82 protein-coding genes and 2 pseudogenes are annotated in these 115,343 nt (G+C 73.0%); 38 read left to right on the top strand and 46 right to left on the bottom strand.

Annotated features, from left to right (window positions below; translation table 11 throughout):
• Window positions 1-10 precede the first annotated feature (10 nt).
• Window positions 11-199: a hypothetical protein gene (locus tag ACIRD3_RS19960; RefSeq protein ID WP_402218167.1), complete on the top strand. Its 189-nt coding sequence runs from the start codon at window positions 11-13 to the stop codon at window positions 197-199.
• 186 nt (window positions 200-385) lie between these two features.
• Here the strand turns inward: ACIRD3_RS19960 and ACIRD3_RS19955 are convergent, their stop codons facing one another.
• From ACIRD3_RS19955 to ACIRD3_RS19940, 4 genes and pseudogenes are all read right to left on the bottom strand, one after another.
• Window positions 386-1,939, bottom strand: coding sequence for a Na+/H+ antiporter (locus ACIRD3_RS19955; protein WP_402218165.1), 1,554 nt, complete (start codon window positions 1,937-1,939; stop codon window positions 386-388).
• Window positions 1,940-2,348: 409 nt separating this feature from the next.
• Window positions 2,349-2,685 (bottom strand): annotated as a pseudogene (locus ACIRD3_RS19950) (carboxymuconolactone decarboxylase).
• A 93-nt stretch (window positions 2,686-2,778) separates the two neighbouring features.
• Complete coding sequence (locus ACIRD3_RS19945) at window positions 2,779-3,210, bottom strand: hypothetical protein (RefSeq protein WP_402218164.1); 432 nt, start codon at window positions 3,208-3,210, stop codon at window positions 2,779-2,781.
• Between the two features lie 68 nt (window positions 3,211-3,278).
• Window positions 3,279-3,659, bottom strand: coding sequence for an STAS domain-containing protein (locus ACIRD3_RS19940; protein WP_402218162.1), 381 nt, complete (start codon window positions 3,657-3,659; stop codon window positions 3,279-3,281).
• Window positions 3,660-3,933: 274 nt separating this feature from the next.
• On the opposite strand from ACIRD3_RS19940, the gene ACIRD3_RS19935 reads away from it, so the two are divergent.
• Entirely contained in the window at window positions 3,934-4,560 is a 627-nt protein-coding gene (locus ACIRD3_RS19935) for a hypothetical protein (protein WP_402218160.1), read from the top strand.
• A 4-nt stretch (window positions 4,561-4,564) separates the two neighbouring features.
• Here ACIRD3_RS19935 and ACIRD3_RS19930 read toward each other — a convergent pair whose 3' ends face one another.
• Complete coding sequence (locus tag ACIRD3_RS19930) at window positions 4,565-5,719, bottom strand: NAD(P) transhydrogenase subunit alpha (protein ID WP_402218158.1); 1,155 nt, start codon at window positions 5,717-5,719, stop codon at window positions 4,565-4,567.
• A gap of 129 nt (window positions 5,720-5,848) precedes the next feature.
• On the opposite strand from ACIRD3_RS19930, the gene ACIRD3_RS19925 reads away from it, so the two are divergent.
• On the top strand, window positions 5,849-9,415 hold the full coding sequence (locus ACIRD3_RS19925; RefSeq protein WP_402218155.1) for a hydantoinase B/oxoprolinase family protein: 3,567 nt from the start codon (window positions 5,849-5,851) through the stop codon (window positions 9,413-9,415).
• 117 nt (window positions 9,416-9,532) lie between these two features.
• Here the strand turns inward: ACIRD3_RS19925 and ACIRD3_RS19920 are convergent, their stop codons facing one another.
• From ACIRD3_RS19920 to ACIRD3_RS19850, 15 genes are all read right to left on the bottom strand, one after another.
• Window positions 9,533-10,027 (bottom strand): hydrogenase maturation protease, encoded by a 495-nt coding sequence (locus tag ACIRD3_RS19920; RefSeq protein WP_402218152.1) that lies wholly within the window; start codon window positions 10,025-10,027, stop codon window positions 9,533-9,535.
• Window positions 10,024-11,319 carry a Ni/Fe hydrogenase subunit alpha gene (locus ACIRD3_RS19915; RefSeq protein ID WP_402218149.1) on the bottom strand — a complete coding sequence of 432 codons (1,296 nt, stop codon included), beginning with the start codon at window positions 11,317-11,319 and terminating at the stop codon, window positions 10,024-10,026. The genes ACIRD3_RS19920 and ACIRD3_RS19915 overlap by 4 nt, the downstream gene beginning before the upstream one ends.
• Complete coding sequence (locus ACIRD3_RS19910) at window positions 11,316-12,107, bottom strand: oxidoreductase (RefSeq protein WP_402218146.1); 792 nt, start codon at window positions 12,105-12,107, stop codon at window positions 11,316-11,318. Before ACIRD3_RS19910 ends, ACIRD3_RS19915 begins: the two co-directional genes overlap by 4 nt.
• Window positions 12,104-12,913, bottom strand: a complete 810-nt coding sequence (locus ACIRD3_RS19905) for an FAD/NAD(P)-binding protein (protein ID WP_402218144.1) — start codon at window positions 12,911-12,913, stop codon at window positions 12,104-12,106. The genes ACIRD3_RS19910 and ACIRD3_RS19905 overlap by 4 nt, the downstream gene beginning before the upstream one ends.
• Complete coding sequence (locus ACIRD3_RS19900) at window positions 12,910-14,055, bottom strand: 4Fe-4S dicluster domain-containing protein (RefSeq protein ID WP_402218141.1); 1,146 nt, start codon at window positions 14,053-14,055, stop codon at window positions 12,910-12,912. The genes ACIRD3_RS19905 and ACIRD3_RS19900 overlap by 4 nt, the downstream gene beginning before the upstream one ends.
• A gap of 119 nt (window positions 14,056-14,174) precedes the next feature.
• Window positions 14,175-15,659 (bottom strand): NADH-ubiquinone oxidoreductase-F iron-sulfur binding region domain-containing protein, encoded by a 1,485-nt coding sequence (locus tag ACIRD3_RS19895; protein ID WP_402218138.1) that lies wholly within the window; start codon window positions 15,657-15,659, stop codon window positions 14,175-14,177.
• Window positions 15,656-16,495, bottom strand: coding sequence for a hypothetical protein (locus ACIRD3_RS19890; RefSeq protein WP_402218136.1), 840 nt, complete (start codon window positions 16,493-16,495; stop codon window positions 15,656-15,658). Before ACIRD3_RS19890 ends, ACIRD3_RS19895 begins: the two co-directional genes overlap by 4 nt.
• A gap of 429 nt (window positions 16,496-16,924) precedes the next feature.
• Window positions 16,925-17,941, bottom strand: coding sequence for a zinc-dependent alcohol dehydrogenase family protein (locus ACIRD3_RS19885; RefSeq protein WP_402218134.1), 1,017 nt, complete (start codon window positions 17,939-17,941; stop codon window positions 16,925-16,927).
• A 222-nt stretch (window positions 17,942-18,163) separates the two neighbouring features.
• Window positions 18,164-18,442: a dsRBD fold-containing protein gene (locus ACIRD3_RS19880; protein ID WP_402218131.1), complete on the bottom strand. Its 279-nt coding sequence runs from the start codon at window positions 18,440-18,442 to the stop codon at window positions 18,164-18,166.
• Window positions 18,443-18,787: 345 nt separating this feature from the next.
• The gene (gene ppsA / locus ACIRD3_RS19875) at window positions 18,788-21,151 is read right to left on the bottom strand and encodes a phosphoenolpyruvate synthase (RefSeq protein WP_402218129.1); all 2,364 of its coding nucleotides are present in this window, start codon (window positions 21,149-21,151) and stop codon (window positions 18,788-18,790) included.
• 303 nt (window positions 21,152-21,454) lie between these two features.
• Window positions 21,455-24,379 carry a cation-translocating P-type ATPase gene (locus tag ACIRD3_RS19870; RefSeq protein WP_402218126.1) on the bottom strand — a complete coding sequence of 975 codons (2,925 nt, stop codon included), beginning with the start codon at window positions 24,377-24,379 and terminating at the stop codon, window positions 21,455-21,457.
• A gap of 231 nt (window positions 24,380-24,610) precedes the next feature.
• Entirely contained in the window at window positions 24,611-25,144 is a 534-nt protein-coding gene (locus tag ACIRD3_RS19865) for a flavodoxin family protein (protein WP_402218123.1), read from the bottom strand.
• A gap of 91 nt (window positions 25,145-25,235) precedes the next feature.
• Window positions 25,236-26,108, bottom strand: a complete 873-nt coding sequence (locus ACIRD3_RS19860; RefSeq protein ID WP_402218120.1) for a universal stress protein — start codon at window positions 26,106-26,108, stop codon at window positions 25,236-25,238.
• A 505-nt stretch (window positions 26,109-26,613) separates the two neighbouring features.
• Window positions 26,614-29,208: a cation-translocating P-type ATPase gene (locus ACIRD3_RS19855; protein WP_402218117.1), complete on the bottom strand. Its 2,595-nt coding sequence runs from the start codon at window positions 29,206-29,208 to the stop codon at window positions 26,614-26,616.
• A gap of 12 nt (window positions 29,209-29,220) precedes the next feature.
• Window positions 29,221-29,463, bottom strand: coding sequence for a DUF1918 domain-containing protein (locus tag ACIRD3_RS19850; RefSeq protein WP_402218114.1), 243 nt, complete (start codon window positions 29,461-29,463; stop codon window positions 29,221-29,223).
• A 200-nt stretch (window positions 29,464-29,663) separates the two neighbouring features.
• Between ACIRD3_RS19850 and ACIRD3_RS19845 the strand changes: the two genes are divergently transcribed.
• Window positions 29,664-30,116 carry a hypothetical protein gene (locus tag ACIRD3_RS19845; protein ID WP_402218112.1) on the top strand — a complete coding sequence of 151 codons (453 nt, stop codon included), beginning with the start codon at window positions 29,664-29,666 and terminating at the stop codon, window positions 30,114-30,116.
• Between the two features lie 20 nt (window positions 30,117-30,136).
• The gene (locus ACIRD3_RS19840) at window positions 30,137-30,280 is read left to right on the top strand and encodes a hypothetical protein (protein WP_402218110.1); all 144 of its coding nucleotides are present in this window, start codon (window positions 30,137-30,139) and stop codon (window positions 30,278-30,280) included.
• A gap of 8 nt (window positions 30,281-30,288) precedes the next feature.
• Here ACIRD3_RS19840 and ACIRD3_RS19835 read toward each other — a convergent pair whose 3' ends face one another.
• Entirely contained in the window at window positions 30,289-32,649 is a 2,361-nt protein-coding gene (locus ACIRD3_RS19835; RefSeq protein ID WP_402218107.1) for a glycoside hydrolase family 65 protein, read from the bottom strand.
• Between the two features lie 182 nt (window positions 32,650-32,831).
• Between ACIRD3_RS19835 and ACIRD3_RS19830 the strand changes: the two genes are divergently transcribed.
• The 8 genes from ACIRD3_RS19830 (at window position 32,832) to ACIRD3_RS19795 (ending at window position 40,488) form a co-directional block, all read left to right on the top strand.
• Window positions 32,832-35,549 carry a GNAT family N-acetyltransferase gene (locus ACIRD3_RS19830; protein ID WP_402218105.1) on the top strand — a complete coding sequence of 906 codons (2,718 nt, stop codon included), beginning with the start codon at window positions 32,832-32,834 and terminating at the stop codon, window positions 35,547-35,549.
• Between the two features lie 5 nt (window positions 35,550-35,554).
• Entirely contained in the window at window positions 35,555-36,229 is a 675-nt protein-coding gene (locus ACIRD3_RS19825) for an HPP family protein (RefSeq protein WP_402218102.1), read from the top strand.
• A gap of 378 nt (window positions 36,230-36,607) precedes the next feature.
• Window positions 36,608-37,303: a CBS domain-containing protein gene (locus ACIRD3_RS19820; protein ID WP_402218099.1), complete on the top strand. Its 696-nt coding sequence runs from the start codon at window positions 36,608-36,610 to the stop codon at window positions 37,301-37,303.
• Between the two features lie 9 nt (window positions 37,304-37,312).
• Window positions 37,313-37,915 carry a CBS domain-containing protein gene (locus ACIRD3_RS19815; protein WP_402218097.1) on the top strand — a complete coding sequence of 201 codons (603 nt, stop codon included), beginning with the start codon at window positions 37,313-37,315 and terminating at the stop codon, window positions 37,913-37,915.
• Window positions 37,916-37,929: 14 nt separating this feature from the next.
• The gene (locus ACIRD3_RS19810) at window positions 37,930-38,328 is read left to right on the top strand and encodes a universal stress protein (protein ID WP_402218094.1); all 399 of its coding nucleotides are present in this window, start codon (window positions 37,930-37,932) and stop codon (window positions 38,326-38,328) included.
• A 71-nt stretch (window positions 38,329-38,399) separates the two neighbouring features.
• Window positions 38,400-39,074, top strand: a complete 675-nt coding sequence (locus ACIRD3_RS19805) for a response regulator (RefSeq protein ID WP_402218091.1) — start codon at window positions 38,400-38,402, stop codon at window positions 39,072-39,074.
• A 112-nt stretch (window positions 39,075-39,186) separates the two neighbouring features.
• A complete protein-coding gene (locus ACIRD3_RS19800) occupies window positions 39,187-39,480 on the top strand; it encodes an SHOCT domain-containing protein (RefSeq protein WP_402218089.1) in 294 nt (97 codons plus the stop codon).
• Between the two features lie 27 nt (window positions 39,481-39,507).
• Window positions 39,508-40,488: an Acg family FMN-binding oxidoreductase gene (locus ACIRD3_RS19795; RefSeq protein ID WP_402218087.1), complete on the top strand. Its 981-nt coding sequence runs from the start codon at window positions 39,508-39,510 to the stop codon at window positions 40,486-40,488.
• Between the two features lie 3 nt (window positions 40,489-40,491).
• Here ACIRD3_RS19795 and ACIRD3_RS19790 read toward each other — a convergent pair whose 3' ends face one another.
• Window positions 40,492-42,207 (bottom strand): GAF domain-containing protein, encoded by a 1,716-nt coding sequence (locus ACIRD3_RS19790; RefSeq protein WP_402218084.1) that lies wholly within the window; start codon window positions 42,205-42,207, stop codon window positions 40,492-40,494.
• 197 nt (window positions 42,208-42,404) lie between these two features.
• Here ACIRD3_RS19790 and ACIRD3_RS19785 point away from each other — a divergent pair, with 197 nt between their 5' ends.
• Complete coding sequence (locus ACIRD3_RS19785; RefSeq protein ID WP_402218081.1) at window positions 42,405-43,448, top strand: zinc-dependent alcohol dehydrogenase family protein; 1,044 nt, start codon at window positions 42,405-42,407, stop codon at window positions 43,446-43,448.
• A 27-nt stretch (window positions 43,449-43,475) separates the two neighbouring features.
• A complete protein-coding gene (locus ACIRD3_RS19780) occupies window positions 43,476-44,126 on the top strand; it encodes a helix-turn-helix domain-containing protein (protein ID WP_402218078.1) in 651 nt (216 codons plus the stop codon).
• A gap of 29 nt (window positions 44,127-44,155) precedes the next feature.
• Here ACIRD3_RS19780 and ACIRD3_RS19775 read toward each other — a convergent pair whose 3' ends face one another.
• From ACIRD3_RS19775 to ACIRD3_RS19765, 3 genes are all read right to left on the bottom strand, one after another.
• Complete coding sequence (locus ACIRD3_RS19775) at window positions 44,156-46,540, bottom strand: phosphoketolase (protein WP_402218076.1); 2,385 nt, start codon at window positions 46,538-46,540, stop codon at window positions 44,156-44,158.
• A 402-nt stretch (window positions 46,541-46,942) separates the two neighbouring features.
• A complete protein-coding gene (locus ACIRD3_RS19770; RefSeq protein WP_402218073.1) occupies window positions 46,943-48,502 on the bottom strand; it encodes an alpha-L-arabinofuranosidase B in 1,560 nt (519 codons plus the stop codon).
• A gap of 252 nt (window positions 48,503-48,754) precedes the next feature.
• Window positions 48,755-50,986 carry an alpha-L-fucosidase gene (locus ACIRD3_RS19765; protein ID WP_402218070.1) on the bottom strand — a complete coding sequence of 744 codons (2,232 nt, stop codon included), beginning with the start codon at window positions 50,984-50,986 and terminating at the stop codon, window positions 48,755-48,757.
• Between the two features lie 334 nt (window positions 50,987-51,320).
• Here ACIRD3_RS19765 and ACIRD3_RS19760 point away from each other — a divergent pair, with 334 nt between their 5' ends.
• The 5 genes from ACIRD3_RS19760 (at window position 51,321) to ACIRD3_RS19740 (ending at window position 57,241) form a co-directional block, all read left to right on the top strand.
• Window positions 51,321-52,385, top strand: coding sequence for a sugar ABC transporter substrate-binding protein (locus ACIRD3_RS19760; RefSeq protein ID WP_402218067.1), 1,065 nt, complete (start codon window positions 51,321-51,323; stop codon window positions 52,383-52,385).
• A 45-nt stretch (window positions 52,386-52,430) separates the two neighbouring features.
• A complete protein-coding gene (locus ACIRD3_RS19755; RefSeq protein ID WP_402218065.1) occupies window positions 52,431-54,020 on the top strand; it encodes a sugar ABC transporter ATP-binding protein in 1,590 nt (529 codons plus the stop codon).
• Window positions 54,013-55,053, top strand: coding sequence for an ABC transporter permease (locus tag ACIRD3_RS19750; RefSeq protein WP_402218062.1), 1,041 nt, complete (start codon window positions 54,013-54,015; stop codon window positions 55,051-55,053). Before ACIRD3_RS19755 ends, ACIRD3_RS19750 begins: the two co-directional genes overlap by 8 nt.
• Window positions 55,054-55,144: 91 nt before the next feature.
• On the top strand, window positions 55,145-56,458 hold the full coding sequence (locus ACIRD3_RS19745) for an enolase C-terminal domain-like protein (RefSeq protein ID WP_402218059.1): 1,314 nt from the start codon (window positions 55,145-55,147) through the stop codon (window positions 56,456-56,458).
• A gap of 75 nt (window positions 56,459-56,533) precedes the next feature.
• On the top strand, window positions 56,534-57,241 hold the full coding sequence (locus ACIRD3_RS19740; RefSeq protein ID WP_402218056.1) for a FadR/GntR family transcriptional regulator: 708 nt from the start codon (window positions 56,534-56,536) through the stop codon (window positions 57,239-57,241).
• A 57-nt stretch (window positions 57,242-57,298) separates the two neighbouring features.
• Here ACIRD3_RS19740 and ACIRD3_RS19735 read toward each other — a convergent pair whose 3' ends face one another.
• A complete protein-coding gene (locus ACIRD3_RS19735; protein ID WP_402218054.1) occupies window positions 57,299-58,417 on the bottom strand; it encodes a fatty acid desaturase family protein in 1,119 nt (372 codons plus the stop codon).
• A gap of 7 nt (window positions 58,418-58,424) precedes the next feature.
• Window positions 58,425-59,435 (bottom strand): ferredoxin reductase, encoded by a 1,011-nt coding sequence (locus ACIRD3_RS19730; RefSeq protein WP_402218284.1) that lies wholly within the window; start codon window positions 59,433-59,435, stop codon window positions 58,425-58,427.
• 132 nt (window positions 59,436-59,567) lie between these two features.
• On the opposite strand from ACIRD3_RS19730, the gene ACIRD3_RS19725 reads away from it, so the two are divergent.
• Complete coding sequence (locus ACIRD3_RS19725; protein WP_402218051.1) at window positions 59,568-60,707, top strand: PucR family transcriptional regulator; 1,140 nt, start codon at window positions 59,568-59,570, stop codon at window positions 60,705-60,707.
• Window positions 60,708-60,806: 99 nt separating this feature from the next.
• On the opposite strand, the gene ACIRD3_RS19720 is transcribed toward ACIRD3_RS19725, so the two are convergent.
• The 5 genes from ACIRD3_RS19720 to ACIRD3_RS19700 form a co-directional block, all read right to left on the bottom strand.
• Window positions 60,807-61,460, bottom strand: a complete 654-nt coding sequence (locus ACIRD3_RS19720; RefSeq protein ID WP_402218050.1) for a hypothetical protein — start codon at window positions 61,458-61,460, stop codon at window positions 60,807-60,809.
• A gap of 334 nt (window positions 61,461-61,794) precedes the next feature.
• Window positions 61,795-63,945, bottom strand: coding sequence for an NB-ARC domain-containing protein (locus tag ACIRD3_RS19715; protein ID WP_402218047.1), 2,151 nt, complete (start codon window positions 63,943-63,945; stop codon window positions 61,795-61,797).
• 56 nt (window positions 63,946-64,001) lie between these two features.
• On the bottom strand, window positions 64,002-64,478 hold the full coding sequence (locus ACIRD3_RS19710) for a hypothetical protein (RefSeq protein WP_402218044.1): 477 nt from the start codon (window positions 64,476-64,478) through the stop codon (window positions 64,002-64,004).
• A 355-nt stretch (window positions 64,479-64,833) separates the two neighbouring features.
• Window positions 64,834-65,169, bottom strand: coding sequence for a hypothetical protein (locus ACIRD3_RS19705; protein WP_402218041.1), 336 nt, complete (start codon window positions 65,167-65,169; stop codon window positions 64,834-64,836).
• Window positions 65,170-66,114: 945 nt separating this feature from the next.
• Complete coding sequence (locus ACIRD3_RS19700) at window positions 66,115-66,687, bottom strand: hypothetical protein (RefSeq protein ID WP_402218038.1); 573 nt, start codon at window positions 66,685-66,687, stop codon at window positions 66,115-66,117.
• A 924-nt stretch (window positions 66,688-67,611) separates the two neighbouring features.
• Here ACIRD3_RS19700 and ACIRD3_RS19695 point away from each other — a divergent pair.
• Complete coding sequence (locus tag ACIRD3_RS19695; RefSeq protein WP_402218035.1) at window positions 67,612-69,756, top strand: alpha-galactosidase; 2,145 nt, start codon at window positions 67,612-67,614, stop codon at window positions 69,754-69,756.
• A gap of 178 nt (window positions 69,757-69,934) precedes the next feature.
• On the opposite strand, the gene ACIRD3_RS19690 is transcribed toward ACIRD3_RS19695, so the two are convergent.
• Both ACIRD3_RS19690 and ACIRD3_RS19685 read right to left on the bottom strand, forming a co-directional pair.
• Entirely contained in the window at window positions 69,935-70,894 is a 960-nt protein-coding gene (locus tag ACIRD3_RS19690; RefSeq protein WP_402218032.1) for a transporter substrate-binding domain-containing protein, read from the bottom strand.
• Complete coding sequence (locus ACIRD3_RS19685; protein WP_402218030.1) at window positions 70,891-71,976, bottom strand: hypothetical protein; 1,086 nt, start codon at window positions 71,974-71,976, stop codon at window positions 70,891-70,893. Before ACIRD3_RS19685 ends, ACIRD3_RS19690 begins: the two co-directional genes overlap by 4 nt.
• Window positions 71,977-72,201: 225 nt before the next feature.
• Here ACIRD3_RS19685 and ACIRD3_RS19680 point away from each other — a divergent pair, with 225 nt between their 5' ends.
• Window positions 72,202-72,663: a Pycsar system effector family protein gene (locus tag ACIRD3_RS19680; RefSeq protein WP_402218027.1), complete on the top strand. Its 462-nt coding sequence runs from the start codon at window positions 72,202-72,204 to the stop codon at window positions 72,661-72,663.
• A 127-nt stretch (window positions 72,664-72,790) separates the two neighbouring features.
• Here ACIRD3_RS19680 and ACIRD3_RS19675 read toward each other — a convergent pair whose 3' ends face one another.
• From ACIRD3_RS19675 to ACIRD3_RS19650, 6 genes are all read right to left on the bottom strand, one after another.
• Window positions 72,791-74,785, bottom strand: a complete 1,995-nt coding sequence (locus ACIRD3_RS19675; protein WP_402218025.1) for a TIM-barrel domain-containing protein — start codon at window positions 74,783-74,785, stop codon at window positions 72,791-72,793.
• Window positions 74,786-74,911: 126 nt separating this feature from the next.
• Complete coding sequence (locus ACIRD3_RS19670; RefSeq protein ID WP_402218022.1) at window positions 74,912-76,465, bottom strand: alpha-L-arabinofuranosidase B; 1,554 nt, start codon at window positions 76,463-76,465, stop codon at window positions 74,912-74,914.
• 382 nt (window positions 76,466-76,847) lie between these two features.
• Complete coding sequence (yicI, locus tag ACIRD3_RS19665) at window positions 76,848-79,130, bottom strand: alpha-xylosidase (protein ID WP_402218020.1); 2,283 nt, start codon at window positions 79,128-79,130, stop codon at window positions 76,848-76,850.
• Window positions 79,127-80,560, bottom strand: a complete 1,434-nt coding sequence (locus tag ACIRD3_RS19660) for a GH1 family beta-glucosidase (RefSeq protein WP_402218017.1) — start codon at window positions 80,558-80,560, stop codon at window positions 79,127-79,129. The genes yicI and ACIRD3_RS19660 overlap by 4 nt, the downstream gene beginning before the upstream one ends.
• Window positions 80,557-81,540 carry an acetylxylan esterase gene (locus tag ACIRD3_RS19655; protein WP_402218014.1) on the bottom strand — a complete coding sequence of 328 codons (984 nt, stop codon included), beginning with the start codon at window positions 81,538-81,540 and terminating at the stop codon, window positions 80,557-80,559. The genes ACIRD3_RS19660 and ACIRD3_RS19655 overlap by 4 nt, the downstream gene beginning before the upstream one ends.
• A gap of 195 nt (window positions 81,541-81,735) precedes the next feature.
• Window positions 81,736-84,582, bottom strand: a complete 2,847-nt coding sequence (locus ACIRD3_RS19650) for a glycoside hydrolase family 3 C-terminal domain-containing protein (RefSeq protein ID WP_402218011.1) — start codon at window positions 84,580-84,582, stop codon at window positions 81,736-81,738.
• A 236-nt stretch (window positions 84,583-84,818) separates the two neighbouring features.
• Here ACIRD3_RS19650 and ACIRD3_RS19645 point away from each other — a divergent pair, with 236 nt between their 5' ends.
• The 13 genes and pseudogenes from ACIRD3_RS19645 to ACIRD3_RS19585 all read left to right on the top strand — a co-directional run bounded on the left by ACIRD3_RS19645 (window position 84,819) and on the right by ACIRD3_RS19585 (window position 105,995).
• On the top strand, window positions 84,819-86,489 hold the full coding sequence (locus tag ACIRD3_RS19645; protein WP_402218009.1) for an ABC transporter substrate-binding protein: 1,671 nt from the start codon (window positions 84,819-84,821) through the stop codon (window positions 86,487-86,489).
• On the top strand, window positions 86,486-87,433 hold the full coding sequence (locus ACIRD3_RS19640; protein WP_402218006.1) for an ABC transporter permease: 948 nt from the start codon (window positions 86,486-86,488) through the stop codon (window positions 87,431-87,433). The genes ACIRD3_RS19645 and ACIRD3_RS19640 overlap by 4 nt, the downstream gene beginning before the upstream one ends.
• Complete coding sequence (locus ACIRD3_RS19635) at window positions 87,430-88,404, top strand: carbohydrate ABC transporter permease (RefSeq protein ID WP_402218003.1); 975 nt, start codon at window positions 87,430-87,432, stop codon at window positions 88,402-88,404. The genes ACIRD3_RS19640 and ACIRD3_RS19635 overlap by 4 nt, the downstream gene beginning before the upstream one ends.
• A gap of 105 nt (window positions 88,405-88,509) precedes the next feature.
• Window positions 88,510-89,538 carry a LacI family DNA-binding transcriptional regulator gene (locus ACIRD3_RS19630; RefSeq protein WP_402218000.1) on the top strand — a complete coding sequence of 343 codons (1,029 nt, stop codon included), beginning with the start codon at window positions 88,510-88,512 and terminating at the stop codon, window positions 89,536-89,538.
• Between the two features lie 28 nt (window positions 89,539-89,566).
• Window positions 89,567-91,552 carry a beta-galactosidase gene (locus ACIRD3_RS19625; protein WP_402217997.1) on the top strand — a complete coding sequence of 662 codons (1,986 nt, stop codon included), beginning with the start codon at window positions 89,567-89,569 and terminating at the stop codon, window positions 91,550-91,552.
• A 36-nt stretch (window positions 91,553-91,588) separates the two neighbouring features.
• Entirely contained in the window at window positions 91,589-93,730 is a 2,142-nt protein-coding gene (locus ACIRD3_RS19620; RefSeq protein ID WP_402217995.1) for a glycoside hydrolase family 36 protein, read from the top strand.
• Window positions 93,731-93,898: 168 nt separating this feature from the next.
• Window positions 93,899-95,695: a cellulose binding domain-containing protein gene (locus ACIRD3_RS19615; RefSeq protein ID WP_402217992.1), complete on the top strand. Its 1,797-nt coding sequence runs from the start codon at window positions 93,899-93,901 to the stop codon at window positions 95,693-95,695.
• 99 nt (window positions 95,696-95,794) lie between these two features.
• Window positions 95,795-97,306 carry a glycoside hydrolase family 43 protein gene (locus ACIRD3_RS19610; protein WP_402217989.1) on the top strand — a complete coding sequence of 504 codons (1,512 nt, stop codon included), beginning with the start codon at window positions 95,795-95,797 and terminating at the stop codon, window positions 97,304-97,306.
• Between the two features lie 44 nt (window positions 97,307-97,350).
• Window positions 97,351-99,087: a cellulase family glycosylhydrolase gene (locus ACIRD3_RS19605; protein ID WP_402217987.1), complete on the top strand. Its 1,737-nt coding sequence runs from the start codon at window positions 97,351-97,353 to the stop codon at window positions 99,085-99,087.
• A 79-nt stretch (window positions 99,088-99,166) separates the two neighbouring features.
• Window positions 99,167-100,918 carry a cellulase family glycosylhydrolase gene (locus ACIRD3_RS19600; RefSeq protein WP_402217984.1) on the top strand — a complete coding sequence of 584 codons (1,752 nt, stop codon included), beginning with the start codon at window positions 99,167-99,169 and terminating at the stop codon, window positions 100,916-100,918.
• Between the two features lie 72 nt (window positions 100,919-100,990).
• Window positions 100,991-103,108 carry a beta-galactosidase gene (locus ACIRD3_RS19595; protein ID WP_402217982.1) on the top strand — a complete coding sequence of 706 codons (2,118 nt, stop codon included), beginning with the start codon at window positions 100,991-100,993 and terminating at the stop codon, window positions 103,106-103,108.
• A gap of 710 nt (window positions 103,109-103,818) precedes the next feature.
• A pseudogene (locus ACIRD3_RS19590) lies at window positions 103,819-104,244 on the top strand (sugar dehydrogenase complex small subunit); the annotation flags it as partial.
• A 17-nt stretch (window positions 104,245-104,261) separates the two neighbouring features.
• The gene (locus ACIRD3_RS19585) at window positions 104,262-105,995 is read left to right on the top strand and encodes a GMC family oxidoreductase (RefSeq protein WP_402217981.1); all 1,734 of its coding nucleotides are present in this window, start codon (window positions 104,262-104,264) and stop codon (window positions 105,993-105,995) included.
• Window positions 105,996-106,113: 118 nt separating this feature from the next.
• On the opposite strand, the gene ACIRD3_RS19580 is transcribed toward ACIRD3_RS19585, so the two are convergent.
• Entirely contained in the window at window positions 106,114-106,695 is a 582-nt protein-coding gene (locus ACIRD3_RS19580) for a helix-turn-helix domain-containing protein (RefSeq protein WP_402218282.1), read from the bottom strand.
• A 191-nt stretch (window positions 106,696-106,886) separates the two neighbouring features.
• On the opposite strand from ACIRD3_RS19580, the gene ACIRD3_RS19575 reads away from it, so the two are divergent.
• On the top strand, window positions 106,887-107,894 hold the full coding sequence (locus ACIRD3_RS19575; protein WP_402217979.1) for an alpha/beta fold hydrolase: 1,008 nt from the start codon (window positions 106,887-106,889) through the stop codon (window positions 107,892-107,894).
• 32 nt (window positions 107,895-107,926) lie between these two features.
• Here the strand turns inward: ACIRD3_RS19575 and ACIRD3_RS19570 are convergent, their stop codons facing one another.
• Window positions 107,927-108,505: a TetR/AcrR family transcriptional regulator gene (locus ACIRD3_RS19570; protein ID WP_402217978.1), complete on the bottom strand. Its 579-nt coding sequence runs from the start codon at window positions 108,503-108,505 to the stop codon at window positions 107,927-107,929.
• A gap of 86 nt (window positions 108,506-108,591) precedes the next feature.
• Between ACIRD3_RS19570 and ACIRD3_RS19565 the strand changes: the two genes are divergently transcribed.
• The gene (locus ACIRD3_RS19565) at window positions 108,592-109,473 is read left to right on the top strand and encodes an SDR family oxidoreductase (RefSeq protein ID WP_402217976.1); all 882 of its coding nucleotides are present in this window, start codon (window positions 108,592-108,594) and stop codon (window positions 109,471-109,473) included.
• 178 nt (window positions 109,474-109,651) lie between these two features.
• On the opposite strand, the gene ACIRD3_RS19560 is transcribed toward ACIRD3_RS19565, so the two are convergent.
• From ACIRD3_RS19560 to ACIRD3_RS19545, 4 genes are all read right to left on the bottom strand, one after another.
• Window positions 109,652-109,939 (bottom strand): antibiotic biosynthesis monooxygenase family protein, encoded by a 288-nt coding sequence (locus tag ACIRD3_RS19560; protein ID WP_402217975.1) that lies wholly within the window; start codon window positions 109,937-109,939, stop codon window positions 109,652-109,654.
• A 56-nt stretch (window positions 109,940-109,995) separates the two neighbouring features.
• Window positions 109,996-110,922, bottom strand: coding sequence for an NADP-dependent oxidoreductase (locus ACIRD3_RS19555; protein WP_402217973.1), 927 nt, complete (start codon window positions 110,920-110,922; stop codon window positions 109,996-109,998).
• A 214-nt stretch (window positions 110,923-111,136) separates the two neighbouring features.
• Window positions 111,137-113,425, bottom strand: coding sequence for an alpha-L-fucosidase (locus ACIRD3_RS19550; protein ID WP_402217972.1), 2,289 nt, complete (start codon window positions 113,423-113,425; stop codon window positions 111,137-111,139).
• 102 nt (window positions 113,426-113,527) lie between these two features.
• Window positions 113,528-115,033, bottom strand: coding sequence for an RICIN domain-containing protein (locus ACIRD3_RS19545; RefSeq protein ID WP_402217970.1), 1,506 nt, complete (start codon window positions 115,031-115,033; stop codon window positions 113,528-113,530).
• Window positions 115,034-115,343: the final 310 nt, after the last annotated feature.

Genomic DNA, 115,343 nt, shown 5'->3' with positions numbered 1-115,343 from the left:
GGACGGCATCGTGCGACGCCACCGCCGCGTGGTGCCGTTCTGGGCGCCACGCCGCCGCGAGTCGCTGCCCACCCTGCGCAACCCGTGGGGACCGGTCCACCCGGCCGGCGACTACCAGCTCGCCATGCCCTCGCTCGCCGACGCGGCCACCTCGGGCGAGAACGCGGCACGGGCGGTTCTCGCAGGCCTGGGCCGCTGATGTGTGAGCGGCCTGGTGGCTCACAGGCCGTGCACGCCCGGGAGCCCGCGGAGGGTGAGGCCGAGGCCGACGGTGAGGACGACGCCTGCCGTGAGCAGCGAGCTGTAGGGGGTGAGCCGCCGCAGGGTGGGCAGCCTGCGGCTGGTCAGGTCGGCCTCCCTGGATGCCGGCTCGACCCCGGCGGTGTCACGGGGCGCCGAGGGCCGCTTCCTCCCGGTCGAGGTCGTGCTGGACGCGGCGGCGGGTGGTGTCGCTGATGCGGTGCTCGTCGTAGAGGCGGTGCAGTTCGGTGCTCTGGACGGCGATGACCTCGCGGCGCAGCTGGCGGTAGGCGGCGTCGGCGGTGGTGCCGTCGGGGGTCTCGGGGGTGCGGTCGAGGCGGGCGGTGAGGGCGCGGCGTACGCGGTCGAGGGCGGTGTCGGGGACGGCCTCCAGTTCGGCGAGGTTCTCGACGTGGTGGAGGGCGGCGCGGTTGAGGGCGTCGCGGGTGTCGTCCTCCTCGCGGGCGGTGTGTTCGGGTTCCAGGGCGAGGCCGGAGCGGTTGACCACGGCGGCGAGGGTGAGGCCCTGGACGACGAGGGTGAACACGACGACGGCGGTGGTGAGGACCAGGACGAGGGGCCGTCCGGTGAGCTGGGTGCCGTCGTCGGCGAGCAGGGGGATGGAGAGCGCCGCGGCGAGGGGCATGACGCCGCGGGTGCCGGCCCAGGTGACCACCCCGGCGACCCGCCAGGAGAGCCGGCCGCGGCCCTGGCTGGGCTTGACGGCGCGGGTGAGCGGGAGGGTGGAGAGGACCCGCACCGCGATCAGGACGGCGGCCAGCACGAGCGCCTGCAGCGGCCACCAGCCGGTGCCCGGGGGCAGGTCCCGCACCAGGGTCGGCAGTTCGAGGCCGACGATGGAGAAGACGACGCTCTCCAGCAGGAAGACCACCACCGCGTACACGGCGTGCAGCTGCAGCCGGATGTGGGCGTCGGTGAGCCGGTGGCCGGAGCGCCCGAGCAGCACGCCGGCGACCACGACCGAGGTGACGCCGGAGGTGTGCGCGGACTCGGCGAGCACGTACGCCGCGTACGGGGTGACCAGGGCGATCACCGTCTCCAGCACCGGGTCCGTGGTGCGGCGGCGCACCAGCCACACGAGGCCGGCGACGGCGGCGCCGACCAGGCTGCCGCCCCCGCCCAGCAGCAGGAACTCCCCGGCCGCCGCCGGCACGCTCACCGAGGCGCCGGCGGCCACCGCGATGCCGACGGCGACCTTGAACAGGACGAGCGAGGTCGCGTCGTTGAACAGGCTCTCCGCCTGCACCAGCACCTGGAGTCGCCCGGGCAAGGCCAGTCGGCGACCGAGCGCGGTGACGGCCACCGGGTCGGTGCTGGACAGGACGGCCCCCAGGACGAAGGCCATCGCGGGCGGCAGCCCGGCGACGGCGACGGCCACGACGCCGACGGCGGCGGCGGAGGCGAAGACCAGGCCGAAGGAGAGGATCGTCACCGGCCGCCAGACCGTGCGGAGGTCACGCAGCGACAGCTCCTCGGCGGAGGCGTACAGCAGCGGCGGGAGCACCACCGTGCCGATGATCTGCGGGGGGATGTGAAGGGCGGGGACACCGGGTATCAGCGCCACTCCGATGCCCGCCAGGACCAGCAGCGACGGCGCGGGCACCCGCAGGCGCCCGGCGAAGGTGGCCACGGTCGTGGCCAGGACCACCAGGACGAGAACGATCGCCACAACGTGCATCGGCGGAAAGGACCCCATCGCAAGATCGGGGGTCACCGCCGCCGAATGCGGCAGTCATCCCCCGCGCCGACCAGGCTTCCCGGCACACCTGTGGTCATCTTATCGGAGCATTAGCAGCGGGTGGCAGGGCGGAAAGAACAGGGCATCAGAGCGTGAGCGGTGTGGACGGGGCGTGACTCTCCCTGTTCGCGCCGCCGGTCACTCCCGGCGCCGCACCGCGGTGGCCGTGGGCGGCGGCGGTGAGCTCACGACGGCTTTCGGTGACGTCGGCGTCCGCTACGACAGGCGATGCCGGACCACGGCGGTGGCGACCGGAGGCGGTGAGGGTGGGGCCCGTCACCATGCGGTCGGCAACCGTGTGGTCCGGTGAGGTCGGTGAGGCGCCAGGAGCGGCCCCGGCGCGCCGGTGCTACATCGCGGCTCGGCTCTCGGCCGTGTCGACCTCGGCCACGGCGATGGCGACACCGAGCGCCTCCGTGAGGTGGGTCGCGGCGGACATCACTCGTGCGGTGCCGACGATCGGTGCGATGGCGACCAGCACGTCCTGCAGCTGTTGCGCCGTCAGATGCTCACTCATCGCCGACTCGAAGTGCGCGAGGTACGAGAGAGCCGGTGCGTCCATGGCCGCGAGCGCCGCGATCCGGGTGAGGATGAGCGTATCGGGGGGCCAGACCACAGCGTTCGATCGAATCGACGGTCATGGCCGTGAGGGTGTCCAGGACTGGGGTCTCGGATGCGATTGCCATGTTCGACCATCTCCAAGGGTCGTTCGGTCGGTAGGTGTCTGCAGAGGAGGAGGGGGAGGTGCACGGAAGGAGGGCCGGGCCGACGCGGTCGGGTCAGTGCCGGACCTCTCTGGTCGTACCTGCGCACAGAGCCCAGATGACGAAGGCGTCGATCGCGATCAGGACGATCGCCCAGAACGGGTAGTGGGGAAGCCACACGAAGTTGGCGATCATTCCCAGCCCTGCGACGATGACGCCGGTGATGCGGGCCCAGACGGCGCCGCTGAAGAGAGCGACGCCCGCGAGAACGATCACGCACCCGAGGATCAGGTGGATCCATCCCCATCCGGCGGTGTTCATCGCGTAGGTGTAGTCACGGGTGACGACGATCAAGCCGTCCTTGGCGATGGCGGAGATCCCCTGGAATATCGCCATGATGCCGCCGACGCACAGCATGATCGCGGCGAACACGGTCCACCCGGCTGCGAAGCGCCGGGGCTCGGTGGTGCGTGCGGTGGGGCTGACTGAGGTGGCGCTACTGGTCATGTCGTGGACTCCTTTGCGGACCGCCGCGTCGCGGTCGGCGCCGGGCGACGAGAAGGGCGACCGGTGACTCAGGAGGACATCGGCACGATGCCCTCCACCGTGTTCCGGCCCGGCACCTGCGATACCGGGAGCGACGAAGGGAGAAGGAAGGTGGCCCGGAGAACTGTGAGGAGGTGGCAGAGCTTCGGCCCGGCCCCCACGAGACGGAAGTCGACGTGGTGGACGTTCGCCATCCTGCGGGCCCGGAGAAGGGCGCGGAGTCCGGCGGCATCGCAGAAGTCGAGGTCCGTGACGTCGAGGTCCAACTGCTGCGGGCGATCCCGCAACGCCCAGGCCACGGCGTTGACGACCGGCTCCACGGTGGTCACGTCGAGTTCGCCTTCCAGTGACACCACGGCGGTGCCGTCGCGCAGCCCGGTGGTGGTGTGCAGTGGGTCGTCGGCTCGCATAACGACCATCCGAGATGTCGTTCCGAGGGGGATCCGGACCGGAAAGCCCCTGCATTCACCGTAGGACGGCCTGACCGGCCGGCCATGGGCCGTACAGACCACGGTCCTGGGCCGTACGGCTCAATCGGGGCGCGCGCCGTCCTTCTCCCGCCACCGTCACGACCGGCGGCGGCCGGCGCTCGACGCGGGCATGACCTCGCGGGCGCCCGGCCCGGGCGTGCCACCGACGATGGCGGGAGACTGGTCGAGGGAGCGCAGAAGGGGAGTGAGCGGCATGTCGGACGGCGAGGCCGGCGGGCAGGGCGCCCTGATCAGGGAGCTCGCCGGGCTGGTGAGACTCGCGCACACCGCCCTGCTCGGCACGACGGCCGTGTTGACGGAAGCGGCGAACGGAGCGGACGGGATCCCGGCTGCGGAGAAGGCGCTGGCCGAACTGTCGGCCCGGATCGAGGAGGATGCCGCCGACACACCGGGCGGAAGGGCCGGTGTCGTCGTGGGTGTCCACGTGGGCTGCGAGGTGGAGGCGCTCGGGCGGCTGGCCGAGCGGCTGCTGGCGGCGGCGTGGGCACGCCAGGAGCGGGAGCCGTTCGACGAGCGGCTGCGGGCACCGCTTCACGGGCTGGCGACCACCGCTCTGGACCTGGTCGAACGGGCGGCCGACGTCCTGGAGTCCGGGGAGCCCGAGGGCGTCGCCGACGTGTTGACCTCACTGCACGAGGTCGGACAACGACAGCGGCTGCTGTACGAACTCCTGCTGCGGGAGGAAGTGCCGTCCGGGCGGGAGGCCGACCCGGTCGACATCGCCGACACGGTCGTGCTGGCGTGCTGCTACCAGGAGTGCGCCGACCGGGCCGGGGCGATCGCCCGGCACGCCGTGCTGCTCTCACGCGCCGGAGCCTGACCCGCTACGGGAGTCCGGCGAAGGCGGTCGCCTCCATCAGCAGCCGACCGGTGGGCCCGTGCCGCACGGCGCCACGGTGCGTCACCAGCATCGGGCCGAGTACGGGGTCTCCCGCGAGCGGGCCCGCGCGTGCGAGTCGTTCGAGCAGGGCCAGCACGTTGTGGGCGTACGCACGGGAGGCGGTCTCCGGAGCCTGCGCCGCGAGCTCCCCGCCCCCGATCAGCGTGACCCCGTCTCCGAGCGTCGTCGTGCTCCCCGACACGGCTCCCTCCACGTTGCCGCTCTCCGCGCCGGCGGCCAGGTCCACCAGCACCGATCCCGGACGCATCCGCGCCACCACCGCCATGGGGAGCAGAACCGGCGGCATCCTTCCCGGTGCGGTGAGGGCCGTCACCACCACGTCGTGGCACGCGACGGCCTCGGCGAGCCCCACCGTCCACGCGGAACGCTCCTTGCCGGCGTCCTTCCACGGCTCCCGATCGTCCGCTGCCGGTACCGGCCCTCGCAGATCCAGCAGGTCGGCCCCCAGCGCCGTGGCTGCCGCGCGCTCCCTGCGCCGCGGCTCGACCACGTCGACCGGCGCACCGAGTCGGCGGGCCGTGTCGATCGCTTGCAGGCCTGCCGGTCCCGCACCTACCACGAGCACCCGGACCGGTTCGAACAGCCGGCCCGCCGCGCCCCAGGGCGGGAGGCAGCGGTCCAGCCGGGCGGCTGCGAGGAGCACGGCTCGGTATCCGGCCACCCTGGCCTGGGAGGCCTCCGCGTCCAGGGGGTACGCGACGGGCAGGTCGGGTGTGAGGTCGAGCCCGATCGCCGTGACGCCCCGGTCCGCCCACTTCCGCACCAGGTACGGGATCCGCTCCGGCCGCACCAGCGCGGCCAGGATCTGGCCGGGGTGCAGCTCGCGGTCGGGGTCCGCCCGCGGCGGGTGGACGCCGAGCAGCACGTCCGCGCGCCGCAGCACCTCGGCGCGCCCTGCCACGGCGGCGCCGGCGGCACGGTAGTCGGCGTCGTGGTGACCCGCCGGAGCGCCCGCACCGGCTTCGACCAGGACCGTCGTGGCGAGGCGGGCCACGGCCGGCACCAGGTCGGGCACGAGGGCCACTCGGCGTTCGCCGGGCGCCGCCTCCCGCAACACCCCCACAGTCGTCGCCGTCATCGCTGCCTCCAGGGGTCCGCCTTCAGCCCAGTATGGTCCGTTTGCCCCGATGGTTCTCCCGGCCGGATACTCGTGCGGAAGGGCCACTCGCGCGCGGCGGGGAACGCGCCACGGCGGAGGGAACCGGTCATGGCCTCCAGGGGCTGGCAGTTCTGGGTGGACCGGGGTGGCACCTTCACCGACGTGGTCGCGCTGACGCCGGACGGACGGCTGCTCACCCACAAGCTGCTCTCGCACGACCCGGCCCGCTACCGTGATCCCGCGGTGGCGGGCATCCGGGCCCTGCTGCCGCCCGACGCGGATCTCGCCACGGACATCGAATCGATTCGGATGGGCACCACGGTGGCCACCAACGCGCTGCTGGAGCGCACCGGTGAACCCACCGCGCTCTGCACGACCCGCGGATTCGCGGACGCCCTGCGGATCGGCTACCAGAACCGACCGCAGATCTTCGCGCGCGAGATCATCCTGTCCGACCCCTTGTACGCCCGGGTCGTCGAGGTGGACGAGCGGATCGCCGCGGATGGCGAGGTGCTGCGCCCGCCCGACCTCGACCGGCTCGCCGACGACCTGGGTGACTGCCTGCGAGACGGCATCCGCTCGGTCGCGGTCGCGTGCCTGCACAGCTACCTGCACCCCGCTCACGAACGCGAGATCGGGCGGCTCGCCGAGCGACTCGGCTTCGACCAGGTGTCCTTGTCCAGCGAGGTGAGCCCCCTGATGAAGCTGGTGCCGCGGGGGGACACCACCGTGGTCGACGCCTATCTCGACCCCGGCCTGCGCCGCTACGTGCGGCAGGTGTCGGACGAACTGGCGGGCGTCCGGCTGATGTTCATGCAGTCCAACGGCGGGCTGGCCGCAGCCGGGCACTTCCGGGGCAAGGACGCCGTCCTCTCCGGACCGGCCGGCGGCATCGTCGGCATGGTGCGGATGTCAGAGCTCGCCGGCCACCGACGGGTGATCGGTTTCGACATGGGCGGCACCTCCACGGACGTCTCGCACTACGCGGGCGAGTACGAGCGGGTGGTGACCACCCAGGTGGCCGGTGTACGGCTGAGTGCGCCGATGCTCGCGATCCACACCGTGGCGGCGGGCGGTGGATCGGTCCTGCGCTTCGAAGGCGAGCGCCTGCGGGTCGGACCGGACTCGGCCGGCGCCGATCCCGGCCCCGCCTGCTACCGCAAGGGCGGACCGTTGACGGTCACCGACGCCAACCTGCTGCTCGGCCGCATCCAGGCCGAGCACTTCCCGAGCGTCTTCGGCCCGAACGGCGACCAGCCGCTCGACCGGAACCTGACGGAACGTCTGTTCGGCGAGCTGGCCCAGGAGATCGGCGACCGAACGGCGGAGGAGACCGCCGAGGGTTTCGTGCGGATCGCGGTCGGCAACATCGCCAACGCGATCAAACGCATCTCGGTCCAGCGGGGACACGACGTCACCCGCTACGCGCTCACCACCTTCGGCGGCGCCGGCGGCCAGGTCGCCTGCCCGGTGGCCGAGGCACTCGGGATCCGCACCGTGCTGGTCCCACCGATGGCCGGGGTGCTGTCCGCCCTCGGAATCGGCCTGGCCGACACCACCGTCCTGCGGGAGCGGGCCGTGGAACGGCTGCTCGTGGAGCAGGAGATGGGGGCCGTACGGGCACTCGCCGACGAGCTGGCGCAGGCCGCCACCGGCGAGCTGCTCGACCAGGGTGTTGCACGGGAACGGATCCGGCTGGCCCACCGGGCCCGACTGCGCTACCAGGGCACCGACACCGCCATCGGTGTTCCACTGGACGAACCGGCGGCCATGCGGACCGAGTTCGAGGAGCGGCACCGGGCCACCTACTCCTTCCTGATGGACCGCCCGCTGGTGATCGAGGCCCTCGCCGTCGAAGGCACCGGCCTCACCGAGCAGCCTGAGTTCGACGCACTCTCCCCGGGCCCGGGGCACCCGGGGGAACCCGTCACCGTGGCGCTCCACACCGGCGGCGAGTGGCGCCGGGTCCCGCTGCTGGAGCGCGAGTCGATGAGACCGGGCGAAACCCTGACCGGTCCGGCCGTGATCGCCGAGGCCAACGCCACCACCGTCGTGGACGACGGCTGGGAGGCGACCGCCACCACCGCGGGGCACCTCCTCGTCGAGCGGATCAGGGCGGCGGCCGAGGAGTCCGTCAGCACCACCGCCGACCCCGTGTTGCTGGAGGTCTTCAACAACCTCTTCGTGGCGATCGCCCAGCAGATGGGTGCCCGGCTGGAGTCCACCGCCCAGTCGGTCAACATCAAGGAGCGGCTGGACTTCTCCTGCGCGCTCTTCGACCCCGAGGGCAACCTCGTCGCCAACGCCCCGCACATCCCCGTCCACCTCGGATCGATGGGCACGACCGTGAAGGAGGTGCTCCGTCGCCGCGGCCCGCGGTTGCGCCCGGGGGACACCTATGCCGTCAACGACCCCTACCACGGCGGCACCCACCTGCCCGACATCACCGTCGTCACCCCCGTCTTCGACCCGACCGGCAGTGAACTCCTGTTCTTCGTCGCCTCCCGCGGCCACCACGCCGAGATCGGCGGCAGCGCCCCCGGCTCGATGCCCGCCGACAGCCACGAGATCCACGAGGAGGGCGTACTGTTCGACACCTGGCCACTGGTGGTGGACGGGCGGCTGCGCGAGGCGGAGACCGTGCGGCTGCTCACCGGGGCGCGGCACCCGTCCCGCTCCCCCGAAACCAATCTCGCCGACCTGCGCGCCCAGATCGCCGCCAACCGCAAGGGCGTCGACGAGGTCCGCGCCATGATCGACCACTTCGGCCTCGACGTCGTCCAGGCGTACATGCGGCACGTCCAGGACAACGCCGAGCAAGCCGTCCGCCGGGCCGTCGCAGGACTGTCCGACGGCGCCTACCGCTACGAGACCGACTCCGGCGCCGTCATCGCCGTGGCAGTCCGCGTGAACCGCCGGGACCGCAGCGCCACCATCGACTTCACCGGCACCTCCCCCCAGCTCGGCGGCAACTTCAACGCTCCGTCCGCGGTCGTCACGGCCGCGGTCCTGTACGTCTTCCGCACCCTCGTCGACGACGACATCCCGCTCAACGACGGCTGCCTCCGGCCGCTGCGGATCGTCGTTCCACCCGGCTCGATGCTGGCACCGGAGTACCCCGCCGCCGTCGCCGCCGGCAACGTCGAGACCTCGCAGGCCATCGTCGGAGCGCTCTACGCGGCACTCGGCGTCCAGGCCGAAGGCTCCGGCACGATGAACAACCTCACGTTCGGCAACGCCGAGCACCAGTACTACGAGACCATCGCCTCCGGCTCGGGCGCGGGCCCGGACTTCGACGGCGCGGACGCGGTCCAGACCCACATGACCAACTCCCGCCTCACCGACCCCGAGGTCCTGGAGTGGCGCCTCCCCGTCCTCGTCGAGGAGTTCGCCGTCCGCCCCGAAAGCGGCGGCGCGGGCCGCCGGCACGGCGGCAACGGCGTGCTGCGCCGACTGCGTTTCCGCGAGCCGATGACCATCAGCCTGCTCACCGGCCATCGTCGCGTCCCGCCCTACGGCCTCGACGGCGGCTCCCCCGGCGCCCTCGGCACCAACCGCGTCCTGCGTGCCGACGGCACCGTCGACGACCTGCCCGGCTGTGGCAGCACCGAAGTGGCGGCCGGGGACACCCTCGAGATCCGCACCCCGGGCGGCGGCGGCTACGGCACCCCGTAGGCACGGCCCGACCATCGAAGCGCGGACCGACCCCGGCGAGGAGGCCGGTCGGCCCCGCTCCCCGGTCGGCCCCGCTGCCCGGCCGGGTGTCCTGCGGGACGGTCCTACCTGCGGGGATCACGCGCGGTGGTCGTTCACCGCGCGACGGACTTCGGCGGCGGCGCGCGGCACCGCGTCGGCGACGGCTGGGCTCAGCCCCTCACCGATGGAGAAGTCCGCGCCCTCCACCGCGATGATCAGCAACTCGCGCGGCAGCTTCCCCAGGACGGCCGCCAGCGCTACGGCCTGGCCGAGGCCCAGGCCGTGGGTGCCGGCTGAGGCCTCCTCGTCAGCCGTGAGGTCAGCCGGCAGGTGGTCCACGTCGACGGTGACCCGGTGGATGCGCCCGGGTTCTCCCGGATGGGTACGGACCGCGTCGACGACGACGGCCACGTCGGCGCCCTCCCACTGTTCCATCAGCTCGGTGGGCTCGCCGTCGCACAGGGCGAGCCGGTCCACGGCGAGGCCTTCGGCGGCCAGCCGGGTGAGGACGGCCACGGCCGCCCCGTCGTCGTGGCGGTACTCGTTGCCGACCCCGAGGACGACGAGGCGTCCGCCGGCCCCGGTCGTCACCGTCCCACCACCGTGAGGGTGAGGAAGTGCGCCGCGCAGGAGATGCAGGGGTCGTAGGTGCGGATCGCCCGCTCGCACTGCCGGGTCAGTTCGGCGTCGTCCAGGTGCAGCCGGGGCTGGACGAAGGCCCGCAGGTCGGTCTCGATCGCGGTCTGGTTCTGTGCGGTCGGCGGGACGATGACGGCCTCCCGGACGAGCCCGTCCGCGTCGATGTCGTAGCGGTGGTAGAGCAGCCCGCGCGGCGCTTCGGTGGCGCCGTACCCGGTGCCGGCCTTCGGCGGGACGGGTACGGCCGGACCCGGCGGCGGCTCGTACTGCTCGATGATCCGCTGCGCCTCGGTGACGGCCCACAGGACTTCGACGGCGCGGATCACGATGCTGCGGAAGGGGTTGTCGCAGGACGGGCCGAGGCCGGCTTCGGCCGCGAGGTCGCGGATGCCTGCGGGCAGCCGGTCGGCGGAGAGGTTCCAGCGGGCGAGCGGCCCGGTGAGGTGGGGCCGGCCGTCGAGGGTGGCGTGCAGGGCGGTGGAGTGCGGGACCTGGTGCTCGCGGACGTGCGCTTCGAACTCCGCCGCGTCGAAGGGGCCGACACGGGCACCGGTGGGAGTACCGGAATCGATGGCGTAGCTGTCGGCCTCGGTGAGCGCGAGGAACTCGTGCCGGACGGTCAGCGACGGGAACTCGAAACCGGCCACCCAGGCGAGGGTCTCCTCGGCGTCGGCCCTCGCCTGTCCCAACACCGTTTCCAGATGGACGAGCTCGGCCCTGGTGGGCAGTCGGTGGAAGCCGCCGACCCGGACGTTGACCGGGTGGATCGCCCGCCCGCCGAGGACCTCCACGATCTCGTTGCCCGCCTTCTTCAGCCGCAGGCCGCGCTGGAGGACGCCCGCGTCGGTGCGGGCCAGCGCCAAGGCGTCCGGCAGGTGCAGGAAGTCGGGAGCGTGCAGGAGGTAGATGTGCAGGGTATGGCTCTCGATCCACTCCCCGCAGTACAACAGCCTTCTCAGCTGGGCGACTTGACCGCCGACCTCGACTCCGCAGGCATTCTCCACCGCTCGGCAGGCACTCATCTGGTAGGCCACCGGACAGATCCCGCAGATCCGGGAGGTGAGATCGGGCGGCTCTGTGTACCGGCGGCCGCGCAGCAGCGCCTCGAAATAGCGCGGGGGCTCGTAGATCCGGAGCCTGACGTCCTGGACCTCACCGTCGCGGACGGAGACGTGCAATGCGCCCTCGCCCTCGACGCGGGCCAGAGCACCCACGCTGAGCAACCGCTCACTGCGGTGGGTCATGCGCCCTCCTCGTCCGCCTGCCGGGCCGCGTCCGCGAAGTCCGGGGACGCGGCGTTGAAGGTGCGGTAGAGCCGGGCGGCGTCCGCCTCCGTCACTCCGTCCCGGCGCAGCAGCGGGAGCAGGGCGCGGGTGTTGGGAGTCTCCATGGGGCCGAAGCAGCCGTAGCAACCGCGCCCGTAGGCCGGGCAGATGGCGCCGCAGCCGGCCTGGGTGACGGGTCCGAGGCAGGGAGTGCCGTGGGCGACGGTGACGCAGGTGGTGCCGCGCAGCTTGCACTCGAAGCAGACGCTGTGGCCGGGGACGTCGGGTCGGCGGTCGGCGAGGTAGGCGGTGATGACCTCCAGCAGCTGCCTCCTGTCGATCGGGCAGCCGCGCAGTTCCAGGTCGACCGGGACGTGGGCGGAGACCGGGGTGGAGTGGTCGAGACTGTCGATGTACTCGGGGCGGGCGTAGACGACGGCCTGGTACTCCGGGAGGCTCGCCAGGTTGCGCAGGGCCTGGACGCCTCCGGCCGTGGCACAGGCGCCGATGGTCACCAGGTGGCGGGACTGCTCGCGGACCCGCCGGACGCGCTCCAGGTCCGCGGCGGTCGCGATGGAGCCCTCGACCAGGGAGAGGTCGTAGGGCGGCGGCAGCTCACGGTCGGAGGCCTCCAGGAAGTAGCCGATCTCCACCTGCCCGGCGAGCGCGAGGAGTTCGTCCTCGCAGTCCAGGAGGGTGAGCTGGCAGCCGTCACAGGAGGAGAACTTCCAGACCGCCAGACGCGGGGGGTGGGCCACGGCGCTCACCTCTCGGGGACGGACAGCAGGTCGTCGACGTGGTCCCACCCGAGGACGGGGCCGTCCCGGCAGACGAGGACCGGGCCGAGCTGGCAGTGGCCGCACCAGCCGGTCGCACAGCGCATGTTGCGTTCCAGCGAGACCCGGATCCGTTCGGCGGGCACACCCCGGCGCCGCAGCTCCCGGGCGGTGGCACGCATCATCACCTCCGGACCGCACAGGTAGGCCGCGCAGCGCCCGGGCCGGAGGTCGGCACCGTCCAGCAGGCCGGTGACCAGCCCGACCGCACCGCGCCAGCCCGGGTCCGGGTGGTCCACCGTGGTCCTGACGTCCGCTCGGGAGCGCCAGCGCGGCAGGTCGTCGAGGAACAGCCGCTCGCCCGGGTCACGGTAGCCGGTGAGCACCGATACGGTCCCGTACGCCTCGGACCGGGCGAGGACCCGCTCGATCAGCGGGCGCAGCGGGGCGAGCCCGATGCCGCCGGCGACGATCAGCACGTCGCTGCCGGCCGGCGGGGTCCGCCAGGCCGTGCCGTAGGGACCGCGGGCGCCGATCCGGTCGCCGACCCGGGCCCGGCACAGGGCCTCGCTGACCTTGCCGACGGCCCGGACGGTGTGGCCGAGGGCGGTTCCGTCGATCCGGCTGGTGGAGAGCGGGATCTCGCCGACGCCGAAGGCGTGGAGCATCGCGTACTGTCCGGGGCGGAACCGTGCCAGCGGGGCGTCCAGCGGGACGAGGTCGAGGGTGACGGTGTCGGCGGTCTCCCGGCGGCGGGCCAGCACCCGGTACGGGACGGGGGTGGTCGCGTGCGTCACGGCGCTCCCCCCTCGGTCGCGGCCTCGGCGCGCAGGGCGGTGACCTCCTCCGTGATGTCGATGCCGACGGGGCACCAGGCGATGCAACGGCCGCAGCCGACGCACCCCGAGGAGCCGAACTGGTCGTGCCAGGTACCGAGTTTGTGGGTGAGCCACTGGCGGTACCGGCTCCGTGCGGAGGTGCGGACCGGGCCGGTGCCGTGCAGGTGGGAGAAGTCGAGGTCGAAGCAGGAGTCCCAGCGACGCCACCGCTCGGTGTGGTCGCCGGTGAGGTCGGTGACCTCCTCGGTGGTGGTGCAGAAGCAGGTGGGGCAGACCATGGTGCAGTTGCCGCAGGTCAGACAGCGGTCCGCGACCTGGTCCCAGCGCTCGGCGGTCATCGTGCCGGCCATCAGCGCGCGCAGGTCGGTGGGGTCCATGCCGCGTGCCATCCGCCCGGCGGCGTCGGCGACGGCCGTACGGGCGTCCTCACCGTCGGTGGGGCGGGTGGGGAGTGCGGCGAGGACCTCCTCGCCCTCCGGGCTGCCGGCGCGGACCGTGTAGCGCGGCCCGTCCGTTCCCGCCGTCTCGGTGAGTGCCAGGTCGTACGACGATCCTCGGGGCAGGCCCGGGCCGGTGCCCATCGAGGCGCAGAAGCAGACCGCGCTGGGCTCGGTGCACTCGGCCACGACGACGAATGCGCCGGCCCTGCGCGGTGCGTACACCGGGTCGACGTACGCGCCACCGGTCAGCACCCGGTCCTGGACGGCGATCGCGCGCAGGTCGCAGGGGCGCACGCCGAGGAAGGCGTAGCGCGGCGGCGGATCGTCGTCCTCCCGGACCGTGATGCTCCCGTCCGCGGAGCGGTCCGCTTGCCAGAGTCGGGCGCGGGGCGGGTGCAGGAAGGTCTTCCAGGACTGCGGCCCGGCCGAATGGGCGAACGCCGCCCGGTCCGCGCGCGGGCGCAGCCGGTAGGTTCCGGGCTCGGCCTCGATGCTCCAACCGTGGGGCAGCTCCGCGGCCGACGCGAGTTCGGCGAGCACGATCGCGCCGTCCCGGACGGTGGGTCCGACCACGGTGTAACCGCGTTGTCGGAGGACGTCGACGAGAGCGGCGAGACCCGTTTCGTCCAGTTCCGCGAGGGGTGCGGTGGTGGTGTCCATCGGGCTGTCCTCGGGCGGGTCTCCGGCACCACCCGGGGTGGGCGGCGCGCTACGTTCCACTGTCCGCCGATTCCCGGGATCACGCATGGGCCGGGCGGCCCCGGGCGCGGGGCCGGCCGTCAGTCGCGCCGGTCCAGCCGCAGTGCCAGGGCGGGGCACTGGTTCACCGCCCGGCGGGCGGCGTGCTGCTGCCACGGTGGGACGGGCATCGAGGTCGACGCGGGGTAGCCGTGCGGTCCGAGGCGGATCAGCCCGGGCGCCACCACGGCGCACAGGCCGTGCCCCGTGCAGCGGGACCAGTCCACCTCCAGTCGGGGCCCGCTCTCCCCCGGGAGCGGCAGCACCCCGAGCGTCGGCCGACGGCATCCGGGCCCGGAGACGTGGGCGGCCACGTCCTGGGCGAAGACGTCGAGCGCGGTGAGGACGAAGCGGGCCGTGCCGTCCGGGTGGGAGCAGGCACCGCCGCCCTGTGCCGCCGCGAGGGCCGCGCGGACCCGCTCCAGGGCGGGGGGCCCGGCGGCTCCACCGGCCAGGGCCGCGAGGGCGTCGGCGGCGTCGGGCAGTCCCCGCCGGCAGGGTCCGCACTGTCCGGCGGACTCGTCCGCCAGCCAGGCCGCGACGCGGGCGACCTCGCCGAGCGGGCAGGTGTCCCCGGGGAGGGCGACGACCGCTCCGGCGCCGAAGGTGCCGCCGAGCCCCGCCAGGCCGCTGCGGGACAGCGGGGCGCCGACGGCGTCCCGGCCGGGCAACCAGGCCCCGTGGTAGCCGCCGACGAGCACGCCTTCGTCCACGGGGGTTCCGCAGGCCTCCAGCACCGGTCCCATGGTCGTCCCGGCGGGGACCTCGACCACCAGGGGGCCGGCCCCGGGCCGGTTGACCGTGAGCAGCACGGTGCCGGGTTCCGCGGCGGTGCCGACCGCCGTGTACCCGTCGGCGCCGAGCCGTACGAGCAGAGCGAGTTGGGCCCACGTCTCGGCGTTGGACAGCAGGGTGGGGCGCCGCCGGACACCGCCGGGCCCGCCGTCGGCGGCGCGGGCCCGCACCGTGCCCGGAGCGACCGCGAGGCCGTTCACGCCGCGGATCAGCGCGCTGGACTCGCCGGAGACGAAGCGCTCGGGCAGGCACACCAGGCGGGCCGGGCAGGGCAGGTCGTCCTCGCGCTCGGCGAGCGCCGCCGTGACCGAGCCCTCGCCGGGGGCACCCGCCGCGACGCCGATCACGATCTCCTCCGCGCCGAGCGCGGCCGCCGCCGCGCACGCCCCGTCCAGGACGAGGTGCGGCACCCGGGCGAGCAGCATCGTGTCCTTGGCGCTGGGCGGCTCGCCCTCGGCACCGTTGACCACGACGACGGGGCGCACGCGGGAGCGGTCGGACGCCGCGAGGGCGGCGCGGGCCTTGCGGGCGAACGGGAACCCGGCGCCGCCACGGCCCCGCAGGTCCACGCTCTCGGCCAGTGCGAGCAGGTCGTCCCGGGACAGGGGGTGCGGCACCGGGTGGACGGTTCGGTGCGCCGCGAGGTCCAGCCGCCGCCGGCGGTCGAGGCCGGCGGTGAGCCGCGCGGGTGCCAGCCAGCGCACCTCCGGCAGCGCGGGCCCCCCGCTCATCGGCCACCGCCGGGACGGGCCAGGCGCACCGCGGCCGTCGCCGGCCCGGCGTGCCGGGGCCGGTACGGCAGGCGGCCCACGGAGGCGGACGCGGACGCGGGCGCGGCCCCGTCCGCGGGCGGAACCGGCCGGGCCAGCGGGCGGCCACCGGAGTCTCCCCTGGAAGAACGCGCGGCGAGGTCGGCGAACGTGACGGTGCGCGCGGTGGCGGGGCGGCGGGCGCGCGACCCCCGCCGGTGCAGGCCCGCGGCCCGGCGCCGGCCCGCGCCGGCGAGGGTGCGCACCAGCAGGGCGAGGGCCACCGCCGCCGCGCACAGCCCGTAGCCCCACCACACCCAGGCGTGGGCCGGTCGGCCCGCGGTCAGCCCGTGGGCCAGCGCGACCGGCCAGCAGGCGTACGCCGTGGCGTGCAGGAACCGCCACAGCCAGGCGTGACGGCTGCCCGCGAACCGACCGCGCACCACGCCCGTCGCCGCGACCAGCACCATCAGGTCGGCGGCCAGGGTGCCCAGGGCGACCTCCGCGCCGGCGCCGCCCGCGAAGGGGACCGCCGCGGCCCACGGGCCGGCGTGCCGCTCGACGACCTTGACCGCGATGTGGACGCCCAGGAATCCGAGGGCGGCGACGGCCGTCGCCCGGTGTGCCGATTGCACGGCCACCCGCATGCGCGGTGTCAGCAGCAGCCGGTCGGTGGCGACCAGACCGCCCACCACCACCGCGGTGAGCGACAGCAGGGTGAAGACACCCGCGAAGTAGTCCAGGAAGGCCTGGACGCGGCCGGCCACCGGAGGGACCGGGTGGAGCGCGGGCACGGCGAGCAGGGCGTGGCCGGACATCGGGACACCTTCTTTCGCGGGCCCGGATCCCACGGCTCGTCGCGGAGCCGGGACCGTGGCAGGGTGCCCCTCGGGCCCGCACGGGGATGCCGCCCGCTGGTGGCGCGGGAGGCGAGGCATGACCGGCCCATTCTTAGCGCGGCCCGCTCCGGCTCCCAAGGCCCCGCAGTACGACCACGCACCGTAGACGGCCACCGTGGAAGCGTCCCGACACCGGCCCGACCGGCGGTGTCGTACCAACGATCGGCCGTAGGAGCCGCCCCGGCCGGTGTTACCGGCCTCACGTACCGAGGGGCTCCGGCCGCGGCTACCGGCGGGTAGCCACCGGCGGCGGCCGACGGCCCGGGCGCGGCCGGTCCCCGGGGTGCCCGGGTCAGGTCCTGCGGCGCGTCGCCCCGTGCGATTCCGTCCGGGCTTCCCGCTCGGCCGCTACCCGGCGACGAGGACGGCCACGCCGGTGACCCGGTCCGCGGCGAGGTCCGCGAGCGCCTCGTCCGCCTGTCGCAGGGGGTAGCGGGTCACGTGGACGGCCGGGCGGGTCCGGGCGGCCTCCGCCAGGTAGGCCAGGCCGTCGGCCCGGGTGTTGGCGGTGACGCTGCGCAGCGTGCGTTCCTGGAAGAGGTGCCGTTGGTAGTCGAGCGTCGGGATGTCGGTGAGGTGGATGCCGGCGACGGCGAGGGTCCCGCCACGGTCCAGGGCGGAGAGAGCGGGCGGCACCATGTCGCCGACCGGGGCGAAGAGGATGGCGGCGTCCAGGGGTTCGGGGGACTGGTCGTAGGAGTCGCCGGCGAAGGCGGCGCCGAGGTCCAGCGCCAGTCGGCGCGCCGCGGGGGCCCGGGTGAACACCGCGACCCGGGCGCCTCGGGCCAGGGCGAGCTGGGCGGTCAGGTGGGCGGAGGCGCCGAAGCCGTAGATTCCGAGCAGGCCGCCCTCCGGGAGTTCGGCCCGTTCGAGGGCCCGGTAGCCGATGATCCCGGCGCACAGCAGCGGGGCGAGTTCCTCGGCGGGCGGGCCCTGCGGCAGGGGGTAGGCGAAACGGGCGTCCGCGGTCAGGTGGCGGGCGTAGCCGCCGTGCCGGTCCCAGCCGGTGTAGCGCGAATCGGGGCAGAGGTTCTCGCGCCCGCTCCGGCAGTAGCCGCACGTGCCGCAGGTCCGCGCGAGCCAGGCCACCCCGGCCCGGTCGCCGACGGTGAACCCCTCGACCGCCGAGCCGGTCGCCACGACCTGCCCGACGACCTCGTGCCCGGGCGTGCACCGCGCCCTCCTCGGCGCGAGGTCACCCTCCGCCAGGTGCAGATCGGTGCGGCACACCCCGCAGGCCTCCACCTCCACCAGGATCTCCTGCGGCCCCGGTGCGTCCAGCGGCCGCCGCTCTCGCACCAGGGGCCCGGGTCGCGGCCCGCCCACCGGACCGGGACGGTCGACCACCCAGGCCTCGGTGTCCACTGCTCCTGCTCCCGCCGCTCCCATGGCTGTCTCCCGTCCGCTCCTCGGCGTGTGGGTCCGGGGCCGCCCCTGTCGAGTCTGACGGGCGGGTGCCCGTCCGTCATCAGGACGGCGCGGGGCGTGGCCCGGCGGACCCGGCGTGGCGGCCGGTGACCGGGTCGAACAGGTCACGCGGGACGGTGCCGGTGGACGCCGGGGCGGCCTCGGAGAGCGCGGGTCGCCTCAGGCGCCTTCGGAGCGGTCGTTGGCGGCCGCATCGGCGAGGCCCGCCCGCAGGAGGCGGTGGCCGAGGTCGATCAGGGCGCGGGCGGCGGCGTACTCGTCGCCGATCTCCGGGACGGGCGGGTCGTGGGGGTTGCGGCGGGCGGTGGTGCGGGACTCCAGGGTGTTGTCGCCCGTGTCGAGGACGGCGTGGACCTTGGTCGTGTCGCCCTCCTCGAAGAGGTCGAGGCGCAGGGACCACCGTTTGGTGCGCATCGGGTTCGGGGCTGTCGTGGTCATCATCGGCTCCTGGGTTCCTCGGGCCGGGGCGCGGGCCCCGGCAGGACGGGGTTCGGTTGCCCGGGCGGTCTCGCGCCCGCCGGCGGGGCCCGGGTGCGAGGACCGGGCCCCTGCGTCCAGGAGACCGCCACCGGGCTCCGGACAGCAGGGCCGTTCGGCCCCCCGGCGGACCCCATCGGCACGGACCCGTCGGGGGCGGTACCGGCTCGCCGACAAGGCCGAACGTACCGCGGGTTGAAGGCGGAGGAGCCCCGCACCCACGGGCCTCTGGGGGCGGCGTTCCGGAATGGCGCCCGTCGCCGGCTCTCGGTCCGGGCGTGGACGGTGCGCCAGGTGGACGGCATGTCAGCAGCGCTCTTCGGCCGTGGCCACGGCACGCTTCACCGCGGCGAAGCTGTCCGGCGTGACGGAGATCGAGTCGATCCCGGCCTCGACCAGGAAGCGGGTGAAATCCGGTTCGTTGCTGGGGCGTTGGCCGCAGAGGCCGACATGGCGGCCGGCCGTGTGGGCGGTGGCGACCAGGGACTCGATGCTGCGGGTGACGGCCGGGTTCCGCTCGTCGAAGAGGTGGGCGAGCAGGCCGGAGTCGCGGTCGACGCCGAGGGTGAGCTGGGTGAGGTCGTTGCTGCCGATCGAGAAGCCGTCGAAGCGTTCGGCGAACTGCTCGGCGAGCAGGACGTTGGCCGGGATCTCCGCCATGACGTACACCCGCAGACCGTTGGCGCCCCGGGCGAGCCCGTTGTCGGCCATGACGGCCAGTACCCGGTCGGCCTCCTGCGGGGTGCGGCAGAACGGGATCATCACCACGACGTTGGTCAGGCCGAGCTCGTCCCGGGCCCGGCGCAGCGCCTGGCATTCCAGGGCGAAGCCCTCGCGGTAGCCGGGGTCGTAGTAGCGGCTCGCGCCGCGCCAGCCGATCATCGGGTTGGCCTCGACGGGTTCGAACGGGGCGCCGCCGATGAGCCGGGCGTACTCGTTGGTCTTGAAGTCGCTGGTGCGCACCACGACCGGGTCCGGCCAGCGCGAGGCGGCGATCCGGGCGACTCCGTGGGCCAGGCGGTCCACGAAGTAGTCGGTCCGGTCCGGGTGGCCGTAGGCCAGTTCGTCGACCAGCCGCCGGTCCTCGACGGACAGCCGCTCGGGGTGGACCAGCGCCATCGGGTGGACGCGGACCTGGTGGGCGACCACGAACTCGGTCCGGGCCAGGCCCACCCCGTCCGCCGGAAGGCGCCACCAGCGGAACGCGGCTCCGGGGTCGGCCAGGTTGAGCATCACCTTGGTCCGGGTGGCCGGCAGGGAGCCGAGGTCGGTCTCGGTCGCCTCGTACGCGACGAGGCCCGCGTACACGTGTCCCTCGGCGCCCTCGGCGCAGGAGACCGTGACCTCCTGCCCGTCGGTCAGCACGGCGGTCGCCGAGCCGGTGCCGACCAGCGCCGGCACGCCCAGCTCACGGCTGACGATCGCCGCGTGCGAGGTCCGGCCGCCGTGGTCGGTGACGATCGCGGCGGCCCGCTTCATGAGCGGCTCCCAGTCCGGGTCGGTGATCTCGGTGACCAGGACGGCGCCCTGCGGGAACCGTTCCAGACCGACCGGCTCGGCCAGCGCGTACACCGGCCCAGCGCCGATCGCCTCGCCGACGGCGATGCCGTCCACCAGGCGCTCGCCGGTGCCGGTCAGCCGGAAACGGCGCAGCACCTCACCCCGGCGCCGGGACTGCACCGTCTCCGGCCGGGCCTGGACGAGGAACAGCCAGCCGGTGATGCCGTCCTTGGCCCATTCCAGGTCCATCGGGCAGCCGTAGTGCTCCTCGACCGCCACGGCCCACTCGGCCAGCGTGCGGATGTCGCCCTGCCCGAGCACCGGGCGGGCCCGCTCGACGGCGTCGGTGTCGACGGTCGTGGTGGAGCCGTCCTCACCGTAGACGGCCTTGCGGCGCTTCGCGCCGAGCCGCACGTGGACCACGGGGTCGAGGTGGTGGTCCTTGAGGACGGGCTTGAACACCGTGTACTCGTCCGGGTCCACCTGTCCGCTCACCACCGTCTCGCCCAGTCCCCAGGCGGCGCTGATGACCACCACCCCGGGGAAACCGGTCTCGGTGTCGAGGGTGAACGCCACACCCGCGCCCGCGAGATCGGAGCGCACCATCAGCTGCACACCGACCGACAGGGCCAGCGAGAGGTGATCGAATCCCATCCGCTCGCGGTAGTCGATCGCCCGGTCCGTGAACAGCGAGGCGAAGCAGCGCCGGCAGGCGTCCAGCAGGGCGTCGGCGCCCCGGACGTTGAGGAAGGTCTCCTGCTGGCCCGCGAAGCTGGCCTCCGGCAGGTCCTCCGCGGTGGCGCTGCTGCGCACGGCGACGTCGGGGTTCTCGCGCTCGGCCTTGCGGGCGAGGTCCTCGTACGCCGCCACGACCTCGTGTGCGAGGGCGGGCGGCAGCGGGGTGGACAGGACCGCCGAGCGGATCGCGACGCCGACCTCGGGCAGCGGGGCACCCTGGTGGAGCCGGTCGACCTGCTCGACGATCCGCTCACGCAGGCCGCCGGCGTCGAGCAGCTCACGATAGGCGTCGGCAGTCGTGGCGAAGCCGTCCGGCACGCGGACCCCCGTCGGGCCGAGACCGGTGATCAGCTCGCCGAGCGAGGCGTTCTTGCCGCCCACCAAGCCGACGTCCTCGCGGCCGAGTTCACGGAAGCGGATGACACGGCGCATGGCGGCCTCCAGGCGCACTCGCGGCGCCCGGCGGCGCCGGGCGCGCCGTGGGCTCCGTCCCTGCCACTGTCCGTCCTGGCGGGGCGCCCCGGCGAGGGGCGGACGGCTCCGGAAGCCGGTCCGGTAGGCCGGTACCCGCAGGGCCGGTCGACCCTGCGGAGTGGGCGTCGACGCGGCGCCGACGACATCGTGGACCGCCCTTCACGGGGCCTTCGGTGCGCTCCGGCATCGGCGCGCGCCGCACCGGAGGCAGGTGGCGGTCCGGTGGACGGGGAGCCGGCCGCGGGGTCCACGGGCTGACGCTCACCTCGTGCGGTGGCCGTGCTCCGCGGAGATCCGGTGGGCGTGCGCGACGATCTCGGCGGCCGCGTGCTCCCCGACGCCGAGGGCGTGGGTGAGCCGGTGGGCACTCCAGCCGTGCCGGGCGAGCAGGGTGGGAAGCGGGTGGTGCGGGCTCGGCGGACCGGGCGGCGGCGTCACCGGTGCGGGCGGGGCTTCGGGTGCGGGCTCGTTCGTACGCGGGCGGACGACCGCACGGCGCAGTTCGTCCGCTCCCCAGACCAGGAACGGGAAGGGCGCCACGACGAGGACTTGGGCGGGAGAGAGGGCGGCGGTGCCGAACACGTGCTGCAGCGCCGGGAGGTAGACGATCGCGGCGGCGAAAGCGAGGGAGAAGCCGATGCCGCCGAGCAGTTGGCGGTTGGCGAACACGCCGACGGCCCGCAGCGGCGCCCGATCGGTGCGGGCCGCGAAGGCGGTGCCGATCTGGCAGGCGACGATGCCCGACCAGGCGACCGTGGTGGCCTGCTGGTACGGCAGGTGGAGGGCGGTGCCCACTCCGGTGGGATCGCCGGGGTGCCAGCCTGCGGCACCGAGGGTGAGGAAGAAGCCACCCATGACCAGGGCGGCGGAGATCAGGCCGAGGAAGCCCCAGGCCCGGGCGAGCATGGCGGGGCGGATCACCTTCTCCGAGCGGGGCCGGGGCGGCCGGTCCATCAGGCCCGGTTCGGCCTTCTCGCGACCGAGGGCGAGAGCGGGGAGGGTGTCGGTGCCGAGATCGATGGCGAGGATCTGCATCACCGTGAGGGGCAGCGGCACGGCGCCGCCGGCGAGGGCGAAGACCAGGAAGGGGACGACCTCGGGAACGGCGTGGGTGAAGATGTAGACGATGAACTTGCGGATGTTGTCGTAGGTGCGTCGCCCCTCCTCGACGGCCGCGATGATGGTGGCGAAGTCATCGTCGGTGAGCACCATGGTGGCGGCCTCGCGGGCGACTTCGGTGCCTGAACGGCCCATGGCGACGCCGATGTCGGCGCGGCGCAGGGCGGGCGCGTCGTTCACGCCGTCACCGGTCATGGCGACGGTGTGGCCCTCGGCCCGCAGCGCGTCGGCGATGCGCAGCTTGGCCTCGGGCGAGGTCCGGGCGAAGATCACCTCCTCGCCGCGGGCCAGCAGTGCGTCCAGGCGGTCGTCGGGCATCGCGTCGAGCTCGGTGCCGGTGACGATGCGCATGCCCCGGTGACCGATACCGACCTGCTCGGCGACGGCCGCCGCGGTCAGCCCGTTGTCGCCGGTGACCACGTGGACGGTGATCCCGGCCTGGTGGGCCCTCCGGATGGCCTCCGCCACCTCCGGCCTCGGCGGGTCCGACATGGCGACCAGGCCGATCAGACAGAGGTCCCGTTCGGCCTCCTCGCGGCGGCCCGGGGGCGGCCGGCCGGGCGGGAGTGCGCGGCGCGCGACGGCGAGCACGCGCAGGCCGCGCGCCGCCATCCCGCCGACGGCGTGGACGACCTCGGTGCGGTCGGCCGGGGTGATCGGGCGCTCGAGACCGTGGTCGAGCAGCCGGGTGGTGTGGGTGAGCACCTCCTCGGGGGCGCCCTTGGTGTGCAGGACGACCGTGCCGTGGCGGGCGTCCGCGGTGGTCATGAGCTTGATGCGCGGGTCGAAGCGGAACAGCGCTCGGCGTTCCCCGTCCCGTCGTGCCGGTGTGCGGTCGCCGCCGAGGCGGGCGGCCAGGTCGAGGAGGGCGAGTTCGGTCGGGTCGCCGTGACCCGCCGCGGGATCGGCGGTGGTGCAGGTGGCGGCCGCGTCGGCGAGCGTCAGGGCTTCGTGGTCCGGTACGGGGTCGCCGTTCGCCTCGGTTCCGGGGGTCCACACCTCCGTGACGCGCATGCGGTTCTCGGTCAGCGTTCCGGTCTTGTCGGTGCAGATCGTGGTGGTCGAGCCGAGGGTCTCCACGGCGGACAGCCGCTTGACCACCGCTCCGCGCCGGGCGAGGTCGCGGACACCCGAGGCGAGCGCCAGGGTGATCGTCGGCAGCAGGCCCTCGGGCACGTTGGCGACGAGCAGGCCGACCGCGAAGGCCACCGACGCCGTCAGGGAGAGGCCGGCCGCCAGGCCCATCGGCAGGAACGCGAGTCCGACGCCGACCGCGATCACCGCGATCAGCCGGGCGACCCGCTTGACCTGCTGTTCCAGCGGGCTCTCCTCCCGTCGGGTGCGCTGGCTGAGGGCGGCGATCCGGCCGAGCTCGGTGTGCATGCCCGTTGCCGTCACCACCGCCACGGCGGCTCCGCCGGTGCACGCGGCGCCGGAGAAGACCAGGTCACGGGCTTCCAGCAGCGGTCCCGAGCCCTCCGTGGCCTCGCCGGAGCGGAACACCGGTACGGACTCGCCGGTCAGCGCCGAGAGGTCGACCTCCACCCCGCCCGAGAGCAGGCGGGAGTCCGCCGAGACCCGGTCACCCTCCTCGACCACCAGGACGTCGCCGGGCACCAGCTCCGTCGCCGGCACGGACCGACGCCGGCCCTCGCGGACCACCGTCGCGTCGTCGGGCAGGAACCCGGCCAGGGCCTCCACGGCGCGCTCGGCCTGCCGCTCCTGGACGAAGGCGAGCAGGGCGTTCAACCCGACCACCGCGAGGATGGCGCCCGTCAGGTTCGGGGCCCCGCTGACGGCCGCCAGCGCGGCGGCGCAGATCAGGAGCAGGGCGAGCGGATGGGTGAACTGGTGCGCCAGCTCGCGCGGCCAGCGGCGGCCCTCGCGGCGTACGAGCGTGTTGGGCCCGTACACGGTCAGTCGGCGGGCTGCCTCGCGCTCGCTCAGACCGTCGGGTGAGGTCCGCAGGTCGCGGAAGAGCAGGGCGATGGGCTCACGCGGCTCAGGGGTGGCCTCACCCGCTGCAGGTGGAGCGGCACGGAGTGCGGTCCGACTGTCGCCGGCCATGGTCAGGCCCGGTCGTCCGCCCCGCCCGGGCCGGTGGCACCGGCAGGGCGGCGCACGGCCGCGTGTTCGCTGCTGGGTGTCATCACGTCCTCCACCGGATGGGGTGCTCCGGGCCTCATCGTCACCGTAGGAAGGTGCGCCCACCGGGTGGCAGGGCCGCTCGGCCCTGTCGGACAGGGGCTGCCGCGGGTAGGGCCGGCGGTACCCGCGGCGAGGGTCGGGAGCCGGCGGTCAGACCAGCTTGGCGCCCCAGGCGCGGGCACGGTCGAGTTCGCCGGCGCGCAGTGGCCCGTCGTTGCGCTCCACGATGAAGCCCTCGGGTTCGACGACGACGTCGTAGTGGCGGTGGGAGAGCCGGTGGGCGATGCCGTGGGCGGCGCCGCCGGCCCGGGGCATGTCGACCCGGGTGTCGAACGCGGCGGCGTGGACGGCGGCTCCGGTCTTCGGCAGGTCGTGGAACCAAGCGCGCAGGCCCGGGCCCTCCATGGCCTCCCGCGCCTGGGCGGCGGCCTCTTCGTGGCCTTCCTCGCGTGCCTCGGCCATGGCCGCCATCCGACGGCTGAGCCCGGAGGACATGCCGTGCATGTGGGTCGGTCCGCCGACCACCAGCAGGTCCGCGGAGCGGGTGAGCTCGGCGTCGGCCTCGGCCACCGGGAGGCAGTCCACGGCTGCCTCGGGGTCCGCCTGGTGAACGCCGTCGGCGATCGCCTCGGCGATCTCCCGCGTGTTGCCGTACATGCTCTCGTACACGATCACGGTGTGCATGGTCTCCACCTTTCGTCAGCTCCAGCCTCGCTACCCGACCCGGAGGAGGGGATGGGCCGTTCGGGCCGGATCGGACGGCCGGACGGTCCCGTCAGCCGTGCGGGACGATCACGACCGGGCAGTGGGCGCGGTGCAGCAGTCCGTGGGGAACGGAACCGAGCCGCATGCCGGTGAAGCCGCCGCTCCCCCGGCGGCCGACGATCACGGCGAGGGCGTGCTCGGAGGCCCGGGCGAGTTCCTCGACCGGGTGGCCGTGGACCAGTTCGTGGGTCACGGTGACGTCCGGGTGGAGGGCGCGGCGGCCCGCGGTCGACTCGAAGAGCTGCCGGCGCAGGATCCGCCCGGTGGCGGCCTCGTCGAGATTGCCGACGGGCGGCCGCTGCCAGACCCAGAGGACGCGCAGGGCCGCCCGGCGTTCGGCCGCGAGATCGAAGGCGAAGTCGACGGCGGGCTCCGAGGACGGGCTGCCGTCCACGCCCAGGACGACGTACGGCGGGTCCTGGGTGGTGTGCTCGGGACCGCGGACCACGACCACCGGGCAGTGGGCCTGGGCGCTCACCGGAACGGCCACCGAGAAGGCGCTCAACGCCTCCTCGGCCCGGCCCAGCCGACGGGAGCCGAGGACGACGAGCGCGGCGTGCCGGGACTCGCGGCACAGCGCCGGGGCCGGGAGGTCATCGGGGACATCGGTCGTCAGGGTCAACCCCGGGTGCCGGCCCCAGGCCACGGCCCCGGCCCGGTCGAGGGCCCGCTCGGCCCGCGCGAGCAGGGCCTTGTGGTAGCGGTCCCCGTCGAAGTGCCGGAACTCGCGGTACAGCGGCGGGACGGCGTGCACAAGCCTCAGCGGGAGGCCCCGGCGATCGGCCTCGTCGGCGGCCCAGGCGGCGGTCATGCTGCCGGTGTCGTGCGCGTCGACACCGAGGACGACGGATCGGCCGGGGCCCTCGGAGCTCGCGGGTGCCATGGCGTCCTCCTCGGTTCGGCGTTCGCGGGCGTGCTTCCACGCTAGGCACCGGTCCGGCCCCGCCGCGAGGGCCGACCGGCCCAGCCGCGGCGGACCGCCGGTCCCGGCCGGAACGTCACCGTCCGGCGGTCCGGGTCGGCCCGGGGAGCCCTGGGGCCGCCGATCCGCCGGCGGCAAGGTGGAACGCGAAGCCGAACGAGGAGGTGGGCACGATGGTCCGGATCAAGGTCGTCACCAGGCCGAACCGCCCGAACGAGCCCCCACCGCTCGACCTGCGGACGCCGTCCGGCCGCCGCCTGCCCTACTGAGGCGAACACCGCCTGGCTGTCGTCTCCGCCGTCCCGGTCCATCGCCGACGCACACCGGCGGCCGGCCGCCGAGTCGGCCTGTACGGGAGCGCGCGCCCTGCGCGATGAATCGGGGCGCACGACCAACGGGTGTGCGAGGGGCGCGCTGGTTTCAGCCGGCGCGCCCCTTCCCCTTGACATGGGTGGCGATTCGGTTCCTAGATCCCTTGCTTGCGCAGCCGGGCCGCCGCGAACCCGGCGAGTCCGGCGGCTGCGGGGGCAGCGAGATCGCTCCAGGACAGCGGCGCGGTGTCCAGCACGTCGCGGAGGAACGGCAGGTAGAGGGCGGCCGCCGCGAGTGCGGCGGAGGCGAGGACGGCCAGCGGGAGGAAGAGGTTGGCGCGGGTCAGCAGACGTTCGCGCAGGCCGAGGACGGTGCCGAGCTGAGCTGCCAGCAGGGCGAGGAACAGCACGGTCTGCCAGGGGCGTTCGGCGTCGTGGGCCCAGAGCCCGGCACCGAGGGAGGCGGCCGCGACGACGAGGCCGAGCAGCAGCACCCGCTGCCACACGCCGGAGCCCAGGATGTGCTGGTGCGGCGGGCGCGGGGGCCGGGTCATCGCACCGGGTGAGACCGGCTCGGCACCCATGGCGACGCCGGTGAGGCCGTGGGTGAGCAGGTTGATCCAGAGGATCTGGCCCGCGCGCAGCGGCAGCGCGAGGCCGAAGAGCGGGCCGGCCAGCATGACCAGGATCTCGGCCGCGCCGCCGGACAGGCCGAAGACCAGGAAGCGGCGGATGTTGTCGTAGACCCGGCGGCCCTCCTCCACCGCGCCGACCACGGTGGCGAGTTCGTCGTCGGCGAGGACCAGGTCCGCGGCCTGGCGGGCGACCTCGGTGCCGCGCAGGCCCATGGCGACGCCGATGTCCGCCTGCCGCAGGGCGGGGCCGTCGTTGACGCCGTCGCCGGTCATCGCGGTGACGGCGCCCCGGGCCCGCCAGGCCTGGACGATGTCGAGTTTCTGGCGGGGGTCGGTACGGGCGAAGATCCGTGCCCGGGTGAGGTCGCTGACCGCACCGGTGGCGATGGCCTGCCCGTTCACCACGACCTCCGGTCCGGCGCCCGGTTCGAGCAGACCGACCCGGACGGCCAGGGCGCGCGCGGTGGCGGGGTGGTCGCCGGTGATCAGGACGGGAAGGATGCCGGCGCGGCGGCAGGTGGCCAGGGTGGCGGCCGCCGACGGCTTGGGCGGGTCGGCCAGGGCGGTCAGGCCGAGCAGCCGCAGGCCGTGTTCGGCCTCCTCGGGCGGCTCCGGCAGGCGGTCGAGGTCCTGCTCGGCCACGGCGAGCACCCGGTAGCCCTCGGCGGCGAGGGCGGCGGCCGCGCGCCGGGCCCGCTCCAGCAGCTCCGGCGGATCGGCCAGGACGGTGGGGTCGAGGACGGTCTCCGGGGCGCCCTTGAGGCAGGCCAGCAGGCCGCCGTGGGGCGTGCGGTGGACGGTGCTCATCCGCTTGCGGGTGCTGTCGAACGGTGTTTCGGCGACCCGGGGGTGGGTCTCCCGCAGCCGTCGGTGGTCCAGGCCCGCCTTGCCGGCGGCCGTCAGCAGGGCGGCCTCGGTGGGATCGCCGAGTGCTCCCCACTGGCCGTCCCCGCCGGACGGCGGGCGCAGCGCGGCGTCGTTGCACAGCGCGGCGGCGGTGAGCAGGCTGTTCACCGCGATGTCGGCGGTTCCGTTCACCGCGCCGTCGGCGGCTCCCTGCACCGCGCCGTCGGTGGTTCCGTCGATCCTGATCCCACCGGCCGGTCCGTATCCGAGACCGGTCACGGTGGCCGTGGAACGCGGTGTCCAGAGGCGCTCGACGACCATGCGGCCCTCGGTGAGGGTGCCGGTCTTGTCGGTCGCCAGCACGGTGACCGAGCCCAGCGTCTCCACGGCCGGCAGTCGCCGGACCACGGCGTGGCGGGCGGCCATCCGGCGCGCGCCCAGCGCGAGGGCGAGCGTGACGACGGCCGGCAGTGACTCCGGTACGGCGGCGACCGCCAGGCTGATGGCCGTCACCCCCATCTCGCCGGGCGGCTGCTGCCGGAGCAGGCCGAGGACGAAGACCAGGGCACAGAGGCCGACCGCCACGGCGGCCAGCACCCGCCCGAGCCCGGCCAGCCTCCGCTGGAGCGGCGTGGGCTCGGGCCGGGGCCGCAGCATGGCGGCGATCCGGCCGAGCGCGCTGTCGGCTCCGGTGGCGGTGACCACGGCCAGGGCCCGGCCCCTCAGCACGACCGTCCCCGCCCGGACCGCGTCATCCCCCGGGGCCCGGGGGTCGGCAGACCTGGTCACCGGCAGGGACTCACCGGTCAGCATCGACTCGTCGAGCAGGAGCGCCGCCGCCTCGGTGAGCCGGGCGTCGGCCGGCACGATGTCGCCTTCGGTGAGGGCGACGACGTCTCCCGGGACGATCTCGGCCGACGGCACCGTGCGCTGCACCCCGTCACGCACCACCCTCGCGGCCGGGGCGGAGAGCCGGGAGAGTGCCGCGACGGCGCTCTCCGCCCGGACCTCCTGGACCACGCCCACGCTGGTGTTGATCACGATCACCAGCGTGATGACGATCGCGTCCGGATGGTCGCCGATCGCGAGGGTCAGGGCGACGGCCGCGAGCAGCACGGTGATCAGGGGATCCCGGAGCTGGGCGGCCACCCGGGCCCACAGGGGTACCCGGTGGTCGGCCGCGACCTCGTTGCGGCCGTGCTCGGCGAGCAGTCGCGCGGCGTCGGGACCGGTGAGTCCGCGCGCCGGGGCGTGGGCGGCGACCGTCACGGCGGTGGTCCGTCAGTCGGCGAAGAGGTGCGGGTGGGACGGTGCGGTCGCGGCGGGCTCGGGGCGGTGCTCGAAGTGGTGGATCCGGGCGTCCGGCCCGGGGAAGTACTCCGTCACCCGGCCGTCGTCCGCCCAGCGCACGTCGTACGGCGGGCTGCCGTCCGGATGGTGCAGGCCGACGATCTCGCCGTCCCTGCGCGCCGCACCGGGCCGGGTGCCCTGGACGATGATGCGGTCTCCCACGGCGGCTCTCATGACGTCCTCCCTGGCTCGGTGCGGGGCGGGGCCGGGGCCGGCCGCCGTCCTCCTTCCATGGCACCACCAGGCGCCGGGCCCGAGCTGGGGCCGGTCGGTCCCCGGCACCGGGCCCGTACGGCCCTCGGGGAAGCGGAACCGGGCTCGCCAGACTGATCCGTGAGAGCAGAGGAAGCATCCCGGTACCGAGGAGGCGCGTCATGTCCGCCGTAGCCGCCACGCACAGGCGCCCCACCTCGCGCACGTCCCTGCGCGGGCACCTTCGCCGGGCCGTCGGCCGGGACCGCAACCCGCTCTGCCGTCCGCTCGACCGGGCGTACAGCCGCCTGGTGGCCGGGGCGGCGTTGATGGTGCTCGTCACCCTCGTCCTGGCGGCGGTCACGGCCCTGGTCGTGTACCGGGCGGAGGCCGACGATGCGGCGCAGGCCGCCCGGCACCGGCACGTCGTCACGGCCGTCACCACGGGCCCCGCGCTGTCGGACGACCCCAGGGCGGGCAGCGCGCGGGAGCACGCCCCGGCGCGCTGGACGTACCCGGTCGGGCCCGGTACGGGCAGCATCCCCGTGCCGGACGGCACGGCCACCGGGACGGCGCTCCCGGTGGGGCTGAACGACGCCGGACATCCGGTCGGCGCCCCCGGTCGAACGGACTGATCGTCTCGGACGCCGTCCTGGTGGGTCTGGGCGCGGTCACCGCGCTCGGATTCGGTACGGAGGGCTGGGTCGCCCTGCGCCGGCGTCGGCTGGACCGGCGGGCGGAGGCGGACTGGGAGTCCGCGTGGGAGCAGGTGGAACCCGGCTGGTCCGGACGGCGGTGACGTCCCGGCTACAGGTGGAAGCGCCGGGTCTCGCCCGGCCGGACCGTCGCCTCGGTGCCGCGCAGGCGGATGCGGACCGGTTCCTGGCGGTCCTCGCGCAGGCTCACGGTGACGGTCCGGCGGTCGACGGCGATTCCGAGGCCCCAGTGGCCGCGGTAACACAGGTCCAGGTCGAGCCGGCCGAGGGCGGAGGGCAGGTGCGGGTCGAGCCAGAGGGCGTCCTCGCGGACCTCCAGGCCGGTGTAGCAGCGCTGGAGGAGGTCCACCGCGCCCGCCATGGCTCCCAGGTGGACGCCTTCGGCCGTGGTGCCGTGCTGGCTGTCCCGCAGGTCGGCCACCAGGGCGTCGCGGAAGTACCGCCAGGAGGCGCGACGGTCGGAGCGCGTCAGCACCCAGGCGTGCACCACCGAGCTGAGCGTCGAGCCGTGGACGGTGCGCCGCAGGTAGTAGTCGGTGGTGCGGCGCAGCAGTTCGTGGCCGGCCGGGTGGCCGAGGTGGCGTAGCAGGTCGCGCACTTCGCGGGCGGAGAACAGGTACCAGAGCATCAGCGCGTCGGCCTGCTTGGAGACCTTGTAGCGGTTGACGGTGTCCCCCTCGGCTTCCAGGATCCGGTCGAGCCGGCGCAGGTCCGGGTAGCGGAACCGATAGGCCTGCCAGTCGAGTTCGGCGAGCCGCTCGTAGCCGTCGAACTGGCTGAGGACGCCCTCGTGCATCGGGACGTGCAGGCGTCGCCCGATCTCGTGCCACCGCTCCAGCTCCGCGTCGTCGAGGTCCAGGCGCTCGCGCAGCTCGTCGCGGCGGTAGCCGGGCAGGACGTCCAGGGCGTCCTGGGCGCGGGCCAGGACCCAGGAGGCCAGCACGTTGGTGTACGCGTTGTCGTTCAGCCCGGGCCGGGCCGCCCACGGGTAGGCGTCGTGGTACTCGTCGGGGCCCAGTACCCCGCGGATCGACCAGCGTTCGCGTCCGCGCTCGTAGGTGGCCGCCGACGACCAGAAGCGGGCGATCTCCAGCAGCGTCTCGGCACCGGCCGTGGCGAGGAAGTCCCGGTCCCCGGTGGCCTGGTAGTACTGCCAGATGTTGTACGCGACGGCCGATCCGACGTGCCGCTGCAGGTGGCTGTGGTCGGGCAGCCAGCGGCCGGACAGCGGGTTGAGGTGCAGTTGCTGGGACTCCTCGCGACCGTCGCTCGCGCTCTGCCACGGGTACACCGCTCCGCGCAGTCCGGCCTCGCGGGCCTCCCGGCGGGCGGCGTCCAGCCGCCGGTGGCGGTAGCGCAGCACGGCCCGGGCCAGCTCCGGGAAGCGCAGGTTGAGCAGCCGCAGGACGAACAGCTCGTCCCAGAAGACGTGCCCCCGGTAGGCCTCGCCGTGCAGTCCCCGGGCCGGGATCCCGACGTCCAGGTCGACGGAGTGCTCGGAGTACGTCTGCAGCAGGTGGAACAGGTTCAGGTGCAGCGGGCCGGCGCCGTCGAAGTCGGCGTCGATCCCGCATCGGCGCCACAACTCCGCCCAGCGCAGGACGTGTTCGGCGAGCAGCTGTTCGAAGTCGCCGGCCTCGGCGGCGAGGAGGCGGGAGGCGCGCAGCGGCGTCTCGATCGCCCGGTCGCGGGAGGTGTGCACGGCGACCGCCTTCGTGACGGCGACGGACCGGCCCTGTTCGCCGTTCAGGGTGAGGAGGTGGGCCGCCCAGCCCTCGCGGCACTCGGTCGCCGGCTCGGCGGCAGCGGCGGTCGTCCGGCAGCACAGCGCCATCCGCAAGGGCGAGTCGACCGCGTCGGCTTCGAGCCAGAGCAGCCCCTCCCCGTCCGCTCCCTGACCGGCCGGGACGAGGTGGCGCCTGGTCAACCCCCGGTAGCGGGCGACCCCGGTGTTGGCGACGTTGCCGTCCAGGCCCGAACGGACCTCCAGCGGGCCGGACCAGTTCTCCGGCGTGAAGGTGCTCTCCAGGGCGAGCAGGTGCGGCCGGGCCTGGCTGGCGAAACGGCGCTGGACCAGCCGGGTCCGCCGGCCCCGCGCGTCGACGACGAGGGCGGTGCGGGTGAGCAGCCCACGCCGCAGGTCCAGTTCCAGCGTCTGCTCGGCGGGCGGCCCGGTGAACCAGGCCCCGCCCGCCGGGCGGAAGGTCAGCGGCAGCCAGTTCGGGCCGTTGATCAGGTCCTCGTTGGCGACGACGCGCCCGGCGACCCTCGACTCCGCCCGGTCGTAGCAGCCCGCCAGGTACGTCCCCGGGTAGTGCACCCCGTCGGCCACCGCCTCCGGCGCGGCGCCCCGGCTCACCACGTACCCGTTGCCGACCGCGCACAGCGCCTCCCGCAATCCCTCTTCCACCGGGTCGAAGCCCTGGTAGCGGAGCGTCCACGGGTCCGGCATGTCGGGATACCCCGCGGGTGGGTCTGGTACCACGAGGTGACCTCCTGTGCGGACTGGCCTGCCTCCAGTCTGCCCACCCGGCCTCCGCACCGCCTCACCCGGTCGGCGGGGCGGCCGGGGCCGGTCGGCCCTTCCCCGGGCCGCGGCGGGCACGGAGGCTGGAACGGAGCAGGAGGTGCGCCATGTCGACCGTTCCAGCGCGAACCAGCGCCGAGGCCCTGCTGGCCGACGGCACCACGATCGAGCTCCGGCCGCTCGGCCCGGACGACCACCGGGCGGTGCTGGATCTGCATGCCGAAGGGATGTCGGAGGAGAGCCGCCGACTGCGGTTCTTCGGGGTCAGCCGCAACGCCCCCGCCCAGACCGCCGACCGGCTGTGCGCCCCGAGGCCCGGTCTGCTGGCGCTCGGCGCCTGGGCGGGGGACCAACTGGTCGGCGAGGCGGACTGCGAGCCGGCCGACGATGCGCCGCAGAGCGCCGAGCTGGCGCTCGCGGTGGCCGACCGCTGGCACGGCAAAGGCGTGGCCACCCTGCTGTTGGAGCACCTGGCGCACGGCGCCCGGGCGGAGGGCATCCGCTTCTTCGAGGCCGACACCCTGTTCGGCAACCGCGCCGTCCACCAGGTCTTCGCCGGCCTCGGGCTGCCCGTCGAGCGCCGGTACGCCGAGGGCGAGGTCAGGATCCGGATACCGCTGGAGGAGGGCGACGAGCGCTACCGCTCGGCCGTGGACGAACGCGGCCGCCGCGCGGACATCGCGAGCCTCACGGCCCTGCTGCGGCCGGCCTCGGTCGCGGTGGTCGGGGCGTCCCGGCGGCCGGGGTCGGTCGGACGGACCGTTCTCGGGAAGATCCGGCGGGGAGACTTCACGGGCGCGGTCTGGGCGGTCAACCCGCACGCCGAGGACATCGACGGGGAGCCCGCGTATCCCTCCGTCCGCGCACTGCCCGCCGTACCGGACCTCGCCGTCCTGGCCGTGCCCGCCGACGCCGTCCCCGGAGTGGCCGAGGAGTGCGGCGCGGCGGGCGTCCGGGCGCTGGTGGTGCTCACCTCCGGCCTCGACGTGCAGGAGGCCCGCGGGCTGATGCGGGCCTGCCGCCGGCACAGCATGCGCCTGGTCGGGCCGAACAGCCTGGGCATGGCCCAGACCGACCCGGCCGTCCGGCTGGACGCCGAGTTCGGCGGCGCCTTCCCCCGGCCGGGCAGCGCCGGAGTGGCGGTGCAGAGCGGCGGCGTCGGGATCGCGCTGCTGCAGCGGTTGGCCTGGCTGGGCATCGGGGTGTCGAGCTTCGTCTCGCTCGGCGACAAGTACGACGTCAGCGGCAACGACCTCCTCCAGTGGTGGGAGTCGGACGGCCGTACCGACCTCGCGCTGCTCCACCTGGAGTCCTTCGGGAGCCCGCGCGCGTTCGCCCGTACCGCCCGCCGCGTCACCCGCACCATCCCGGTGCTCACCGTCGACGCCGGCCGCTCCACCGCCGGCCGCCGGGGCGCGGCCTCGCACACCGCGGCTGCCGCCACCCCCACCGTCACCCGGGAGGCGCTGTTCCGGCAGGCCGGCATCACCGCGACCCGCAGCGTCGACGAACTCGTCGAGGCCGCGGCCCTGCTGCACGTCCAGCCGCTGCCCGCACCGCGTGGCGCGGTCGCCGTGGTGTCCAACGCGGGCGGCATCGGCATCCTGGCCGCCGACGCCTGCGCCGAGGCCGGGCTGCAGCTGCCCGAACTCCCGGCGGAAATCCGGGAGTTGCTCCCGTCCGGCGCTTCCGTCCGCAACCCGGTGGACACCACGGCGGCCGTGGGTCCGACCGAACTCGCGCTGTTCCTCCGGGCCTTGGAGCGCGAGGACGCCGTCGACGCGATCCTGGTCTGCCTGGTGCCGACGGCGCTGTGCTCCGCTGCCGACCAGGACCCGGTGCGTGCCCTGCTGGAGGGCCCGGCCCGGCGGCGTGTCCCGATCGCCGCCGTACTCCTCGACCAGCAGGTACCCGTCCGGTACCGCACCTGCGCCGACGGCGGCATGCTCCCGGCCTACTCGGACTCCGTCGCCGCCGCCCGCGCCCTCGCCCACGCCGTCGACCGCGCCCGCTGGCTCGCGGAGCCCCAGCCCGTTCCCGTCGACGCCCCGGGCTGCGACCGGCCCACCGCCCGGAGCCTGGTCGACGGGTACCTCACCGCCCATCCGGAAGGCGGCTGGCTCGACCCGCTGACCACGGCCGACCTCCTGGAGGCCTACGGGCTGCCGCTGACCACCTCCGTGTGGGCCCGCGACGAGCACACGGCGGTCGCGGCGGCGGACGGGCTGCGCCGGCTCGGGCACGAGGGGAAAGTGGCACTGAAGGCGTACTGGCCCGGGCAGGTGCACAAGAGCGCACTGGGCGCCGTCCGCACCGGCCTCGCCACCGACACCGACGTGCGGACCGCCTACCGGGAGTTCGCTCGGCGGTTCGGCGCGGAGCTGGCCGGAGCGGTGGTCCAGCCGATGGCCGCGCCGGGCGTCGAACTGCTCGCGGGCGTGGTCCAGGACCAGGTCTTCGGCCCGCTCGTCATCCTCGGTATGGGCGGCACCGCCACCGACGTCCTGGCCGACCGGGCGGCCCGGCTCGCCCCGCTGAGCGAACGCGACCTGACCACCATGGTCACCGAACTCCGCGGCGCGACCCTGCTGATGGGCACCGGCGGAGCCCCACCCGTGGACCTCGCGGCGGTCCGCTCCGTCCTCACCCGGCTGTCCCGCCTCGCCGAGGACTTCCCGGAGCTGGTCGAGACCGACCTCAACCCGGTCATCGCCCGCCCCGACGGTGCCGTGTGCGTGGACGCCCGGGTGCGGCTCGAACGCCGCCCGTCCTTCGACCCCTACCTGCGGCGGCTGCGGCGCCCGTCCGCCGCCGAAGGGGAGTGAACACCGTGCGGCACAGCATCCTCGACGGCACCGCCGCCGACACCTTCCCGTCCCCCCTTCCCGCACCGCCGCCGGACCGCGCGCTCGTCCGCGACTGCATGAGCCGCCCCGGCGTCGCCGTCACCCCCGGCACCGACTTCGCCACCGTGGCCGCCGTGTTGAGCGCCTCCCGCCGCGGCATCGTGCCCGTGGTGACCACGGACGGCACCGTCGCCGGCGTGGTCGCCGCCTCCGACCTCCTCGCCGCCCACGCCGAGCACGACCCGCCGCGTGAACTGCTCGCCCGCGACCTCATGACCGTTCCGGCCGTCACCGTCACCGCGGACACCAGCGTCAGCGAAGCGGTGGCCCGGGTCACCGAGCACTCCCTGCACCTCCTGCCCGTGGTGGACGACGACGGCCGCCTGGCCGGCCTGCTCTCCACCCACGACCTGCTCGACGCCCTGCGCCGGGAGGACGAGGCCATCCGATCCGAGGCGCTCGCCCTCGCCCTCACCCCGGGCAGCGGAGTCGTTCCCGGCTCGTTGCGCATCCGCTGCGAACGCGGCCTGGTGTCGGTGACCGGCCGCACCCGCACGCGCGGCGACGCGGCCGCCCTGTGCCTCCGGATAGCGCGCATCGACGGACTCCACGCCCTCGCCGACCACCTGTCCTGGGACATCGACGACGTCGAACAGTGACCGTCACCCCGATGGGCGCCGGTCGGGCGGCGGGGATTCGGACACCGGCTGCGCCGGGGCGCCGGCCTCCGGTGCGATCCGGGCAGTGCCCTGGAACCCGCAGTCGATCATCACGCGGCGTGGTCCGCCTCGACCGGGAACGTGCTGCCCGTGACGGTGCCCACGCCGCCGAGGAACGTCGACAGCCCGGTCGGAGTGTGCCGGTGTCCGTCGTCATGGCCGTCGTCAGCGGGGGTGCGAGGTCCTTCCCGTCGTCCGGCCGTCCGGCCGCGCCGTCCTGGGCCGGACCGGCCCCTGCGGGAGGACCGTCCGGCCCTGTGCGGCCGTCGCCGGCCGACGGACAGTGAAGGCAGGGCCACCCGAGGAGGAGTGAGGACGATGCAGCACCGCAGCATCAACGACGTGATGACCCCGGAGGTCGTCACCGCCCGGCCGGACACGCCGGTCAAGGAGGTTGCGGCGCTGTTCCACCGCAACGACGTCACCGCGATCCCCGTCGTCGATGATCAGGGACGGCCCTTGGGCGTGGTGTCCGAGGCGGACCTGATCCGCAAGGAGGCCGTCCTGCCGGACCCGGAGGGCCGCTACCCCGGCCGCTGGCTGGACGCCAAGGACCGCGCCCGCGCCGAGGCCGAGACGGCCGGCGGGCTGATGACCAGCCCCGCCGTCACCGCCCGGCCCGGCTGGTCGGTGCCCGAGGCCGCACGCGCGATGGACAAGCACAGGGTCAAGCGCCTGCCCGTGGTCGACGAGGCCGGCCGGCTGGTCGGCATCGTCAGCCGCCGGGACCTGCTGCAGGTCTTCCTGCGCCACGACGCCGCCATCCGCGACGAGATCAACCACGACGTGCTCGGACAGACCCTCTGGCTCGCCCCGGGCGACGTCGGGGTCGCGGTGCACAACGGCGTGGTCACGCTGAACGGACGGCTGCCGCGTCGCAGCCTGATCCCGGTCACCGAACGGCTCTGCCGGGCGGTGGACGGTGTGGTCGCCGTCCACGCCACCCTCGACTGGACCGAGGACGACACCGAGCCGGCCCTCGAACACCCCCGCGCCTACCGCGCCGCGTCGTAGGAGGCTGACATGACCAGCACACCGAGCACCGTCGCCGACGTGATGACCCATGCCGTGGTCGCCGTCGGCCGCGACGCGGACTTCCGCGAGATCGCGGACACCCTTCAGCGCTGGCAGGTCAGCGCCGTTCCCGTCCTGACCGGGGACGGCCGGGTGATCGGGGTGGTCTCCGAGGCCGACCTGCTCACCGCCCGCGACCGCGACGGCGAGCGCGCCGAGGCCCTGACGGCCGGTCGCATGATGTCCGTCCCCGCGGTGACCGTGCACCCCGGCAGCCCGCTCAACGAGGCGGCCCGGGCGATGGCCCGCGGGCACCTCAAGCGGCTCCCGGTGGTCGACGAGGAGGACTACCTGGTCGGCATCGTCAGCCGCGGCGACCTGCTCAAGGTCTACCTCGGCGACGACCGCGAACTGGCCGACCGGGTCCGCTTCGAGCTCGTCGCCACCCTCGGCCCGGGCGCAGCGGTGGACACCGACGTCCACTCCGAGAACGGCCGGATCACCCTGACCGGCGGCCTGCCGGACACCCTCTCCGCCGACGTCCTGGAGCGCCTGGTCCGCTCCGTGCCCGGCGTGGTCGGCGTCGAGCTGCGGCTCGCCGCGCCGGCCTGACCGAGGAGGCCCCCATGGCCGTGTTCGTGCTGGCCGCTGTCGACGGCTCACCGGAGAGCCTCGCCGCCGCCCGCTGGGCCGCCGACGAGGCCGTCCGCCGCGGCCTGCCGCTGCGCCTGGTGCACGCCTGGCCCTGGCCGCAGCACGCGGCACCCGGCCTGCCCGGCGTGAGCGAGGCACGCGGCCTGGCAGTGGCGGTGCTGGCGGACACGGCCGAGAGGGCACGGGCGGACCACCCGGGGCTGGAGGTGGACGTCGCCCTGACGGACGAGCGCGCGCCCGCCGGGATCACGGCGGCCGCAGCCGCGGCCGAGCTGCTGGTGCTCGGCCGTGCCGGGCACCACCTGGGCCCGGTCACCAGGGCGGTGATCCACGACGCCCGGTGCCCGGTCGTCGTGGTGCCGCACGCCTGACACGGTGCGCCCGGCCGCGCGGACGCGCAGAATCGGTGGTGTCACCGCCCGCCGCACCCCCGGAGCCTCCCATGGACGCGCCCCCGCCCGTACGCGTCTTCCTGCTGGACGACCACGAGGTGGTCCGCCGGGGCGTCCGCGACCTGCTGGAGGCCGAGGGCGACATCGAGGTCGTCGGCGAGGCGGGCACCTGCGCCCAGGCCCTCGCCCGGGTACCCGCGCTGCGTCCGGACGTCGCCGTGCTCGACGTCCGGCTCCCGGACGGCGACGGCGTCACCGTGTGCCGGGAGCTGCGGGACCGGATGCCCGGCCTGGTCTGCCTGATGCTGACCTCCTTCGACGACGACGACGCCCTCCTCGACGCGATCATGGCCGGAGCGGCCGGCTACGTCCTCAAGCAGGTCAAGGGCGCCGACCTGGTCAGTGCCGTCCGCACGGTGGCCTCCGGCCAGTCCATGCTCGACCCGGCCACCACCCGCAAGCTGATGGAGAGCCTGCGCCACCACGAGGACAGCGGGACCGACGCCGCCCTCGCCGGGCTCACCCCGCGCGAGCGGGAGATCCTCGCCCTGGTCGGGGAGGGCAAGACGAACCGGCAGATCGGCCAGGAGCTCTACCTCGCCGAGAAGACCGTGAAGAACCACGTCTCGCGACTGCTCGCCAAACTGGGCGTCGAGCGGCGCCTCCAGGCCGCCGTCCTCGCCGCCCACGCCGAACCCGAGCAGCACCACCAGCGCCCGCGCTGAGCAGCCGGGTCCGAGCGGGCCCCGAGGTGGTGCCGAACGGCCCAAGCGCCACGCCGGCCCCCTGCCGCACGGTGGAGGTGTTCGACCTCCCGTCACGGCTGAGGAGACGGCGATGATGTACTGGCACGACGGCGGTATGAACGGCTGGGGCATCGGCCTGATGAGCCTGAGCATGCTGCTCTTCTGGGCACTCGTGATCGTCGGCGGGATAGTCCTGGTCCGGCACCTGGGGCGGACGGCCCCGCACAGCCCGGCACCCCCCGAGCCTCCCACGGCACCACCGCAGCGGCCCACCCCGGAACAGCTGCTCGCCGAACGCCTCGCCCGCGGCGAGATCGACCCCGACGAGTACCGCGCCCGACTGAACACCCTGCGCGGCGGCGGCGATCCGGCCGCCTCCGGCTGACCCAGGCTGACGACACAGGAGGCGGTCATGCCCACCCTCGCCCTCGACGCCCCTGCCCTGGAGAGACTCGTCTCCGCGGCGGTCGCCGCACCCTCGATCCACAACAGTCAGCCCTGGCGCTTCCGGCTGCAGCCGGAGACCTCGACCGTGGAGGTCCGGGCCGACCGCAGCCGAGCCGTGCCGGCCGCCGACCCGCAGGGCCAGGCGCTGCACATCTCCGTCGGCGCGGCCGTCCTCAACCTGAGAATCGCCGCCCGTCACCTGGGCTGGGCGCCCGAGGTGCGCCTGCTCCCCGACCCCGCCGACCCCGAGCTGTTCGCCGCCGTCCGGCTCGACACCCCGGCCGCCGCACCGGTGCCGGGCGCCGAGCGGCTCTACGAGGCGATCTGGCGCCGCCACTCCAGCCGCGCCCCGTTCACCGGCGCGCCCGTCCCGCCGGCCGTCCTCGACGAGCTGGCCGGCGCCGCACGCTCCGAGGACGCCCTGCTCCACCTGCCCGACCACGAGGAGACCGCCCGCCTGCTGCACCTCACCGCCGAGGCCGAACGGCGCAACACCACCGACCAGGCCCAGCGCACCGAGAGCCGCAGCTGGATCCGCACCGGCGAGGCACCGCCCTACGGCATCCCGGTCGACGCACTCGGCCCCCAGGACGCGCTCGGCAACCTGCCGATGCGCGACTTCTCCGCGATCCACCCCGCCGAGCACCGGGCCCCCGCCCACTTCGAGGACGAGCCCCGCATCGCCGTCCTCGCCACCGAGCACGACACCCCCGCGGACTGGCTGCGCGCCGGCCTCGCCCTCGAACACGTCCTGCTCGCCGCCACCGTCCACGGCGTCCGCGCCTCCCTGCTGCACCAGGCCATGGAATGGCCCTACCTGCGCTGGGAAGCCCGCGACCCGCACCACGGCCCGGGCCACGTCCAGATGCTGATCCGCCTCGGCTACGGCCCCGAGGGCGCGCCCACTCCCCGCCTGGCGCCGGGCGAGGTGCTGGAGCGGCCTTGACGCCTATCCCTCGGGCAGGGGGACGCGCCACACCAGTTCGGTGCCGCCCTCCCGGCGCGCACGGGCGGTGAAGGTGCCGCCGAATCCGGCGGCGCGGTCGGCCAGGTTGGCGAGCCCGCTGCGGCGGCCGCCCTCGGGGAGGCCGACACCGTCGTCGGTGACCGTCAGGGTCAGCTCCGTACCGGCGATCAGCGAGATCTCGACCGTGCCGGCCCGGGCATGGCGGGCGGCGTTGGAGAGGGCCTCCTCCAGGACCGCGACCACCGCCTCCGCGATCTCCGGCGGCACGGTGACGTCGAGCAGGCCACTCATCCGCAGGGCCGGGGCGAAGCCGAGCGAGCGGGCGGCGCGTTCGGCCACCTCGACCACGCGGGTGCGCAGTCCGGACGCTGCCGGCCCGCTTTCCCGCAGACGCAGGCCGAAGATGGTGGCACGGATGGTCTTGGCGGTCTCGTCCAGGTCGTCGATCGCCCGCAGGACGCGGTCGGTCGCCTCGGGGTGCTCGATGAAGCGGGTCGCGCCCTGGAGGGTCATGCCGGTGGCGAAGAGCCGCTGGATGGCGAGGTCGTGCAGGTCACGGGCGATCCGGTCGCGTTCCTGCAGCAGCGCGACCTGCTCGGAGTCCCGGCGCCGCTCCGCCAGCTCCATCGCCACCGCCGCCTGACCGGCGAAACCGAGCAGCGGCCCGGACTCGTCCTCCTCGAACAGCGGCGTACCGGCCGCCCTGGCCAGCAGGAGCACACCTCTGATCCCGCGCTCGGCCGTGCCGACGGGCACCGCGAGCGCCGGGCCGAGCCCCCGCCAGCGCGGCGGACCGGCCGTGATCCGGGGATCCCGCTGGACGTCGGGGCTCACCACGAGCCCACCCGTGCGCAGGGCCGCGCCCATGAACGAGCCGTCGACCGGCAGCACCAGCCCGCGGTGTTCCTCCGCCCCCAGCCCGACGGCGATCCGCACCTCCAGCTCGCCGGCACCAGGAAGCGGCACGGCGACCACCGCGAGGTCAGCGCCGGCGATCTCGGTCGCCCGGGCGAGCAGCAGGTCCAGCACTTCCTGCTCCGCGCTGCCCGACAGCAGGCTGCTGGTCACCTCGGCGCTCGCCTCCAGCCAGCGCTGCCGCCGCCGGGCCCGGTCGTACAGCCGGGCGTTGTCGATGGCCACCCCCGCGGCCACGGCGAGGGTGGCGAGCACGGACTCGTCCTCGGCGTCGAACTCGTCGCCGCCGCGCTTCTCGGTCAGGTAGAGGTTTCCGAACACCTTGTCCCGGATCCGGATCGGCACCCCCAGGAAGCTGCGCATCGGCGGATGGTTGTCCGGGAAACCGTAGGAGGCGGGGTGGTCGGAGATCCGGCTGAGCCGCAGCGGCTCCGGGCGGCGGATCAGCTCACCGAGGATGCCGTGCCCCGACGGCAGGTCGCCGATCAGCTTGACCTGGTCGTCGGTGACCCCGACCGGGATGAACTGCGACAACCGCTGGTCCTCGCCGATCACACCGAGCGCGCCGTACTCGGCGTCCACCAGGGTGACGGCCGCCTCCACGATGTGCTGCAGGGCCTGGGCCAGCTCCAGATCGCGCCCGACCGCCAGCACCGCCTCCAGGAGGCTGTGCACCCGGTCCCGGGTGCCGCGGGCGGCGTCCAACCGGGCCTGGAGCTCCTCCAGGAGCTCGTCCAGCCGAAGCTTCGGCACGGGCGCGGAGCTCTGCGACTCGCTGCCCACGGGATCCTCCCTGGCTCGCCCCCGATGGCCCACGACCCAGCGTAGGCGCGCCCGCCGCAGCACGTCGGGCGAAAGGGGTCCATCGGCCCAGCGGTCGCACCCCACCAGCCCCCTGGCCGCGGGCACCGGCGCGGAGAACGCTGGAAGGGCGAACGGAACCGATCCGGCTCCGCAGCCCGAGAGGAGCCACCGCGGCCATGAAAGCGCTCACCTACCACGGGCCCGGCCGCCGCACCTGGGGCGACGTCCCCGACCCGACCGTGCGCGACCCCGAGGACGCCGTCGTCCGGGTCGACGCGGTCACCATCTGCGGCACCGACCTGCACATCCTCAAGGGCGACGTCCCCGAGGTCACCGACGGCCGCGTCCTCGGCCACGAAGCCGTCGGCACCGTCACCGCGACCGGACCAGGCGTACGCACCGTCACCGTGGGCGACCGCGTGCTGGTCTCGTGCATCTCCGCCTGCGCCCGCTGTGCCTACTGCCGCACCGCGGCCTACGGCCAGTGCACCGGCGGAGGCGGCTGGATCCTCGGCCACCTGATCGACGGCTGCCAGGCCGAGTACGTCCGCACCCCCTTCGCGGACACCTCGCTCCACAAGCTGCCCGACGGCGTGCGCGACGAGGACGCCCTGCTGCTCGCGGACATCCTGCCCACCTCCTACGAGGTCGGCGTCCGCAACGGCCGCCTCGGCCCGGGTGACACCGTCGCCGTCGTCGGCGCCGGGCCGATCGGGCTCGCCGCGATCATCACCGCCCGGCTCTACAGCCCCTCCCGCGTCATCGCCGTCGACCTCGCGCAGAGCCGCCTCGTCGCCGCCGAACGCTTCGGCGCCGACACCACCCTCACCGTCGCCGAGGCCGACCCGGAGGCCGTCCGGGCACTCACCCGGGACGGGCTCGGCGTGGACGTCGCCATCGAGGCCGTCGGCGTCCCCGAGTCCTTCGAGCTCTGCACCCGCCTGGTGCGCCCCGGCGGCCGGGTCGCCAACGTCGGTGTGCACGGCAAGCCAGCCGTGCTCCACCTGGAAGACCTCTGGATCCGCGACGTCACCATCACCACCGGCCTGGTCGACACCCACAGCACCCCGCTGCTGCTCGACATGCTCGCGGTGGGCCGCCTCGACGTCGCCGGTCTGGTCACGCACCGCTTCGGGTTGGACGAGATGCAGGAGGCGTACGACGTCTTCGCCGACCCGGCCGACACCGGCGCACTCAAGGTCGCGCTCTTCCGGACGTGACCCGCCATGGACGGAGGAGCCGCCACCATGACCGAACACCCCGACCCCGTCGCCATCGCCCGCCGGATCACCCAGCGCCGCGACCAACTCGGCCTGAGCGAAGGGACACTGGCCTACCGGGCGAACATGGCACCGGCCTATCTGCGCCAACTCCTCAGAAACGGGCCCCAGTTCGACCCGCCCGCGTTCGTCCGGATCGCCAGCGCGCTCGGGGCGAGCTGGCCGGAGCTGCTGTCCGGCCACCGCCCCGACGCGCCACCGGGTCAGGCCGGCGCCGACCCGCGCCCGCTGTTCCACCTGACCGAGCCGCAGTGCTGGGAACTCCTCGGCAGCCACGGGGTGGGCCGGGTCGGCCTGCCCGTGGGGCCGGCACCCGTCGTCCTCCCGGTCAACTACGCGGTGGACGTCCACACGATCGTCTACCGCACCTCCCCCGGGGGCAAGGCCGCCCCGGACGACGGCTCGCCCGCTTCGTTCCAGGTCGACCACATCGACGACCACCGCAGCGACGGCTGGAGCGTCCTGATCCTCGGCGAGGCCCACCACGTCGACGACCCGCAGGAGCAACAGCGGCTCGCGGCACTACCGGGCGCCACGCCCTGGGCCGGCGGCGCCCGCCCGCTGTGGGTGCGCATCCGGCCCGGCGAGGTCACCGGCCGCAGGATCGGCACGGGGTGAAGGTTCCGCCGGGGTGTCGGCCGGGCGGGTCAGCTGTCCGGCTGCCAGTCGGCGATCTCGGGCAGGTCGGTGCCGTGTTCGCGGATCCAGTCGTGGTGCCGGCTGCGCTGGTCGGCCATCGCCTGCCGGACCACGGCGGCGCGCACCGCGAGGCCGGGCACCCGGTCGATGACGTCCATGACGAGGCGGTAGCGGTCCAGGTCGTTGCGGACGACCATGTCGAAGGGGGTGGTCGTGGTGCCGGACTCCTTGTAGCCGCGCACGTGCAGGTGCGGGTGGACGGCGCGTCGGTAGGCGAGGCGGTGGATCAGCCAGGGGTAGCCGTGGTAGGCGAAGATCACCGGTGTGTCGCGGGGGAAGAGCGCGTCGAACTCGGCGTCGGGCATGCCGTGCGGGTGTTCCCCGGCGGGCATCAACCGGGCCAGGTCGACCACGTTCACCACCCGCACGACCAGTGCGGGCAGGTGACGGCGCAGCAGCCCGGCTGCGGCGACCACCTCCTGGGTCGGCACGTCGCCGGCGCAGGCGAGCACCACGTCGGGCTCGCCGGTTCCGTCGTCGCTGCCGGCCCACTCCCAGATGCCGGCGCCGCGCGCGCAGTGGGCGCGCGCCTGGTCGAGGGTGAGCCAGTCGAAGCAGGGCTGCTTGCCCGCCACGACGACGTTGACGTAGTCGCGGCTGCGCAGGACGTGGTCGGCGGTGGCGAGCAGGGTGTTGGTGTCCGGCGGGAAGTAGACGCGGACGGCCTCGGGGCTCTTGTTGAGGACGTGGTCGACGAAGCCGGGGTCCTGGTGGGAGAAGCCGTTGTGGTCCTGACGCCAGACGTGTGAGGTGAGGAGGTAGTTGAGCGAGGCGATGGGAGCGCGCCAGGGGATCGTCCGGGTGGTGCGCAGCCACTTGATGTGCTGGTTGACCATCGAGTCGACGATGTGGACGAACGCCTCGTAGCAGGAGAAGAGGCCGTGCCGGCCGGTCAGCAGGTAGCCCTCCAGCCAGCCCTGGCAGGTGTGTTCGGAGAGGATCTCCAGCACCCGGCCGTCGCGGGCGAGGTGTTCGTCGACCGGCAGGGTGGCGGCCTGCCAGGCCTTGCCGGTGGCGGCGTAGACGGCCTGGAGGCGGTTGGAGGCGGTCTCGTCCGGACCGACCAGGCGGAAGTCGCGCCGCTCGGCGGTGTCCGCCATCACCTGTTCGAGCAGGTCGCCCAGTACCCGGGTCGGCTCGTGCAGCGTCGCGCCCGGCTTGTCGACCGGGACGGCGTAGCGCTCCAGGTCGGGCAGGGGCAGGTCGCGCAGCAGCACGCCGCCGTTGGCGTGCGGGTTGGCGCCGAGCCGGTGGCGGCCCTCGGGAACGCAGGCGAGGACCTGTGCGGTGGGCCGGCCCCGCTCGTCGAAGAGTTCCTGGGGCCGGTAGGAGCGCAGCCAGGCCTCCAGCTGCGCGAGGTGCGCGGGGTCGTCGCGGACCTGGTCGAGCGGCACCTGGTGGGCCCGCCAGGTGCCCTCCACCGGCACGCCGTCCACCTCGTGCGGGCCGGTCCAGCCCTTCGGGGTGCGCAGCACGATCATCGGCCACGCCGGGCGCTCGGTGGCCCCGTCCTCGCGGGCGGCTCGCTGGATGGCGGTGATCCGGTCGAGGGCGGTGTCCATGGCGGCGGCCATCGCGCGGTGCACGGCCGTCGGGTCGTCCCCGGTGACGTACAGCGGATCGTGGCCGTAGCCGCGCAGCAGGGCGTCCAGCTCGGCCTGCGGCAGGCGGGAGAGCACCGTCGGGTTGGCGATCTTGTAGCCGTTGAGGTGCAGGATCGGCAGGACCGCGCCGTCGTGCACCGGGTCGAGGAACTTGTCGCTGTGCCAGGAGGCGGCCAGCGGCCCGGTCTCCGCCTCCCCGTCGCCGATCACGCAGGCGACCAGCAGGCGGGGGTTGTCGAAGGCGGCGCCGTAGGCGTGCGAGAGCGCGTAGCCCAGCTCGCCGCCCTCGTGGATGGATCCCGGCGTCTCCGGTGCGACGTGGCTCGGCACCCCGCCGGGGAAGGAGAACTGCCGGAACAGCTTCGCCATGCCCTCGCCGTCGCGGGTGACGGACGGGTAGGTGTCGCTGTAGCTGCCCTCCAGCCAGGAGCCGGCCAGCACCGCGGGCCCGCCGTGTCCCGGGCCCCAGACGCAGACGGCGTCCAGGTCGTGCCGGGAGATGATCCGGTTGAGGTGGGTGTACACCAGGTTCAGGCCCGGCGAGGTCCCCCAGTGCCCCAGCAGCCGGGGCTTGATGTGCTCGGGCCGCAGCGGCTCGCGCAGCAGCGGGTTGGCCATCAGGTAGATCTGACCGGCCGCCAGGTAGTTGGCGGCCCGCCAGTGGGCGTCGAGCGCCCGCAGCTCGGCCTCGGTCGGCTCTCCGGGCGGTGACGCGGCGGTCACGGTCATGGCTACGGTCCCCTCGGGAATCGGTCGACTTCGCCGGCCACCGACGGCGGCCGTACCCATCCTCACGCCGCGCACCCGCTCCGGCACAGGGCCGACCGGGTCATGGCTCGGCGGCGGGGATGGGACTTGCGACCCATCCGGACGTCGTGACGGACGCCGTCACCGGCATGCTCCTCGCCCCCGGTCACACCACATCCGACCGACGGCGGTCCTGGCCGTACCGCGTCGGTGCCACGGGGCTCGGGGCAGACCCCGTCCCGCACGCGGCCGGCGGCCGCTCGGCTCGCCGGCCGGAGTCGGGCGCGTCCGCGGGCGAGCACGGCTTGCGCGTGCAGGACCCGCTCGTGCTCCCCGGCCTCCTCGGCACCGGGCCCGGCAGGGGGCCCGGCGCGGGGCTGCCGTTCAGCTCCAGGGGGCGGCCGCGAGCCAGGTGGTGTCCTGGGCCCAGGACGACGGGTTGTCCCAGGCGTCGGCACCGCCGTTGCTCGCGAGGTATCCGGTGAGGCGGTAGTGGCGGACGTACTTGGCCGGGTAGTTGAAGGACTGGAGGGAGTAGCCCGTGCCGCCGTTTCCGGGCTGGGCGCAGAAGGTGGCGTCGGCGGCGAACTGGCTGGTGCCGGCGTAGGGCTGGAGGTGGAGCTGGAACGCGTAGTGCCTGAGGTAGCTGCCGGGTGTGTCGGCCGACTCGAAGGAGACGCAGCCGCTGTTGGCCAGGCCGGCCCGGACGATCCAGGTCGCGTTGCCCTTGTCGGCGGCGGAACTGGCGGAGGTCACCGGCGCGATCACCACCTTGTCGTCGCTCGTGTCGTGCCGCAGGTAGTCGCCGGTGCAGCAGGGGGTGGTGGCCCCCAGCGACACCTTCGCGCCGGGGGTGAAGGGAGTGGCGGCGGTGTCCGTGCGGTAGCCGGCCGCGGCGATGTTGGCCTGGACCGCGGCGTCGGTGGCGTCCGAGGGGTAGCCCTTGACCGTGGCGCCCTCGTAGAAGGTGCCCGCGCTCGCGTTGCGGTTGGTCTGGCAGCAGTCGCCGCCGCTGCCGAGGATGACGGCGCCCTGCTTGTGCATCGGGCTCCATCCGCTGGGCAGTGAGCCGCTGTACAGCTGGGCCAGGCCCCCGGACTGGGCGTCGGCGCCCTTGAGCGCCAGCCGGGTGGTGCCGTCGTTCTTGAGCATCGCGGTGACGAAGCGGCTGGTCTGCGAGACCTGGTCGGGGTTCCACGTCTTGCCGCCGCCGGAGAACAGGCCGTTCTCCAGGTCCGCCTGCACCCACGGCCCGGTTCCGGTGCAGCCGCCGAACCAGCACTCCGTGCCGAAGTTGATCGCGTCCATGGCGCCGTTGCCGTCGGCCTTGTGGTCGATCTCCGTGTTGCCGTAGTCGAAGCAGCAGCCGTTGTTGACGTGGGTGCCGCTGGTGACCATGTACTCGCCCTCGGGCGCGCTGCCGGTCGGCACTCCCCCGGCGGAGTTGTAGGCGAAGTAGCTGTTGCCGGGGTTGATGTGGAGCGCGTACGCCTGGTGGCCGCCGACGCTCAGCGCCTCCGTGTTCGCGACGGCCGCCGTGTCGGCGCCGCCGGTCCCGCCGGGCCCCTGGTAGACCAGGGTGTTGCCGTCACCGGTCTGGTCGTAGACGCGGGTGATGGTGCAGGTGGTGCCCGCGCAGAAGGAGTCCTGCGCCGCGGCGTCGGCGACGCCTCCGGCGGACAGCACCCGGACGTCCTGCAGCGTGCCGTCCGAGGCGCGCCGTACCTGGTACAGCGGGCCGTTGTAGGAGGCGAACAGCGCACGGGTGGTGCTGTGCGCCGCGACGCACGGCGTTCCGCCCGCGGCGTAGACGTCGCACGGGCCCTGGGAGGTGTTCCCGGAGGCGGTGGCCGCTCCGGTGAGCAGGCCGGCGAGGAGCAGAGCGGTGGTTCCCGCTGCCGCCAGCGCCCGCCGGGCGCGGCGCAGCCACGATCGTGTGGTCATGAACGAACTCCTTCGCGGGTGGGGAAGGAAGAAGGCGACCCAATATTGTTAGCGCTCACAATTTATGGCCCGAAAGGCGGCACGGCAGGGCGGCGATGACACCCCAGCCGAGCTGCGCCGACCATCACTATGGCCAGGCTCCGGGACACCGTCAAGGTATCGGGACTGTTAACGCTCACATGAAGACCCGTCAGCCGGACGGGGCCGCAGGGGCTTTCGCGCCTGCGGCCCCGGTCCGGCGACGGCGGGCGGCTACAGCGCCGTGAAGGTCCACAGCAGGTTGGAGCTGCTGTTGTAGGTCCACTGCTTGGTGACGGAGCCGGATGCGACGCTGCCACCGCCGTCGAGGACCAGACCGGTGGTGCGGTTGGCGATCGAGTACGTGTTGGCGCCGCGGGGGGTGATCTTCCACTGCTGGTTGGTGCCGCCGTTCCACGGGGCCTGGCGGGCGGCGGAGCCGGCGGTGGTGGCCCCCCAGCCGTCGGCGACCATGCCGTTGGTGCGGTTGACCAGCTTGTAGTAGCCGCCGCCAACGTCGACCGCCTGCCACTGGAGGTTGCTGCTGCCGTCCCAGGTCCACTGCTTGAGGTTGGAGCCGGAGTCGACCATGCCGCCGCCGTCCAGGGCGAGGCCGTCGGTGACGTTGGTGAGCCGGAAGTACGTCGACGGGTTGAACTGGACCTTCAGCGAGGTGATCTGGTCGTTGTTGCCGGTGGCCCTGAGGTCGGGGGCGTCGGCGGTGAAGGTCCAGGCGGTACCGGTGAAGTTGTCCGCCGAGTAGCCGATCACCTGGAAGCCGGGGGACGTACGGAGGGAGGAGATGGCGGCCGCGCCCACGCCCGCCGCGGTCAGGTCGGCCGCGGTGTACTCGCCCACGGTCAACGCCGCCGATGCGCCCGTGTAGTTGACGTCCTTGAAGGCGACGGCGCCGGCCGGCGGCCGCACCACCGGGATGGCACCCGAGAAGGAGAGCTTCAGGACGTACGCGTAGGCGCCGTACGGCGCGGAGGACGGCAGGGTGACCGTGAGGCCGGAGGAGCTCTGCACCGGTGCGGGCAGGTCGACGGTGGTCCCGGCGGTGGAGCCGAGCAGCTTCACCGAGGTCAGCGAGGAGAGGTCGATCCGGTCCGCGCTCAGGGTCTTGATCGTGAGTGAACCGCCGGGCCAGCCCAGGACGGTGGCGTACAGCACGGTGCCGGCCTTGTTGCGGGTGAAGCGGATGTCCTGGGGAGTGCCGGCCGTCGGGTTGGTGAAGGAGCCACCGCCCATCTTCGTCGGCCCCTCGCCGTAGACCGTCCAGGCGCGGGTCGCGTAGATGGACTCGCCGAAGCGCTTCAGGTGGTCGCCGATGCCCAGCAGGACGTCCTTCTGCGCCTGGGGGATGGTGCCGTCGGCCATCGGCGCGATGTTCAGTAGGACGTTGCCGTTCTTGCTGACCCGGTCGATGAAGGAGTGCAGCATCTGCTGGATGCTGTAGTAGCCGATGCCCTGCGTGTAGCACCAGCTGCTGCTGGAGATGCTGTCGTCCGTCAGCCAGTACGGGCTGGTGAGGTCGGCCGGCCCGCCGCGCTCGTAGTCGAAGACCTCGCCCTTGTTGTCGAGGCCGTCCTTGTAGGTGGCGACGACCTCGCGGCCCCAGGAATCGGCCTGGTTGTAGTAGTAGGACAGGAAGTCGAGCCGCCGCGTCTCGTCGACCGCGTTCAGGTCGAAGTCCTGCCAGAGGATGTCCGGTTGGGCGCGGTCGACGACCTCCTTCAGTTTGTCGTACCAGAGCTGGTTCTCCTGCGCCCTGTCCAGCTGCCCGTAGAGCTTCTTCAGGCTCGGGTCCGACTGCGCGGGGGCGCTCTCGTAGTAGCCGTTGAAGTTGAACGCGTGGTGCATGGCCACCAGCAGCTTGAGGTTCTTGGCGCGGATCGCCGTGGCGAACAGCTGCAGCAGGTTCAGCTTCGGGCCCTTGGCGACCGAGTTCCACTCGTTGACCTGGCTGTCCCACATCGAGAAGCCGTCGTGGTGCTCGGCGACCGGGCCGGCGTACTTGGCGCCGGCGTCGACGAACAGCTGCGCCCACTCGTCGGGGTCGAAGTTCCCGCCCGCCGACTTCAGCTTCGGCGCGAACTGCACGGTGTTGCCCGCGAGGTCCTTCGCCCCGTTGATGAAGTTGTGGTACGGCCAGGCTGACGGCTGGCCGTAGGTCGCGATGTGGTGCTGGTTGGCCGCGCTGCCCGCCTTGTACATGTTCCGCGGGTACCACTCGCTCTGGTACGCGGGGACGCTGAAGACCCCCCAGTGGAAGTAGATCCCGAACTTCGCGTCCTGGAACCACTCCGGAGCCGCCGGGTGCTGGTCGACCGAGGTCCAGTCGGGGGTGTAGGTGCTCGCTGCCGCCTGGGCGACGCCGGCCGCGAGGCCGCCGCCGGCGATGGCGGCCGCGGCCACGCCTGCGGCCGCGGAGAGGAACTGACGTCGGTTCAGTGAACTCGCCATGAGGACATCCCTGGACTGGGGGCGGGGGTCGGGCCGGGCCGGGGGAACGTGCGACGCGTAGACCCCTGGAGCGCCGGATGTTACGCATGAAGGTCGTCCATGTAACGCCCTGATGTCAACGGGCGTGCGGGATATTGATGGGATTGATTTTGTGCTGCAAGCCGTCCGGGGTGCGCTCAACAGGCCGATTTCCCGGTTCTTTTGATCGGTGGCTAGACACACTCCCTCGCCGCCGCCTATACATACATCCCATCTCTCCGATGCGGCGGCGCACGGCAGCTGCCGCCCCGCACGACTCTCTCTCCCGCTCAGGGACCAGCGCGAGGACGTACCGATGAGACTCAGGACCGCACTCCGCTCCACCGCCTCCGCCCTGTCCGCCCTGGCGCTGCTCAGTGCCTGCGGCAGCGGCACGGGCGGCTCGTCCGCGTCGGGCGGCACGCCGCTGGTCGGCGTCGACTACCCGCGCTCGGACACCGACTTCTGGAACTCGTACATCAGGTACACGCCCGGGTTCGCCGGCCGACTGGGCCTGTCGCTGAAGACGACGAACTCGCAGAACGACGTGGCCAAGCTGACCGCCAACGCGCAGACGTTCATCAGCCAGGGGGTGAAGGGGATCGCGATGGCGCCGCAGGACACCGCCGCCGTCGCGCCGACGCTGGCGCAGCTGGAGGCGAAGAAGATCCCCGTCGTCACCATCGACACCCGCCCCGACAGCGGCAAGGTGTTCATGGTGGTGCGGGCCGACAACCGCGCCTACGGCGAGAAGGCCTGTCGGTTCCTCGGCACGAAGCTCAAGGGCCAGGGCAAGGTCGTCATGCTGGAGGGGGGCCTGGACTCCATCAACGGCCGGGACCGCACCGAGGCTTTCAACGACTGCATGAAGACGAACTACCCCGGCATCAAGGTCTTCGGTGAGGCCACCAACTGGGACGGCGCGGTCGCCGCCCAGAAGCTCCAGACGGACCTGACCGCCAACCCGGACGTCAAGGGCGTCTACATGGAGTCCAGCTTCGCCCTGGCCGGCACGCTCCAGGTCCTCAAGCAGAAGGGACTGCTGGTCGACCCGGCGGACGAGAAGCACGTCTTCGTCGTGTCCAACGACGGCATCCCCGAGGAGCTCACGTCGATCGCGGCGGGCAAGATCGACGCCACCGTCTCGCAGCCGGCCGACCTGTACGCCAAGTACGCGCTGGAGTACCTGAAGGCCGCCATCGACGGGAAGACCTTCCAGCCCGGCACGACCGACCACGACAGCACCATCATCCAGGTCCGGCCGGGTCTGCTCGAGGACCAGCTCCCCGCTCCCCTGGTCACCCTCGACGGCGGCACCTACGGGGGTGTTCCCAGCGTCAAGAGCGACGACCCCTCCCTGTGGGGCAACAACCACGGCTGACCTGCCTGGTCAGAACCAACGGCTAACGACGGCAAGGCGGTTGTGATGAGCGACGGGCAGCGAGCAGTCGGCCCCGCGGCGCCCGACCCGACGGGCGGCGGCCGGTCCCCGGCGGGCGGTGGACGGTCCCCGGCGGGCCCACCCGTCGTCGAGGCGACGGGCGTGGTCAAGCGATTCGGTCCGACGGTGGCCCTCGACGGCGCCCGGATCACCATCAGGGCCGGCGAGACCCACGCGCTCGTCGGCCGCAACGGGGCCGGCAAGTCGACCCTCGTGTCGGTCCTCACCGGCCTGCAGGCCCCCGACGAGGGAACGGTCGCCTTCGGCGGCACCCCCGCGCCCCGGTTGGCCGACCGCGACGCCTGGCGGCAGCGGGTGGCCTGCGTGTACCAGAAGTCCACGATCATCCCCACCCTGACCGTGGCCGAGAACCTCTTCCTCAACCGACACGACCACGGGCGCGGCGGGCTCATCAGCTGGCAGGGAGTGCGCCGGCGGGCGAAGGACCTGCTGTCGACCTGGTCGGTGGACGTCGACCCGCAGACCCCGGCCGGCGATCTGAACGTGGAACAGCGGCAGTTCGTGGAGATCGCCAGGGCCCTGTCGTTCGGCGCCCGGTTCATCGTCCTGGACGAGCCGACCGCCCAGCTCGACGGCGCGGCCATCGCCCGTCTCTTCGACCGGATCCGCGACCTGCAGCGCCAGGGCGTGACCTTCCTGTTCATCAGTCACCACCTCCAGGAGGTCTACGACATCTGCGACATGGTGACGGTGTTCCGCGACGCCCGGCACGTCGTCACGGCGCCGGTCACGGAACTCCCCCGCACCGAGCTGGTCGCGGCGATGACCGGCGAGGCGGCGGGCGACCGGCCGCGGGTGCGGTCCAGCAGCCTCGACCGCACCGCCGTGCCGGCCCTGTCCGTGCGGGCACTGGGCGGTGGCGGCACCTACGGTGACGTCACCTTCGAGGTGGGCGCCGGGGAGATCGTCGGACTCGCGGGTGCCGCCGGCAGCGGTCGTACCGAGGTCGCCGAAACCGTCGTGGGGCTGCGCTCGGCCCGGGCGGGAGAGGTGGCGATCGCCGGGCGGCGGCCCCGGCCCGGCAGCGTCCCGGCCGCGCTCGCCGCGGGTGCCGGGTTCGTCCCGCAGGACCGGCACCACCAGGGATTCGTGCCCGGCATGTCGATCGCCGACAACGCCACGCTGTCCGTGCCGCACCGGCTCGGCCGGAACGGGTTCCTCAGCCGCGCCCGGCGGGACCGGCTGGCCGGCGACATGATCGAGAAGCTCGCGATCAAGACGCCCGGCCCCGAGCTGCCCGTCTCCGCGCTGTCGGGCGGCAACCAGCAGAAGGTCGTCATGGCCCGGGCGCTGGCCGACGATCCCCGCCTGCTGGTGCTGATCAATCCGACCGCGGGGGTGGACGTGCGCTCCAAGGAGTTCCTCCTCGGCAAGGTCGAGGAGACCGCGCGGACCGGCGCGGGAGTGCTCATCGCCTCCGACGAACTCGACGACCTCCGCCTGTGCGACCGGGTCCTGGTGATGTTCCAGGGCCGGGTGACCTCGGAGATGGCCCGCGGCTGGCACGACCACGAGCTCGTGGCCGCGATGGAAGGAGTGGACCTCGATGCCTGAAACCGTCCTCGCGGACGCGGCCGCCCGGGCCGCGGAGCCCAAGCCCGCGCGTACGGCGCTGCTCGGCGGCCGGATACCCCTGGCCCGACTTCGCGACCTCGCCCTCGTCCCCGCGATCGTCGTCATCGCGATCGTCGGACAGATCGTCAACCCCGTCTTCCTGCAGGCCGACAACCTCGTCAACGTCCTGCAGACCATGTCCGAGATGGCCCTGCTGGTCCTCGCCCAGACGATGATCCTGATCGTCAAGAAGATGGACCTGTCCCTGGAGTCCACGATGGGCCTCGCGCCGGGCGTCGCGGCCTGGCTGGTCGTCCCGGCCGGCGCGGGACACGGGCTCGGCCTGCTCCCCGGCGCCTGGGCGGTTCCCGTCACCCTGGCCGTCGGGGTACTCGTCGGCGTGGTCAACTCGCTGCTGATCATCCGCTTCGGCCTCAACGGCTTCATCGTCACCCTCGGCATGCTCATCGTCCTGCGCGGCATCCTCACCGGCATCTCCGGTGGCCAGACCTTCTTCCAGCTGCCGGACTCGATGCTCTACCTCGGCACCGCCGAGTGGTTCGGGATGCCCGCCTCCATCTGGACCTGCCTGGCCCTGTTCGCGATCGCGATCGTGGTTCTCGGCTGGACGAGCTTCGGCCGCTCCCTCTACGCCATCGGCGGCAACGTCGACGCTTCGAAGGCGGCCGGCATCCGCACCGACCGGGTGCTGTGGACCGTGATCGTCAGCGGCAGCGCGCTCGCCGCCCTGGCCGGGCTGATGCTGTCCGGACGCCTGGCCTCGGTCGCCTCCGCCCAGGGCAACGGCTACATCTTCACCGTCTTCGCGGCCGCCGTCATCGGCGGGATCAGCCTCAACGGCGGCAAGGGCACGATGTTCGGCGCGTTCTGCGGCATCCTGCTGCTCTTCATGATCCAGAACGTGCTCACGCTGGCGGGTGTCCCCGCCCAGTGGATCGGCGCCCTCAACGGCCTGATCATCCTGGTCGCCCTCGCCATCTCCCGCATCACCGGCGGCAAGGTCCAGGAGTGACCCGGGCGGCCGCCGTCGGCCGCCCGCCCGCCGTCGCGTTCAAGCCCCGCCGACAGGGGCGAACCCCTCTCCCCTCCTAGGAGTCGCCGCGATGCCCCCGTCCTCCCGCATCACCTCCCTGGACGTCCTGGACGTCCGGTTCCCCACCTCCGAGCACCTGGACGGCTCGGACGCGATGAACCCCGAGCCCGACTACTCCGCCGCCTACGCGGTGCTGCGCACCGACGCCGGCGACGGACTGGAGGGCCACGCCCTCGCCTTCACCACCGGACGCGGCAACGACGTCCAGGCCGCCGCCATCGCGGCCCTCGCCCCGTACGTGGTCGGCCTGTCCGTCGAGGAGGTCTGCGCCGACCTCGGCACGTTCGCCCGCACGCTCGTCCACGACCCCCAACTGCGGTGGCTCGGACCGGAGAAGGGGGCCATCCACATGGCCACCGGAGCCGTCGTCAACGCCGCCTGGGACCTCGCCGCCAAGCGCGCCGGCCAGCCCGTCTGGCGCTTCCTCGCCGCGATGTCCCCCGAGGACCTGGTCGCCCAGGTCGACTTCCGGTGGCTCAGCGACGCCCTCACCCCCGAGGAGGCCCTCGGGATCCTCCGTCGTGCCGAACCCGGCCGTCAGGAGCGCATCGCCCGCCTGTTGGAGATCGGCTACCCCGCCTACACCACCACCCCCGGCTGGCTCGGCTACTCCGACGAGAAACTGACCCGCCTCGCCCACGAGGCCGTCGCCGACGGCTTCACCCAGATCAAGCTGAAGGTCGGCGCGGACCTGGAGGACGACGTACGGCGCATGCGCGCCGCCCGGGCGGCGGTCGGCCCGGACGTCCGCATCGCCGTCGACGCCAACCAGCGATGGGACGTGGCGCCCGCGATCGACTGGATGCGGGCCCTCGCCCCCTACGACCCGTACTGGATCGAGGAGCCCACCTCCCCCGACGACGTCCTCGGCCACGCGGCCGTCCGCGAGGCGCTCGGCCCCATCAAGGTCGCCACCGGCGAGCACGTCGCCAACCGGGTCGTCTTCAAGCAGCTGCTGCAGGCCGGCGCGGTGGACATCGTGCAGATCGACTCCGCCCGGGTAGGCGGCGTCAACGAGAACCTCGCGATCCTGCTGCTGGCCGCGAAGTTCGGGGTGCCGGTCTGCCCGCACGCCGGGGGCGTGGGGCTGTGCGAGATGGTCCAGCACCTGTCGATGTTCGACTACGTGGCCGTCTCCGGCACCACCGAGGACCGGGTCATCGAGTACGTCGACCACCTGCACGAACACTTCGTCGACCCGGTCCGCGTCTCCGGCGGCCGCTACCTCGCGCCGACCCTGCCCGGGCTGAGCGCACAGATGCTCCCGGGCTCGCTCAAGGAGTACACCTACCCCGACGGCCCGGTCTGGACGGCCCGTCGCTGACACCTGGCCGCCGTCGACCGCACCGCCACGCGTCAGTATCATCAACGCACCCGACAGGCCCGGAAGGAGTGCGCGGTGTCTCTGACGGACAAGGCCATCGCGCAGATCCGGGAGCTGATCCGCATCGGAGCGCTGCCCCCGGGTTCGAAGCTCCCGCCGGAGCCCGAGCTGGCCGCCCAGCTCGGACTCTCCCGCAACCTGGCCCGGGAGGCCGTGAAGGCCTTGGCCGTCGCCCGGGTCCTGGAAGTCCGGCGGGGCGACGGCACGTACGTGACCAGCCTGCAGCCGAGCGTGCTGCTGGAGGGGCTCGGCGGCGCGGTGGAGCTGCTGCAGGGCGATTCCGCCGCGGTGCAGGACCTCCTCGAGGTACGGCGGCTCCTGGAGCCGGTCGCCACCGCGCTGGCCGCCACCCGGATCTCCGACGAGCAACTGGCCGAGGTGGAAGGCCACCTGGAAGCCATGCGCGACGCCCGTGACGACGTGGAGCGGCTCAACGCCCATGATGCCGCGTTCCACCGTGCCGTCATCGCGGCCACGGGCAACGAGACCCTGGTCACGGTCCTGGAGGGCATCTCGGGGCGCACGCTGCGCGCCCGCACCTGGCGCGGCCTGGTCGACGCCCAGGCCGCGGGCCGGACCATCGCCGAGCACGAGGCGATCTTCCGGGCACTGTCGATCCGCGACGCCTCCCTCAGCCAGGCCGCCGCGTTGATGCACGTCAGCAGCACCGCGCTGTGGCTGAGCGAGCACCTGCGGTCGGGAGAAGCCCTCCCCTGGACGTGAAGACCGAGGGGTCGGCGGGACCTGAACCGGTGCCGGTGCCAGTGCCGGTACCGGTGATCAGACCGCGACGAGCTCCCGATCGCGCTCCGGCGTTCCGATCCTCGGCTTCCGGTTCGGCAGCGAGAGCCGGAAGACCTTGCGCCACGCGGAGAAAACCTGCTTCGGCAGCGGCCCGGTGACGTACTCCAGCCCGTACTTCTCGAACAGGGCGCGCACCTTCACCGCGACCTCGGCGTACCGGTTGCTCGGCAGGTCGGGGAACAGGTGGTGCTCGATCTGGTGCGACAGGTTGCCGGTCATGAAGTGCATGGCCCTGCTGCCGCTGATGTTCGCCGACCCCATCATCTGGCGCAGGTACCACTGGCCGCGCGTCTCGCCCTCGATCGACCGGCGCTCGAAGACCTGCACGCCCTCGGGGAAGTGCCCGCACATGATCACCGAGTGGGTCCAGACGTTGCGGACCAGGTTCGCGGTGAAGGTGGCGGCGAGCGTGGTGAGGAAGGACGGGCCCGACAGCAGCGGGTGGATCACGTAGTCCTTGAGCACCTGCTTGCGGATCTTGCGGCCCACGGCCCTGGCCCGCGCACGGAACTCCGGGTCCTTGCGGCGGCCCTTGCGCAGGTTCTTGCCGAGCTCCAGGTCGTACGCGGCGATGCCGTACTCGAAGAAGCAGGCGTTGACGAGGTTCCACAGCGGCTGGCCGAGGTGGAACGGGTGCCACTTCTGGTCCTCGTCGACGCGCATGATGCCGTAGCCGAGGTCGTTGTCCTTGCCGATCACGTTGGTGTACGTGTGGTGCAGCTCGTTGTGCGAGTGCTTCCACTGGTCGGACGGCGAGACGTGGTCCCACTCCCAGCTGGTGGAGTGGATCTTCGGGTCCCGCATCCAGTCCCACTGGCCGTGCAGGACGTTGTGGCCGATCTCCATGTTGTCCATGATCTTCGCCACGGACAGGCCGGCGGTGCCGAGCAGCCAGGCGGGCGGGAAGAGCGAGAACAGCAGCACGCCCCTGCTGGCCAGCTCCAGCTTGCGCTGGGCCGAGATGACCTTGCGGATGTAGGCGGCGTCCTTCTCGCCGCGGTCGGCGATGACCTCGTCGCGGATCGCGTCCAGCTCGCGGCCGAGCTCCTCGATCTGCTCCTCGCTCAGGTGGACGGTGGGGTCGATGGCGGTCACGGTGCTCCTACCGTTCGATCTCGCAGGGGCCCGCCGCGGCGGACACGCAGGTCTGGATGAGGACGCCCGGCTCGGCCTCGGTGATCTCGCCGCTGCGCAGGTCACGGACGGCGCCCGCCTTGAGCGGCGAGACGCAGCCGAAGCAGATGCCCATGCGGCACCCGGAGGGCATGAGCACGCCGGCCTCCTCGCCGATGTCCAGCAACGGCGTGGCGCCGTCCGCCTCGACGGTCCTGCCGGTGGCGCTGAACGTGACCTCGCCGCCGTCGCCGGCGACGACGACGCTCGGGCGGAAGCGCTCGGTGTGCAGGCGCTCGTGGACGCCGTGCTCGTTCCAGTGCCTCTCCGCGGCGTCGAGCAGGCCCCCGGGACCGCAGGCCCAGGTCTCGCGCTCGGCCCAGTCGGGCACGAGTTCGTCGAGACGCGCGATGTCGAGCCGGCCGTCCGTGTCGGTGTGCAGCTCGACGAGACGCAGTTTCCCGTCCGCGACCAGGCCGTGCAGTTCGGTGCGGAAGAGCACGTCCTGCGGCCGGGGCGCGAGGTGGACCATGACGACGTCGTCGAACTCGGTGTCGCGCAGCATGCCCATCACGGGCGTGATGCCGCTGCCGGCCGTCAGGTAGAGCACCTTGGCGGGCTTGGCCCGCGGCAGGACGAAGTCACCGGACGCCTGGTCGAGCTGGATCAGCGTGCCCGGTGTCGCCCTGCGGACCAGGTGGTTGCTGACCTTGCCGTCCGGGACGGCCTTCACGGTGATCGTGACGCGGCCGTCCCGGCGGTCCGTCGGCGAGGTGATCGAGTAGGAACGCCACAGGCGCCTCCCGTCGACGTCGACCCCGACCCGCAGGTACTGACCGGCCGTGTGGCCGCGCCAGCCCCGTCCCGGCCTGATCACGATGGTCGCGGCGTCTCCCGTCTCGGGGTGCACGGCCTCGATGCGCCCCCGCAGGTCGGCGCCCGCACGCAGCGGGCTGACCAGGTCGAGGTAGTCCGAGGGCAGCAGCGGCGTTGTGACCATCTCCAGCAGTTTCCACGCCTTGCTGCGGACTGTTCCACGCGTCATGACTCCAGCTTGCGGCGCCTCGGGGCGTAAAGTCCTGACCGTAGGACGTGAAACTGGTCGGCAGAATTGTTCGCAGGAAACAAATACGTGAGCCATGCAATCCGGAGGGCCGGCGAACCGGCCCTGGATGAGACGACGGTCACGGCACTTCGGGCCGCGCTGACGACCACCGCCGACGAGGTGGTCCAGGCGATCATCGACGAGGTCCCTCCCTACGCCAATGCCCTGTCGGGCCCCATGGGGGGCACCATCCGCCGGGCCGTCCGCACCGCGCTGGGGCACTACCTGGACCTGGCGAGCGGGAACGCCACGGGCGGCGACGCCGGTGACGCGGCCTACGAGCTGGGCCGCGGCGAGGTGCGCGACGGCCGTTCGATGGACGCCCTGCTCAGCGCCTACCGCGTCGGCGCCCGCGTGGCCTGGCGATGCCTCGCGGCGGGTGCCGTACCGGCAGGTCTGCCCGCCGCCGAGGTCGCCAAGTTCGCCGAGCTGACCTTCGCCTACATCGACGAGCTCTCCGCCGCGAGCGCCGCGGGCCACGCCGACGAACTGGCCGCCCGGGGCCGGGCCCACGAGCGCCATCTGGAACACCTGGCCCGCGACCTCCTCGCCGGCGCGAACCCGGACGTGCTGACGGCCTCCGCCCAACGGGCCGGGTGGCAGCCTCCGGTGTCGCTGACCGTGGTCCTGCTGCCCGCCGTCCAGGCCAGGCCCGCCTACCGCACGCTCGACCCGAGCACCCTGATCCTCGACGACCTGCCGGACGCCACCGGGGTGCTGCTCGTCCCCGATGCCGACCGGTCGCGTCTCCTGCGGCAGCTGACCGACCGCAGCGCCGTGGTCGGCCCGGCCCGGCCGTGGACGCGTGCGTCCGCCTCCTACGCGCGAGCCGTACGCGCGCGCTCCCTCTCCGCCGACATCCGCGACACCGAGGACCACCTGCCCGAGCTGGTGCTGAGCGCCGACGCGGACGCGTTCGCGGACCTGCGGGCCCGGGCCCTCGCACCGCTGCGGACCGTGCCCGCCGCGACCGCGCAGCGGCTGGAGGAGACGCTACGGGCGTGGCTCCTGCACCAGGGCAGGCGGGAGGAGGTGGCGGCGGCGTTGTTCGTCCATCCCCAGACGGTCCGGTACCGGATGTCGCAGCTTCGGGAGCTCTTCCCGGATCTGGCGTCGCCCCACCGGGTCCTTGAGCTGACCCTGGCCGTGGGCCTTCGGGTCAGCTGACGCGGGGCGTACGCGGGGCGGTGACTCCGTGATCTCCCGGTGACTCCGAGCGGGGCGGACCGGACCGGGACCGCCCCTGGTCACGACCGGTGGCGCCCCCTATTCGAGGGTGAGCAGGACACCCACCGTGTTGCCCTCGGTGTCCAGGCACTCGGTCGTGTTGGAGCCGTCCGGGTCGGCCAGGACGCCCAGCACGGTGCCCGTGCCGTCCTCGTCCGGGATCATCAACCAGTCGTTCGCGAAGTCGCCCTCGACCGGCTCCACCGGCCAGGCGGACGGGTCCACCGAGGCCCGCTGGAGCATCTCACGGAGGCACTCCAGCCTCCAGCTGTCCTCGGCGGCGCGTGCGTGCAAGGCGGCCCAGGCGCGCTTGAGCATCCCGGTGCCGGGCTCGATCCAGGACGTGCTGGGGCTCGCGTGCACCACGGCCAGGCCGGACGGGGTCGCGACGCGGTCGCCCCACTCCTGGGTCCGGACCGGAACGCTCTCGCCGGGGTGTACCAGGACCGCCACCGGGGTGCCGGGTGCGTCCTCTCTGGCTATCACGTAGACCGGCGTGCCGCCGGGTCGCGTCGGGAAGCCCCCGCCCTCCGGTCCCAGCGGGTCGTAGATCGTGCCGTCGCCCGCGGCACCCCGGATCAGGCCGGCCCGCTCGATCCGCCAGCCGTCGAGGGTCCGCACGCCCTCGGACGGATCGGCCAGCGCCGTACTCAGCGCGGGCATGAACTCGTACTCGTCGTCCTCGTAGGACATTCGATCACTTCCCGATGTCGTCGTTGCCGGGAGCGTAGACCGTGGCACCGACAGGCCGGTGGCCGTCCCCGGCCAGGGCCGCAACGGCGGCCGGACTCGGCCGCCGCGCGGGGCGGTTGACGAGGGAAGGGCCTGCGCCCGGCGCCGCACCGATCGCGTGCGCCCACCGGCCGGCGCCGGGCTCCGGGAACGCGGCGATGAGTGACGCCGTCGTACGACGACGGCCGGCCACGTGGATCGGCATCCGAAGGCTCCTGTCCGGGGTGGTGGCATGGGCCGCCAAGCATTCCCCGTGCCACTGACATCCCGCGCGACGCCCCCTGCCCGCCCGGCGCTACCTCCTCCACCACCCCTTGCCCCGGGGCTGTCCCTGCCAGTACGTGAGCGCCTGGTGGGTGGTCGCGAGGCCGGGATGGCCCGGGCCGAGGACGCGCAGTTGGTCGTTCAGCAGGTCGGTCAGGACGGCCACCGCCTCTCGGACGTCACCCGACTCACCCAGCCAGTGGCCGAAGCGGAAGCGGGTGTCGAAGGTGCCGGGGGCCGCCGGCCCGAGCGTACGGAGGAGCTCGTCGACGAGCCGGCGATACGAGAGCACTGCCCCGGCCGCGTCCCCGGCCCTGCCCTGCCACTCGGCGACGGTGCGGCGCAGGGCGAAGTCGGGCGGGCCCGTCCGTCCGTTGACGGCCGCGATGTAGCCGTCGTCGGCGAGTATGTCGCGATGGACGCCGGCGACGCCCGGCAGGTCGCCGGCCTGTTCGAGCCAGTGGGCCAGCCGGTACCGCAGCTCGGTGACCCCGGCGACCAGGCGGACGCGCTGCGAGGGGGACAGCTCGTACTCCGGGGCCAGCAGGGCGAGCAGGTCGTCGACCATCCGGCGGTACTCGGTGATCGCGTAGGCGAGGTCCCCGGATTCCGCCCGGAGCCGCGCGATCCGGCCGCGCAGCTTCGTCACGGACTCGTGCCGGGCTCCGAGCCGGTCGGCTGTCGCCGGCAGCAGCGTTTCGAAGTAGTCCAGGGCGGCCTGTGGCCGGCCGTCGTCCGCCAGCGTGTCGCCCACCCGGAACACGAGGTCGTGCAGTCTGCGGCCGGTGCTCCAGCCGTGCCGGAGCTCGGGCTCGCCGGATCCCAGCAGCAGGACCCGGTCGTTGCGGGTCAGCGCCTCGACGTTCGAGCGCAGCACGTCGGGTGGGAAGTCGAGGACGCGCGAACGCAGGTGCGGTGCCCGATCCGTCGGAGGCACCAGGAAGGACGTCAGCGCGTTCGCCTCGTCCGCCGACCTCCGGGACGCGATGAAGAGCAGGTCGGCGGCTGCGCCGACCACCGCTGCGGCCCGGCCGGCGGGCGCACCCTCGCGGACGGCTCGTTGCACCACCGGGTGGACCCGCACCGATCGGCTCCTGTCCGTCGGGTCGTAGTCGAGCAGGCTGCACCGGTGCAGCAACGCGAGCGTCTCCTCGGCGCTCCCGTCCGGCTCCGCGCCCTCGGCCGGCCGGGCGGTCCGCTCCCGGTCGAGGTACCGGACCGCGGAGGTCAGCACCGCGGCTGGGATGCCGTCGGAAGCCAGCGGCGCCGCCAGTTCCAACAGCACCCGCGCCGTCCCGACCGGCGCCAGGGCGTCGGCGCGCTCCAGCGCGAGGTCCCAGGCGTTCGGCAGTGGCAGGCTCTGCTCGTCCGGCAGTCCGCCCGGATCCGGCACCAGGTCGGCCAGCCGCTTGCCGTCGTCGCCGAGCAGGCGGAGGTAGTCGGCGCAGCTCAGGCCGGTGCCGACCAGGTAGGCGGCCGCCTGCGCGAGTGCGAGCGGCAGGTATCCCAACTCGCGGGCGAGCGCCTCCAGTTGCTCAGACGGCGCGGCCCGGCCGGACGCGGCGAGCACCGCCGTGAGGTAGCCGAAGGCCTCGGCGGAGCTGAACGACGGCACGGTGACCACCTGTCGGCCTGGCACCTCGCGGGCCAGGTCCCGGCGCCAGGTGGTGACCAGGGTCCGTCCCAGGCGATGGTCCGGCGGCCAGAGTCCCCGCAGGTCCTCGGGATCGACCAGACCGTCCAGGACGAGCAGCCGACGGACCGCCTCCCCGCCCCCGCCCGGCCGGAGCCAGGCCAGGAACTCCCGTGCGCCCTCCTCCGGATCGGCCGGGTCACTGCCGGTGATCTCGGCGATGGCCCGGGCGTAGGCCCTCAGAATGGCCGCGCGGCTACCGGCGGTGACCCAGACCAGCAGGTCGAGCCGCCCGGCCTGCCAGGCGGTGCGGGCCTCGTTCGCGGCCAGCTGGGTCTTGCCGACCCCGGCGGTGCCGACCAGTATCCGGCAGCGCACAGGGGCGTCGGAGGCGGCGGCGATGTCGGGAACGGCCCGGCGCTGGAAGCAGTGCGCGGTGCTCGGGACCGCCCCGACCTGGTGCGGCCAGGCTGCCGGGGCACGTCGGCCGGCGTAGTAGGCCACCTGGTCGACGTGGCCGACGGCGAAGCTGTGATCGCTCGCCTGCACCCCCGAGAACAGTGGCCGTGGCGAGGTCGGCGGTGGGCTTGGCGCAGCCGGTCCGTTCAGCCCCTGGACGGATCCGGCCCCTGAGGGTGGCCGATCTGCACACCGCCGTGGATCACACCGGCGGCGACCGAGCCTTCCTGAGCGCTGATGTGCACGTTTCCGCCGACCGCCATCCCGCCGTCACCGGCCGACACCCGAGCCTGCGCCGCGCTCTCGTCCAGCAGTTCGCGCAGCGCCTCCCCGGCGCGCTCGCGCTCGTCGTCCGGCAGGTCCTCCAGGAACGCCTCGAACCGGGTCTGCCAGGAGGCCTCCTGCCGGATCCGGAGCCGCTCCAGCTGCTCGCCCTCGGCCGCCGCGAGCTCGGTGGCGGTGCGGCCCAGCCGCTGCAGCTCAGCGCTCTCGCGCTGGGCGTCCCCCCTCCCGAACCAGGCGGCCAGCCGGCCCCGGAACCCCTCCCACGCCTCGGTCCCGGCCGCGGTCATCACCGCCGTCCCACCGGACATGGCCAGCGCGGTCAACGCTTCGGACAACATGGCGAATCCCCCTTGTCGGCACCCGTGACGCCGACCGTACCGCGAGCCGGACGCCCCTGCACAGGTCGATGTCCACGCCGTTACGCAGGCGGGCAAAGAGAGGTGACTGACCGTCAGCACCACCGCCGAGCTCGTCCACACCCGGGAACGCCGTCCAGCCGACCGCCCAGGCGGCCGGTCCCGCGCGGCATCGGACCGACCACCGGGGAGTCCCCGGAGGACAACGCGCTCGCGGCCGCCCAGCCGGACAGGCCGGCCGGCACCACGGGTACGGTACGCGACGCGCTCCTCAGCGCCGGGTCCTCGTCCAGGGGCCGGTGTCCAGAGGCCGGTGTCCAGGCCCTCGTGGGCCCGACTACACCGCGGGTTCGGCCGTCGCCGCACGCCAGGCGGCGATGACGCCGGCCGCCTTGGCCTCGAAGTCCGGGTCGCGCCAGGCTCCCGGCATGCCGATCACCGCGGGCAACTTGAAGTCTCCGTGCTCCCGGTGGGTGATCCGCACGACATAGCCGGAATCGGGGCGGTCGCGGTTCTTCCCGACCTCGACCTTGGTGAGGTCCGCCCAGGCGAACCGCTTGCGGGAGCCCAGCGCCCCCGTCCACCAGATCTCGCGCTCGTCGAAGCTCACGCTGCTGAAGGCGCCCCTCACCTGGAGGAGCCCGCCGATGATCAGGAGAACCCCGAAAGCCATGACGGCGGCAGTCCGGACGTCCGTCGGGGAGAGGGAACCGCGGTACAGAAGGTAGGCACCACCGGCCAGGAAGAGCGTCGAGAAGATCCATTGGCGCCGTACCTGTGCCGGGTGGAGACGGTGAGTCACGTTTTTCACCAGCGGATCGTTGCAGGTCGGGCCCGTCTGAGGAAGCGTCACCTCGGCCCTGCCCGTCTCACTCCCCGAGCGGTCCGGCACCCCGGCGCGGAACCGGTGAGCGAGGACTGCCCGGTACGAACGGGACAGGCCGCCCCACGGTCCCCGAGCCCACCGACCCGACCCCGGTCGCCGGCCCGGGACGCCGCCGCCGAGCCGAGCAGCACCACGACAGCGCGGGCTACGCCCGCAACCACGGGACCCGCTTCCGCGCCGTCGCGCCGGAAGGTGGTCCGCCATGGACCAGGTGGCCGGCACCCGAGCAGATCACGAGCGCCGGCCACCCATTCCGCATATCCATACGAACCATGGCAAACTGGGCGTAAGTGATCGTGCTCTACAGAGGAAAATCACCCATGACCCATGGAGCCCACCCCCATGCTCCTACCGTCCGCGCAAATATCGACCGGGCCCGCAGCTGCGAGGAATGCCGCGGCTGGGGCACTGTGATCACAGCCGAGGGCCGCCACGAGCTGTGCCCCAGGTGTCAGAACCCTGATTAGCACCCGACCTCCGACCCCTCCCCGACGACCTCCAGGCAGCCTTCGACGAATGCGGCCAGTAGCCACCCCGTCACCGTCGATTCCCGCCCTCGACGACGACGCGACCCGGGAGCCCGGCCTCGGCGAGGTGATCCGCGCCCGGGTGCGGGGACCGATCAGCGAAGCTCGTCTCCCCGCCCGCCTGGGCCACCACCGAGCCGGTCGATGCGGCCACACGCGTGGTAACCGACGCGGCCCACCTGCCGTACGGCGGAGGAGGACCGGGCTACGCCCGGGGTAGGCCGTCCAACGCCCCGCGCGCGATGCGGGCGCCGCCGCCGGGCGGCAGGACGACGAGGTACTGCCGGTCGGCGTCCTCGACGCGGGCCAGCGTGATGGAGGCACCCGCCGCGGCGAGCGCCTCCGCCGCCGGGCCGGAGTCCTCCGTCATCCGGTCGATCCGCGAATAGGAGCGGGTGAGGTCCTTCGCCGGGCCCGTGATCCAGATCGCGAGCCGCGCACCCCGGCGCAGCGCGGCGAGCAGTTCCCTACACAGCGGCCCGTCGTCGGCCTCTCGCAGGAGCAGGTCGTGCAGGCGTTCCTGCCCGCACGGCCGGGACGGCGCCGACTCGGCCAGCGCCCGGCACTGGCGGCACGAGGCCGGCGCCCTCGGCTGGAAGTGGTGCAGGAAGTGCTTCAGGTACCGGCCGCGGATCCCGCAGAGGGTGCGGCCGTTGCCTCCGGCGTGCTCGACGCCGGGCACGCCTTCGACCTCGACCGCGGCAAATTCGGCCGGCTCGCGCGCAGCGACGAACGACCACGTCCCGCCCGAATCTTCGATATCAGCAGTGCCGACCATGCAAGGCAGCATGCCAGCCGCTGGTCGAAGGGCTACCGGCGCGAGGACGGTCAGTCCTCCCACGGCCACGGGCTGGAGCTCCACCACGGACCGCGCGGCGAGACGGTGTGTCTCAGGGCCGGGTGGTCGAGAATCCTGCCGTCGAGGTGCCCGACGATGCGGGCGAGTTCGCGCGCGGACTTCGGCGGCAAGGCATGCACGGCCACGTCCAGGAGGTCCCGCCACTCGCTCGGCTCCGGTGGGCAGCAGGACGGTTGGCCACAGCCGGTGCGAAACACGGGTGAACGTCGTCGCGGGGTACGGGCAAGCGCGCTCCAGGCGACCAGGGCCCTGCCAAGGGCACCGGGCTCCAAGCGGGTTCGCTCCACACGGATGATGTCGGCCTGCGCCGAGCCTGACACCCGGCCGATCTTCGAATACCGCCCACGCTCGACCGGGAACCTCCGGTTCTCCGAGCGCAGGTCCGAAGGACGCCTACGCGGCATGGTCCTTTCGCTGCAAGGTCATGGTGCCAGCGTGTCAGAAGCCGGGCCGTGCACTCATTCAGCTGCGACCGAGCGGTTCCCGGCGATGGGATGTTCAGCGCGCGGGCGGACGTGCTATCTCTTGGAGTGCACTTCGTCGGGCGGGGGCACGGAACCGACTCGCCGACGGAGGGATCCCGAACCGGCGAACGCGGCACACCAGGGCCTTTGTGAGCGCTCACCCACCTCCTGACGGAACCAGGCACGGCCCCTGGCCGGACGGCTCCGGCCCGTGGCCCGGGCGGACGAGGACGCTTCCGCGCCGAGCACGGCGCGTCGGCCACTGCGGCGACCGGCATCGCCCCGTGCCCACGGCTACCGTGCTGCCGAGGGTACGGCGGGGCGGCCGTCGGGCATCGGACCAGGACCATCCATCCATCCCACCCTGAACGAGGACCAATTGACTGAGGCGAATCTCGTCGTGCTGTCGGCCGGTGACACGGCCCTCGCGCTCGACGTCACCGGACCCGAGATGCCCCGGGTGCTGCACTGGGGCGCCGATCCCGGCTTCCGCGCCGACGATGCCGCGCAGGTACTCGACGCCCTGGGCCGTACCTCGCGCCACCAGGCCGGCAGCCTGATGCCCTCCCAGGGGCGGGGCTGGGGCTGGTTCGGACGTCCGACCCTCGCCGGGCACCGCGACGGCCGGGTCCGCCCGCCGCGCTTCGAGCTCGCCGAACCGGCGGCCGTACGCGCCCAGGACGGCCGGGGCGGCACCGTCCGCGTGCGGGCCCTGGACCCCGGCGCGGGGCTCACGCTGGACACCGAGCTGCAGATGACGGAACAGGGCGTGGTGCGGCTGCGCCACACCCTGACCAACACGGCGACGGACACCTACACCCTGGAGGCGCTGGCGTGCGTGCTGCCGGTCCCCGCCCACGCCGTGGAACTGCTGGACTTCGCCGGCCGCTGGGCCCGTGAGCGCTCCCCCCAGCGCGCTCCGCTGCGGCAGGGCGTCTGGTCGAGGGAGAACCGGCGCGGCCGCACGGGCTTCGACGCGGGGCTGCTGCTCGCCGGCAGCGAGGGCTTCGGCTTCCGGTACGGCGAGGTCTGGGGCGTGCACGCCGCCTGGAGCGGCAACCACGTCCAGTACGCGGAGCGGCTGACCGACGGGACGACGGTCCTCGGCGGCGGCGAACTGCTGGACGCGGGTGAGATCCGGCTGGCCGAGGGCGAGTTGTACCGGACCCCGTGGGTGTACTTCGCGGCCTCCGGCACGGGCCTGGACGGCATCAGCCGAGGATTCCACGACATGCTCCGGGCCCGCCCACAGCACCCGGCCACCCCCCGGCCGGTCACCCTGAACATCTGGGAGGCGGTCTACTTCGACCACGACCCCGAACGGGTCCGCGCCCTCGCGAACACCGCGGCGGCGGTCGGCGTGGAGCGGTTCGTCGTGGACGACGGCTGGTTCCGCCACCGCCGCCACGACCGGGCCGGGCTCGGCGACTGGTACGTCGACGAGAAGGTGTGGCCCGACGGGCTCCGCCCGCTCGCCGACCACGTCCACGGGCTCGGCATGCAGTTCGGCCTCTGGTTCGAGCCCGAGATGGTCAACCCCGACTCCGACCTGGCCCGCGCCCACCCCGACTGGTTCCTCGCCGACCCCGACCGCCTCCCGTTCGAGCAGCGCAGCCAGCACGTCCTGGACGTCGCGCACCCCGAGGCCCACGCCTACCTGCTGGAGCGGATCAGCACCCTCGTCGAGGAGGTGGGCATCGACTACCTCAAGTGGGACCACAACCGCGACCTCGCCGACGCCGTCCACGACGGCCGACCCGGCGTGCACGCGCAGACCACCGCCGTCTACCGGCTCCTGGACGAACTGCGCGGCCGCCACCCCGGGTTGGAGATCGAGTCCTGCTCCTCCGGCGGGGCCCGCGCCGACCTCGGCATCCTCGAACGCACCGACCGGATCTGGGGATCGGACAACATCGACCCGATCGAACGCCAGGCCATCCAGCGCTGGACCGGCCTGCTCCTGCCCCACGAGCTGATCGGCTCACACGTCGGCTCCGCCCCCGCCCACATCAGCCGCCGCGACACCACCCTGGCCTTCCGCTGCGCCACCGCCCTGTTCGGACACGCCGGCATCGAAGCCGACATCTCGACCTGGTCGCAGGACGACCTGACCGCGCTGAGCGCGTGGGTCAGTGCCTACCGGCAGCTGCGCCCGCTGCTCCACGGCGGCGACGTCGTCCGCACCGACCACCCCGACCCGGCCGCCTGGGTCCACGGCGTCGTCTCGCGGGACCGGGCCCACGCCGTCTTCGCGTACGTCCAGCTGGAGACCTCCGTCGCGGAGAACGGCGCGCCGGTACGCCTCCCGGGCCTGGACCCCGAGACCCGCTACGTCCTGCGGGTGCGCCCCGAACTCTCCTCCCCCGAGCACACCTGGCCCGCCTGGGCACGACGGGCGGGCGCGCTCACCCTCACCGGCCGGTACCTGGCCCAGGTCGGCCTCGCGGCCCCGGGCCTGGCCAACCACCCCGGCCACGCACTGGTGGTCGAGGCACAGGCGCAGCCGTCGGCCCCGCAGACGTAGCCCTCCGCCCGCCTCCGGGCCCCCTGCCCCTTCACCCGGACCGGGGAATCAGCCCGGACAGGGCCCGGACAGCTTGAATGGCTTGTCCGGGCCCTGCGTCCGCTGAACCCGCATCCAGCGGCTGACCGCCGCGATCTGCGGACACGTGATGATCACCGGGAATTCAGAACAGCCACTGTCAGCCCTGCTTCGGGCAGTTCTTCTCCGGAGTGACACGTTCCGGTTCGGGCCGGTAGTTCTGGATGAAATTGGGGTTCTTCTGGACGGCGACGGGCAGGCTGCCCCTGAAGGCGGCCTCCCAGCCGTCCAGCAGGAAATCGTGCAGCGCGTTGAACATCTTGACGCAGTTCACCGGATCTTTCAGGCTGTCCTTGGGCAGGCCGATTCCGTACTCGGTGGGGTCTCCGAGGTTGATGTCCGGTCGGACTTCCAGCTTTCCGTTGCTCTGGTCCGCGTATCCGTAGAGGATCACCGTGTCGGTGAACATCGCGTCGTAGTTCCCGTCGAGCAGCTTCTTCGCGCAATCCGAATAGTCGTCCTCCGTGACCACCGTTCCGACCATCGGCTTCGCGGAAGCCGGCAGACCGCCTTTCGCGGTGCAGAGCCGGGTCGAGCTGTTGATGTCGGCCATCGTCTTGATCTTCGAGTCGGCGCGGACCAGGATGGCCTGCGGCGTCGCCATGTAAGGCCCGAGGAAGTCGACGAGCTTTCGACGGTCATCCGTCATGGAATAGGTGGCGATGACGAATTGGACATCGAGGTTGACGAGCTTGCTGTCACGCTCGCCGGACGGCACGTCGACCCGGTCGAAGCTGAAGTTCAGCTCCTTCTCCTTGCCCAGGAAATCGGCCACGGAGTTGTCGAATCCAGCCGCCTTGTAGCCGACGGTCTGAGTCCATCCAGGTTGATCGTTCTTCATGCCGATGTAGATGTGCACCCGCTTCTTCGAGCCGAGGAGCGGGAGCGGTCCCGGAGGGCTGGACGGCTCCGGGGCCGCTTCGGAGTCGAGCACCGCGGGTGAGCGGCTCGCCGCAGAGGTTCCCGTGGGGTCGGACGGACCGCAAGTGTCGCCCTGGCATGACACGAGCGGCAGGACGGCCGCGAGAACCATGCAGACGCCGATCCGGTGTCGATTCACGGTTGCTCCTTCAAGAGCGAGATGGAGTCGGACATGACCGCCTCGTCGTAGCCCAACACGAGAACGCAGTTCGAGGGGACCCCGCCCAGGCGGATCACCGGGTGAGCCAGATTCGTCGGCGCTCCGAGGTCGATGATCGTGGGCTGCCCCGGGACGAGGGGGACCTCCGGCGAGTTGGAGGAGGCGCCCACCGTGAGCGTGGCCCGGTGAAGACAGTCGTTGACGTTGCCCTGTGGATTTCGGAGGGATACGGTCAGCGCCAGGTACCGCCCCGCACGACTTGCCTCGAAGGTCGGCCGGGCGGAGTCGTCCGTGGCCGTCAGCTGGACAGCAGGAGGGGTCTTCAAGCTCTCGACCTGCTGCTTCCCGGGAGCTTTCGCCGCCCAGAAGGCCGCTGCTCCGGCGAGGACCACAGAGGCGGGAACCGCACCCCAGTAGATCGCTTTCTTCTTCCGCCTCTCGGAGGGGCTCCACGGGATCGCTCCGGGGACATAGATCCAAGCGCGTTCTCTTTTTCCCGACTTCGGCTTGTAGCTGACCTCATGGAACAGGCGCCAGGGGCCGTCACTGACCTTGACGTCCGCGTACACCGGGTCGCTCACCGCCACGGCGATGTTCTTGGGTGCCGCTTTGAGGCTGTCCCTGAGCTCACTGCAGTCCCGCATGTCCCCGACCCGGTGCGCATCGCCCAGCCAGCCGTTCGGCCCCGTAGGGAGGGCCGCGTTGTCGATCGCGATCCGTATCCTCAGCGGCTCGCCCCCCGAGAGCCTGTTGTGATTGTCCAGCTGCTCGCCCAGAGTGAGGATGAAATCGGTGGCCAGCCTGACTCCTTCGACCTGCTGGCCGGCTATTCTCCAGGTCAGCGAGTCGCCCTCGGCCTGAAGATTTCCGGCTTCCTTCTCCGCCTCGTAGTCGAATTGAAGCCCGATGTGCTCAGCGGCTGACCCGATGGAGTCCCGGAGGGTTCGCTGCCACTCCTCCTGATCCGCCCCGCTCACCTGCCGCCTGTAACCCTTGATGTCGCTCGATATGACGTAGTAGCGATTGCCATTCCGACTGTTCATGACCGTCCCGGCGTGCACGTGCCAAAAAATCCAGGTTGCCGAAGGCATGTGCCGACCCCCCGACACTCGAGTGCGGCCCTCATCTTGCCAGGGCGACGCCGTCGGCAACAGTGATGTTGCATCAAACCCGCTTGGCCCCAGTAGAGTTCGGGGAGCTGCGAGCGGGGAGGGTGTCGTATGGCGACAAGTGCGGCCGGGGGAAGCGGGAACGGAAGCGGGCGCGGGGCCGAACTGGCGAGGATATTGCTCACCGAGACCCGCGAGGAACTGGCCAAGGCCGATCAGAAGGCGAACCTGCTGCTCGCGGCCCTGGGGGTGGCACTGGCGGCATTGGCCGGCGCGCTGAGTTCCGGAAACTATGACCCGCTCATGTCGGACTGGTGGGCCGGGCTGGCCTTTTTCGGCGCCTGCGCCTGCGGGGTGGCCGCACTGGTGCTGTTCGCCGGTGCCGTGATGCCCCGGGTAGGGACCGGTGACAGGAGGGCGGTGCACTACTTCGGCGACGTCGCCGCCGGCGCGCGGCCGCTCGACGAAGTCCGCTCAACGGTCGAGCAGACCGATCTGGTGGAGCGGGACCTGTCCCAGTTCGTGGTCCTCTCCCGCACGGTTGCGGCGAAGTACCGCTACATCCGGCTCGGCATGTACCTCGGTGCCGGCTTCATGGGGTTCGTGCTGGTGAGTGCGGTCGGCACGGCCCTTCGTTGAGCCCGAATCCATCGGTCTGATCCGAGGGTGACCGATCCGTGGTGGCCGTCCGGCGGCGCGGTCGCCGACACCCACCGCAGCGACCAGCACCGTGGAGGGAGAGCTCGGACGGCCGTTGCTCCCTCCGTCAGGCCTCGGACGGTGTCAGCCGGGCGGCGACGTCCGCGCCCTCCCGGACGAAGACCGGGATGCGCTCCAGCGGGGCCTCGGCGTCGAGCGTCGTTCCGCCGTCCAGCAGGCGGCCCGTGGCCGGGTCGCGCCAGCGGGTGCCGGACGGCAGGTACACCCGGCGGGCCCGGACGCCCGCCTCGTCCACGGGTGCCACCAGCAGGTCGGGGCCGAGCAGGAACTGGTCGTCCACCTCCCAGGCGTGTCCGTCCTCCGGGAAGTCGAAGAACAGCGGGCGCATGGGCGGGGCGCCGGTGCGGTGGGCGTCCTCGGACAGGCGGTGCAGGTACGGGCGCAGGCGCTCGCGCAGCGACAGGTGGTCTCGGAGGATGCCGTACGCCTGCTCCCCGTACGACCAGACCTCGTTGGGCCCGCCGGTCATGTCCGTGGCGAAGGCGGGGTGGTGGGGCACGCGGTCCCCGTGCAGCCGCATGACGGGGCTGAAGGTGCCGTACTGGAACCACCGGATCAGCAGCTCACGGTACGCCGGGTCGTCCGGGTCGCCGCCGAAGAAGCCGCCGATGTCGGTGTTCCACCAGGGGATGCCGCTCATCGCGACGTTCAGGCCGGCCCTGATCTGGCGGGCGAGGGAGTCGAAGGTCGTGGGGATGTCGCCGGACCACAGCAGGGCGCCGTACTTCTGGCTGCCCGCCCAGGCGGACCGCACCAGGGACAGCGGCCGGTCCTCGCCGGCGGCGCGCAGGCCGTCGGCCACCGCGCGGACGTGCTCCAGCGGGTAGAGGTTCGCGGCCTCCGCGGCCGGCCCGGCCGCGTAGACGGCGCGCTCGGCGAGGTCCGGGGGTACGTCGGGTTCGCAGGCGTCCAGCCAGAAGCACGCCACGCCCAGCGAACGGTAGTTGTCGTCCAGCCGTTGCCACAGCGCGGTGCGCGCTCCGGGGTGGGTGGCGTCGTAGTACGCCATCGGGCGGATCAGCGCCTCCCCGCCGTAGCGGGACGGCCACGGGAAGGTGAGCAGACCGCCGCCGGTGTCCCGGACGAGGTGCCCGGCCGAGCGCAGCGCGTCGTACGCGTCGCTGTCGGGCTCGACGGTGGGCCACACCGAGACGGCGAGCCGCACGCCGAGGTCCGTCAGCTCCTTGACCATGGCGGCGGGGTCGGGCCACTCGCTCGCCTCGAAGCGCCAGTCGCCCATCCTCGGCCAGTGGAAGAAGTCGCAGACGATGACGGACAGCGGAAGTCCGCGTTCCCGGTACTCCCGGGCCACGGCGAGGAGTTCGTCCTGGGTGCGGTACCGCAGCTTCGACTGCCAGAAGCCCGAGGCCCATGCGGGCAGCAGGGGCGGACGGCCGGTGGCCCGGGTGTAGGAGTCCAGGATCCGGGCCGGGGTGTCGCCGGCGGTGATCCAGTAGTCGATGCGCCCGCCGCCGTCGGCGGTCCACCGGGTGGTGTCGGCCCCCAGTTCGACGCGGCCGGTGGCGGGGTTGTTCCAGAGCAGGCCGTAGCCGCGCGAGGAGTGCAGGAAGGGGACGGCCGCCACGGTGTTGCGCTGGACGAGGTCGATCACGCAGCCCTTCTGGTCCAGGCGCCCGTGCAGGTGCTGTCCCAGGCCGTGCAGCCGTTCACCGTCGTAGGCCTCGAAGGACTGCTCCGTCCGGCCGCCGGCCGCGTGGACGCGGGAGCCGGTGGGGAGCGCGTCCGGGCTGCGCTCGGCGAGGAGTTCGCGGCCCGAGGCGGCCTGGCGGAACGTCAGCCGGCCGTCCGCCGAGGCCTCGACGGCGATGCTGCCGTTGACCAGGCGGGCACTGCCGTCCTCGGACACGGACACCTCGGCCTGCGGGGCGGGCGGCGGGTTCTCCAGCGCACCCGGGGCGGTGGGGTCGATGGTCCCGGAGGAGGCCCGCACCCGGACGGCGTCCGGTCCCCAGGGCTCGATGCGGAGGATCTCTGCGGCGGTGTGCCGTTCCAGGGCGCCCGCGCGGATGCTGTAGGACAAGGGTCGGCTCCTCTGCTCCTGCGGCGTGTCGGATCAGGACCCGGCGGGCCTGCGTCGCGCGAGCCGGGCCCGCCACCGCCGGTGCGGCGGTGGCGGGCCGGTGCGCGGTGGCCCTGCGCCGGTGGCTCAGCCCCAGGGCTGGGCGACCAGCCAGCTGGTGTCGGCGGCCCAGCTGGCACTGCTGTCCCAGCTGTTGGTGCCGCCGTTGCTCGCGATGTAGGCCGTGTAGTTGTAGTGCCGGAGGTACTTCGTCGGGAAGTTGACGGACTGGAAGGACGTACCGGTCCCGCTGTTGCCCGCGGTCGGGCAGAAGGTGGCGTCCTGGGCGAAGGCGCCGGCGCCGTTGTCGACGTCCAGGTAGAGCTCGTAGTTGTAGTGGCGCAGGAACTGCCCGGGCCTGTCGGCGGACTCGAAGGACACGCAGGAGCTGTTGGCCAGGCCGGCGCGGACGATCCAGGTGGCGTCGGCCTTGGCGGTGGCCGAGCTGGAGGAGTCGGTGCCGGAGATGACGACCTTGGTGTCGGCGTCGTCGTGGCGGAGGTAGTGCGAGGTGCAGCAGGGCGCGGTGGTGGCCCGCAGGGAGATCCGGGAGCCGGGGGTCAGCGTGCCGGTGCCGGTCGATCCGCTGGTGTAGCCGGCGGCGGTGATGTTGGCCTGGACCGCGTTCTCGGTGGCGTCCGACGGGTAGCCCTGGGTCATGACCCCCTCGTAGAAGGTGCCCTGGGCCCACTTGCTGTTGTCACCGCCGATGCCGAGGATGATCGCACCCTCCTTGTGCATCGGGTTGTAACCGGTGGCGTTGGGGCGCGCGCCGCTGTAGAAGGTGGACAGACCGCCCGACTGGGCGTCGCCGCCGCGCAGGGCCCACTGGTTCGGGCCGCCCTTGAGCATGGCGGTCAGGAAGCGGTTGTCGACGCTGGGGTCGTTGGCGTTGAAGCCGCGGTTGACCCCGGAGAACAGGCCGTTCTCCAGGTCGGCCATGACCCAGGGTCCGTTGCCGCTGCCCGAGCCCCAGGCCTTGTTGTTCCCGAAGTAGAGCGCCTCCATGTGACCGTTGCCGGTGTCCAGGCTGTTGGTCTCGGCGTTGCCGTAGTCGAAGCAGCAGCCGTCGTTGAAGTGCGTGCCGTCGAAGATGGCGTACATGCCCTCGGGCTGGTCGCCGGTGGCGATGCCGTTGGTGTGGTTGTTGCGGTAGCCGGTCCCGGGGGCGACGTAGACGCCGTACGCCTTGTGCCCGCCGACGGTGACCGGCGCCTCGAAGGCGTTGGCGAGGTTGTCCGGCCCGCCGGCCGCGCCGCCGGCGGGCGCCTGGGTGAGGTGGTTGCCCTTGCCGGACTGGTCGTAGAGGACGGTGATGACGCAGCTGGTGCCGGCGCAGAAGGAGTCCTGCGCGGCGGCGTCGGCGTACCCGCCGGTGCTCAGCGGGCCGATGTCCCTGGTCGCGCTGTCGGAGGCGCGCCTGATCTGGTACAGCGGGCCGTTGTACGCGCCGTACAGGGCCCGGGTGGTGCTGTGCGCGGCGACGCACGGCGTGCCACCGGCGAGGTAGATGTCGCACGGGCCCTGGGTGGCCGCCTGCGAGGTCCCGGCCGCGGCGGTGAGCAGACCGGCGGCGAGCACGGTGGTCGTGCCGGCTGCCAGGAACGCCCGTCGGAGGCGCTGCATCAACGGTTTGATCATGAGGAACTCCTTCACTGGGTGGGGTGTGGAGTGAGCGGCCCGGACCGGCCCGGTCCGTCGCCACCGGACCGGCCCGGGCTGCCGCCTGTCGGGGCCAGGGGCGGCGCGAACCGGTGGGCTCGGGACCTCGGGAATTGTTAGCGCTAACAATTCCAGCCGGGAAAGGGCACGCGTGATGACGGCACGGACACCTCCCGTGCCGCAACGGGCATCACTATGGCCAGCCGTCAGGACACCGTCAAGACATCGCGCAAGGACCGACGGTCCGACCTCGACGGCGGGCCGGTGCTTCGCATCGGCACGTCCGGGCGTGGAACCGGCGGAAGGGCGACGAGGTCACGCGCCGCCGTGCGGCGGCGCGTGACCTCGCGCGGGTCCGGGTTCAGGCCGGGTAGGGCAGTTCGGCTTCCCGGGTGCCCGCGGGGCTGACGTGCAGCGCGCCGTCCGGACCGCCGATCCGCAGCTGCCAGGGGTGCGGGCTGTCGGTGGTCACCCGGATCCGGTCGCCGGTGCGGCGCACGTCGAAGCGGGCGGTCTCGCCGGGGCCGTCGCTGCGCGGGATCAGCACGGTGCGCTCGGCGCCGTCCGCGAAGGCGTGGACCCGCAGTTCGACGCCGTCGGCCCAGGCCGACACCGGGCGCTGGTCGTCCGCCCCGAACGGGATGACGGAATCGGGCCGGGCGAGCAGCGGCAGGGTGTGGAAGCCGTGCCGCTCCCGCACCCAGCGCGGGCCGGTGACCTGATCGCCCGTGAGGACGTTGGTCCACGTCCCCTCGGGCACGTAGTACTCGACCGCGCCGTCCTCGCTGAAGACGGGCGCGACGAGCAGGTCGTCGCCGAGCAGGTACTGCCGGTCGAGGGTGGCGGCGGCCGGGTCGTCCGGGAACTCCAGCATCATCGCCCGCATCACCGGGACGCCGGTGGCGTGGGCCTGCTGCGCCGCGCGCTGGAGGTAGGGCGCGAGCCGGTGCTTGAGCAGGGTGAACTCGCGGGTGACCTCGACCGCCTCGTCACCGAACTCCCACGGCACCCGGTACGACTTGCTGCCGTGCAGCCGGCTGTGCGAGGAGAGCAGGCCGAACTGGGTCCAGCGCTTGAAGACGGCGGGGGTCGGGGTGCCCTCGAAGCCGCCGATGTCGTGGCTCCAGAAGCCGAAGCCGGACAGGCCGAGGGACAGGCCCCCGCGCAGCGACTCCGCCATGGCGTTGAAGTGCGACTCGCAGTCGCCGCCCCAGTGCACCGGGTACTGCTGCCCGCCCGCGGTGGCGGACCGGGCGAACAGCATCGCCTCCCCCTCCCCGCGCTCCTCACGCAGCAGCTCGAACACCGACCGGTTGTAGAGGTGGGTGTAGTAGTTGTGCATCCGCTCGGGATCGGAGCCGTCGTGCCACACCACGTCGGTGGGGATGCGCTCGCCGAAGTCGGTCTTGAAGCAGTCGACGCCGACGTCCAGCAGGGCGCGCAGCTCGTCGGTGTACCAGGCGGCGGCAGCGGGGTTGGTGAAGTCCACCAGGGCCATGCCCGGCTGCCACAGGTCCCACTGCCAGACGCTGCCGTCCGGGCGCCGCACCAGGTAGCCCTCGCGCATGCCCTCGGCGAACAGCTCGGACTTCTGTGCGATGTACGGGTTGATCCACAGGCAGATGCGCAGCCCCTGCTCCTTGAGCCTGGCGAGCATGCCGGCCGGGTCGGGGAAGGTGTCCGGGTCCCAGCGGAAGTCGCTCCACTGGTACCCGCGCATCCAGAAGCAGTCGAAGTGGAACACGCTCAGCGGGATGCCGCGTTCGGCCATGCCGCCGACGAAGCGGTTGACGGTGGCCTCGTCGTACTCGGTGGTGAAGGAGGTGGTCAGCCACAGCCCGAGCGCCCAGGCCGGGGGCAGCGCCGGACGGCCGGTGAGCGCGGTGTAGCGCTCCAGGATCGCCTTGGGGCTCGGGCCGTGGACGACGAAGTACTCCAGCGACTGGTCCTCGACGCTGAACTGCACCTGGCCGACGGACTCGGAGCCGACCTCGTAGCTGACCTTGCCGGGGTGGTTGACGAAGACGCCGTAGCCCCGGTTGGTCAGGTGGAACGGGACGTTCTTGTAGGCCTGTTCGCTGCTGGTGCCGCCGTCCGCCTGCCAGATGTCCACCACCTGGCCGTTGCGGACGAACGGGGTGAACCGCTCCCCCAGGCCGTAGACCAGTTCACCGACGCCCAGGGCGAGTTGTCCGAGCAGGTGGTGGCGGCCGTCGGCGTCGGTGACGAAGCCGGTGCCGCGCTCCCCGACCGAGGTGAGCACCCGGTCGCCGACGCGGAACTCCAGCTGCCAGGGGCGGGAGGTGTCCACCCGCAGCGTCAGCTCACCGGCGCTCAACTCGACCACGTCGCCGTCCCGGCGCACCTTCCCGGCGCCCGGCTCGGCCCCGGGCAGCGCGAACTCGGGACCGCCGCGCACCGACCCGGCGTGGTGGGTGGTGCGCACCCCGATCACGCCCTCGGCGGGGGACCAGCACTCCACGGTCAGCAGCGGGCTGTTGAGCGTGTCACCACGGCCGCGCACGTGCTTCACGGGCGCGTAGAGGGTCATCCGGTGCTCGCCGGTGCGGACGTCGGCGACCTCGGTGGCGTAGCGCGCGGTGACGCCCGGGCGCATCAGCCAGTAGCCGTCGGTGAACTTCATCGTGCGTGTTCCTCCGTCCGCGCGCGGTGCGCGGTGATCAGGCCCCGGTACCAGTGGTAGCTGTCCTTGGGCGTGCGGGTCAGGGTTGCGTAGTCGACGTGGACCAGGCCGAAGCGCTGTGCGTAGCCCCTGGCCCACTCGAAGTTGTCCAGCAGGGACCAGAGGTAGTAGCCGCGCACGTCGACCCCGGCCGCGACGGCGTCGGCGACGGCGGCGAGGTGTCCGGCCAGGTAGTCGATCCGTTCCGCGTCGTGCACCCGGCCGTCGGGGGTGACGCGGTCGGCCTCGGCGGAGCCGTTCTCGGTGATCCAGATCGGCGGGAGCTGCGGGTAGCGGGCGTGCAGCCCGGTGAGCAGCTCGGTGAACGCGGACGGGACGACCGGCCAGCCCATCGTGGTGAGCCGGGTGCCGTACGGGTCCGGTTCGCCGACGCCGATGTCCGTGGCGGTGCGCCGTTGCGGGTCGGCCTCGCGGTGCGGGGCGGCCGCGACGGTGACCGGCCGGTAGAAGTTGATGCCGAGGAAGTCCAGCGGCTCGCCGATCAGTTCGAGATCGCCGGGGCGTCGCCACGGGCCGTCCACGAGGCCCGGCCAGGTCTCGTCCTCGTGCGCGGGGTAGCGGCCGGTGAACAGCGGCTCGGTCCAGACCTCGTTGTGCAGGACCTCGGCGCGGCGCAGTGCGGCGAGGTCCTCCGAGCGGCCGGAGGCGGGGTGGAGGCGGTCGAGGTTGAGCGTGATGCCGATCTCGCGGGCGCCGCCGTCGCGCAGCTCGCGGACGGCCAGGCCGTGGCCGACCAGCAGGTGGTGGGCGGCCGCCAGCGCCCCGCGGCCCTCGCGCGCTCCGGGCGCGTGCCGGCCCTCGGCGTAGCCGACGAAGGCGGTGCAGAACGGCTCGTTGAGGGTGATCCAGCGCTCGACCCGGTCCCCGTAGCGGTCCGCTGCGACGTTCGCGTACTCCGCGAAGGCCTCGGCGGTCTCCCGCACGCGCCAGCCGCCCCGGTCCTCCAGGGCCTGGGGCAGGTCCCAGTGGTACAGGGTGGCGGCGGGGGCGATCCCGGCGGCCAGGAGTTCGTCGATCAGCCGGTCGTAGAAGTCCAGGCCCTCGGGGTTGACCGGGCCGGTGCCCCGGGGCAGCAGCCGGGACCAGGAGATCGAGAAGCGGTAGTCGTCGACGCCGAGTCCGCGCAGCAGGGCGACGTCCTCGCGGTAGCGGTGGTAGTGGTCGCAGGCGGTGTCACCGGTGGCGCCGTCGAGGGTGCGGCCCGGGGTGTGGCTGAAGGTGTCCCAGATGGAGGGGCCGCGGCCGTCCTCGTCGTGGGCGCCCTCGATCTGGTAGGCGGCGGTGGCGGCGCCGAAGCGGAAGCCGGCGGGCAGGTGCGGGAAGGCCGGGGAGGTCACGGGTGTCCCGGCGCCGGAGGGCACGGTGGTCACAGCTCCGGCGCCAGCCCGCGCTCGCGCAGCCAGGCCAGCTGGACGGGCGGGTTGGAGCCGCAGCCGCCGGCGTGGTCGGCGAACGGCCACACCGTCATGGTGCGGTCCTCGCCGGCGTAGTGGTTGAAGGCGGCGTAGACCGTCCGGGGCGGGCAGACCGGGTCCATCAGGCCGACGCTGAACAGGGCCGGAGCGGTGGCCCGCTGGGCGAAGTGGACGCCGTCGAAGTACGCGAGGGTGGCGAAGGCCGGCTGCACGCGCTCCCGGCTGTGCCAGCGCAGGTAGCTGACGAGCTCCTGGTACGGACCGTCCAGGGAGGTCTGCGCGCCCTCGCGGTAGTGGCAGAGGAACGGGACGTCCGGCAGCACGGCGGCCACCCGGTCCCCGCTGAGCCCGGCGACGGCGAGGGACAGGCCGCCGCCCTGGCTGCCGCCGGCCACGACGATCCGGCGGGCGTCGAGACCGGGCAGCTGTGCGACGGCGTCGACGGCGCGCACGCAGTCGGTCATCAGCCGCCGGTAGTAGTGGTTCTCGGGGGAGTCGATGCCCTTGGTCATGAAGCCCCCGACCCACTGGGTGCCGTCGCCCGTGTGCCGGTCCGGGGTGTCGTGGCCCTGGCCGCGGCTGTCGACGACGAGCTGGGCGTAGCCGGCGGCGGACCAGAACAGGTGCTCGGTGGGCAGCCCGCGGCCGCCGGAGTAGCCCAGGTAGGTGACGACGACCGGCAGCGGGCCTTCCGCGCCGCGCGGGCGCAGCAGCCAGGCGGCCACCGGTTCGCCGTTCCAGCCGGGGAAGCGCACGTCGTCGACCTCGACGGTGCGCAGTCCGTACTGCGCGGTGACGCGTTCGGCCTTGACGGCTCCGCCGTGTGCGCGGGCCTCGGCGAGGGTGCGCCGCCAGAACGCGTCGAAGTCCTGCGGGGCGGTCGACTCGGGCCGGTAGCCGACGAGTTCGTCGGCGCCGACGTCGGGGACGGGCATGGGGGACTCCTCCGGGTGCTGCGGGTTCGAGGTCGGGTGGTGGGGGTGAGCAGGGACATCCGGGCCGCCTCCGGGCGGCTGGCGGGGGTGGTCGGCGACCGGGTGACGGGCGGGTCGCCCGGGCGATGAGCGGTCCGGAACGGGTGGCGGCCCGTCTCCCCCCGGGACGGGCCGCCGGTACGGGGGCGGCGGTCCTCAGCCGGCCGCGCCGAAGCGGAAACCGCCGAGCCGGAAGTCGCCGTGCAGGACCAGGCTCACGTCCTGCACGCCGTCGAGCGGGGCGGCGAGTTCGGCCGTGGTGCTCGTCCAGGCGTAGCGGTCGCCGGTCACCGGCACGTCGAGGTCGGCCAGCAGCCGCCCGTCGGCCCGGACCTCCAGCCGGGCGGCGCCGTTCGCGCCGTCCGCGCGGGCGGTCTCGACCTCGACCCGGACGGCCCCCGTCACGTCGGAGGAGCGGAACAGGAGCGCGGCGGGCTGCCCGGGGTCGGCGGGCGCGACGGCGTCGCCGTCGGCGCGGGTGGCGTCGACGATGGTGATGTCCGTGTGGTCGTCGAAGTCGACGGCCCGGACGGTCCGTCCGACGACGGCGCGGGCCGCGGGCGCCGTCCCGGTCACGGTGAGCGGCGTGACCAGGACCTCGTCCTCGGCCGACCGCGCCACGACGACCTCGTAGTCCCCGGGGTCGACGGCGAAGGCACCCGTGGCGACGTCCCAGTGGGCGAACCGCTCGGCCGGCAGCCGGAACGTCAGTTCGCGGGCCTCCCCCGGCTCCAGGCGGACCTTGCGGAAGTCGGCCAGGCGCAGCCGCGGCGCCGCGTAGCGGGCGTCCAGGGCCCGGACGTAGACCTGGACGACGTCGCCACCGGACCGCAGGCCGCGGTTCTCCAGGGTGACCGTGAGGTCGACGGCACCGTCCGGGCCGATCGACGGCTGCGACAGCCGCGGGTCGCGGTAGGCGATGTCGGTGTAGGACAGCCCGTGGCCGAAGGGGTAGCGGGCGGCACCCCGGTGGTACTGGTAGGTCCAGCCGGCCTTGATGATGTCGTAGTCGAGCGGGGCGGGCAGCGGGTCGTCGCCGCGGTACCAGGTCTGCGGCAGCCGGCCGGTGGGCTCGGCCTCGCCGAGCAGCACGGCGGCCAGCGCGTGGCCCGTCTCCTGCCCGCCGTGGGAGGTCCACACCACGGCGGGCAGGTGCTCATCGGCCCAGTCGACGGCGTAGGGGTAGCTGCTCATCAGCACCAGGGCCGTCTGCGGGAGGGCTTCGGCGACGGCGCGCAGCAGTGCCTCCTGGCCCTCGGGCAGGCGGATGTCGGCCCGGTCCTCGGTCTCGCGGCCGTTGATCATCGGGTGGTTGCCGAGGACGACGACGGCGGCGTCCGCCGTCGCGGCGGCTTCGCGTGCCTCGGCGCGGCCGTCGCGCAGCAGCTCGCGCTGCCAGCGCTCGGCGGCCTCCGGGGTCTCGGCGCTGACCGTCACCCGGCCGTCGGTCGGATCCACGGCGGCGTAGCGGCCGGTGAACACGTTGCGCAGCAGCACGGTGTCCTCGCCGGCCGGTTCGAACCGGAAGGTCTCCTTGACGAACCAGGCCTTGATGACGTCCCGGTCGGCGGCCAGGCCCTCGTCGTCCTGGAGGGCGAGGTAGCGGCCGGTGTCGACGGCGCGCAGCGTGGAGGCGCCGCCGCCCCAGTCGGTCACGTCGAAGGAGGTCTTGCCGAGCAGGTCACCGGTGGTGCGCGAGCGCAGGGCGATCCGGTCGCAGCCCTCCACCCGGACGATCTCGCCGCCGTGCGGGGCGAGGGCCGCGGCGAGGCCGTCGGCCAGGCCGACCCGGTACGGCATGGTGCCGCTGTACCAGTCCTCGAAGAGCGCGTCGGCGAGCGGGCCGATGACGGCGATCCGCGGCGTGCGGGCGGGGTCGAGCGGCAGCAGGCCGTCGTTCTTGAGCAGGACGACCGACTCGGTCGCGGCCCTGCGGGCCAGCGCGCGGTGCTCCGCGCAGTCGATCACCTCCGGGCCGATGGCCGCGTACGGGTCCAGCTCGGGGTCGAACTCGCCGAGGCGGAAGCGCACTTCGAGCTGTCGGCGGACGGCGCGGTCCACGTCGGCCTGGTCGATCAGGCCGCGCTCCAGTGCCTCGCGCAGCCGGCCGACCACGGTCCCGCTGTCCTCGCCGTGGTCGGTGTAGCTGTCGATGCCGGCCTTGAGCGCGGCCGCGTGGGACTCGGCGTGGTCGTCGAAGTAGTGCTCCGGGTCGACCAGGTTGGACGGCGCCTCGGCGTCGCTGACCACGAACAGCTCGTGGCCGGTCGGCTCGGCCCAGCGGCGCAGCTCCGCCTCGATCAGCGGACTCACGTGGCAGGGGCGGCCGTTGACCAGGTTGTAGGCGGCCATCGCGCCGGTCGCGGCGCCCGAGGCGATGACGGGGCGGAAGGCGGCGAGGTCGTACTCCTGGAGCACGCGCGGGCGCAGGGCGGAGGAGGTGGTGCAGCGGTCGTCCTCGTTGTTGTAGGCGAGGAAGTGCTTGAGCACCGGGGCGGCCCGCAGGTACTCCGGGTGAGCGCCGGTCAGACCCCGGCAGAACGCCTCGCCGACCCGTGCGGTGTGCACCGGGTCCTCGGAGTAGCCCTCCTCGTTGCGCCCCCACCGGGGGTCGCGCAGCAGGTTGAGCACCGGGGCCCAGGCCTGGAGGGAGTTCGGCCCGCGCTCGGGGCTGCCGACGGCCGGCGGCCGGTGGTGGTGGAAGGCCCGCAGTTCGGTCGAGACCGCCTCGCCGACCTCGCGCACCAGCTCCTCGTCCCAGCTGGCACCGAGGCCGACGGCCTGCGGGAAGACCGTCGCCACCCCGAGCCAGGAGACACCGTGGAGGCCCTCGCTGCCGGTGCGGAAGGCGGCGACGCCGAGACGCGGAACGGCCGGCGCGTACTGGTGCAGCATCGCGAGCCGTTCGTCGGTCGTGAGCCGGTGGAGCAGGTCGTCGACGCGCTCCCGCAGGGGAAGCGTGGGATTGCGGAAACCGGGCGGACCGGCAGCGGACACGGGCACGGAACTCACCTGGAACACCCCTCGGGCGGGCTGGGCTCGGAGATCGCTTTTCGAAGCGCTTCGACGCTGACACGCCCCATCGGTCGTGTCAACTCCCCTGGACACAAACGAGGTTGCTTTTGTTCAGCCTCTTGCTCAACCCGTAACGCGTCGTTAGTGTCGCCGAAACATCCAAGCGCTTCGACGCTCAGACCGCGCTTCGACGGAGAAGGGGCCACGCCACCATGAGATCCGGATTGAACCGCAGGAGCTTCCTCACCACCGCCGCCGCGGTCGCGGGCGCCGCCGCGATGGCACCCCTGCTGACCGCCTGCGGCGGCGGGTCGGACAAGAAGGCCGGGGCGAACACCAAGGAGGGCCTCAAGGCCGCCCTGCCGGCCTACGTCCCCAACGCGAACGCGGTCAAGCCGGACATAGCCCCCGTGCAGGGCACGGGCGGCGCCGCGACCGACCCGGCCTACCTCTCCTACCCGGCCTCCCCGCCCGCCAGCGTCTCCGGCGTTCCGGGCAAGGGCGGCAGCTACACGGCGATCACCCCGCTGTGGGGCACGGCCCCACCGGTCGGCAACTCCTTCTACCAGGCGATGAACAAGGCACTCGGGGTCGACCTCACCGTCAAACCGACGGACGGGATCAACTACGACACCATCATCCCGACGATGAGCGCCGCCAAGAAGCTGCCGGACTGGATCAACCTGCCGTCCTGGCTGAACGACAAGTTCAACACCGGTGGGCTGGCCGGCACCCAGCTCGCGGACCTGACCCCCTACCTGTCCGGCGACAACATCAAGAAGTACCCCAACCTGGCCGCCCTGCCCACCGGCGCCTGGCAGCACGGCGTCTGGGGCGACAAGGTCTACGGGATCCCCTGCTTCTCCACCGGCTTCGGCATCCCCGGCGCCACCTTCTACCGCCGGGACGTCCTGGAGTCCCGGGGCATCACCGCCGACCAGGTGAAGTCCGCCGACGACCTGATGAACCTCGGCAAGGAACTGACCGACGCCAAACGGGGGGTGTGGGCCTTCGACGACGTGTGGACCTACAACCAGTTCACCTGGAACGTCCCCATGCGGTGGAGGGTCGACAACGGCAAGCTGGTCCACCCGTTCGAGACCCAGGAGTTCCTGGAGGCCATCGACTGGCACTACCGCCTGGCGACCTCGGGGTATATGCACCCCGACGCGCTCGCCGGTGACGTCGCCAACAGCGCCACCCGCTTCTACAGCGGCAAGACGCTCATCGGGGGCGGCGGCCTCGGTGCCTGGAACCTGTCCGACCACCAGTCCGGCACCGCCGCCGACCCGAACTACCGGCGCGGCGCCTTCAACGCCATCACCGCCGACGGCAAGGGCACACCGGTGGTCTACATGGGCGCCGCCGCCAGCATGATCAGCTACCTCAACGCCCGTCTGAAGCCGGAGCAGATCCAGGAACTGCTCGCCGTCGCGAACTACCTCGCCGCCCCCTACGGCACCGCCGAGTACACCATGGTCAACTTCGGTGTCGAGGGCGTCCACCACACCCGGGTGCACGGCATGCCGACCTTCACGGAGGAGGGCAAGAAGGACGTCCAGGTGACGACCTACCAGTTCCTGGCCGCCGCACCCGCCGTGACCAGCAACCCGGGCGGCGAGCAGGTCACCCGGGACTACGCGAGCTGGTCGGCCGCCAACGTCACGTACCTCACCAAGCCGCCCTTCTGGGGCATGAACCTCAGCATGCCGCAGGCCATCGCCCAGGCATCGGCCGCGCAGAGCGTCAACGACACCCTCAAGGACTGCTACCACGGCAAGAAGAAGGTCTCCGAGCTGCAGGACGCCATCGCCGGCTGGCGCAACGGCCCCGGGGAGCGGCTCAAGCAGTGGATGACCGACAACGTCCTCGACAAGTACGGCACCGGCCAGTGAGCACCGCGGCCCCGAAGCGGCCGGCCGGCCCCGCGCGGCTCAACTGGCGGACCAGGCTCCGGCGCGACAAGTCCCTCCTGCTGATGACGGTGCCCGCGGTCGTCCTGCTCCTGGTGTTCAACTACGTCCCGCTGTTCGGCATCGTCACCGCCTTCCAGGAGTACGACCCGCTGGTCGGGGTCTGGCACAGCGAATGGGTGGGCTTCGACCAGTTCCAGCAGCTGTTCGGCGACCCGGCGTTCTGGGCCTCGCTGCAGAACACGCTGTACCTCAGCTTCGTCCAGCTGATCCTGTTCTTCCCGGTCCCCATCGCCCTCGCCCTGCTGCTCAACTCGGTGATCAGCGAGCGGATCCGCAACTTCTTCCAGTCCGTCGTCTACCTGCCGCACTTCTTCTCGTGGGTGCTGGCGGTCACGATCTTCCAGCAGATGCTCGGCGGCGCCGGCGTGCTCAACCAGTTCCTGCGCCAGCACGACATCGGCACCTGGGACATCATGACCAACCCGCACACCTTCGCCCTGCTGGTCACCTCGCAGGCGATCTGGAAGGAGGCGGGCTGGGGGATCATCGTCTTCCTCGCCGCGCTGAGCGCGATCAACAGCGAACTCTACGAGGCCGCGGCCGCCGACGGCGCCGGGCGGCTGCGGCGGATGTGGCACATCACCCTGCCGGGCCTGCGCGGGGTGATCGTACTGATGCTGGTCCTGCGGCTCGGCAACGCCCTGTCCGTCGGGTTCGAGCAGTTCCTGGTCCAGCGCGACGCCGTCGGCCACGAGGCCGCGGACGTGCTGGACACCTTCTCCTTCTACTACGGCATCGCCACCGGCGGGTACAGCTACGGCGCGGCGGCCGGGCTCTTCAAGAGCGTGGTCTCGCTGCTGCTCATCTGGGGCGCCAACAAGCTGGCGCACGCCTTCGGCGAGGACGGGCTGTACCGCACATGACGAACGCACTCACCATGGGAAGGCGGGGCGAGAAGCGCCGCGCCGCCACAGCAGCCGCCCGCCGCCGGGCCCGCTCCGCCCGCCCGCCCTGGGACGAGCCGCCCACCGCCGTCGGCCAGGCCGCCAAGGGCCTCACCCTCGGCGGGACGCTCGCCGTCATCCTGGTCCCGCTCTACATCATCGTCCTGACCAGCTTCTCCACCCCCGGCGCCATCAACCGGGCCGGCGGCCTGGTGATCTGGCCGGACGGCCTGACCACCGAGACGTACCGCCAGATGCTCGGCGATCCGACGATCGTCACCGCGCTGGGCGTGAGCCTGGGCATCACCGTGGTCGGGACCGCCGTGTCCATGGCCGTCTCCGTCCTGTGCGCCTACGGGCTCTCCCGGCCGCGCTCCCTCGGGCACCGCTTCGTCCTGATGCTGCTGATCATCACGATGTTCATCAGCGGCGGCCTGATCCCGAGCTTCCTGGTCGTCACCGGCCTCGGTGGCTACGGCCAGTGGTGGGCGCTGATCCTGCCGAGCGCGGTCTCCGTCTTCAACATCCTGGTGCTGCGCGCCTTCTACCAGGAGACCTCCTCCGAACTGATCGACGCGGCCCGGATGGACGGAGCCGGGGACTGGCGGATCCTGTGGTCCGTCGTGCTGCCCACCTCACGCGCCGTCACCGCCGTCACCGCGCTGTTCTACGCCGTCGGGTACTGGAACTCCTTCTTCAACGTGATGCTCTACATGCCGACCGACAGTGAGAAGTGGCCCCTCCAGTACGTGTTGCTCACCTACGTCAACCGGGCGAACGGCCTGCCCGGCTCGGTCAATTCGGGCTTCGGGAACACCAGTGTGCAGACCGCGCCGCTGTCGCTGCAGATGGCGGTCGTGGTCCTCACCCTGGTACCACTGGTGATCGTGTACCCGTTCGTGCAGAAGCACCTGCGCACCGGTGTCCTCACCGGAGCGATCAAGGGCTGAGCCGTCCGCACCGGTCCGGCGCGCCCGGGCCGGACCGGGGACCGGGACCCGGGGACCGGACCGGGAACACGCCCTCAACGGAACCGACACGAAGGAAGCAGCGCGATGGTGACACTCGCCGATGTGGCCAGGCACGCCGGCGTCTCGTCGAGCACGGTCAGCTACGCCCTCAGCGGCAAGCGGCCGATCTCCGACGAGACCCGGACCCGCATCGAGCGGGCCATCACGGACCTCGGCTACCACCCCAACGCGGGCGCCCGGGCGCTGGCCGGCAAGCGCTCGCACATCATCGCCCTGGTGGTGCCGCTGCGCCCCGAGGTGCACGTGCCCACCATGATGGAGATCGCCATCGCCGTCACCGTCGCGGCCCGCGAACACGGCTACGACGTCCTGCTGCTGACCAACGACGAAGGCCCCGAGGGCGTCCGCCGGGTCGCCGCCACCGGACTCGCCGACGGCGTCATCCTCATGGACGTCCGCCTCGACGACGACCGCATCCCGGTGCTGCGCGCCCAGGACATCCCCGCCGCCCTCATCGGCCTGCCCGACGACCCCACCGGACTCTCCTGCGTCGACCACGACTTCGCCACCGCCGGCGCCCTGTGCGCCGACCACCTCGCCGACCTCGGCCACCGTGACATCGCCTTCATCGGCTACAGCAGCGGCGTCTACCGGCGGCACGCCGGCTACGCCGAGCGCACCCTGAGCGGCTTCCGCTCCCGCGCCGAACGGCGCGGCCTGCGCTTCGTCCACCGCCCCTGCGAGGGCACCTACGAGAGCACCGCGGGCACCCTGGCCCGCATCCTCACGGACCGCCCGGACACCACCGGGTTCGTCGTCCAGAACGAAGCCGCGATCGGCCCGCTGCTCAGCCAGCTGCGCGCCACCGGCCGGACCGTGCCGGAGGACGCCTCCGTCATCGCCATCTGCCCCGACGCCCTGGCCGAGCAGCACGCCCCCCGGCTCACCTCCGTCACCAGCCCGAAGAAGGACCTCGGGCAGGTCGCCGTCGAGCAGGTCATGGCGAGGATCGCCGCGACCACCGCCGGCGACGAGGCGAAGGACCAACTCCTCCTGATGCCGCCGGAACTCGTCGTCCGCGAAAGCACCGCACCGGCGCCGCACCGCAGTTGACCTCCCCCGACCGAAGGATCATCTCCCCATGGACATCCGCCGGCTCACCGACCGCCTCGGCGGCCTCGCCTTCGGCGGGGACTACAACCCCGAACAGTGGGACGCCGAGGTGTGGAAGGAGGACGACGAGCTGATGCGCCGCGCGCGCGTCAACCTCGCCACCGTCGGCGTCTTCTCCTGGGCCCTGCTGGAACCCGAGGAGGGCCGCTACGACTTCGACCGGCTCGACGCCCACCTCGACCGGCTGCACGCCGCCGGCGTCGCCGTCGACCTGGCCACCCCCACCGCCTCCCCGCCGCCCTGGTTCACCCTCGCCCACCCCGACGCCCTGACCGTCCGCCCGGACGGCACCCGTCTGACCCACGGCAGCCGGGACACCTACTGCCTCACCTCCCCCGCCTACCGCCGGGCCGCCCGCCGCATCGCCGCCGCCCTCGCCGAACGCTACGGCGACCACCCCGCGCTCGCCCTGTGGCACGTCCACAACGAGTACGTCACCCTCTGCTTCTGCGACCACACCGCCGCCGCCTTCCGGGTCTGGCTGCGCACCCGCCACGGCTCCCTGGACGCCCTCAACGAGGCCTGGGGAACGGCCTTCTGGAGCCAGCACTACACCGCGTGGGAGCAGATCCTCCCGCCCCGCACCAGCCAGTGGCACCACAACCCCGGCCACCTCCTGGACTACAGGCGCTTCTGGTCCGACGAGACCCTCGCCGCCTACCGCGAGCAGCGCGACGCGATCCGCGCCCACAGCGACCGGCCGGTGACGACCAACCTCATGGTGCCCGACTACCAGAACCTGGACCTGTGGGCGTTCGGCCGCGAGGTCGACCTGGTCTCCATCGACCACTACCCCGGCGCACCCGGCGTCGACGCCGCCGCCCAGGCCGCCTTCGACGCCGACCGGGCCCGCTCCTTCGCCGGCGGCGGCCCCTGGCTGCTGATGGAGTCGGGCACCAGCACCGTCTACGCGGGCGACCGCGTCCTCCCCAAGGAGCCGGGCGACATCCTGCGCCACTCGCTCGCCCACATCGCCCGCGGCTCGGAGGGCGCGCTGTTCTTCCAGTGGCGCCAGTCCCGGGCCGGCGCCGAAACGTGGCACTCGGCGATGGTCCCGCACGCCGGGCCCGACAGCCGGATCTTCCGCGAGGTCACGGCGGCCGGAGCGGCCGTCGCCCGGCTCGGCGAACTCGCCGGTTCCACCGTCGGGGCCGAGGTCGCCGTGCTGCACGACTCCGACGCCTGGTGGGCGACGACCGTCGACGGCCTCCCGTCCGCCGAGCTCGGCTACCACCCCGCGCTGCGCCGCGCCCACCGCGCGCTGTGGGACGCCGGGCTGACGGTCGACTTCGCCCACCCCGAGCACGACCTGAACCGCTACCGGGTCGTCCTCGCCCCCGCCCTGTTCCTGCTCACCGACGCGGGCGCCGAGAACCTGCGCCGCTACGTCGCCGACGGCGGCACCCTGCTCCTCCAGCACTTCGGCGGCATCGTCGACGAGCGCCTGCACGCCCGGCTGGGCGGCTACCCGGCCGCACCGCTGCGCGAGGCCCTGGGCATCCGCGTCGAGGAGCACCGTCCGCTGGCGCAGGGCGAGGAGATCGCCCTCTCCGACGGCTCGACGGGCTCCTCCTGGAGCGAGTCCCTGCGCACCGAGGGCGCCGAGGCGCTCGCCGCCTACACCCACGGAATGCTCGACGGCAGCCCGGCGCTCACCCGCCACGCCTTCGGCTCCGGCCACGGCTGGTACCTCTCCACCCGCCTGGACGACGCGGGCTACACCGCCCTGGTCGGCCGGCTGCTCACCGAGGCCCGGGTCCTCCCCGGCCTCCCCGGCCTGCCGGCCGGTGTCGAAGCCGTCACCCGGCACGCTCCCGACGGCCGCGCCTGGCACGTCCTGATCAACCACCTCGACGAACCCGTCCCGCTGGCGCGGCCCGGTCACGACCTGCTCACCGGCGGGACGGTGAGCCGGCTGCCCGCCGGCGGCTGCGCCGTCCTGCGCGCGTTGTGAACGCTCACTGAGCTCCCGCCTCCGAGGAAGGCCACCATGAGCGACCCGCACGAGACGATCCGCTGGGGCCACGACGCCCTGGAGCTGGAGATCGCCCTGGGCGAGCACGGCACCCCGCGCCTGACCCGCCTCGGCGCGCCCGGCGAGAAGGGCACCGCGCCCCGCCCCGCCGCACCGCTGCCGCTGGTGGAGGTGACGACCGCCGGTCTCGGCCGCTACTGGTCGGGCCGGCACCTCGTCAACACCGTTCTCGGCGGGCGCCTGCGCCACCGCACGCACCGGGCGACCCGGGACGGCGGCTGGCACGTGCTCGCCGTCGAACTCCACGACCCGGAGACCGGCCTGACCGCCGAGGCGGTCTACCGGTCCCCGGACGGCCTGCCGGTGCTGCGCAGCGAGGTGCTGCTGCGCAACGACGGGCCACGGACGCTGCACCTGGAATCGGTCTCCTCGCTCGTGGCCGGCTGCCTCACCGGGGGCGACCCGGGGGAACTGGACGACGCCGACCTGCTGTGGGCGGAGAACGAGTGGTTCGCCGAATGCCGCTGGCAGCGCCAGCCGCTGCGGGTGTCCTCGCCCGAACGCAGCGGCCGCTTCCACACCACCTCCGGACGCAGCACCCGCGTCGTGGCCGGACAGGGCGTGTGGTCCGGATGCGGCCACCTGCCGATGGGCGGCCTGACCGACCGGGAGTCCGGCCGCACCTGGCTGTGGCAGGTCGAGCACAACGGCGGCGGCTGGCGCTGGGAGTGCGGGGTGCGCGACGACACCGCGTACGCGGCGCTCCACGGCCCGAACGACGCCGACCACGGCTGGCGCCACCCGCTGGAGCCCGGCGCCGGGTTCCGCACCGTGCCGGTGGCCCTGGCCTTCGGCGCGGACGGCGGCCCGGACTCCGCCTTCGCCGCCCTCACCGCCTACCGCCGGGCCACCCGGCGCCCGCACCCCGACCACCACCGGCTGCCGGTGATCTTCAACGACTACATGAACTGCCTGATGGGCGATCCGACCACCGAGAAGCTGCTGCCCCTGGTCGACGCCGCGGCCGAGGCCGGCGCGGAGTACTTCGTCATCGACGCCGGCTGGTACGACGACGGCGGCACCTGGTGGAGCTCCGTCGGTGCCTGGGAGCCGTCGGCCTCCCGCTTCCCCGGGCCGAAGGGGATCCACGAGGTCCTGGACCGGATCCGGGAGCGGGGCATGGTCCCCGGCCTGTGGCTGGAGCCGGAGGCGGTCGGGGTGAACAGCCCGGTCGCCGGGTCCCTGCCGGAGGAGGCGTTCTTCCGCCGCGCCGGGCGGCGCGTCGAGGAGGGCGGCGGCCGGTACCACCTGGACCTGCGGCACCCGGCCGCCCGCGCCCACCTGGACCGCGTGGTGGACCGCCTGGTCGGCGAGTGGGGCGTCGGCTACCTCAAGCTCGACCACAACACCGACCCGGGCTCCGGCACCAGCAGCCACCCGGGAGAGGCCCCGGCGGCCGGCCTGCTCGGCCACAACCGGGCCCACCTCGACTGGCTGGACGGCATCCTGGACCGGCACCCGGACCTGGTGATCGAGAACTGCGCCTCCGGCGGCATGCGGATGGACCACGCCCTGCTCTCCCGACTGCAGCTGCAGTCCACCAGCGACCAGCAGGACCTGCTGCGCTACGCGCCGATCGCGGCCTCGGCCCCCACCGCCGTCACGCCCGAGCAGGGCGCCGTCTGGGCCTACCCGCTGCCCGAGGACTCTCCCGACGAGGTCGCCCTGACGATGGCGAACGCGCTCCTCGGCCGTATCCACCTCTCCGGGCGGATCACCGAACTCCCGCCGGAGGCACGGAACCTGGTCCATGAGGCGGTGGCCGTCCACAAGTCGATCCGCGCCGACCTGCCGCAGGCGCTGCCCGCCTGGCCGCTCGGGCTCCCGGGCTGGGAGGACCCGTGGATCGCCCTGGCCCTGCACACCCCGGCCACCACCTACCTCACCGTCTGGCGGCGCTCCGGCGAGCAGGCCGTCAAGGACCTCGACCTGCCCCACCTGGCCGGCGCCGAGGTCCGCGCCGAGGTGCTCTACCCGGCGTCCAGCCGGGCCCGCGCCACCTGGCACCCGGACACCGCCGAACTCACCCTGACCCTGCCGGCGGCCCCGTCCGCCGTTCTGCTGCGCCTCACCCCGCAGCCGGGCGAGAGGAGTTGACGATGCGCCGGACGAGCGCGCGCGGCCCGCCGCGCCGACCCGCGTTCCGACGAAGCAGTCGAGCGTCCGGGCCCGACCCCAGCAGCCGCGCGGGCCCCTGCCGTCCAGATCGCGGGAGTTCGTTCCCCACCCGAACACCTCGCACCCCCACCCCACTGGAGGGACGCCATGAAATGGTCAGTCCGCACGTGTCATGATCGCGTCATAGCCGCCGCGGCGGCCCTGGCGCTCGCGGCCACCGGCGCGATCGCCGCCGTCGCGCCGCACGCCGCCGCCGCACCGCCCGCCGCCGCACAGCCCGCCGTCACGGCGAGCACCGTGTCGGTGTCGGTCGACGCCGCCCTGCAGCTCGCCACCGTTCCCGCCACCGGCGTCGGCGTGAACATCCCGGTCTACGACGCCGCCATGAACGCCGCCGCCACCCCGGGCCTGCTCGGCACGGCCGGCATCAACACCGTCCGCTACCCCGGCGGCAGCCACTCCGACGCCTACCACTGGCAGACCGGCACCACCGACGACGGTTCGTACGTCGCCCCGAACACCGGCTTCGACGCCTTCATGGGCACCGTGCGCGCCGCCGGAGCGCAGCCGATCATCACCGCCAACTACGGCTCGGGCACCCCCCAGGAGGCCGCCGCCTGGGTCCGGTACGCCAACGTCACCAAGGGCTACGGCATCCGGTACTGGGAGATCGGCAACGAGGTCTACGGCAACGGCGAGTACGGCGCCACCTGGGAGCACGACACCCACAGCAGCAAGAGCGCCACGACCTACGCGAACACCGTGCTCCAGTACGTCTCGGCGATGAAGGCGGCCGACCCGAGCGTCAGGATCGGCGCCGTGCTGACCACCCCCGGCTACTGGCCGGACGGCATGGTCGGCCCGGGCGACACCACGGACTGGAACCACACCGTCCTGTCGATCGCCGGCTCGAAGATCGACTTCGCCATCGTGCACGCCTACCCCACCAGCACCAGCCCGGCCGACCTGCTCACCAAGCCGCAGGCCCAGAACGCCGCCATCACCGGCGCCGTGCGCTCGCTGATCAACCAGTACGCCGGGACCAACGCCCCCGACGTCGGCATCGCGGTGACCGAGGCGAACGCCCAGGCCTACCTCGACACCTCCCCCAACGGGCTGTTCGCCCCGGACGACTACCTCACCTGGCTGGAGAACGGCGTGTTCAACGTCGACTGGTGGGACCTGCGCAACGGCACCGACTGCACGAAGGTGACCACCGTCGAGGGCGCCACCGACTACAACGACGGCGGCATGGTCTCCAGCGGCTCCCCCTGCGAGCCCGCCGCCAACACGCCCTTCCCCGCCTACTACGGCATCCAGATGATCAGCAGGCTCGGCGCGCCCGGGGACACCCTGGTCAAGGCCGCCAGCTCGTCCCCGCTGCTCACCGCGCACGCCGTCCGCCGTGCCGACGGCGACGTGGACGTCATGCTGATCAACAAGGACCCGAACAACGACGCCGCGGTGAACCTCTCCTACACCGGGTTCACCCCGTCCTCCGCCACCCCGACCGTCCACTCCTACCTCAAGAACGCCCACGGGATCGGCACGGCCCGGTCCGGCAGTCCGACCGCCCAGACCGTGCCCGCCTACGGCATCACGGTCGTCCAGATGCACCCCACCAGCGCGCCCTGCCGGGTCGTCTACAACAAGAACGAGTGGCAGGGCGTCATGGTCGGCTCCGTCACCGTCGTCAACAACGGCCTCGGCCAGGTCAACGGCTGGTCCCTCGGCTTCGACTTCCCCGGCGACAACGGCATCACCAACACCTGGAACGCCTCGGTGTCGCAGAACGGCCGGAGCGTCAACGCCGGGAACGTGTCCTACAACGCCTCCGTCCCGCAGGGCGGCAGCGTCCAGTGGGGCTTCAAGGCCACCTGGGCCAGCAGTGACGCCGACCCCTCCGCCTTCCGGTTCAACGGCGCCACCTGCGCGATCGGCTGAACCCGATGAGCCGGTGGTGCCCCGGGCTCCGGCCTTCCCCAGGGCCACGGGCCCGGGGCACCACCACCCCGACGAGCACCTCCGAAAGGAACCGACCACGTGTCAGACCAGCCCCAGCCGACCGGCACCCTGCCCAACCCGGTGATCCCCGGATTCCACCCGGACCCGAGCGTCTGCCGCGTGGGCGACGACTACTACCTCGTCTGCTCCAGCTTCGAGTACTTCCCCGGCATCCCCGTCTTCCACAGCCGCGACCTGTTCCACTGGACGCAGATCGGCAACGCCCTCGACCGGCCGAGCCAGCTCCGCCTGCCGCGCGAGTCCCCGTCCTCCGCCGGGATCTACGCGCCGACGCTGCGCCACCACGACGGCCGCTTCTGGCTGATCGTCACCAACGTCAGCGGCGACGGCAACCTGCTCTTCACCGCCACCGACCCGGCCGGCCCCTGGTCCGACCCGGTCCGGCTGCCCGGCGTCCACGGCATCGACCCGGACCTCGCCTGGGACGAGGACGGCACCTGCTGGTGCACCGTCGCCGGCGTCTCCCAGGTCCGCCTCGACCCGGCCACCGGCGAGACCCTCGGCGAGTCGCAGCGGATCTGGTCCGGCGCACCCGGCGCCATGGCCCCCGAGGCTCCGCACCTGTACCGGATCGGCGCCTACTGGTACCTGATGATCGCCGAGGGCGGCACCGAGCGCGGCCACGCCGTCTCCATCGCCCGCGGCACCTCGCCCTCCGGGCCGTTCGAGCCGTGCCCGGCCAACCCGGTGCTGACCCACCGCGGCATCGACCATCCCGTCCAGAACACCGGGCACGCCGACCTCGTCCAGGCGCCCGACGGCTCCTGGTGGATGGTGCTGCTCGGCGTCCGGCCGCGCGGCGGCACCCCCGCCTGGTACGTGCTCGGCCGGGAGACCTTCCTCGCCCCGGTCGCGTGGGTGGACGGCTGGCCGGTGGTCGGCCCGCTCACCACCGAACTGCCCGCACCCTCATGGCCGTTGCACCCCGCGCCCGCGGTCCCCGGCCGGGACGACTTCGACCAGGCCGAGCTCCACCCCCAGTGGATCTCGGTACGGAGCCGTCCCGAGCAGCTGGTCACCACGAAGGAGCGCTCCGGCTGGCTCACCCTGCGCGCCGCCGGCGCGTCCCTGGACGAGAACGACGTGGTGTTCGTCGGCCGGCGCCAGCAGCACCTCGGCTGCCGGGCACGCACCCTGATCGACCCCGCCGAGGGCCGTGGCGGCCTCGCCGTCCGCATGGACGAGGACCACCACTACGAGATCGAGGCGGCCGACGGCGAGGTGAAGGTCCTCGCCCGGATCGGCTCGCTGCGCACCGAGGTGGCCTCCCGCCCGGTGCCCGCCGGAGCCGTGGTGCTCGGGGTCGACGTCGTCCCGCGGCCGACGCGCGGACCGCGCACCGGCCCCGACGACGTCGTCCTCGGCGTCGAGGAGCCCGAGGGCACCTTCACCGTGCTCGCCACCCTCGACGGGCGCTACCTGTCCACCGAGGTGGCCGGCGGCTTCACCGGCCGGGTCATCGGCATGTACGCCGCGGCCGGCACCGTCCACTTCGACCGGTTCGACTACGAGCCCCTCCCGTTTCCCTGACCACCCGTCAGGGGTTCCCGCCCGTTCACCCGAAGGGACATCCCGTGAACGACGCACGACAGTCCGCCCGCAGGCTCCACCGGACGGCCGGGCTCGTGGTGGCCCTGGCCACCACCGGCGCCCTGTGCGGCGGCACCGCCGTCGCCGCCCCCGCCGACAAGGCCCCGTCGGCAGCCGAGGCCGCCGGGCGCAGGGTCCCGCACGACCCGATGGCCGCGGTGGCGCAGATGCAGCCCAGCTGGAACCTCGGCAACACCCTCGACGCCATCCCCGACGAGACCTCCTGGGGCAACCCGCTCACCACCAAGGCACTGTTCGACCACCTCAGGTCCGAGGGCTTCCGCAGCGTCCGCATCCCCGTCACCTGGTCCCAGCACCAGTCCGCCACCGCCCCGTACACCATCGACCCGGTGTGGATGAAGCGGGTGAAGCAGGTGGTCGACCTCGCCCTCGCGGACGGCCTCTACGTCGAGATCAACGTCCACCACGACTCCTGGCAGTGGATCAAGTACATGTCCACCGACCACGACACCATCATGGCCCGGTTCGACTCCACCTGGCAGCAGATCGCCACCGTCTTCAAGGACGAGCCCCGCACGCTGCTCATGGAGAGCATCAACGAGCCGCAGTTCGACGCCGCGACCGACGCCCAGAAGACCCAGTACCTGCGGGAACTCAACACCTCGTTCCACCGCATCGTGCGCGACTCCGGCGGCAGGAACAAGGACCGCCTGCTCGTCCTGCCCTCGGAGGAGACCAACAACGCCCAGCACTGGCTGGACGACCTCTCCACCACGATGAGCTCGCTGCACGACCGCAACCTGGTCGCCACCGTGCACTACTACAGCTGGTACCCGTTCAGCGTGAACATCGCCGACGGGACCACCTACGACGCCACCAGCCAGAAGGACCTCACCGAGGGCTTCGCCCGGGTGCACGACACCTTCGTCAAGAAGGGCATCCCCGTCTACGTCGGCGAGTACGGCCTGCTCAGCGAACCCAACTCCGGCACCGTCGAATACGGCGAGATGCTCAAGTACTACGAGCACGTCAGCTATGCGGCCCGGGCCAACGGATTCACCACGGCGCTCTGGGACGACGCCAACTACCTGGACCGCACCACCCTCCAGTGGCGGGACCGGTCCCTGATGAACCTGATCAAGGCGTCCTGGACCACCCGCTCCGGCACCGCCTCCACCGACAACCTCTTCGTGCCGCGGTCCGGGCCCATCACCGCGCAGAGCATCACCCTCAACCGCAACGGCCAGTGGTTCGCCGGCCTCTGGCAGGGTGAGCTCCCCCTCATCCAGGACATCGACTACACCGTCGACGGCGACACGCTCACCCTCACCGCCGACGCCCTCACCCGCCTCGCCCGCGACCGCGCCGCCGGCATCAACACCACCCTCGAAGTCCGCTACTCCGGCGGCGCTCCCTGGCAGCTCGACATCCGCTCCTACGACAAGCCCGTCATGTCCGACGCCACCGGAACCACTGACGCGCTGGTCATCCCCACCCGGTTCAACGGCTCCCTGATGGCCAACGTGCAGTCCACCTACGCCGACGGCACCGCCGCCGGCCCCGCCTCCTGGACCACCTACCAGACCTTCGGCGACTTCGGCCCCGACTACACCGCCGACACCACCACCGTGAAGGCCGACTTCCTCACGTCCCTCAAGGACGGCGCCCCCGCGACGCTCACCTTCCGCTTCTGGACCGGCGACACCCTCACCTACACCGTCACCAGGACCGGTGACACCGTCACCGGCACCGCCTCCTGACGCCGGCCCCTCCCCCTTTCCAGGCCGCCGGCCCCCCGGCGGCCGGGCTCCCCCACCCGTTCACCCGAAGGGACATCCCGTGAACGACGCACCGCAGACCGCACGCCCGCGCACCCGCCGGCTCCTCCGGACGGCCGGCCTCGTGGTGGCCCTGGCCACCACCGGCGCCCTGTGCGGCGGCACCGCCGTCGCCGCCCCCACCGACCGTTCCCCGTCGGCGGCCGAGGCCGCCGGCGCCCGGGTCCCGCACGACCCGATGGCCGCGGTGGCGCAGATGCAGCCCAGCTGGAACCTCGGCAACACCCTCGACGCCATCCCCGACGAGACCTCCTGGGGCAACCCGCTCACCACCAAGGCGACGTTCGACGGCCTCAAGGCCCAGGGCTTCCGCAGCGTCCGCATCCCGGTCACCTGGTACCCCCACCAGTCCGACACCGCGCCCTACACCATCGACCCGGTGTGGATGAAGCGGGTCAAGCAGGTGGTCGACCTCGCCCTCGCGGACGGCCTCTACGTCGAGATCAACGTCCACCACGACTCGTGGAAGTGGATCGCCGCGATGTCGACCGACCACGACACGATCATGGCGCGGTTCGACTCCACCTGGCAGCAGATCGCCACGACCTTCAAGGACGAGCCGCACACCCTGCTCATGGAGAGCATCAACGAACCGCAGTTCTCCGACGCGACCGACGCCCAGAAGACCCAGTACCTGCGGGAACTCAACACCTCGTTCCACCGCGTCGTCCGCGACTCCGGCGGCAGGAACAAGGACCGCCTGCTCGTCCTGCCCTCGGAGGAGACCAACAACGCCCAGCACTGGCTCGACGACCTCTCCACCACGATGAGCTCGCTGAACGACCGCAACCTGGTCGCCACCGTGCACTACTACAGCTGGTACCCGTTCAGCGTGAACATCGCGAACGGCCCGACGTACGACGCCAAGGCGCAGTCGGACCTGACCGAGGGCTTCGCCCGGGTGCACGACACCTTCGTCGCCAAGGGCATCCCCGTCTACCTCGGCGAGTACGGCCTGCTCACCTCGCCCTACTCCGGCGTGGTCGAGCGCGGCGAGATGCTCAAGTACTTCGAGCACGTCAACTACGAGGCGCGGCGCAACGGCATGACCTCCGCCGTCTGGGACGCCGCCAACGACTTCCTGAACCGTTCCACCATGCAGTGGATGGTCCCCGAGATGAAGGCCCTGATCCAGACCTCCTGGCGGACCCGCTCGGGCACCGCCTCCACCGACAACCTCTTCGTGCCGAAGTCCGGTCCCATCGCCGCCCAGACCCTCACCCTCAACCGCAACGGCCAGTGGTTCGCCGGCCTCTGGCAGGGCGACCGCCCGCTGATCCCCTTCCTCGACTACACCCTCGACGGCGACAAGCTCACCCTGACCGCCGACGCCCTCACGCGGTTGGCCGGGGACCGCGCCGCCGGGATCAACGCGACCCTCGAAGTCCGCTACTCCGACGGCGTCCCGTGGAAGCTCTTCGTGCGCTCCTACGACAAGCCGACCATGGCCGACGCCACCGGGACGCTCGACGGGCTCACCATCCCCACCCGGTTCAACGGTGCGCTCATGGCCAACGTGCAGTCCACCTACGCAGACGGCACCGCCGCCGGCCCCGCCTCCTGGACCACGTACCAGTCGTTCGACAACCTCCGTGCCGACTACGGCGCCGACACCACCACCCTCAAGCCCGACTACGTCAAGTCCCTCAAGGACGGCGTCCCGGCGACGTTCACCTTCCGCTTCTGGACCGGCGACACCCTCACCTACACCGTCACCAAGTCCGGCGGCACCGTGACCGGCACCGCGTCCTGACCCCGCTCCCTCCGTTCCGCCCCGGCTGCCTCCCCCGGCAGCCGGGGTTCCCACACGTCCCGAGGTGCACCCGTGTTCCCGCTGCCCCCGCGCGTCCTGTTCGGCGCCGCCTACTACCACGAGTACCAGCCGTACCCGCGGCTCAAGGAAGACCTCGACCTGATGGCGGAGGCGAAGTTCACCGTCATCCGGGTCGGCGAGTCCGTCTGGTCGACCTGGGAGCCCGAGAACGGCCGCTTCGACCTCGACTGGCTCACCCCCGTCCTGGACGGCGCCCAGGAGCGCGGCATCGCCGTCGTCCTCGGCACCCCCACCTACGCCGTGCCATCGTGGCTGGCCCGGCAGTACCCCGAGATCGCCGGCGACCGGGAGACGGGCCGGCCCATGGGCTGGGGCGCCCGCCAGGAGGCCGACTTCTCCCACCCCGCCTTCCGCCACCACGCCGAACGCGTCACCCGGGCGATCCTCGACCGCCACGCCGCGCACCCGGCCGTCATCGGCTTCCAGGTCGACAACGAGCCCGGCCTGCGCCTGCCCCTCAACGAGGGCGTCTTCCAGCGCTTCGTCGACCACCTGCGCCACACCTACGGCGACGTCGAGACCCTCAACCGCGAGTGGGGACTGGTCTACTGGTCGCACCGACTCTCCACCTGGGCCGACCTCTGGCGGCCCGACGGCAACCAGCAGCCGCAGTACGACGTCGCCTGGCGGGCGTTCCAGGCCCGTCAGACCACCGAGTTCATCGCCTGGCAGGCCGCCGTCGCCCGCGAGTACGCCCGGCCCGACCAGTTCGTCACCACCTGCCTCGCCTACCAGCACCCCGCCATGGAGGACGACGAGATCACCGACGCCCTCGACGTCACCGCGGGCAACCCGTACTACGACATGCAGGACGCCCTCACCTTGCCCGACCCCACGCCCGACGACCACGAGCAGTGGTGGAAGACCACCGGCGTGTGGGCGCTGTACCAGAGCGCCGACCGGATCTTCTCCTCGCGCCAGGAGCCGTTCCTCGTCACCGAGACCAACGCCCAGGCCATCAGCGGAACTTCGGAGAACCGGCCCGCCTTCGACGGGCAGTGGCGGCAGGCCGCCTGGGCGCTCGTCTCGCGCGGTGCGCGGATGATCGAGTACTGGCACTGGCACACCCTGCACTTCGGCGCCGAGACGTACTGGGGCGGGATCCTGCCGCACAGCGGCAGGCCCGGCCGGGTCTACGCCGAACTCGCGCGGCTCGGAGCCGAGTTCGAGACCGCCGGCTCGCTGGTCGCCGGGATCGCCCCGGACGCCGACCTCACGATGGTCTACTCGATGCCCAGCAAGTGGCTGATGCAGAAGTACCCGCCGCTGGCGAAGCCGAACGGCGATCCGGACCCGACCTCCTACCACCGCATCTTCGACGCCTTCTACCGCGGCGCCTTCGAGGCCGGCCGCCAGGTGCGCATCCTGCACGCCCGCCGGCTCCACGACACCGGGGGCGAGCGCGCGGGTCTGGCACCCGACGAGGCCGCCGGGCGCCACCCCGTACTGGTCGTCCCCGGCCTCTACCTCGCCGAGGACTCCCTGCTCGACTGGCTCGCCGCCTACGCCGAGGCCGGCGGCCACCTCGTCCTCGGCCCCCGCACCGGCTACGCCGACCACGAGGCCCGGGCCCGGCACGAGACCGCCCCGCCGCGCCTGACGACCGCCGCAGGCCTCTGGTACGACGAGTTCAGCAACCTGCCCGCGGACCTCCCGGTGCGCTCCGCCCCCGGCAGCCCGCTGGACCTGCCGCCGGGCGCCACCGCGACCCGCTGGATCGAGGGCCTCACGGTCACCGACGCCACCGTGCTCGCCGGGTACGAGCACCCCCACTTCGGCCGCTGGCCCGCCGTCACCACCCGCCGCCACGGCGCGGGACGGGTGACCTGCGTCGGCACCGTTCCCGGCCGTGACCTCGCCCGGGAGCTGGCCGCCTGGCTGACCCCGGACCCCGCGAGCGGCTGGCGCGACCTGCCCGCCTCCGTCACCGCGACCACCGGGACCTCCCCGGACGGACGCCGCGTCCACGTGGTCCACAACTGGAACTGGCAGCCCGTGGAGGTGCCGGCACCCGTGGCGCTGACCGACGTCCTGAACGGCACCGCCGTCACGGCCGGCGAACCGCTCCCCCTCGGCGCCTGGGACGTCCGGGTCCTCGTCGCGCACTGAATCGCGGAGGCGGCGAACCGGAGGCGGCGTCGCCGTTTCGCCCTGGAGCGGAGTGTCAACGCTACCGATTCAGCGGACAAGAAGTCGGCGAGGCCGCTACCCAGTCTTGACCGGTCGCGGAGACGCCTTCCGGGCCCCGCCGGCTCGGGCCCCGAAAGGCCTGACCGGGAGCGCCACTTCCCCAGGGAACCCAGCTGCCACGCCTGCCTGCGGTCGAGGGTCGCGGTGCCATGGGCGGCGAAGACGTCGACGCCGGCGCCGGCCACGGCCCCCGACCGGCGCTTGGCGTTCGAGAACACCACCGAGGGCACCGCCTCCGCCCTGGCGCCGGTGTGCCGGTCATCGCCGTCCGCGGGCGCAGCCGGACCGCGCGGCGATCCCGATCCAGCGGCGCCGCGCGTCCCCGCAGGCGGCCGATCACCGGCGGCTCGCCACCGTCGGTGATTGAAGCCGGTCGAGCACGAACGTACAGTAGCGGCGCCTCAGCCGACTGTGACGACGGCATCGCCGGAGGTCACACCTCGCCGACCGACCGCACAGGCGGCTCCGCCCTCCACCCCAAGGGGCTGCCATGACCATGCTGCTGGTCCGGCTCGTACAAGATCATCGGCTCCGAGCCCGACGGAGGCCCCGTCGACTTCGTCCCCGCCGACCCGACCGGAGCGCCGTCCGGATGACCCACCAGCCCGAGGACATCGTCCACGCCGAAGGCTGAGGAGCCCACCACCATGACCGATGCCACCGACTTCCTCGCCCTGTCCGAACTCCTCACCGGGGAAACGGGCTTGGACGAACAGCTCGCCGAGGCCTACCGGGGCCGACTCTCCGCCGCCTACCCGCAGGACCTCCCGGCCCTGCTCGCCGCCTACCGGGCCGCCGTCACCCAGGGTGACCCGCTCGGCGCACTGACCACGGCCGTCAACACCGACCCCAGACTGGCCCGGCTCACCCGGGAGACCGTCACGGCCTGGTACACCGCGCAGTTCCTCAAGCCCGACGAGACGCCCGACGCGCCCGCGACCCCGCAGCAGTACCAGGCGGGCCTGATCTGGGAGGTCATCAGGGCGCACCCGCTCGCCACCGCCCCCGTGCCCCCGGCCGCCAGCGGCTACGGCTACTGGACCCAGCACCCCTGAGCCGAGGAGACCACCCCGTGAACGACTCCGTGGACCCGACCACCCCCTTCGACGTGGTGATCGTCGGCGCCGGCGTGGCCGGCGCCCTCACCGCCTGCCGCCTCAAGGCCACCAGGCCCGACACCCGCATCCTGATCCTGGAGGCGGGGAACAACGCCACCGATCCGGCCCAGCGCGCCGCCTTCGTGGACACCTACCAGATCTCCGCCGGCAAGTCCGTCCCCTCCCCGTACGCCGAACTGCCCAACAACAAGGAGAAGTTCGCCCCCTCCTCGGACGGCGTCCCGGACTTCACCGTGATGAACCAGTACTACGACGAGGACGTCAGACTGGACGTGTTCGCCAGCGGTTTCCAACGGATGATCGGCGGCAGCACCTGGGTCTGGCGCGGCAACACGCCCCGCTTCGTCCCCAACGACTTCCAGCTCAAGACGAAGTACGGCGTCGGCGTCGACTGGCCGATGAGCTACGACGACCTGGAGCCCTACTACATGGAGGCCGAGAACGAACTCGGCGTCTCCGGCAACGGCAGCGAGTGGGTCGGCATCACCCCGCGCAGCGGCGACTACCCGATGCCCGGCATGGCCCCCAGCTACGGCGACGAGCTCGCCCGCGCCGCGCTGTCCACGATCAAGCCGATCGACGGCATCCCGGTGAAGATCGTCACCACCCCGCAGGCCCGCAACTCCCACCCCTACCAGGGCCGCAGCGCCTGCCAGGGCAACTCCAGCTGCATCCCCATCTGTCCCACCGGCGCCAAGTACGACGCGTCCGTCCACGTCACCAAGGCCCGCGACGAATTCGGCGTCGGCATGCTCACCGCGAGCGTGGCCACCCGCATCGCCCCGCCGGCCGGCGCCGGCGGGCCGTACACGGTGTTCTTCCGCGACTGGACCACCGCCGACCGCGCCGAACGGCAACTCACCGCCAGACACGTGGTCCTGGCCCTCAACGCCATCGAGACGCCCAAGCTCTGGCTGCTCTCCGGCCTCGGCAACAGCAGCGACCAGGTCGGCCGCAACCTCATGGACCACCATTCCGCCGAGATGGTCGGCCTGTTCGGCCAGCCGGTCTACCCCTTCCGCGGGCCGCAGTCCGCACTCGGTATCGACTCCTTCCGCGACGGCGACTTCCGCAGGAACAACGCCGCCTTCCGGATGACCATCGGCAACGACGGCTGGGGGCGCAGCGGTTCGCCCGAGAAGACCCTGCAGGGCTTCCTGTGGGACGACACCGGCAAGAAGGTGAAACTCCTCGGCAAGCCGCTGCAGCAGGCCGTCGCCGACAAGGTCACCCGGATGCTGCGGATCGGCATCTCCACCGAGCAGCTCCCCAGCCCGGACAACCGCGTCACGCTCTCCGACAAGACGGACGCCCTCGGCATCCCCCACCCGAAGATCGCCTACAAGCTCGACGACTACTCCAAGCGCGCCCTCGCCTACGGTCACAGCGTCACCCGCCGGATGTGGCAGCACCTGGAGGACACCGCCGGCGCCACCCGGATCGACCCCCTCCAGCCGACCCTCAAGTACAACGGCGCCGGCCACCTCATGGGCACCATGCGCATGGGCGCCGACAAGGCCACGGCCGTGGTCGACGCCTGGGGCAACTCCCACGACCACCCCGGCATCTGGATCGTCGGCTCCTCCGTCTTCCCCACCGGCGGCACCGCCAACCCCACCCTCACCGTCGCCGCCCTCACCCTCCGCACGGCTGACGCCCTCGCCGCCGCCCTCGCAACCAACCCCTGACCCACCGAGCACTACGGCGTGTCCCCCACGGGACCACTCCGCGCTCGCGAGCCCCCCGGGACCCGGGTCGACGGCGCCGACGAAACAGGTCGGCGCCGTTCGCGTCAGGACCGGCGGATCACCACGTCTCCCGGGCTCGGCGGGCAGGGGGTGGGGTGCGGGATCGCAGGCGCTCGCCCTGCGGCCCGAACATGATCAGGTATTCGACCGGTCCGCCGGGTCCGGCGTTCGCGACTCCGTGGGCGGTGCGGGTGTCGAACTCGGCCACGTCCCCGGCGCTCAGTACGAGGTCCTGCTCGCCGAGCGCCAGCCACAGCCGCCCGTACAGGACGCACAGCCATTCGTAGCCGTCGTGGGAGACCTGCCGCGGCCGCGCCGGCGGGGCGTCGACGGCGGGCAGGACGTGCTTGTGGGCGTGCAGGCCCCCGACGTAGCGGGTCAGCGGGAGCACCGCCTTGTCACCGCCGGAACGCCGCGGCACCGGGGTGCGCCGTCCGGCCGTCGCGGCGGGTGCGGTGCCGGCCAGCTCGTCGAGGGAGACGTCGTACGCCTTCGCGAGCTGCAGCAGCACCTCCAGGGTCGGCTTGCGCCGCCCGGTCTCGATCCGTGACAGCGTGCTCGGCGAGATGCCGGTCGCGCGGCTGACGCCGGTGAGCGTGGCGCCGAGCCGCTCGCGCGCGGTCCGCAGCCGGGGGCCCATGGCCGCCAGCGTGTCGGCTGTGCCGTCGTCCGTCACCGTCGCCCCACTCCCTGCGGCCCCGTGCCGCCGCCGCCGTCCCGGCACCGCCCTGTCCTGCCAGTTTGCCAGAATGGCAACGGTGTTCGCGTCGCGCGGTCGCCGCGCCGCATGATCGGCGGTGACCGCAGCCGCCCGTGAACCGAGGAGAAGCGATGCACCAGCCCGCACCGTCCGCCGACCTGCGCCACCGTACCGTCGAGGCACCCGCGGGGCGCCTGCACCTGGTCGAGCAGGGCACCGGACCGCTGGTCCTGCTCGTCCACGGCTTCCCCGAGTCCTGGTACTCCTGGCGCCACCAGCTCCCGGCCCTCGCCGCGGCCGGGTACCGGGCCGTGGCGCTCGATGTGCGCGGCTACGGCCGCTCCTCCAGGCCGGCCGCGGCGGACGCCTACCGGATGGTCGACCTGGTCGAGGACAACCTCGCCCTGGTGCGCGCCCTGGGCGAGGAGGGGGCGGTGGTGGTCGGGCACGACTGGGGCGCGAGCATCGCGGCGACCTCCGCCCTGCTCCACCCCGAGGTCTTCCGCGCCGTCGCACTGCTGAGCGTCCCCTACGCGCCGCCGGGCGGCCCCCGCCCCACCGACGTCTTCGCGCGGATGGGCGGCGACCAGGAGTTCTACGTCTCGTACTTCCAGGAGCCCGGCCGGGCCGAAGCAGAGGTGGAGCCCGACGTCCGGGGTTGGCTCGCGGGCTTCTACGCGGCCATGTCCGGCGACACCATGCCCGCCCACGGTGAACCCGACCCGCACTTCGTGAGCCGCGCCGACGGCCGGCTGCGCGACCGCTTCCCCCGTGGCGAGCTGCCCGCCTGGCTGACCGAGGACGACCTCGACGTGTACGCCGGGGAGTTCGAGCGCACCGGCGTGACCGGGGCGCTCAACCGTTACCGCTGCATGGACCGCGACTGGGAGGACCTCGCCCCGTACGGCGGAGCCCCCATCGCCCAGCCGTCCCTGTTCATCGGCGGCGCCCTGGACGCTTCCACGAGGTGGATGGCCGACGCGATCGACGCCTTCCCGGCCACCCTCCCGGGCCTGGCCTCCAGCCACATCCTGGACGGCTGCGGGCACTGGGTCCAGCAGGAGCGTCCCGAGGAGGTCAACCGTCTGCTGACCGCCTGGCTCGACTCCCTCGCCGCCCCCGCATCCCCCCGGGGCTGAACCGGCGGGTGCGCCGGCCGGTGCTCGTCGGGTCAGCCCAGCGACGCGCTCGCGGCACGCAGTTCGTCCAGGGCCGCCAGGGTGTACCCGGCGAGCCCGTCCTCGGCGCCGCGGTCGTCCTCGGCCCACGCGGCGTACCCCCGTTTGAAAGCCAGGACGCCCAGCTCGCCCGCGAGAGCCGCCGTGGGATCGGGGACGCCGCGGGCGATCAGAGCGGTCGTCATCGCGGCCGCGAGACCGACGGTCTTGAGGGCGTCGCGCTCTTGGAGCTCGGCGCTGGCGGCGACGGCCGCCTTCAGACGGGGGGCGAGCTCGCGACTGCCGGGGCCCATCGCGGCCGAGGCGCGTTCGAGACCGGCGGCGACCGCCTCGAGCGGGCGGGCGTCGCCGGGCGCGTCGGCGATGCCCTCGGCCAGCAGCCGGCTCAGCGTCTCCTGACCGGCGACCAGCAGCTCGCGCTTGTCGGGGAAGTGCCGGAAGAAGGTGCTCTTGGTGACGCCGGCGCGCTCGGCGATCTGGGCGACCGTCGTGGCGTCGTACCCCTGCTCCGTGAACAGGTCGACCGCCGCCACGACGAGGCGTTCACGCGCGCCCGGTTCCCATCGACTCATGGGCTCAGCATATGTGATGGGACTCTTGTCCCATCACTCTGCTACGGTGATGGGACAAGAGTCCCATCACTTCGTGGAGGGTTTCCATGCGCGTCTTCGTCACCGGCGGCACCGGTCTGATCGGTTCCGCCGTCGTCGCCGAACTCCTCGGCAAGGGCCACACCGTCCTCGCGCTCGCCCGCTCCGACGCCTCCGCACAGGCCGCCGAGGCGGCCGGTGCCGAGCCGCTGCGGGGAGGCCTCGCCGATCTGGCCGTCCTGCGCTCCGGGGCCGCCCGGTCCGACGGGGTGATCCACCTGGCCTTCGGCAACGACTTCAGCAGCCCCGAGGCCCTCGCCCGGAACGTCGCCGAGGAGACCGCCGCCCTCACCGCCCTCGGCGAGGAACTCGTCGGCAGCGGCCGCCCCCTGGTCACCGTCTCGGGTACGCCCTGGATTCCGGGCCGCGCCTCCACCGAGGCCGATCCGGTGCCGGCCGACGGGCCGGTCGGCGGCCGCGGTCGCACGGTCACGGCGGTCCTGGGCCTGGCCTCGCGCGGGGTCCGGAGCACGGCGGTACGGCTGCCGCGCACGGTTCACCACGAGGGCACGGGCGGGTTCGCCGGCCTGCTGACCGACATCGCACGCCGGAGCGGGATCTCCGGCTACCCCGGCGACGGCACGCAGCGCTGGCCCGCCGTCCACGCGCTCGACGCGGCCGTCCTCTTCCGGCTCGCCCTGGAGCGGGCGGAGGCCGGTACCGCCTGGCACGCCGTGGCCGACGAGGGGGACGAGGTACGGGACATCGCGGCCGTCATCGGCCGACGGCTGGGCCTGCCGGTCGCGTCGGTGCCGGAGGAGACCTACGGCCCGCTCGGCCCGATCTTCCGGGCCGACCAGCCCTCCTCCAGCACCCGCACCCGGCAGGCCCACGGCTGGGAGCCGAAGCACCCCGGACTCCTGGAGGACCTGGAGAACATCCGGCCCTGACCGACGGCCGACGACCGGGGCGGACGCGCCGCCGGCGCTCCGGCACACACCTCCGCCCTGTGGACCGCCGACCACGCCGACGCCCTCCGCCGCTCCCGCACCGGCCGGCCGGGCCGACCGAGTGGCCCGACGGGCTCGGGCGCCGACGAGCCGGTACGCCGCGGGCCGGCGGTTCGGGTCAGACGAGGGCGTAGGCCTCCGCCTGGCGGTCGATGAGGTGCGGGGTGATACCGGCGAGGACCAGTCGCTGGTAGGGCAGGCTGTCGCGGTGCGCGGCCAGGGCGTTCTCGTCCTCGTACTCGGCGAAGACGACGAAGGCGCCCTGGTCCCGCAGGGAGCGGACCACCCGGAAGGAGAGCACGCCGGGCTCGGTGAGCGCGGCCTCGGTGACGGCGGGGAGCAGATCGGCGACGTGCTGCTCGGCGCCGGTGTCGGCGAGCCAGTCGGTGATCACGACGAGGGACACGGCGGGGTCCTTCCGGGTGGTGCGGGACGGTCCTGGCGAGGGGGCCGGGCGGAGGGTCAGGGGATGGTGACGACGATCTTGCCGCGGGTGTGGCCAGCGGCGTTGAGGCGCTGGGCGTCGGCGGCCCGCTCCAGGGGGAACGTCGCCGCGACCTCGACGGTGAGCCGGCCGCTCTCGGCGAGGTCGGTCAGGGCGGTGAGGTCGGCCGCGTCGGGGCGCACGAACACGTAGCGCCCGCCGAGGGCGAGGACGGCACCGTCCGCGACGGAGGCGAGGCGGCCGCCTTCGGCGAGCAGCTCCGGCGAGACCTGGAGGGCTTCGCCGCCGACCAGGTCGAGTACGGCGTCGACGCCCTCCGGCGCCAGCACGCGGACGCGGTCGGACAGGCCGTCGCCGTACGCCACCGGCTCGGCGCCGAGACCGCGCAGGTAGTCGTGGTTGCGGTCGCTGGCGGTGCCGATCACCCGGGCGCCGAGGGCGACGGCGATCTGGACGGCGAGTGAGCCGACCCCGCCGGCGGCCGCGTGGACCAGCACGGTCTCGCCCGGCTTGACCTCCAGGGCGCGGGTCAGCGCCTGGTAGGCGGTGAGGCCCGCCAGCGGCAGGCCGGCGGCCTGGGCGAAGTCCAGGTTGGCGGGCTTGCGGGCGAGGGTGCGCACGGGCGCGGCGACGTACTCGGCGAAGGTGCCGCGGCGCACCATGTCCTCGCGGACGTAGCCGATCACCTCGTCGCCCGGGGTGAACTCGGTGACTCCGACGCCGACCTGCTCCACGACACCCGCGACGTCCCAGCCCGGGATCACGGGGAAGACCACGTCCATCGCGCCGTCGAGGTAACCGGCCTGGATCTTCCAGTCGACCGGGTTGACCGACGCCGCCGCCACACGGACCAGGACGGAGTCCGGGCCGAGCTTGGGCTCGGGCACGTCCCCGTACTCCAGGACGTCCGGTCCGCCGTAGCTGCGGTAGGTGATGGCCTTCATGGGTGGTGCTCCTCGCAAGAAGTGTTGACTCACTCGATGGTTCATCCCATTAAGTAATGATGAAACGGTAAGACTGAATAGTTGAACCTGTCAAGTAACTCTCTGCCGCTGTCCACGCCGGGCCGGGATGGACCGTGCCGGGCCGGGACCGGCGGGCGGTCCCGGCCCAGCGCGGCCGCCTCCGGCTGCGGCGTCCGGCCCCGGGCGGCGTCCGTCAGAGGGCGACGATCTGCCAGTCCTGGTTGGCGCCGCCGGTGGTGGGCCACTGGATGACGTCGGCGCCCTCGGCGGTCGAGGCGTTCGCCACGTCGGCGCACCAGCCGTTGCGCACGTTCACCAGCCGGTAGTAGCCGCCGACCGCGGAGGGGGCGAGCTGCCACGACTGGTTGTCGCCGCTGTCGCCGGTCCACTGGTCGAGGTTCGCGCCCTGGGCGGAGTTGCCGGGGCTGTCGAGGACCTTGCCGCTCCTCACGTTGGCCAGCCGGTAGGACCCGTCGGAGTCGGGCAGCAGCTTCCACTGCTGGCTGGTGCCGGCGTTCCAGGTCGACTGGACGACGAGGGCACCGTCGGAGGTGGAGCCGCCGCTGACGTCCAGCACCTTGCCGCTGTTGCGGTTGACCAGCCGGACGGTGCCCGGGTCCGAGCCGAAGGGGCGGTCGTAGACCTCCAGGGTGCGGATGGACGCGTAGACGTTGGTCGGCAGCCCCGTGACGGTGACCCGCACGTACCGCGCCTGGGTGCGGAACCGGGCGGTCTGGACCTGGCTGGTGCTGGTCGTCGCGGTGCGGTCGGCCAGCGTGGTCCAGGCGCTGTTGTCGGTGGAACCCTCGATCGTGTAGCGGTAGTTGACGTTGTCGAGCTCCCACGCGATCCGGGTGCCGGTCAGCGAGCGGGTCGAGCCGAGGTCGACCGTCAGCCAGTGGCCGGTGGCGCCGTCGTTCGCGCACCAGCGGGTGGCGGTGGACCCGTCGACCGCCTTGGCCGCGGTGTTGCCCCTGGAGCTCTCCTCGCTGTCGGCGGTCGCGGTCCGGCCGGCGGCGACGTCGCCCGGCTGCACGCTCCGGTCGAGGACGACGCCGATGACGCTGTCCTGGGGGTGGGTGGTGCGGTCGATGCCGGTGACGGTGACCTTGCGGTCGGCGCCGACGGTGAAGGCGAGATTGCCGCCGGACCGGACGTCGAAGACCCGGGTGACCTGGGCGTCGCCGATCGCCGGGGTGGTGAAGGAGGTGCCGTTGTAGCCGGGGAGCAGGTGGACGTAGAAGGTGTCGTCCTTGGACGTGAAGCCGTACTGGCCGTCGACCGGGTTCCACGGGCCGCCGCGGGTGCCGTAGACCGACGGCCCGCAGGCGCTCATGAAGGTGCCGATCCGGCGCAGCAGGGCGGCCTGGGTGCCCGGGACGGTGCCGTGCCGGTCGGGGCCGACGTTGACCATCACGGTCATGTTCCGCACCCAGCAGTTGACCAGGATGTTCATCGCGGTGTCGTAGCTCATGGCGGAGTCGCCGGAGTAGCCCCAGGTGCCGCCGACGCTGAAGACCTTCTCGACCAGCCGGCCGGTGCGGATCGCCCCCGTCGGGACGCCCGGGCCCTCGTCGCTGTCGTAGTCGCCCTTCCAGCCGGAGCGCGAGGTGGCGACGATGTCGGGCTGGTGCTTGCGGACCATGCCCATCAGGCCCAGCGGCCTGCCGTCGGCGTCCGTCTCGCCGTAGGCGGCGTCCACCTGCCACTGGTTGGCGGCATCGCGGAACCGACCGGGCTCCCAGAAGAACGCGCCGGCCGCGTCGGTGCCCTGCTCCGCGATCCAGCCGCCGTCCCACCACAGGTCGTCGATGACGCCGTACTGGGTGACCAGTTCCTTGACCGACTGGTACACCTCGGTCTTCATGATCCGGGCGTTCTCCTTGTGCGCCGGATCGGTGGTGTAGTTCCAGGGGTTGGCCGCGCAGTCGGTGCCGGTCACGTCGTAGTAGCCGGGGTAGCGCCAGTCGATCGGCGAGTAGTAGAGGCCGACCTTCAGACCGGCCGCCCGCACCGCCGCGACGTAGTCCTTCACGAAGTCGCGGTGGAGCGGCGCCTGCCCGGAGGACCAGGCGTTGGGGTGGTTCAGCGGCCACAGCGCGAAGCCGTCGTGGTGGCGGGTGGTGAGCGTCACGTACTTCGCGCCGAAGTCCTTCGCCAACCGGGCCCAGGCCGCCGGGTCGTAGGCGTCGGCGGTGAACTGCTGGGGAGTCGCGTCGGTGACGTACTTCCGGTAGTTCTCCGGGGTGACGGCGGCGCTGTGCATGTACCACTCGCCGTTGGCCGGGCCCGCGTACGGTCCCCAGTGGATGAACATGCCCAGCTTGGCGTCCTGCAGCCACTGGAGCTTGGCGTCGGGCTGCTGCTCCAGGCCCAGGTCGACCTGCGGGATGCGCAGCGGCGGGAGCGGTAGCGGATCGGCGGCGACCGCGGCGTACGCGGGCGTCGACGTGGCGGCGGAGCCGATGGCGGCGGCGGTCATGGCCGCCATTCCGGCGAGAACCGATCTGCGCGAGATGAAGTCCGACACGGGATACGTCCTCACGTGTGTTCGTCCCTGGACATGGGTGGGGGTGAGTGGCTGTCAGGCGGGGGTCAGGGTCCAGTTCTCGGCGGCGGCGCCCACGCTGCCGGCGGTCTCCTGGTCCACGGCCGCGCCCTGCGTGGTGGAGCCTCCGGTGCCGAGGACCAGGCCGCTGCCGATGCCGACGAGCGTGTACGTGCTTCCGGTGGTGCTGCCGGTGAGGTCCAGCGCGAACTGCTGGTTGGCGCCGCCGTTGCAGGTCCACTGCTGCAAGGGCGCGCCGGGGGTGGCCGAGTGGCCGGGGACGTCCAGGCAGAGGCCGCTGTGGACGCCGGTCAGGGTGTAGACGTTGTCCGCGAGCCGGGTGAGCCGCCACTTCTGGTTGGCCCCGCCGGTCGCCGGCCACTGGATGACCGGGCCCCCGGTGGCGGTGGAGGCGCCGGAGACGTCCAGCAGCATCGAACTGGCCTGGCCGGTGAGGGTGTAGGTGCCGGCTGCGGGGACTCCGCCGCCGGCCGACCAGGTGCCCGCGGCGGTGTCGAGGGACCAGGTGGGGTACTGGCCGAGGTTCAGCGTCGTCCCCCGGACGGTCAACGGGAGCCAGATCAGCCTGGAACCGCCCAGGTCGCCGGTGTCCCAGCGGTCGCCCGCGTAGACGTACGTGCTGCCCGAAGTCCCCTGGACGGTGATGATGTTGGCCGTCTGGCTCCCGTAGGTGTCGGTGCCGGGGGCGGCCACGTCCTTCCAGGCCGACCACGGTCCGGCCGGGGACGTCGCGGTGGCGTAGACGTTGTCGTTGAGGTACCACCCCGACAGGTGGGAGCCCATCAGGTAGTAGAGGCCGCCCACCTTCACCATGGCCGGGGCCTCGATGCTGCCGCCGCCCAGGAGCGCGACCGGGCTGTCCACCGAGAGGTAGTCGGCGGAGAGCCTGTCGATCCGCAGACCGCCGTGGTCGCGGTCCTCGGTCAGCAGGTAGCCGGTGCCGTCGGGCTCCTGGAACAGGCCCAGGTCCCGGCTGACGTTGCCGAGCGGCCGGAAGCTGCCCCGGTAGACGTACGGGCCGCAGGGGGTGCTGCTGGTGGCCACGCCGGCCTTCGCGTCGGAGTAGTCGGCGTTGTCGATGTGCAGGTACATCACGTACGTGGCGGTCGAGGCGTTGTAGATGACCTTCGGCCGCTCGACGATCCGGTTCGGCCCCAGGTCACCGCTGCCCTGCCTGGCCAGGGCCACGCCCTGGTGGGTCCAGCTGCCGAGGTCGTCGGAGGTGTAGCAGGGGATGTCCTGGAACGAGGTGTTCGCCGAGGTCTGGCCGGTCTTGTCCTCGCCGAAGCCGTACCAGGTGCTCCCCACCTTGACGATGCCGAGGCCGTGCAGCTGGAGCGCGTTGCCGTGCTGGTCGGTGCGGGCGGCTCCCGGGGTGAACGTCACCGGGCCCGCGGCCGCCCGGGCCGGTGCGACGGGCAGCAGCACCGAGGCGAGGGCGCCGACCAGGGCGAGCAGTCCGGCGAGCGCGGTCGGCCACCGGGTGACCGGCCGGCCGCCGCCTGAAGGACAGTGGGACAAGGGATTCACCTCTCCATGAGACGTGTGTCGCCGCCATGACATGGGACGGATTAAGTCTCAAAGGTCGGGTGCTTGTCCAGAGTTATGACCGTTTTCCTCGATGGATTCCGGCAAAGATGACCGATACATCTGATCTATCGGTGCCACACATGGGACGATTGGCCTGCGGAGAGCCGAGGTGGGGGGGCCCGGGCGGGGGCCCCCCCCCCGCGGGGGGCGGGGGGGGGCGCCGGCCCCCCCCACCATGGGCCCCCGCGGGCTGGGGCGCAAAGAGCCGGCGGGCCCCCCCGGGGTGGGTTGGGGACCGGTT

Origin of the sequence: Kitasatospora sp. NPDC093550, assembly GCF_044764985.1 — a bacterium.
In the GTDB taxonomy this organism is placed as follows: domain Bacteria; phylum Actinomycetota; class Actinomycetes; order Streptomycetales; family Streptomycetaceae; genus Kitasatospora.
The sequence above is the reverse complement of the archived record's forward strand: the minus strand, read 5'-3'. Positions and strand labels throughout refer to the sequence as shown.

Bases quoted from the DNA above. Each gene is read 5' to 3' on its own strand.
- ACIRD3_RS19955 (WP_402218165.1), bottom strand. From the start codon at position 1,939: ATGCACGTTGTGGCGATCGTTCTCGTCCTGGTGGTCCTGGCCACGACC.
- ACIRD3_RS19945 (WP_402218164.1), bottom strand. From the start codon at position 3,210: ATGACCAGTAGCGCCACCTCAGTCAGCCCCACCGCACGCACCACCGAG.
- ACIRD3_RS19940 (WP_402218162.1), bottom strand. From the start codon at position 3,659: ATGCGAGCCGACGACCCACTGCACACCACCACCGGGCTGCGCGACGGC.
- ACIRD3_RS19935 (WP_402218160.1), top strand. From the start codon at position 3,934: ATGTCGGACGGCGAGGCCGGCGGGCAGGGCGCCCTGATCAGGGAGCTC.
- ACIRD3_RS19930 (WP_402218158.1), bottom strand. From the start codon at position 5,719: ATGACGGCGACGACTGTGGGGGTGTTGCGGGAGGCGGCGCCCGGCGAA.
- ACIRD3_RS19925 (WP_402218155.1), top strand. From the start codon at position 5,849: ATGGCCTCCAGGGGCTGGCAGTTCTGGGTGGACCGGGGTGGCACCTTC.
- ACIRD3_RS19915 (WP_402218149.1), bottom strand. From the start codon at position 11,319: ATGACCCACCGCAGTGAGCGGTTGCTCAGCGTGGGTGCTCTGGCCCGC.
- ACIRD3_RS19900 (WP_402218141.1), bottom strand. From the start codon at position 14,055: ATGGACACCACCACCGCACCCCTCGCGGAACTGGACGAAACGGGTCTC.
- ACIRD3_RS19895 (WP_402218138.1), bottom strand. From the start codon at position 15,659: ATGAGCGGGGGGCCCGCGCTGCCGGAGGTGCGCTGGCTGGCACCCGCG.
- ACIRD3_RS19890 (WP_402218136.1), bottom strand. From the start codon at position 16,495: ATGTCCGGCCACGCCCTGCTCGCCGTGCCCGCGCTCCACCCGGTCCCT.
- ACIRD3_RS19880 (WP_402218131.1), bottom strand. From the start codon at position 18,442: ATGACCACGACAGCCCCGAACCCGATGCGCACCAAACGGTGGTCCCTG.
- ppsA (WP_402218129.1), bottom strand. From the start codon at position 21,151: ATGCGCCGTGTCATCCGCTTCCGTGAACTCGGCCGCGAGGACGTCGGC.
- ACIRD3_RS19870 (WP_402218126.1), bottom strand. From the start codon at position 24,379: ATGGCCGGCGACAGTCGGACCGCACTCCGTGCCGCTCCACCTGCAGCG.
- ACIRD3_RS19865 (WP_402218123.1), bottom strand. From the start codon at position 25,144: ATGCACACCGTGATCGTGTACGAGAGCATGTACGGCAACACGCGGGAG.
- ACIRD3_RS19860 (WP_402218120.1), bottom strand. From the start codon at position 26,108: ATGGCACCCGCGAGCTCCGAGGGCCCCGGCCGATCCGTCGTCCTCGGT.
- ACIRD3_RS19850 (WP_402218114.1), bottom strand. From the start codon at position 29,463: ATGAGAGCCGCCGTGGGAGACCGCATCATCGTCCAGGGCACCCGGCCC.
- ACIRD3_RS19845 (WP_402218112.1), top strand. From the start codon at position 29,664: ATGTCCGCCGTAGCCGCCACGCACAGGCGCCCCACCTCGCGCACGTCC.
- ACIRD3_RS19835 (WP_402218107.1), bottom strand. From the start codon at position 32,649: ATGCCGGACCCGTGGACGCTCCGCTACCAGGGCTTCGACCCGGTGGAA.
- ACIRD3_RS19830 (WP_402218105.1), top strand. From the start codon at position 32,832: ATGTCGACCGTTCCAGCGCGAACCAGCGCCGAGGCCCTGCTGGCCGAC.
- ACIRD3_RS19820 (WP_402218099.1), top strand. From the start codon at position 36,608: ATGCAGCACCGCAGCATCAACGACGTGATGACCCCGGAGGTCGTCACC.
- ACIRD3_RS19815 (WP_402218097.1), top strand. From the start codon at position 37,313: ATGACCAGCACACCGAGCACCGTCGCCGACGTGATGACCCATGCCGTG.
- ACIRD3_RS19810 (WP_402218094.1), top strand. From the start codon at position 37,930: ATGGCCGTGTTCGTGCTGGCCGCTGTCGACGGCTCACCGGAGAGCCTC.
- ACIRD3_RS19805 (WP_402218091.1), top strand. From the start codon at position 38,400: ATGGACGCGCCCCCGCCCGTACGCGTCTTCCTGCTGGACGACCACGAG.
- ACIRD3_RS19800 (WP_402218089.1), top strand. From the start codon at position 39,187: ATGATGTACTGGCACGACGGCGGTATGAACGGCTGGGGCATCGGCCTG.
- ACIRD3_RS19795 (WP_402218087.1), top strand. From the start codon at position 39,508: ATGCCCACCCTCGCCCTCGACGCCCCTGCCCTGGAGAGACTCGTCTCC.
- ACIRD3_RS19785 (WP_402218081.1), top strand. From the start codon at position 42,405: ATGAAAGCGCTCACCTACCACGGGCCCGGCCGCCGCACCTGGGGCGAC.
- ACIRD3_RS19780 (WP_402218078.1), top strand. From the start codon at position 43,476: ATGACCGAACACCCCGACCCCGTCGCCATCGCCCGCCGGATCACCCAG.
- ACIRD3_RS19775 (WP_402218076.1), bottom strand. From the start codon at position 46,540: ATGACCGTGACCGCCGCGTCACCGCCCGGAGAGCCGACCGAGGCCGAG.
- ACIRD3_RS19770 (WP_402218073.1), bottom strand. From the start codon at position 48,502: ATGACCACACGATCGTGGCTGCGCCGCGCCCGGCGGGCGCTGGCGGCA.
- ACIRD3_RS19765 (WP_402218070.1), bottom strand. From the start codon at position 50,986: ATGGCGAGTTCACTGAACCGACGTCAGTTCCTCTCCGCGGCCGCAGGC.
- ACIRD3_RS19760 (WP_402218067.1), top strand. From the start codon at position 51,321: ATGAGACTCAGGACCGCACTCCGCTCCACCGCCTCCGCCCTGTCCGCC.
- ACIRD3_RS19755 (WP_402218065.1), top strand. From the start codon at position 52,431: ATGAGCGACGGGCAGCGAGCAGTCGGCCCCGCGGCGCCCGACCCGACG.
- ACIRD3_RS19750 (WP_402218062.1), top strand. From the start codon at position 54,013: ATGCCTGAAACCGTCCTCGCGGACGCGGCCGCCCGGGCCGCGGAGCCC.
- ACIRD3_RS19745 (WP_402218059.1), top strand. From the start codon at position 55,145: ATGCCCCCGTCCTCCCGCATCACCTCCCTGGACGTCCTGGACGTCCGG.
- ACIRD3_RS19730 (WP_402218284.1), bottom strand. From the start codon at position 59,435: ATGGTCACAACGCCGCTGCTGCCCTCGGACTACCTCGACCTGGTCAGC.
- ACIRD3_RS19720 (WP_402218050.1), bottom strand. From the start codon at position 61,460: ATGTCCTACGAGGACGACGAGTACGAGTTCATGCCCGCGCTGAGTACG.
- ACIRD3_RS19710 (WP_402218044.1), bottom strand. From the start codon at position 64,478: ATGTTGTCCGAAGCGTTGACCGCGCTGGCCATGTCCGGTGGGACGGCG.
- ACIRD3_RS19705 (WP_402218041.1), bottom strand. From the start codon at position 65,169: ATGGCTTTCGGGGTTCTCCTGATCATCGGCGGGCTCCTCCAGGTGAGG.
- ACIRD3_RS19700 (WP_402218038.1), bottom strand. From the start codon at position 66,687: ATGGTCGGCACTGCTGATATCGAAGATTCGGGCGGGACGTGGTCGTTC.
- ACIRD3_RS19670 (WP_402218022.1), bottom strand. From the start codon at position 76,465: ATGATCAAACCGTTGATGCAGCGCCTCCGACGGGCGTTCCTGGCAGCC.
- yicI (WP_402218020.1), bottom strand. From the start codon at position 79,130: ATGAAGTTCACCGACGGCTACTGGCTGATGCGCCCGGGCGTCACCGCG.
- ACIRD3_RS19655 (WP_402218014.1), bottom strand. From the start codon at position 81,540: ATGCCCGTCCCCGACGTCGGCGCCGACGAACTCGTCGGCTACCGGCCC.
- ACIRD3_RS19635 (WP_402218003.1), top strand. From the start codon at position 87,430: ATGACGAACGCACTCACCATGGGAAGGCGGGGCGAGAAGCGCCGCGCC.
- ACIRD3_RS19630 (WP_402218000.1), top strand. From the start codon at position 88,510: ATGGTGACACTCGCCGATGTGGCCAGGCACGCCGGCGTCTCGTCGAGC.
- ACIRD3_RS19625 (WP_402217997.1), top strand. From the start codon at position 89,567: ATGGACATCCGCCGGCTCACCGACCGCCTCGGCGGCCTCGCCTTCGGC.
- ACIRD3_RS19620 (WP_402217995.1), top strand. From the start codon at position 91,589: ATGAGCGACCCGCACGAGACGATCCGCTGGGGCCACGACGCCCTGGAG.
- ACIRD3_RS19615 (WP_402217992.1), top strand. From the start codon at position 93,899: ATGAAATGGTCAGTCCGCACGTGTCATGATCGCGTCATAGCCGCCGCG.
- ACIRD3_RS19580 (WP_402218282.1), bottom strand. From the start codon at position 106,695: ATGGGCCCCCGGCTGCGGACCGCGCGCGAGCGGCTCGGCGCCACGCTC.
- ACIRD3_RS19575 (WP_402217979.1), top strand. From the start codon at position 106,887: ATGCACCAGCCCGCACCGTCCGCCGACCTGCGCCACCGTACCGTCGAG.
- ACIRD3_RS19570 (WP_402217978.1), bottom strand. From the start codon at position 108,505: ATGAGTCGATGGGAACCGGGCGCGCGTGAACGCCTCGTCGTGGCGGCG.
- ACIRD3_RS19565 (WP_402217976.1), top strand. From the start codon at position 108,592: ATGCGCGTCTTCGTCACCGGCGGCACCGGTCTGATCGGTTCCGCCGTC.
- ACIRD3_RS19555 (WP_402217973.1), bottom strand. From the start codon at position 110,922: ATGAAGGCCATCACCTACCGCAGCTACGGCGGACCGGACGTCCTGGAG.
- ACIRD3_RS19550 (WP_402217972.1), bottom strand. From the start codon at position 113,425: ATGACCGCCGCCGCCATCGGCTCCGCCGCCACGTCGACGCCCGCGTAC.